Genomic DNA, 115,343 nt, shown 5'->3' on the forward strand with positions numbered 1-115,343 from the left:
AAAATTAGAAAAAAATAAGAAAGATAAAGAAGAAGATAAAGACAAAGAAAATATTAATATTATTGAAGAAAAAAATTTTTTAATAAAATTATTTATATTATTCTTAATAATTATATTCATAATAATAATTTGGATATTATATAAAGTATTAATCTTATATAAACTATTATTTAAAGATAATGTTTTTTTTCCTAAAAAAGATTTATTTATAAAAATTATATATGAAAATTTTTTGAGAAAAAATTTAAGAAACTGGTATTTTTTATTATTATTTCTAATAACATTTGCAATATTTAATATATATTTAATATGGAATTTTTTAATGAAAATAGATGTTAACAAAGGATATGAGCCGAAACAACCTATTTATTTTTCTCATAAAATACATTCTGGAATTAATAAAATAGATTGTTTATATTGTCATTCGAATGCAAAATATGGAAAAGTATCAGGTATTCCATCTGCAAATATTTGTATGAATTGCCATATTACTATTAATGAATATAATGGAGATTATATAGAAAAGGGAAAAAGTAGAGAAGAATATAACAATGAAATTAAAAAAATTTATTATGCTATTGGATGGGATGAAAAAAAAATGAAATATACTGGGAAAATTCATCCTATAAAATGGATTAGAATACATAATATGCCTGATTTTGTATATTTTGATCATTCTCAACATATTATATCTGGGAATAAATCAATAAAAAAATTTAAAAAGGTTGAAACAGTATGTAATGCATGTCATGGAGAAGTTAATGAAATGAATCAAATTAAAATGTCAGAAGATTTTACAATGGGATGGTGTATTTCTTGTCATAGAAATATAGAATTTGATAAGGATAATAAATATTATAAAGAATATTTTTTAAAAAATAATAAAAATAATACAGAAAAAAATACAATTGATAAAATTGGTGGAACTGAATGTGCTAAATGTCATTATTAAAATCAATTATTAATATATTTACCAATGATTAATAAAGAAAAAAAATTTTCAATAAAAAAATTTTTTAGTGAAAAAAGTTCAAGAAGAGATTTTCTAAAATGGATTGGATTCAGCACTGCATCAGTTACTTTAGCAGCTTGTAAAGGCCCAGTTATAAAATCAATTCCTTATGTAGTAAAACCAGAAGAAATTGTTCTTGGAGAACCTATTTATTATGCATCTACTATGATAGACTCTTTTGACATAGGATGTGTTTTGGTAAAAACGAGAGAAGGTAGACCAATAAAAATAGAACCTAATTATAAATCTACATATTTTAATAATGTTTCAGTTAGAATACAATCATCTTTATTGTCACTTTATGATGAAGAAAGATTAAAATATCCATATATAAAAGGAAAAAAAAGTAATTGGGAATCTATAGATGATTATATAATTAATAATTTAAATTTTTTTAAAAAAAAACAAAAAAAAATTATTTTTATTACTCCATCTTTACCAAGTTTTTCTACAAAAAAATTAATTAACGATTTTAAAAAAAATTATCCAAATACAGAATGGATTATATATGATCCTATATCATATTCAAAAGCTTTAAATGCATCTAAAGAAATATTTGGAATACGTAATTTTCCTTTTTTTAACATAAAAAATATAAAACTAATAGTATCATTTGATGCAGATTTTTTATTGGATTGGTATCCTGGTAGTATGGTAAAATATTATACAAAAAATAGAGATCCTAATAAAAATATGTTAAAACATATCCATATTGAAAGCAATATGTCTTTATCAGGTTCTAATGCTGATATACGTATTTCAAAAAAACCATCTGAAATAAAAAAAATGTTATTTAATCTTTATCAAAAAATTGTATTAGGTAAAAATAATATAATGGATAAAGAAACAATAAAAATTTATAATCTAATTAAAAAATTTGGAAATGAAAGTGTAATTTTTTCTGATGGAGATCAAGAATCTTATGAATTATCATTTTTGATAAATAAAGAAATAAAAAGTAACGCTATAAATCATAATAAGTTTTTTTTATCAAAAAATAGTGATGATGATAAATTTAAATTTTTTGTAAAAAATTCATATAATAAAAATATTGGTGCATTATTTATTTATGATTTAGATCCTATTTATAGCCTTCCATATCCATTGTCTAATAAATTCAGAAAATTAATAAAAAAAACTCCTATGACAGTTTCATTTTCTATGAATAAAAATGAAACTAATAAATTAACAGATATAATTGCGCCTATTCCTCATTGGCTTGAATCCTGGGGGGATACTAATCCAATCTCTAACTATTATACTCTTATTCAGCCTACTATAAAAAATATTTTTAATACAAGACAATTTCAAGATTCTTTAATAATTTGGGGAAAAATAAAAAATAAAAACTATTATCAATACTTAAAAAATGAATGGGAAAGTAATATAATACCAAAATCGAATTATTCTTCTTTTAATGAATGTTTATTTTATGGATACTTGAATACTAAAGACAACAATAGTAGTAATACTATAATAAGTAATAAAAATCATTATAAAATAAAACATATAAAAAAAATTAATAAAATAAATAATAATTCATTGGAACTTAGGTTATATACAAAAGTAAATATGGGGGATGGAAATCAATATAACAATCCATGGATACAAGAATTTCCTGATCCAATAACAAGAACTACTTGGGGTAATTATTTAACTATATCAGACTTTGATGCTAAAAATAATAATTTAAAAAATTGGTATAAAACAGATGGAACATTACATGGAAATTGCGTTGATTTAATAAAAGATAATAAAATTTTTATTAAAAATATTCCTATATTTATTCAACCAGGACAAAGTAATGGATCTATAGGTATTGCTCTAGGATATGGACAAAAAATAGGAAAATTATCAAATTTATGTAATGGAAAAAATTCATATGTAATTTATAAAAATTTCAATATTAACCAATATAATATATACATAAAAAAAACGAATAAAATACATAAATTTGCTTGTATACAATTACAAAATACTTCATTAAATAGAAATTTAGTAAAAAAAACTAATCTAAATACATTTTTAAATTTCCCCAAAAATGTTTGGAATAAAAAAGAAGAAGAAAAAATTTCTAATAAGTTTTTAGATAAAAATAAAGAAATTAAAGGGCATCATTTCAATCTTTCTATAGATTTAAACTCATGTATAGGTTGTGGAACTTGTGTAATTGCTTGTCATTCAGAAAATAATGTACCAGTTGTTGGAAGAAACGAAATAGAAAATTCTAGAGATATGCATTGGATACGTATTGATAGATATTATTCAGATAATACTGTAAATAATTATGATAATAGCAATAAAAAAGAGAATATTAACGTTTTTAATGTTAATCCTAAAATATCTTTTCAGCCAATAATGTGTCAACACTGTGAATATGCACCATGTGAAACAGTTTGTCCAGTAGCTGCTACTACTCATAGTACACAAGGACAAAATATGATGACATATAATCGATGTGTAGGAACTCGTTATTGTGCAAATAATTGTCCTTATAAAGTTAGAAGGTTCAATTGGTTTGATTACGCAAATAATAAAAAATTTGATTTTAACATGAATAATAAATTAGGAAAAATGGTTTTAAATCCAGATGTTGTTATTAGAAGTAGGGGGGTAATGGAAAAATGTTCTTTGTGTATTCAAAAAACTCAATATTCTATTGGAATAGCAAAAAAAGAAAAAAGAAAAGTAAAAGATGAAGAATTTGAAACAGCATGTAGTATATCATGTCCAACAGATGCAATAACATTTGGTGATATTAATGATAAAAATAGTAAAATTTCAAAAAAATTAAATAATTCAAGATCTTATAAGCTTCTTGATTTTATAGGGATTAATCCTAATGTTAATTATTTATTAAAAATAAATAATATAGAAAATGATGAATAAATTAAAAAATGTTTAATTATAAAAAATTTCATAGAAATAAACTGATTAAAGGAGAAAAAAAAATACAAGATATAACAAATGATATTATAAATCCTATAATAAATAAAGCTGGTAAACTATGGTGGATTTCTATATCAATATCTATTTTAGCATTTTTGTGGGGATTAATATGTATTATATATACAATAACAACTGGAATTGGAGTATGGGGATTAAATAGAACAGTAAATTGGGCATGGGATATTACTAACTTTGTATGGTGGGTAGGAATAGGTCATGCGGGAACATTGATATCAGCAGTATTATTATTATTTCGTCAAAAATGGCGTTTATCTATCAATCGTTCAGCAGAAGCTATGACAATATTTGCTGTAATACAAGCTGGATTATTTCCTATTATACATATGGGAAGGCCATGGAATGCTCATTGGGTATTACCAATTCCTAATCAATTTGGATCCATTTGGCCTAATTTTAATTCACCTTTATTATGGGATGTTTTTGCTATTAGTACTTATTTTTCTGTATCTACTGTATTTTGGTTTATTGGGTTAATACCTGATTTTGCAATGATAAGAGATAAAGTCTCTGATCCATTTCAAAAAAAAATATATTCTATTCTTAGTTTTGGATGGAATGGAAGTGCTAAAGAATGGCAAAGATTTGAAGAAATTTCTTTAATATTAGCTGGTTTATGTACACCATTAGTTTTTTCTGTACATACAATAGTATCTTTTGATTTTTCTACTTCAGTTATTAAAGGTTGGCATAGCACTATTTTTCCACCATATTTTGTAGCAGGGGCTATATTTTCTGGATTTGCTATGGTTCAAACATTATTAGGTGTAGCTAGAAAAGTTCTTTCTCTAGAAAATTATATTACTAGAGATCATATTGAATATATGAATATGATAATACTATTTACAGGAGGTATTGTGTTATTAGCATATATAACGGAATATATTATGGCATGGTATTCAACTAGTCCTTTTGAAGAGTTTATATATTTTTCAAAAAAAGCATCAGAAGGACCTTTTTGGTGGGCATTTTGGTCATTAATATTTTGTAATATTATTATTCCTCAATTTTTATGGATTAAATCAATAAGAAGAAGCTTTTTTTGGTCTTATGTAATAGCAATAATTATAAATATTGGTATGTGGTTTGAAAGATTTGACATTATTGTTCTTAATTTAAGCCATGATTATCTTCCATCTTCTTGGACTGGATTTATTCCATCTTTTGTAGATGTAGGAATATTTATAGGAACAATTGGATTATTTTTTACTCTTTATCTAATATATATACGTGTTTTTCCTGTAATATCACAATCAGAATTAAAAACAATTTTGAAAAAAACTGATGAACAATAATTATTGTAATTTATTGGCATTATATGATAACGAAACTATTCTTATAAAGAATATTAAAATTTTAATTAAAAAAAATAATTGTTATATAAATGATATATACTCTCCATATCCAATTCACGGATTAAATAAATTAATAAATTTAAAAAATACTAATCTATCTTTTTTATCTTTTATATATGGACTATTAGGATTTTTATTTTCTATGATTTTAATATGGTATATCATGATTTTTGATTGGCCACAAAATATTGGAGGAAAGCCTTATTATTCATTTATAAAAAATTTACCATCTTTTATTCCAGTTATATTTGAGTTAATAATATTTTTTTCTGCACATTTAATGTGTATAACTTATTTATTTAAATGTAAATTGTATCCTGGATGTAAGGCAAAAAATCCAGATCCAAGAACAACAGATTATATTTTTTTAATAAAAATAAAAATATATAAAAAAAATAAAAATAATATGGAAAAATTTTTATTAAAAAATGGAGCAATAAAAGTTAATTAAGTTAATTAAACAATAATGATAAAATATATTTATTATTTTCTTTTTTCTATACTATCAATAATAATTATTTTAAATTTTTTTATTTTCAATAAAGAAAATCCAAGAGTAGTATATATGCCTGATATGTATTATTCTAATGCATATGAGCCATATTCTGATCCAGATTTTATAAAAAAAAATAGTAAAAATGTTGACACTACAATTTTTAATAATAGTACTTCATCACTTTATCCTGTAAAAGGAACAGTGTCAAGAAAAAAAAATTATGATCCAACATCATATCTAATATCAATTAAAGGTAAAGATTTTTCAAAAAAAATAAAAACGTCTCCATTATTAAAAATAAATAATATAAATAATATTTTAAAAGAAGGTAAAAAATTATATTATATAAATTGTTCTATTTGTCATGGAGAAAAAGGTGACGGTCAAGGATTTTTAGTAAAAAATGAAAAAATTTTAGGAGTACCTGATTATAAAGATAGAGAATTAACTGTTGGAAGTGTATACTATGTTGTTACATATGGAAAAAATAATATGTCTTCTTATTCCTCACAACTAAATGAAGTAGATAGATGGAAAGTATCTGAATATGTTATGTATTTAAAAAGATAAAAATAATTTTATCAATTATGTATAAATTTTCTAAAAATTATAAAAAGTTTATTATATCAATTATAACATTTGGAATTATTTTAATGTTATATAAATGTACTGAATTTAATGAAAAAAAATTATATACTAGTTTATACATATCTTCTATATATTTTTTTTCAATATCTATAGGATCATTATTATTTTTATCTATACAAAATATTTCAAAATCAGGATGGTCAATAATATTTCATATAATTATGGAAAAAATATCATCTTTTATTCCCTATGGATTAATTATTATATTTATCATTATACTAATTAATATATTTTATTCAAATAAACCAATATTTAATTGGATGAATAATTATTTATATAATGAAAAATCTATTTATTATGATGAAGTTTTATCTAAAAAAAAGCTGTACTTAAATATCCCATTTTTTTTATTAAGAAATATTATTTATATGTTAGGATGTACATTTTTTTATTTGAAAATAAAAAAAATATCTAATACTTTAAATATTTGTTATTCATTAAATTTTTATAAAAAATTATATTATAATTCTCTTTATTTTATAATATTTTTTTTTATTATTTCTACTTTTATATCTTGGGATTGGATAATGTGTATTAATCCATATTGGTTTAGTACTATATTTGGATGGTACTTTCTAAGTGGTATATTAATTAATGGAATCTCTTTTATTACTATTGTTTCTATTTTTTTAAAAAAAACTGGAAATTTTAATTTTTTTAAAAAAAGTCATATGAATGATTTAGGAACATATATTTTTTCTGGTAGCCTATTATGGAGTTATTTTTGGTTTTCTCAATTTCTTCTTTATTGGTACGGTAACATTCCAGAAGAAATATCTTATTTTTTTAAAAGGGAAACATTATATTATAATATTCATTTTTGGATGTTAATTCCAAATTTTTTAATTCCATTATTTCTTATAAGTAGAAAAAATAAATGTAATTCAAATATATTATTATTAATATCAATAATAATATTAATAGGACATTATATAGATTTATATAATTTAATATATCCATTATTATATAATATAATGTCATTTGGTATATATGAATTAAGTTCTTTTTTTATAATAGGAGGGGTATTTCTATATATATTATTATTAAATTTAGATAATAAAAAATTATATTTTATTGAACATCCTTACTTTAAAGAAAGTAAGGAACACAATAATCATAATTTATAATTTATTACTTTTTATAAAATTAATTATTGATTTATTTGATCCAAATATAGTTAATATATCTCCTTCTTGTAAAATAGTTTTACCAGTTATTAATCCTATAACATTTTTAGTTGAACGTTTTTTGTTATGTGAAACATTTATTTTATCTCTAATTATAGTAATTATTAAAATAGAATATTTTTGTATTAATTTTATATTTTTAACTGTTTTACCACTAAAAGAAAAAGGAGAAAATATTTCAGCAATAGAATGTTTATTGTCTACTTGAAAATAATCCAAGGCATAATCAAAAGATAATTGTTTTGTTAATCTAAAAGCTGCATCTTGTTCTGGATGAACAACATTTTTAATCCCCATCGCATCTAATATAGTATCATGTATCTTTGATAAAGATCTACTTATTATTTTAAGATGTTTGTAATTTTTTTTTAATATCGCAGTTGTAACTATTGATGATCCTTCATTTTCTCCTATTGCAACAATACCTAAATTAGCTTGGTTAATAGGTAACATTTTGTATGATTCTTCATTATTAGCATCCATACATATAACATTAGCAATATGATTTTTTAATGAATCAACTTTTTCTATTTTATTATCTATTCCAAAAACCTCATGTCCATTATCAGTTAAACTAAGTGCTAAAGCTCTTCCAAAATTTCCTAATCCAATAATTATAATTTTCATATTTACTTTTTAATTAATTATAACATTTTCTTTAGGAAATTTATAATAATTGATATTAATAATATTTCTTTTTAATAAAAAAATCATTATATTTATAGTTCCTATTCTTCCTAATAACATTAATAAAATTAATACCAATTTACTTCCAATAGATAAACTATATGTTATTCCTAAAGATAAACCAGTTGTGGAAAAAGCAGAAATAACTTCAAAAAAAATAGATAAAACATTTTTGTATGGATCAAAAAAAACTATTAACAATACACCCATATAAATAATTATTATAGAAAGCATTATAATAGCAAAAGATAAACGAATAGATTTAGAAGAAATTTCTCTTTTCTGTATTTCTAACCTATTTTTATTTTTAGATAAAGAAATAATGTTAAGTAATGCTATTGCAAAAGTAACAGTTTTAATTCCACCTCCAGTAGAAGAAGGAGAAGCACCTATCCACATTAAAAACATAGTAAATAAAATGGTGAAAGAATTAAAATTTTTTAAATTTAAAATATTAAAACCTGCTGTTCTAGCATATGTGGAAGAAAAAAATGATACAATCCATTTTCCAAAAAATGATGAATGTTCTGATAATGAATTACTATATTCACTAATATAATAAAAAATAGTTCCAAAAAATAAAAGGTAAAAAGTAGTTAATAAAACTATTTTTGTATTCAATGTAACTATATGTACTGGATTTCTTATATTTTTATTAAAAAATATTTTATAAATATATTTTTTAAATGTTAACCAAATAAATGTAAAAAAATTAAATACTATATTAAAACCTATTCCTCCTAAAATTATCAAAAATGATATTACTAATTGAAATAAATAATTAAATCGAATAGTTTCTGAATTTAATCCATTGTCAAGTGTAGAAAATCCACTATTACAAAATGCAGATATAGAATGAAAAATAGAGAAAAAAAATATATCTACATTAGGTTTTAACATTTTATTAAAATATGAATTTCTGTCAATAGTAAAATAAATTAATAACGATCCTACTAATTCTATTATTATAGTAAATAATACTACTTTTACAGCAAAAAAAAGAACATTATTAGTTGTTTTAGTATTTAGAAAATTACTAGCAAAAATTGCTTCTTTAAATGAAAAATTTTTTTGGAAAAAGAAATTAAAAAAAGAAGTTATAGTTAATATACCAAGACCTCCTATTTCTATTAGTGTTAATATTATTAATTTTCCAATAAAAGTAAAATCTTTTGATGTATCTAAAACAACAAGTCCAGTAACACAAACAGCGCTTGTAGAAGTGAACAATGCATCTATGAATGATATATTATATACTGTTGCTCCTGGTAACATTAATAATATAGATCCTAAAATGGATAAAAAAATAAAACTAATAATAAATATAAAAATTGGATTATGTATTTTTACATATATTCTTTTCATTATATATGCAGTTCTAATTACGATATAAATTATTATACTAATAATAGAAAATATTTTAACGTATGAATATATATTATTATTAAATAAATTTTTTATAAATAAAATAATTGGTATAGTTAATACAAATATTGATAAAAAGATCATTGATTTATAATCATTTTCTATTCTTCTATCAAAAAAAATAAGTAGATGTAATATATTTATTATAGATATTGTTATTATAATATTTTTTACGTTAAAAAAATTAAAAAAGTAAGATTCTCCCCAACCTAAATAAAAAATTATATAAAAAAATATAATTGGATACAATATTTCTATAATATTCCTAAATATTCTCAAAATTGTAAAGAATTTAAATTATAAATATATAGGGAAAAAATTATTTATATTATTAAATTTATTTTTGCAAAATTTATTATATGATATGCTTGACATATGATAAGCAGATAAATTTACTTTTAAAAAAGTATACTTATTTAGTTCTTTTAAATTAAAATTACTTACTATATATATTTTATGATTTGTAATTTTAAGAAAATTAATTTTTTTTCTAATAGAAATAGGATAAATCATATTTTTATATGAATCGAACAATGTAGTATAAAAAAAATTTTTTTTTGCATATATCATTGGAATTATTAATGTATTTTTTTTATCTTTTATTTTATTAATATTTATACTTTGAACTAATATAGATAAACTATCTATTGATAATAAAGGAATTTTTAATGACATACATAAGCCTTTTGCAGCTGATATTCCAACTCTTAAAGAAGAATAAGATCCTGGACCTATATCTACACAAATAGATTTAATTTCTTTTAATTCTATCATTGATAATTTTAAAGCATATTGTATAAATTTGTGTAATTTTTCTGAATGTAAATAATATTTTGAATTTTCTTCTACAACTGTTATAACTTTTCCTTTTTTCGATATTGAAATCGAACAATTTTGTGTAGAAGTTTCTAAATTTAGAATTAAAGACATATAAATATTTTTTAAAAAATTTTTTTATTATGCAAGTAGATAATATAATTAATTATATAATTTTTTGGTTAAAAAAATATATAAAAAACTCAAAATCAAATGGATTTATCATTGGAATATCTGGAGGAATTGATTCATCTGTAACATCTTTATTAACTGCTAAAACAAACTATCCTACATTATTATTAGAAATTCCTTTACTTAAAAAAGAAAATAATCTTTCTGATAAACATGCTAAATATATGTTATCAAAATTTTCAAATGTTAATTATATAAAAAAAAATTTGTGTGATTTTTTTAATTTTTTTTGTAAAATTTTTAATATTAATAGTGTTAAAAGTAATTTAGCGTTAGCAAATGTACAATCTAGGATTCGTATGTTAACATTATATTATTATGCTAACTTAAAAAATTATTTAGTTGTTGGTACAGGGAACAAAATTGAAGATTTTGGAATTGGATTTTTTACAAAATATGGAGATGGGGCTGTTGATTTACAACCTATAGCAGATTTAAATAAAAGTGAAATACAAATTATCGCTAAAAAATTAAAAATTTTAGATGAAATTCAAGAATCTATCCCAATGGATGGTTTATGGAAAGATGAACGTACTGATGAAGAACAAATAGGAGTTTCTTATAAAGATTTAGAATGGGCAATGAAGGTAGAAAGTAAGAATTTAAAATATTTTTCAAAAAAAAAATATAATATTATAAAAAAATATAAATATTTACATAATAAAAACAAACATAAAATTATTCCAATTCCTGTTTGCAATATTCCTAATTACATGAAATAATTATATTAAATTTTTTAAAATATTATGCTTAAGTAATAATATATGTCAGAAAAAATAAAAAAAAATAAACTATCAAATAATGATACTGAAAGAAACAATAATACAAAAAATTTAAAAAAAATAATAAAAATAGAAAAACATTTTTTTCAAATAATGAAAATCCTTGGTTTAGATATGAATAATGATAACTTAAAAAAAACACCTAAACGTGTTGCTAAAATGTTTGTAGAAGAAATATTTAGTGGTATTATTCCTGAGAATATGCCTAAAACTTCTGTATTTGAAAATAAATACAAGTATAGACAAATGATTATTGAAAAAAATATCACAGTATATTCTACTTGTGAACATCATTTTCTTCCTATAATTGGTAAAGCTCATGTTGGATATATATCTAGTGGAAAAATAATAGGATTATCTAAAATAAATAGAATAGTAAATTTTTATTCTAAAAGACCTCAGGTTCAAGAAAGATTGACTGTCCAAATTGTTGATATATTAAAAAATATATTATCCACTAAGGATGTAGCTTGTATTATAGAAGCAAAACATTTATGTGTTAATTCACGTGGAATAAGAGATATAGATAGTAGTACTATTACTACTGAATTAACAGGTTTATTTAGAAAAAATTCTAAAACTAGAAATGAATTTTTTAATCATATTGGATTTTTTTCTTTAAAAACATGATAAAAAAAGGAACTATATATATATACAATTCTTTAACAAAAAAAAAAGAATTATTTAATCCTATTATAAATAATTATATTGGAATGTATGTTTGTGGGCCTACAGTATATAATCATTTACATTTAGGTAACTATAGAACATTTATAATATTTGATATTGTTTTTAGATATTTTAAGCATTTAGGATATAAGATTCGTTATGTAAGAAACATTACAGATGTTGGTCATTTAGAAAATGAAATTGATTATGAAGATAAAATAATAAAAAAATCTCGTAAAGAAGGAATAGATCCTATGGAAATAGTTAATAAATATACAATATCATTTCATAAATTTTTAAATATTTTAAACATATTATCACCAAATATAGAACCAACAGCTACAGGTCATATTATTGAACAAATAGAATTCATTAAAAAATTAATTACTAATAATTACGCTTATGAAATAAATGGATCTGTTTATTTTGATTTAAAAAAATATATAAAAAAATATTCTTATGGAATATTAAGTAATAATAAAATAAACAAATTATTATATGAAAAAGAAAATATTTTAAATAAAGAAAAACGTTATCCTTATGATTTTTGTCTTTGGAAAAAAGCAAGTAATAAACATATTATGAAATGGAAATCCCCATGGAATTATGGATTTCCTGGTTGGCATACAGAATGTGTAACAATGAGTACAAAATATTTGGGGGGTGTTTTTGATATTCATGGTGGAGGAATGGATTTAAAATTTCCACATCATGAATGTGAATTAGCGCAATCTAATGCTTTTTATGAAAAAATTAGTAATGCTAGATATTGGATGCATACAAATATGTTAACTATTAATGGGAAAAAAATGAGTAAATCCTTAGGAAATAATTTATCTATAATAGATATATATAATGATTATTCTCCAAATATTTTTAAATTATTTATTTTACAACATCATTACAGAAGTGTTATTGATTTTTCATTAGAAAAATTAAAAGAAACAAAAAAAGGATATATAAAAATAAAAAATACAATTGAATTAATAAATAATTTTATTCCAACAAATAATAAATATTTTGAATTAAATTTTAATGTATATAATTGGATTAATAAATGTTATAAATCAATTAACGATGATTTTAATACACCAATGTTAATTTCTAATATATTTTATGCTTCTAATTTTATTAAATTAGAACTTTATAATATAAATAAAGTTAATTTTTTTTTATTAAAAAAGTATATTAATTATTTTATATTTGATATACTTGGATTATCTAAATCAGAATTAACAAAAAATAATTTAGAGTATAAAAAATTTAATATTTTAGTAAAAAAATTAATTCTTTTTAGAAAAGAAATGAGAAATAAAAAGAACTGGATTATATCAGATAGATTACGAAAAGAATTATGTAATATTGGTGTAATAATAAATGACGAAAAATTTTCATAGAGAAAAATTTGATAAAGAATCATTTAAATCATTTATTAAATCTTCTACATTTTCTATTCCTATTGACAAACGAATAAGAGAATCTTCTATTCCTACCTTTTTTCTTATATTTGGTGGTGTAGATTTATGCGTCATAGTTGCAGGATGACAAATTAAACTTTTTGTACCTCCTAAGCTTTCAGCTAATTTAAATATTCTTGTTGATGAAACAAATTTTTTAGCATTATATATAGTATTTTTATATAAACTAAAAGAAATAATACCTCCAAAATATTTTTGTTGTTTTAATGCAATTAAATAGTTTTTATTACTAGACAATCCGGGATAATAAACTGTTTTTATAACAGTATCTTTTTTTTTCTCTAAAAAACGTGCAATTTTATAAGCATTATAAGATTGTTTTTTCATTCTTAAAAATAAAGTTTGACATCCTCGTATAGTTAACCAACAATCCATTGGAGATAATATACCTCCTGTTGAATTTTGTATATATTTTAACTTTTCATATAAATTTATATTTTTTACAGTAACTAATCCAGCCAATACATCAGAATGTCCTGATAAATATTTAGTTGCACTATGTATAACAATATCTGCTCCTAATTTAATTGGATTTTGTATAACAGGAGATGAAAAAGTATTATCTACTACAATTAGTATATTATTATTAATTTTTTTTGAAATTTCACATATTTTTTTTATATCTGAAACTTTTAAAGTTGGATTGGTAGGAGATTCTATCCATATTAATTTTGGATTTTTCAATTTTGAAATTAATGAAATTAATTTATCCAAAATAGTCATATCTACATAATGAGTTCTAATTCCAAATTTTTCATATAAATTTAGTAATCTAAAAGTTCCTCCATATATATCATCTACTGCTATTATTTCATCATTATATTTTAATAATTTTATTGTTGCTTCAATAGATGCTAATCCAGAAGAAAATGCTAAACTGCCAAAACCATATTCTAATTTTGTAATTAATTTCTCTAAAATTTTTCTTGTAGGATTATTAGTTCTTGTATAATCAAATCCTTTATGAACTCCTGGAGAATTTTGCACATTAAGTAGATGTCTGATATATTGGAGTAGAAATTGCACCAGTAAGAGGATCTGATTGTACTCTTTGAATAAGTCTTGTTTCTTCCTTCATAAATTAATTTTTTAAATTATACAAATTTACTATTTCAATTTTGTAAAAAATAAAAATAATTAATATTAAAAAAAATATTTTAATATTAGTTAAATCATCTATTAAAAAACATAAATTTGTTTATATATATAATAATAATGATTATAAGATCAATTAAATTAATTTTTATTTATTTTATTATATTATTTAATAATAATAATTATGAAAAAAATAGCGATATAAATATATCTGATATTATTTTTCATCATATTAGTGATTCACATAATTTAAATTTTTCTAAAAAAAAAAATATTTATATTCCATTACCTATTATATTATGGAATAATGGATTAGAATTATTTTTATCATCTAATAAAAAAATATTTAAAGGTACTAATGGATATTATCGATTATTTAAAGAAAATATTTATATAACTAATAAATATGGGACATTAAATTTTATTAATGGAAGTCCATCTAATAAAAAACCATTAGATTTATCTATAACTAAAAATGTATTATATACTTTTTATTCATCTATTTTATTAATACTTATTTTTATTTATATGAAAAATAAATATAATAACAAATTAAAATTAAATTGGAAATTTGGATCTTTATTAGAATATATTATAATATTTATTAGAGATAAAATAGCAATTCCTTATATAGGAAAAAATATGTATAAAAAATATTTAAAATTTTTATTATCTTTATTTTTCTTTATACTAATAAATAATTTATTAGGTATAATCCCAGGATTTCCAAATATTACTGGTAATATTAATACTACATTTTCTTTATCTTTAATTACATTTTTTATAACAATTTTAAATAGTAAAAAATATTATTGGAAACATATACTTTGGATGCCAAAAGCTCCTATTTTAGTAAAACTAATGTTAGCCCCTATAGAATTAATATCATTATTTATACGTCCATTAACATTATGTATTAGATTATTTTCTAATATAATGGCTGGTCATATTTTAATTTTAAGTTTTATTTGTCTTATTTTTATATTTAAAAATATTTTTGTTATTGGATTTTCTATATTTTTTGGTTCTTTTATCTCTCTATTGGAAATTATGGTATCATTTTTACAATCTTTTATATTTACAAATTTGTCTGCATTAATGATAGGTATGTCTATTAAAAAAGATTATAACAATTAAAAAAATATAAATATTATGGATAATATAGATTTAACATATTCAGGTCTAGCAGCATTAGGAGCTGGTATAGCAGTTATAGGCGCTGGACTAGGAATAGGAAGAATTGGTAGTTCAGCTATGGAAGCAATAGCTAGGCAACCAGAAGCATCAGATAAAGTACAAAATGCTATGATTATTGCTGCTGCTTTAATTGAAGGAGCATCGTTATTTGGAATAGTTACAGCATTACTTGCTGTATTTAAATAATAATTTAACAATGGATATAACTACTCCTTCTTTTGGATTAATATTTTGGAATATTATAATATTTTTAATATTAGTATTCATTCTTTCCAAATTTGCTTGGAGTCCAATTATTGATTTTATTGATAAAAGAGAAAAAAAAATAATTGATTCTATTGAAAAAGCAAATTTATTAGAACACAAATTAAATGAAATAGAAAAAGAAAAAAATATTATTTTAAAAAATGCTTATGAAGAAAAAGATAGAATTATAAAAGAAACAATTAAAATAAAAAAAAATATAAAATTAAAGGCAATAAAAGATGGAATAGTAGAAAAAAGAAATATAATAAAAAATTCTAAAAAAATTATTGATGAAGAAAGGGAAAAATCTTTCAATTTATTAAAAAATGAAATAAAATCTATATCAATTATAATAGCAGAAAAAATATTAAAAAAAGAATTAGAAAAAGATATTAAACAAGAAAGTTTTATTAAATTTTTAACTGAAAAATACAAATAAATAACTTTTTTTAATGGAAAAAGTAGTTAAACATTATGCTATTACTCTTTTTGATATAATTGATAGTGATAGCTCAAAAAGTAAATATCATATTAATATAATAAATTTATATTTTTTTTTACAAAAAAATTATTTTTTTGAAAAAATAATTTCTTCTAATTTTATAAAAAAAAATAAAAAAATAATAATTATAAAAAATATATTTAATAATATTTTTATATATAATTTTTTAAAAATTTTAATAATTAATGATAGAATTTTTTTATTAAAAAAAATTCTATCAGAATATAAAAAAATATATAATATAAAGAAAAAAAATATTATCAAATGCATATTAATTACTGCAGTTCCAATAAATAAAAAAATACAAAAAATGATAGCAAGAAAAATAATAAATGATAAAAAAAAAGAATTTATTATAGTTAATAATATAAATAAAGATATTATTGGAGGATTTTTATTTATTAATAAATATAGAGAATGGGATTTCAGTATAAAAAGATGTCTTAATGAAATTAATAAAAAAATATAAATGTCAGACATAAAATATTCTGAAATATCTTCAATTTTAAAAAAACATTTATCTGATTTCGAAATAGAATCAAAAATATCTGAATATGGAATAGTGGTTCAAATTGGAGATGGAATAGTTAGATCTTTTGGTTTAGATAATTCATTTTATGGAGAAATAGTAGAATTTGATAAAAATAAAATAAAAGGAATAATTTTAAATCTGGAAGAAGATCATGTTGGTATTGTATTACTTAATTCTTCACGATGTACAATAAAAGAAGGAGATATTGTAAGAAGAACAAAAAAACCTTTTTTTATTAAAGTAGGAGAAGGATTATTAGGACGTGTTATTAATACATTAGGAGATCCTATTGATGAAAGAGGACCCATAAGTGGAAATTTATTTGAAGTTCCAATTGAAAGAAAAGCCCCCGGTGTAATTTATAGAGAACCAGTAAAAGAACCGTTACAAACTGGTATAAAATTCATAGATTCTATGATACCTATAGGAAAAGGGCAAAGAGAGTTAATTATTGGAGATAGACAAACTGGTAAAACATCTATAGCTATAGATACTATTATTAATCAAAAAAAATTTTTTAAAAAAAATCCTGTTTATTGTATTTATGTAGCAATAGGACAAAAAGGTTCAACTATAGCTAGAATAAAAAAAATATTAGAAGAAAATGATGCAATGGATTATACTGTTATAGTTTCTTCTAATGCAAATGATCCTGCATCAATGCAGGTTTATGCCCCTTTTTCTGGTACTGCTATAGGAGAATATTTTAGAGATATAGGTAAATCTGCCTTAGTTATATACGATGATTTATCTAAACAAGCTATCTCTTATAGAGAAATATCCTTATTGTTAAGAAGACCACCTGGAAGAGAAGCATATCCTGGAGATGTGTTTTATTTACATTCACGTTTATTAGAGAGATCATCTAAAATTATAAAAGATAAATCTATAGCTGAAAAAATGAATGATATACCAAAATCTACAAAAATGTTTGTAAAAGGAGGTGGATCATTAACAGCTATTCCAATTATAGAAACACAATCAGGAGATATTTCAGCTTATATACCAACTAATATAATTTCCATAACTGATGGACAAATTTTTTTAGAAAAAGAATTATTTAATTCAGGAATACGTCCAGCAATAAATGAAAGTATTTCTGTATCTAGAGTAGGAGGTAATGCACAAATTAATTCTATGAGAAAAATATCTTCAACTTTAAAATTAAATCAAGCTCAATTTAAAGAATTAGAATCATTTTCAAAATTTGGGTCAGAATTAGATTCATCTACTATGAAAATTTTGAAAAAGGGAAGAATAAATGTAGAGATATTAAAACAAGAAGAATTAAATCCATATGAAATTTCTGATCAAATTGCAATAATTTATATTGGAACTAAAAATATACTAGAAAATATTTCAATAAATAAAATAAATATTTTTGAAAAAAAATATTTATTTATTTTAAATAAGAAATATAAAAAATTATTAGAATCATTAAAAAACGGTATCATTAATAATGATATATCTAAAAAATTAGAAAATATAGCTTTAAATATAGTAAAAGATATAAAAGAAAACGATAATTATTCTAATGTCAAATTTAAAAGAGATTAAAAAAAAAATATATTCAATTGATTCAGTTATCAAAACAACCGAAGCAATGAAAATGATTTCTATATCAGAACTTAAAAAATATAAAAAATTTTTAAATCATATTATTATATATATGGATTATATGAAATCATTATTTATAGATTTGATAAAACTAGAGAAAAGAAGTTTTTTACTAAAAAAAAAAAAAATTGGAAAAAAATTATTTATATTATTTACCTCAGACAAAGGACTATGTGGCTCTTTTAATAATTTAATTTTTGAAAAATTAGGAAAAATATGTAGAGTTATTAAAGAAAAAAATTTTTTATTTTTTTCTATAGGGAAAAAAGGAATTGATTTTATATATGAAAAAAAATTAAATAATTATTGGGATTATACTTTTTCAATAAAAAAAATTAAAATTTTTGTAAAAAAGATAATAAATGATTTTTATACTAATAAAGTATCATCTATATACTTAATTTATCACAAAAATATAGAAAAAAATATTTTTATAGAAAAACTATTACCAATAGTTTTTAATGAAAAAAAATATTTAAAATTTAGTATAAATCCAATTTTAGAATCATCATCAAAAGAAATATTTAGATATTTTATTAATAATTTTATTGAAATAAAATTAAAAAAAGTTTTTTTGGAATCTATATTATGTGAACATACATTTCGTATGATTTCTATGAATAAAGCAACAGAAAATTCTTATGATATTAAAAGAAATTTGATATTGAATTATAATAAAGAAAGACAAAATACTATAACAAAAGAAATATTAGAAATTATAAGTGGATTAGAATCAGTTAAAACAAATAATTAATAATATTTTATGAAAAGAAATATTATGTTAACAGGAATAAGAAGTACTGGAATCCCACATTTAGGTAATATCTTAAGTGTTATTATTCCATCTATTAACATGTCTAATAATAAAAAAGTTAATTCATCATTTATATTTATAGCAGATCTACACTCTTTAATAGATGAAAATAACACTAAAAATAGTGTTTATCAAATTATATCTACATGGTTATCATTTGGATTAAATATAAATTATTGTTTATTTTATAGACAATCTGATATAGCATCAGAAGTAACAGAACTTGCATGGTACTTTAGTTGTTTTTTTTCTTATAGACGATTAAAATTATCTCATTCTTTCAAAGAAAGAATTTACAATAAAAAAAATGAAAAAATAAATGTTGGTTTATTTATTTATCCAATATTGATGGCAGCAGATATTTTATTATTTGATGGATCAATTATTCCTATAGGTAAAGATCAAATACAACATATAGAAATTGCTAGACGTATAGCTAAAATTTTTAATAAAAAAATAAATAATAAAATATTTACAATACCAAATGCATTTTTAAAAGAAAAATATTCATATATTATTGGAATAGATGGAAATAAAATGAGTAAATCAAAACGTAATTATATTAATATTTTTTCTTCAAAAGAAGAGTTAAAAAAACAAATACTTAAAATACGTACAGATAGTAAATCCTTGAATGATAAAAAAAATCCAAATAATAATTCTATTATATCCATATATAGATTAATTGCTCCTTATAATAAAGTAAAAGAAATGGAAAAAAAATATAAACTTGGAGGATATGGATATTTGGAATCTAAAATGGAATTATATAATTATATTATGAAAAAATTTTCAGAAGAAAGAAATAAATTTATTTATTATATGAATAATAAAAAATTATTAGATGATATTCTATTTTTTGGAGCAAAAAAAGCGAAAATTATAGCTAAAAAAAAATTAAATTTCATTAGAAAAAATTTAAATTTTAATTCATTAATTTTGTAATATAATATAATATAAAATAATAAATAAAGTAAAAATACTTTATTATGTATACAATTAATAAAAAAAATACTGAAAATACTATTAATAATTTTTCTAATTCTGATAATAAAAATAAAGAAAAAGAAAGTATTAGTTCAACTAAAAAAAATACTAATAATGAAAAAAATAAAATAAAAGAAATAAAATTATTGGAAGAAAAATTAGAAAAATTAGAAGAAAAATTAGAAAAAGAAAAAGATAAATTTTTACGTTTATTTGCAGAATTTGAAAATTATAAAAAACGTATAAAAAAAGAGAAACTTGATATATTTAGTATTATTAATGAACAAATAATAATTGACTTGATACCTATTTTAGATGATTTTGAAAGAGGAATAAAAGAACTAAAAAAAGAACAAGAGAAATCAATTGTAAAAGGAATATCATTAATACAAAATAAACTTATTAAAATATTAAAAGAAAAAGGACTTGATAAAATAAAAATAAAAAAAGGTGACGAATTTAATACAGACATTCATGAAGCAATCACGCAAATTCCTACTATTAAAGAAAATTTAAAAGGTAAAATTATTGATATTATAGAAGATGGATATGTCTTAAAAGAAAAAGTAATAAGACATGCCAAAGTTATTACTGGAAAATAATTATTAAACAAATTAAAAATAATTTTTTTTACTCATGATGAAAAAAGATTATTACAAAGTATTAGGAGTGTCTAGAAATGCTTCCTCTGAAGAAATAAAAAAAGCTTATAGAAAATTAGCAATAAAATATCATCCAGATAAAAATTTAGATAATAAAAAAGTAGCAGAAGAGAAGTTTAAGGAAGCAGCAGAAGCATATGAAATATTGGGAAATGAAGAAAAAAGAAATAGATATGATAAATTTGGACATTCTGGAATAAAAGGTAGTTATGGTGCATCAAGTGGTGGAATGAATATGGAAGATATTTTTACTAATTTTGGTGATATTTTTGCTGACGCTTTTGGAGATGGATTTTCAAATTTTGGATTTGGAAAATCTTCTAAAAGAAAAACTATAAAAGGTAGTGATTTAAGAATAAGAGTAAAATTAACTTTGGAAGAAATAGCAAATGGTACAGAAAAAAAAGTTAAAGTAAAAAGGTTAAAAGCAGCAAAAGGAGTAAAAATAAGAAATTGTACGTCTTGCAATGGAAATGGTCAAAAAATTAGAGTAACTAATACTATATTAGGTAGAATGCAAACTACTACACAATGCAGTTCATGTTATGGTACAGGTAAAAGAGCAGAAAATATACCATATGGAGCAAATAAATATGGATTAATAAAAGAAGAAGAATTAGTAGAAATAAAAATACCTGCAGGTATTACAGAAAGTATTCAATTAAAAGTTACAGAAAAAGGAAACGAAGCTCCATTTAACGGAATATCGGGGGATTTAATTGTTTTAATAGAAGAAATTCCTCACAATAATTTGAAAAGAGAAGGATCTAATTTACATTATGATCTATATATTTCTTTTTCAGATGCTATACTAGGAGCAACTAAAGAAATACCAACTATTAATGGAAGAGCAAGAATAAAAATAGATCCTGGAACACAATCTGGAAAAACATTAAGACTAAAAAATAAGGGAATACCTAATATTGAAGGATATGGAAATGGAAGTATGTTTATTCATGTTAATGTATGGACTCCAAAAAAAATTAATGATGAACAAAGGAAATTTTTTGAAAAAATGAAAAAAAACGAAAACTTTCTACCACATCCTGGAAATACAGAAAAATCTTTTTTTGATAAAGTAAGAGAAATGTTTTCTTAAAAAAATGAAAAAAACAGTTGTTGTGGCTTTATCAGGGGGTGTAGATTCTAGTGTATCAGCATTAATTCTTAAAAATAATGGATATAATGTTATTGGATTGTTTATGAATAATTGGGAAGATATTAACTATGATTGTTCATTAAAAAACGATAGTATATATGCAATGATTGTAGCTAATAAATTAAATATTCCCTTTCAGATAGTAGAAATGAAAAAAGAATATAATAAGTATATAGTAAATTATATGTTTAATGAATACAAAATAGGTAATACACCAAATCCTGATATTTTATGCAATGAAAAAATTAAATTTGATTTATTTTTAAAAATAGCAATTAAAAATTTTAATGCAGATTTTATTGCCACTGGACATTATGTTAATAAAATAATAACAATAGATAATAAAAAAAAAACTTATAGAATAAAAATAGGAAAAGACTTAAATAAAGATCAATCTTATTTTTTATGTAGACTTAATCAAATGCAATTAAAAAAATCATTATTCCCATTAGGGATGTTAACAAAAAAATATGTTAGAAAAATAGCTAAAAATAATGGATTATGTAATGCATATAAAAAAGATTCTCAAGGTTTGTGTTTTATTGGAAAAATAACTTTATCTAAATTTCTTCATACTAGAATTAATCCAAAAAAAGGAAAAATTATTTATATAGAATCTAATTATAAAAAATTTAATAATGAAAAAAATAAAAATTATTCTTTTGAAAAATTAATTTTATTATCTAAAAAAAATAAATATAAAGAATCAGATGGAAAAATAATAGGATATCATAAAGGAGCATATTTATTTACCATAGGACAAAGAAAGGGAATATCAATAGGAGGATTTAAGTATCCTCTTTTCGTAATTGATACTGATATTAAAAATAATATAGTATATACAGGCATGGGGAAAAATCACCCTGGATTATATAGAAAATGTCTTTTTATAAAAAAAAGAGATATTCATTGGATTCATAAAGATTTATTAGAAAAAAAAAAAATAAATGTTTTATCTAGAATTAGATATAGGCAACCATTACAAAAATCAATTTTATATAAAATAAAAATAGGAATTATATTATTATTTGAAGAAATGCAATATGCAATTTCTGGAGGACAATTTGCAGTATGGTATATTAATAATGAATTAATAGGTTCTGGAATTATTTCTGAGTAATAAAATTTTTTATACTTTTGTACTAAATATTTTAAAATTTATTAAAACTAAATATAATCGAATATTACTATACTAATATTTAATCAAATAAAATATTTATTTTCATTTTAATGATCGATGGATAAAATTAACGATTTCAGTAAAAAAATAACAGAAAATAATGAGTTACCTGCTGCACATGCTATGTTGTATGCAATAGGAATGAATAAATCAGATTTTAGTAAGGCTCAAATAGGAATAGTAAGTAATTGGTATGAAGGTAACCCATGCAATATTCATCTTAATAAATTATCTAAAGAAGTCAAAAAATCAATAATAAATAATAATTTAATAGGATTCCAAATTAATACTATTGGTATAAGCGATGGAATAACTATGGGAACATTAGGAATGAGATATTCTCTTCCTTACTAGAGAAATTATTGCAGACAGCATAGAATCTGTTATTTCTGCTCATTGTTATGACGGAATAATAGCAATTCCAGGTTGTGATAAAAATTTACCTGGGGTAATAATGTCTATAATTAGACTGAATAGACCATCCATTATTATTTATGGTGGTAGTATTTCTTCTGGAAATTATAAAAATAAAAAAATAGATATTGTTTCTTCTTTTGAAGCTTTAGGAAAAAAAAATACAAACAAAATATCTAAAAACGAATATGATAATATAATAAAAAGATCTTGTCCAGGACCTGGAGCATGTGGTGGCATGTATACAGCAAATACAATGGCTTCTATTCTTGAGGTTATGGGAATGACCTTACCTTTTTCTTCTTCTTATCCTTCAAAAAGTAAGGAGAAAATATTAGAATGTAAAAAAACACCTTTATATATAAAAAAACTATTAAATAATAAAATTTTTCCAAAAGATATAATTACTAAAAAATCTATAAAAAATGGTATAAAATTAGGGATATGCTTAGGTGGATCAACAAATCTAGTATTACATATATTAGCCATTGCTAAAACTGCAAATATAAAAATGTCTTTAAATGAAATACAAAAATTAAGCGATAAAGTTCCATTAATAGCTAATTTAAAACCTATAGGTCCATATCTTATGGAAGATATACATTCAAATATTGGAGGTATACCTGTAATTATTAAATATTTAATAAATAATGGTATAATTTCAGGAGACTGCTTAACAGTAACTGGTAAAACATTATATGAAAATGTAAAAAATGTTCAAAATATTAATTTTAAAAAACAAAATATTATTTTTTCTTTAAATAATCCTATAAAAAAAAATGGACACATAAGGATATTATACGGAAATATTGCTCCAGAAGGTTCTGTTGCTAAAATAACTGGTATAGAAGGAAAAATATTTATAGGAAAAGCTATAGTATTTAATTCAGAAGAAGATGCAAATAAATATTTTTTAAATAAAAAAATTAAAAAAGGAACAGTAATTGTTATAAGATATGTAGGACCAAAAGGTGCCCCAGGTATGCCTGAAATGTTAAAACCAACGTCATACATTATGGGTAGTGGATTGAGTAAAAATGTAGCTTTAATTACAGATGGTCGATTTTCAGGTGGATCACATGGATTTGTAGTTGGACATATATCACCAGAAGCCCAATCTGGAGGACTTATTGCATTAATAAAAAATGAAGATATTATAAAAATAGATGCTGAAAATAATAAATTAGTATTAAAAATAGAAAATAAAGAAATAAAAAGAAGAAAAAAATTATGGGTTCCTCCGCCCCTAAAAGTAAAAAATGGTTACTTATACAAATATTCAAAATTAGTATCATCTGCATCAAATGGTTGTGTAACAGACTAATATATAAATATATTATGATAAAAAATATATTTTTAGGATCTGAAATAGTTATAAAAACATTATTAAATGAAAATGTAAAATATATATTTGGATATCCAGGAGGTGCTATTATGCCTATATATGATTCCTTATATTATTATAAAGATCATATAAAACATATATTAATGCGTCATGAACAAGGAGCAATTCATGCAGCACAAGGTTATGCTAGAGCAACAGGATGTGTAGGTGTTTGTTTTACTACTTCTGGTCCTGGAGCAACTAATCTAATAACAGGATTAGCAGATGCCTTAATAGATAGTACTCCTATTGTATGTATAACTGGACAAGTATCATCACATCTTTTAGGAACCGATGCTTTTCAAGAAACAAATATTATAGATATATCTATTCCAGTAACTAAATGGAATATTCAAATATTAAAATCTATTAATATATGTAAATATATTCAAAAAGGTTTTTTTATAGCAAAAAATGGTAGACTAGGACCTGTATTAATTGATATAACTAAAGATGCACAATTGAATATGTCAAGGTTTAATTTTTCAAAATTAAAAAAAATTAATAATTTTAACCCATATCCAATTATAAAAAAAAAAGAAATAATAAAAGCAGCAAAAATTATAAATAGATCAATAAAACCAATAGTATTTGCAGGACAAGGTGTTATAATTGCTAATGCAGAAAAAGAATTAGAAAAATTTATAGATAAAACTGGAATTCCAATAGCTTGTACTTTATTAGGTTTAGGTTCAATATCTACTAAACATACTTTATATGTAGGCATGTTAGGTATGCATGGTAATTATTCTCCAAATGTATTAACAAATAAATCAGATGTAATTATTGCAATAGGTATGCGTTTTGACGATAGGGTTACGGGAAATATAAATAAATATGCAAAACAAGCTAAAATTATTCATCTTGATATAGATAGTAATGAAATAAATAAAAATATATCATGTTATATTTCTATTATAGGAAATTGTAAAACATCTTTAAAAAGATTAACAAAATTGGTTTATAAAAATAATCATATAAGTTGGAAAAAAAGATTTTTTCTTTTAAATAAAAAAGAAAAAATAGTAATTAAAAAAGATTTATTTCCAATAAAAAAAACTATTACAATGGGAGAAGTAATAAAATATATTAATTTATATAAAAAAAAAAATTCAATACTTATAACTGATGTAGAACAACATCAGATGATAGCTGCAAGATATTTTAATTTTAGTTGTAAAAGAAGTCAAATAACTTCTGGAGGATTAGGTACTATGGGATTCGCCTTGCCTCTATAGGTGCAAAATTAGGATCAAAAAATAAACAGGTTATATGTGTAGTAGGTGATGGAGGGATTCAAATGACAATTCAGGAACTTGGTACTATATTAGAAAATCATATCTCTATAAAAATTATATTATTAAATAATAATTTTTTAGGTATGGTACGACAGTGGCAACAACTTTTTTTTAAAAAACGTTATTCTTTTACAAAACTAAAAAATCCAAATTTTTTAAAATTAGCTGAAGCTTATAATATAAAATATAAAAAAGTATATAAAAGAAATGAATTACAACACTCTATAAAAAATATTTTTTATAAAAATAATGAACCTTTTTTTTTGGAAATTTTGGTTTCAAAAGAAGATAACGTTTTTCCTATGATTCCATCTGGATCATCTGTCGATGATATTAGATTAACATAAAATATGTAATTTTTATTGAGTTAAATATGGATTTTATAATAATAATATTATTAGAAGATAATATTGGATTATTAATTAGAATTATTATTATATTGAATAGAAAAAATTTAAAAATAAATTATATGAACATATCAAAAAAAAAATACAAGAAATTTTATATAAATCAATATATTTTAAATTTGGAATGTAAAATAGAAGATTTGATAAAATTAAAAAAAACTATTAGTAATTTAATCGGAGTACACAATATATTTTATAAAAAAATATAAAAATTCATGAAAAAGAGATTTGGAGATATAGAAGAAAATATTATAACAAGAAAAGAATTTTCTATAGATAAGGCTAAAAAAATATTAAAAAAAGAAATTTTATCAGTTCTTGGATATGGGGTACAAGGACCTGGTCAATCCTTAAATTTAAAAGATAATGGATTTAATGTAATTGTAGGACAAAGAAAAAATACTCAATCTTGGAATAAAGCATTAAAAGATGGATGGATAGAAGGAGTGAATTTGTTTTCTTTAGAAGAAGCATCTGAAAGAGGGACAATATTATTGTATCTTCTTTCAGATGCAGGACAAATATCGTTTTGGCCAAAAATTAAGAGATATTTAATAAAAAATAAATCTTTATATTTTTCACATGGATTTGCTCTATCTTTTAAAGATAAAACTAAAATATATCCACCAAATGATATAGACATATTTTTAGTAGCCCCAAAAGGGTCAGGAACCAGTCTTAGAAGACATTTTAAAGAAGGAAAAGGAATTAATTCTAGCTATGCTATTTATCATGATTATAGTGGAAAAAGTATAAACAAAGTTTTATCTATTGGAATAGGTATAGGTTCTGGATATTTATTTGAAACAAGTTTTAAAAATGAAGTTTATTCTGATTTAGTTGGAGAAAGAGGAACTTTAATGGGAGCTATACAAGGAATATTTTATGCACAATATCAAGTATTAAGAAAAAACGGGCATTCTCCATCAGAATCTTTTAATGAAACTGTAGAAGAATTAACTCAAAGTTTAATGCCATTAGTTTCAGAAAATGGTATGGACTGGATGTATTCTAATTGTTCAACAACTGCACAAAGAGGAGCCTTAGATTGGTGGAAAAAGTTTAGAGATGTAACATTACCTTTATTTGAAAATTTATATGGAGAAGTCTCTTCTGGAAATGAAGCAGAAAGAATTATTTCGTATAATAGTGATAAGGAATATAGAAATAAATTAAAAAAAGAATTAGATAATATAAAAAACAGTGAGATATGGAAAGTTGGAAGCGTTATACGTAATTTACGACCAGAAAAAAAAAATGATTAATAATGTTTTTTTTATTTACTTTAATATATACCCACGACTGGATTTGAACCAGCACATCCCTTTTTTTAGGATACCACCACCTCAAGGTGGCGTGTCTACCAATTTCACCACGTGGGTAAAAAAAACTAAAAATATAGTAAATAAATTAAAAAGAAACATTAAATTTATACTTTTTTATTATTAATAATTGATTTTATTATATATATTTTTTTTTATGAATATAGCAATTATAGGATATGGAAAAATGGGAAAAACTATTAAAAAAATAGCAATAAGTAGAAATCATAAAATAAAATTATGTTGCGATAGTACTCCACAAAAATCAAATTTATTAGATAATTCTATTGATGTAGCAATAGAATTTAGTCAACCTAATTCTGCATTTGAAAATATAAAAATATGTATAGATAATAACGTTCCTGTAGTATCTGGAACAACTGGATGGTTAGATAAACTAAATGAAATAAAAAAAATTTGTATAAAAAAAAACGGATCTTTTTTATATTCATCTAATTTCAGTATTGGAATGAATATATTTTACGAAATTAATAAGAAACTATCTAAATTATTATTTCCTTATTCAAAAGAATATAGTATTCTTATAGAAGAAATTCATCATAAAGATAAAAAAGATAAACCTAGTGGAACATCAATACATATAGCAAAAGATATAATAGATAGTGGAATAAAAAATAATTGGAATTTAGATGATAAAAAATTTATTAAAAATGATAAAAAATCTATACTGATTAAATCAAAAAGATTTAAAAATATAATAGGAGAACATATTGTAAATTATAAATCTTATATAGAAAAAATATCTATAAGACATAAAGCATATAATAGAAATATTTTTGCTATTGGAGCGATAATTTCTGCAGAATGGTTATTTAATAATAAAAATAAAAAAGGAATTTTCTCAATGAAAAATGTGTTAGATTTATAAAAATATATTTATGTTTCAATATATTTTATTTCATATTCTTTTTTTACTAATTATAAATATTTTTCACACACTTATTACTTTTAATATATATAAAAAATATAATATTAATAATATTAAATATTATATACCATTATATAATATATTTTTATTTTTACGTGTACATAAAAAAGAAAATTGGTTATTATTATTTTTAGTTAATCCATTAACTAGTATAGTTTTATACTATATTTTATGGATCGATTTAATTTATTCTTTTAAAAAAAAGAAAAATAATATACTTTTTATAATAGTATTTGGAGTATTTTATATCATTTATTTAAATTTTTTTAAGAAAAAATTAAAACTTATAAATAAACATTATAGTAATAAAAATATTATTTTATTATCTATAATTTTTTCTTTTATTATACATACTTATTTTATACAACCATTTGTAATTCCTACATCATCTATGGAAAAAAGTTTATTAGTAGGAGATTTTATATTGGTTAGTAAACTTAATTATGGATTAAGATTACCAATCTCCCCTATTTTTATCCCATTTTTTCATAATAGTTTATTTGATTATATAAATAATTATACATCTTTTATTAAATGGCCTTATTGTCGTCTTAATTCATTTGAAAAGATACATAGAAATGATATTATAGTTTTTAATTATCCTTTAGACAAAAAACATATATCAATAGATAGAAAAGACAATTATGTTAAACGATGTATTGGAATTTCTGGTGATATAATTACCATTAATAATGGAGAATTATTTGTTAACAATGTTAAAGAAAAATTTTTAAAAGGAAAACAACAATCTTTTTTTATTAAGACAAAAAATATTCCATTAAATATTGAATATTTAATAAATAAAATGGACATTGAAGATGTTGAATTTATTGGAAAAATAAATAATGAATATTATTACCAAATAATGTTAAATGAAGAAAATAAAAAAAAAATATTTAAATTATTTAATAATATAATTTTTTTAAAAAAAAATATTACTCCTTTTTATATATCAGATAACGTAATACAACCTAAAAAAAATAAACATATATGGAATAGAGATTTTTTTGGACCATTTTATATTCCAAAGAAGGGTGATTGTATTGAAATAGATAATAATTTTTTATATAAAAATATACTTTTATACGATAAGGGAAAGATTTTTTTAAAAAAAAATAAAAAGTTTATAATATTAAATAATAATTATTATTTTATGATGGGAGATAATAGACATAATTCTTATGATTCTCGTTATTGGGGTTTAGTTCCAGAAAATTGTATAGTAGGAAAACCAATATTTATATGGATGAGTATTGATTGGAATAGAAATAATCCTATGAATTTTTTAAATTGGAAAATTAGATGGAATAGGCTTATGACAACAATAAATGGTAATAATTTTTTTTTGTATTTATTTTATTTATTATTAATATATTTATTTATATATTTCATATAAATTAAAAATAATAAAAAATTTAAGATAAAATTTTTTTTAAAAAAAATGATCCTATTATATAACCAGATAATATTCCTCCTATATGCGCAAAATGTGCAACTTCTGGTGAGATATTTAAAATAGTAGAAATAAAACTTCCAAAAACAAAAATTAATAATGCTTTCCTAATTCTTATAGGAAAAGGAAATGGTAATATAAAAATTTTATGTTCAGGATAAATTTTTGCAAAAGCACCAACTATACCACTAATTGCACCAGAAGCCCCCATCATAGGAGAATATAATGAATTATAAATGATTATTTTTTCTTTTTCACTTAAAGAATTAAATATTTTACTTATTGTAGAAATATTTAAAGTTTCTATAAAATACAAAATTAAACTAGTATTAAATAAAATTTGTATAAATGCAGCTAAAATACCTGATAAAAAGTATAGTATAATAAATTTTTTAAATCCTAAAAAAGATTCTACTTGTATTCCAAACATAAATAATGCTAACATATTAAATATTATATGTAAAAAAAGATGTTTAGAATGTATAAACATATGTGTAAATATTTGATAAATTCGGAATTTATCATATAATGGATTATATAGAGAAAATATATTTTCTATTTTATATTGTGGAAAAAGATATATTGCTGTATATATTAATATATTTATACTAATTAAATGCTTTATAGCATTAGAATTTAAATTAAAATTTTTATAAAAATTCACTGTTTAAAAATTTTTTTAAAAAAACTTTTGTTTAAAATAATAACAATAGATTTATTATTATAATAAGTATAATAAATTTTTTCACATGAAAAAAGGTCTTCAATAATATTTATCATTTGATATTCATGTAATTTCATTCCATATTTTATATATGAAAATTTAAATATAGATTTAATAATAATTTTTTTAATATTATTATATTTAATAAAATTATTTTTTAATGTATTTAATATATTTTTTATAATTTTAATTGAATTACTTTTTTTTAATTTTTTTGGAATTGAATATATATATAAATTTTTATTAAAAAAATGTAATATAAATCCCATTTCTTTAAAATCATTTTTAAAATTATTAATCAATAATAATTCATTTATTGACAATTCTATTTTTAGAGGTGGATTTAGTTTTTTATAAACTACTTTTTTTTTTAAAAAAAATTCAAACAAAATATTTTGATATGCTCGATATTGATCTACTATAATTACATAATTATTATAAATTACTATTATGTAATTCTTATTAAATTGAAAAATTTTTTTACATATATTTTTATCTGAAATTTTATTATAATTAAAATCTAATTTATTATCTGTATTTTTTATTAATAATTCTAATTGATTTACTATTTTATTTTTATAATTTTTGTTAAAAATTTTATTATTAAATAATTCATTATTGAATGTAATTATATTTGAATCATTAATATGATTTTTTTTTATTTTATTTTTGTCAAGTAAAATATTTTTAATTTTATTATAAATCATTAATCCTACAAATTCCTCATTTTCTATTTGTACTTCTTCTTTTGTAGGATGAATATTCAAATTTAATAAATCTGGATTAACTTCTATGAAAATAAAATATGAAATGGTTTTCATATCTTTTATAAAACCTGTATAAGATCTAATTATTTGCTTATGTAAAAATATATTTTTTATACTTCTTTTATTTATTAATAATAATTTATATCCTTTTTTATATGAGTAATTATCAGGTTTACTAATATATCCCTTAATAATAATATTACTTTTTTTTATATAAAATGATTTGAATTTTTGATAATTTATTTTAAGTGTATCAATGATTCTTGTTTTTAATGAACAATTATTTTTAAGATAAAAAATAATCTTATTATTATTATAAAAACGATATGTAATGTTTCTATGTACTAGAATTATCTTGTAAAATTCATTAATAATATGATTAAACTCTATATTAGAAGATTTTAAAAACATCTTTCTGGCAGGAAATTGATAAAAAATATTTTTTACGGAAATTCTAGTTCCTTTTTTCATATCTAATAACGTTTCTTTTTTTATTTTTCCATTTTCTATAAGTAAATGTATACCTAGCAAATCATCACTTTTAGTTTGGATTTCTAATTGGGAAATCATAGATATTGATGATAATGCTTCACCTCTAAACCCCTTAGTATTAATTTTATATAAATCTTCAATGTATTTTATTTTAGAAGTAGCATGTCTTTTAATGCTCATTTTCGCATCAATATGATTCATACCATCACCATTATCTATCAATTGAATTAATGTTTTTCCTGCATCTTTTATAAAGATATCTATTATTTTTGCATTAGCATCTATTGAATTTTCCAATAATTCTTTTAATACAGAGGAAGGTCTAATTATAGTTTCTCCAGCAGCTATTTGATTAATTACTTCTTTTGGTAATATTCGTATAGTATTCATTTATAGATTTTTTAAATAGAGACATATATATTGCAGTTTTTGCACATTCTACACCTTTATTACCATTTTTTCCGCCAGAACGATCAATAGATTGTTGTTTATTTTTATCTGTTAAAATACATGAAATAACTGGAACATTATGTATTAAATTAATATCTTTTATTCCTTGTAATACAGTTTTGCATAGATATTCAAAATGATAGGTCTCTCCTTTTATTATAGATCCTATTGCAATAATAGAATCAAAATTATAACGACAGGCTATTTCTTTTGATGAAAAAATTAATTCTAAACTTCCTGGTACTTCCCATGTATTTATTTTATTTTTTTTAATACCAAATTGAATTAAAGTTTTGTATACACTTTTATACAATCTATTTGTTATTAATTTATTCCATAATGATACTATAATTGCTATTCTTAGATAAGAATTTTTTATTTTTTCTTTATTAAATGAATAAATAGGAGATTTTTTCATAATTATTGCAATTTATTTTCAATAAATGCAATATATTTTTCTACATTTTCTATGTATAAAAAAATAGGATATTTGCATTCTATTTTTTTAAAATAGTATTTAGATTTTTTATATTTTTTTTGATAAAAATATAATAAACCTATTTTATAATAATATAAAGGAGTAGTTATTTCATTTTTTTTTACATTAGATGCTTTAATATAACTATATAAAGCATTATTAAAATCATTTTTTTGAAAAAATGAGTCTCCTATTATTCCATATTTTAAAGAAGATATAATTTCGTCATTTACATTAAATTTTTTCATTATTTTTATACATTCATTATAATTTCCCAATTTATAATAACAAATTCCAGCATAAAATTTTGCTAAGTTTCCTGATTTGGTAAACGGATATTTAGACGAGATTTCTAAAAGTCCTAAATAATTATTTTTTTTATTTTTATTTAAAGCCTTATAAAACATTCCATTGTATAAATATTGTTGTGCATAATTAAGTTCATCTGTTGATTTTATTGATAAATCTATAAAAATACTTCTTAAAATAAATAATATTATAACTATAATTGTTATTATTATTGTTGTATAAATATATATTCTTTTATTTCTAAATATTATATTCAATTTTTTTTACTTTTTATTTTAGTTAAATTTTTTATTTTATTGAAAAATTTATTTCTTATAACTTCTATTGTCTTAATTCTTTTATTATTGATACTTTTTATAATAAAAGAATAATTTAAAAAATTTATTTTTTGTTTTTTTTTTGGAAAATCTTTATTTATTTCCATAATAAATCCTCCCAAAGTATCAGCGTCTCCCTTTTCTTTTTCAAAAAAAATTTCTTCTTTTATATTCATAATACGATAAAAATTAATTAAAGATGTTTTACCATCAAATAAATAATTATTTGTACTTATTTTTGAATACGATATATCTTCTTCATCAAACTCATCTACTATATCTCCAATTATTTCTTCAATTACGTCTTCAAGTGTTACTAATCCACAAGTTCCCCCATATTCATCTACTACAATAGCTAAATGTATTTTTCTTTTTTTAAAATCACTTAAAAGTTCATCTATTTTTTTTGTTTCTGGAACAAAAAAAGGAGGATGTATAAGTTTATTCCAATTAAAATTATTTTCATATATAAATGGTAAAAGATCTTTAACAAATAAAATTCCATCTATATCGTCTATACTATTTTTATAAATAGGTACTCTAGAATAACCTTGATAACGAATTAATTCTAAAATATTAGAAAATTTTTTATTTTTATTTAATGCAAACATATCTATTCTTGGAGTCATAATTTGATGTATTTCTGTACCACCAAAATCTACTATTCTTTGCAAGAATTGACTTTCTCTAAAATTTTTTTTGTTTAAAGTTATTTTTAATGCTTTTGATAAATAATTAATTGATAAAAAATTTTTTTTTTTTATTATTATATTTTCTATAGATTTAGATATAAAAATCATAATTTTACTTATTGGATCTAATAACTTTTCAAGAAAAATTAATGGTTTAGACATAAATATAGAAAAACGAAAACTATTTTTACTTGCATATATCTTTGGAATTATTTCTCCGAATAAAACTAAAATAAATGTCATAAATATTATTTCTATAATAAAATTTATAGATATACTAATTTTTGAATAAATAAAATATTTATTTTGTATAAATTTTTTTATTAAATAGTTTATTGTAATTATAATTCCAATATTTGAAAAATTATTTGTAATTAATATTGTAGCTAATAATTTTTTTTTATTTTTAAGAATTCTTAATAAAATATTATTTTCATTATTTTTTTTATTAATATTTTTTTTATCAAGACAAAAAAAAGAAGTTTCAGATCCAGAAATTAAAGATGAAAACAATAATAGTATTATTGCTAATATAATATTAAACGTTAAATAAAAAATATTAAAATAGTCTTTTTCCAAATGTTATATATTTTTCAATTAGTAAATTAAAATTTAAATTATTTTTTAAAATACTTATATATAGTTAATCTATATAGCACTAATAAATTTAGTTTATATCTTTTACAAAGATCATATTTTTGTAAGTTTTTTTTATAAATTTTATTTATTAATACTATACATAATATGTTATAATTTTATAACAATTTTTATGAAAAATTTATTATATTTAGAATATTAAATATTTTTTGTTGATCAAAAAATTTTGTTATTTGATATTAATGATTTAACATGACAAAAGCAGACATAATAACAGAAATTATATCAGAAACTGATTATGAAAAAATACATATACAGAAAATTTTAGAAACTTTTATGAAAAAAATAAAAAAAAGTTTATCATCAGGTGAAAATGTATATTTGAGAGGATTTGGATCTTTTATTGTTAAATATAGAGCAGAAAAACTTGGACGTAATATATCTAAAAATAGATCAATTGTTATACCTGAACATAATATTCCATCATTTAAACCATCAAAATCTTTTATTGAATTAGTAAAAGAAAATGTACCAGTTGATTAAATAAATTTTTATAAACATAAAATATGCCAAACGGAAAAAAAAGAAAAAGGAAAAAAATAGCAACTCATAAAAGAAAAAAAAGAAATAGGAAAAATAGACATAAAAAGAAAAAATAATTATTTTTTTTTAATACTTGTTTTTTATGTATTATGAATAAAGATTTAATTATAAATACAGATACAGAAAAACAAGCTATAAAAATAGCTCTATTAGAAAAAGGAAAATTATTAGAACTTCATAAAGAAGTTTTTGACAAAGATTTTTATGTAGGAGATATTTATTTAGGTATCGTAAAAAAAATTTTACATGGATTAAATGCTGTAATTGTTGATATTGGATATTATAAAGGTGGATTTTTACATTACAGCGATTTAGGAGAACATATAAAAAAAATATTAAATTTTACAAAAAAAGACAATGATAATAATTTTTTTTCAATAGAAAATGTACTTAATATAGGACAAAAAATATTAGTACAAATATCTAAAGAACCTATTTTAAATAAAGGACCTAAGTTAACTACAAAAATTAGTCTTACAGGAAGAAATATAATTTTTATTCCATTTTCAAATAAAACCTATGCATCTAAAAAAATAAAAAATATAAATGAAAAAAATAAACTTATTTATTATATAGATAAAATAAAACCTAGTAATATTGGTATAATTATTAGAACAGAATCATCTAAAAAACTAAAAATATTAAATAAGGAATTAATCCATTTAATGAATAAATGGAAAAATATATTGAAAAATATAACTTTAATAAAACCTCCTACAAAGATTTTTAGTGAAATTAATAAGATTTCTTGTTTTTTAAGAGATATATTTAATAATGATTTTAAATCAATTTATTGTGATAATATTTTTTTATGCAAAGAAATATATACCTATTTATCTATAATTTTTCCAGAAAAAACAAATATTATAAAATATCATAAAGAAAGTATTCCAATTTTAAAAAAATATGGTGTAGAAAAACAAATACAAATTTTTTTAGGTAAAAATGTTCCACTTAAAAATGGATCATATTTAGTTATAGAACATACTGAAGCCTTACATGTTATTGATGTAAATAGTGGAATGAATAATTATATAAAAAAAAATAGTACTGAATTAGAAAGAGTAGATAATATATTTAAAATAAATTTATTGGCAGCAACTGAAATAGTAAGACAACTTATATTAAGAGATATGGGAGGAATAATAGTCGTTGATTTTATTGATATGCCGGATCTAATACAAAAACAACAATTATATGAACATTTAAAAAATAAAATGAAAGATGATAGAGCAAAACATTATATACTTCCTATGAATGAATTTGGTCTTATTCAATTTACTAGACATAGAGTAAGACCAGAATTAAAAATTAGAAAATATGTAAAATTTAAAAAAACTTCTACTATAAGCTATATTTATCATTTGGAATGTGTAATAGATAATGTTTTAAAAAATAAAAATTACAAAAAAATACAATTACATATAAATACTTTCGTATCATTTTATTTAAAGATGGGATTTCCATCTATACAACAAAAATGGTTTTTTAAATATAAAAAATGGATAAAAATAATTCCTAAAAATTCATTTCAATATAATGAATATAAAATTTTTGAAAAAAATAATAAACATGAAATTACATCATGTTTTTTTAATTAAAGTGGATGTGGTGGAATTAGGTATACACGTCAGAATTAGAATCTGATGCTTAAAAGCTTGAGGGTTCGAATCCCTTCATCCACACAACAATTTAAATATTTCTTTTTTTATTTCCTATATAAATTTGTCTAGGTCTTCCTATTGGTTCTAGATTATTTTTTATTTCTATCCAATGAGCAATCCATCCTGGAAGTCTACCCAAAGCAAACATAACAGTAAACATGTCTTTTGGAATCCCTATTGCTTGATAAATAATTCCAGAATAGAAATCTATATTTGGATATAACTTTTTTTCTGAAAAATATGAATCTTTAAGTGTATTTATTTCCAAATTTTTAGCTATATCTAAAATTGGATCATAAATATTTAATTTTTTAATAAGATTTTCAGCTACATATTTTGCTATTTTTGCTCTAGGATCAAAATTTTTATAAATCCTATGACCAAATCCCATTAATCTAAAAGAATTTTTTTTATCTTTTGCTTTTTCTATCCATTTATTTATATTACCTCCATCTTTTAAAATAGTTTCTAACATTTCAATAACTGCCTGATTAGCACCACCATGTAGTCTTCCCCATAAAGCATTAATCCCAGCTGATATAGATGAAAATATATTTGAACGAGCTGAACTTAACAAACGTACAGTAGTAGTAGAACAATTTTGTTCATGATCTATATGCAAAATTAACAATTTTTCTAATGCATCAATTATATGATTATTTTTTTCATAAGATTTATTAGGAATAGAAAAAAACATTTTTAATATATTATATATATAACATATACTTTTTTTATTTTTAATAAAAATATTAGGCAATCCATATTTTTTTCTATAAATCATAGCAGATAATGTAGGTAACTTAGATAATAAATAAAAATGTGAATCTTCATTTTTTATAGAATTATCAAATGATGATAATATATTTGTAATAGAAGATAAAATTGCCATTGGATGACAAGAATTAGGTATTTTATCCAAAAAATTATAAATTTTGTTTTGGATTGAATCAAAACTATTAATTTTTTCTTTAAAAAATTTTAATTGTTTATAATCAGGAAAACTACCGTTTAAAATTAGATAACAAGTTTCTACAAATGAACATTTATCAATTATTTGTTCAATAGGATATCCTCTATATAATAGTTTTCCATTTTCTCCATTTATAAAACTTATTGAACTTTTTGTAATAGCTGTATTTTTTAATCCTGGATCAAAAGTTATAAGTTTAGTATACTCTCTTAATTTAGAGATATCAATAGCTTTATCAAAAGTTCCATTAATTAAAGGTAATCGGTGATAACGTCCATTAATATATAAATTAATAATACACATAAGTTTAAGTTAAAATAATTTAAATTAAAATATACAATATCTAAAAATTTTTTAATATCATTTTTTCAAATGAAATAATAGTATGAAATCCTTTTTTTAAAAAATAATTTTTCATTCCTTTTCTAAAGCTAATTAATGCAAAATCACCTCCCCATGTACCTAGGCTTTTTACCAAACCTAAATAATCTGGAAAATATAATTCTTTTACAGTAGGTAAATTAAGTATTTTTGATATTATCATTTCATGTTTTAATAATAATTCTTCAAACTCTTTTAATTTGTTACATGATAAAATTTTTAATGTAATATAAGATATAGTATTTATAATATTTTTACTTATATATTTTTTTTTAGAAAAAAACCAATTTATTCCATCAGTAGTATTTTGTTTTTTATTTAGATATAAAAAATATAATTTATTTTTAAATGGTGGATTAAATTCTACAGATAAAAAATATGGAATATTTTTTTTAAGTTTAAAAATTATTGATTTAGCATTTGAAACACATGCTAAATCATATCCACTTCCTGGAAAATCTTTTCCTAATAATTTATAAGGATTAATACCTGCCCATTGTGCAATATTATTTATTAGAGTGGAACTACTACCTAACCCCCATTTTCTAGAAAACTGTAAAAAAGTATTAACATATATATTAATTTTTTTTTCTAAAAATCTTTTTTCTATTTTTTTAGATTTCAATAATAAATTTTTAAGACGATAAGATATATTTTTTTCTGTTTCATAAACAATTTTTAAATATGGTAATTCAAATATAACTTCAAACCATGCTTTTTTTAAATTTATATCATAACTTTTCCAATATAAAATAGAAGATTTATTTTTTGTTTCAAAAACAGACAATGATTGTCCTTTTATTGTTGGTAGAGCTAGACCTATTGATCCCAATAGTATTAAATATTCTCCTGTTAACAATAATTTTCCATGACTATAAAAAAAATTTTTTTTATAAAAAAACATTATTATACATATTTTATACTTATTTACTAAATGTTTTTAACATTTTTATTGCCATATTTTCCAAAGTTCTTCCAGGACCAATTTCTGTAAAAAATTTAGCTCCATTTATAATCATATTTTTTATAGAATGTTTCCATTTTACTGGAGAAACTAATTGTTTTATTAAATTTTTTTTTATATCATTAGGATTAATAATAGGAATACCTAAATAATTTTGATATATAGGACATATAGGATTATTAAACGATATTTTATTTATTATATTTACAAATTTTTCTTCTATTAATTCCATAATTGGGGAATGAAATGCTCCATATACAGGTATTCTTAATATTCTATTAGCTCCTAATTTTTTTAAAATTAAACATACTCTATTAACAGAATTATATTCTCCAGATATTACTAATTGATTACAAGAATTATAATTTGATGGTACTACAATACCTTTATCTTCTTTACAAACACGTTCTATTATCTTATCTTTAAGACCAAATATTGCTACCATTTTTCCAGGAATAGTATCACATGCTTGTTGCATAAGTAATCCTCTTTCTTTTACTAATTTTAATCCGTCTTCAAAAGAAATAACATTAACTGCAGTCAAAGCTGAAAATTCTCCAAGAGATAAACCAGCAACCATGTCTGGAAAAAAATTTTTACACAATTGTGTTTCTACAAATGAATAAATATATATTGCCAATTGTGAATTTATTGTTTTTTTTAGAATATCTTTAGATCCATTGAACATTATTTTTGTAAAATCAATATTTAAAATTTTATTAGCAATATTAAATATTTTTCTAGCTAAAAAATATTTTTCATAAAATATTTTTCCCATTCCTACAAATTGACTTCCTTGTCCAGAAAATAAGTAAGCTTTCATAAAATAATAAAATATTTATTTTTTAAATTAATTATAAATATAAAAAATATAAAATATAGATGAATATAATTGACACACATACCCATTTATACATGAAAGAATTTAAAAAAGATGTAGATTACGTAATTAATAATTCAATTAATAAAGGAGTTTGCAAATTTTTTTTACCATCTGTAAACATTTCAAGTATTAATAAGATTATTAATCTAGAGAAAAAATATCCTAATATATGTTTTTCAATGATTGGACTACATCCAAATTATATTTATTCAACTTATAATTTTAATAAAGAATTAAAACAAATAAAAAAAATTTTGTACAATCATTCTTTTATATCTATAGGAGAAATTGGAATTGATTTACATTCTAATAAAAATTTTTTTTCAGAACAAAAATATGCATTTAAAATTCAATTAGAATGGGCTAAAGAAAAAAAACTACCTATAGTTATTCACTGTAGAAATGCATTTGATTATGTATTTAATATTTTATCAAAAAAAGAATATTCTTCTATTAAAGGTATATTTCATTGTTTTTCAGGGACTTTAAATCAAGCAAATAAAATAATTAATATAGGTATGAAACTAGGTATAGGAGGAATAATTACTTTTAAAAAAAATAATATTGAACAATATTTAAATCAGATTAATATAAAAAATATAGTATTAGAAACTGATTCACCATATCTTTCTCCACATCCTTTTAGAGGAAAAAGAAATGATCCATCAAACTTAAAAATAATATTAAAAAAAATATCTGAAATTTATTCAATTTCAGAAAATATTATTGCTAATATTACAAATAATAATGTTAATGAAATATTTTTTTAAATTATACCATTTTATATGGATCTACATATTTTTCATATTCTTCATTATTTAAATAACCTAAATTTATTGATGCTTCTTTTAAAGTTATATTATTAATATATGCATAGTTTGCTATTTTTGCGGATTTTTCATATCCAATTTTTGGATTTAAAGCAGTAACCAACATTAAAGAATTATTCAATAATTCTTTAATTCTATTGTGATTAGGTTTAATTCCTTTTACACAAAAAGAAGAAAATGAATTAACGGCATCTGAAAGTAATTTAGATGATTCTAAAAATTTATGTATCATTAATGGTTTACAAACATTTAATTCATAATTACCTGATGATCCAGATAATGAAATAATTACATCATTTCCTATAATTTGCATACATACCATAATTAGAGCTTCACACTGAGTAGGATTAATTTTTCCTGGCATAATAGAAGATCCGGGTTCATTTTTTGGTATGTATATTTCTCCAATTCCAGAACGAGGTCCAGATGATAAAAAACGAATGTCATTTGATATTTTTATTAAAGAAACTGCTACTTGTTTAATAGAAGCATGGGCTTCTACTATTGCATCATGATTAGCTATAGATTCAAATTTATTTTTTGATATTTTAAATGGAATTTTGGTGTATTTAATAATATATTTAATTACTTCTTTATCAAATCCTTTAGGAGCATTTAAACCAGTTCCAACAGCAGTCCCACCTATAGGCAATTCTGATAAATAGTTTAATGTATTTTTAATTGAATTTATTCCATGTTCTATCTGTGATGTATATCCAGAAAATTCTTGTCCTAATGTTATAGGAGTTGCGTCCATAAGATGAGTTCTTCCTATTTTTACAATATTTTTAAATAATTCAGATTTATATTTTAATTCATCTTTTAATTTTTTTATTGATGGAATAGTTTTTTCCTTAAGTATTTTATAAGCACATATATTCATAACAGTAGAAAAAGTATCATTTGACGATTGAGACATATTAACATCATCATTAGGATGAATAAATTTTTTCCCTATTCCTAATTTATTTCCTATAATTACGTGAGATCTATTTGATATAACCTCGTTTACATTCATATTAGTATGAGTACCAGATCCAGTTTGCCAAACTACTAAAGGAAATTGATTGTCTAATTTCCCATGTATTATCTCATCACATACTTTACATATAATATTTTTTTTTTCTAAAGGTAATTTTCCAAATTTATAATTGGCTATAGCAGAAGATTTTTTTAAAGTAGCAAATGCATGAATAACTTCTATTGGAATAGATCCTTCTTTTCCAATTTTAAAATTTTTTCTTGATCGTTCTGTTTGTGCCCCCCAATATTTTTTTATAGGAACTTTAACTGTTCCTAGTATATCTTTTTCATTTCTATATATATTTTTTTTATTCATAATTTTAAATAAAATTTATTATTTATGATTATTAAATTTATTGGATTTTTAATATTTTTGCTAATAACAATATCTGGATTTTGGTGTATAATTTTTTTATCTATATTTAGTGGTTATTGGATGATAATTTTTTTAAAAAAAATTTTGTATGATTTTATAAAAAAAATAAAAATTAAATATTTTGATAAAAAAAATAAAAATTAAATATTTTGATAAAAAAAATAAAAATTAAATATTTTGATAAAAAAAATGTTTAAAAATAAATATTTTTTGATGAGTATTCTTTTTTTTATATGGATTTCATTTTTTGATAGAAATTCGTTATTAATGCATTATAAATTAATAAGAAATATAGAAAAAATTAATAGAGATATAAAAGTTGTAAAAGAAAGAATTTTTTATAAAAAATTAAAAAAAAATAAATAAAATATTATTTTATTTTATTTAATTTTTTTAAATATATTAATATTATACTTAAATCAGATTGAGATATCCCACTAATTTTAGATGCATGAGCTAATGATTTTGGTTTATTATGTTCTAATTTTTCTTTCCCTTCTAAAGAAATAGAATTTATTTTTTTATAATTTAAATTATGTGGTATTCGTATATTTTCTAATTTTAATAATCTATTTGCATTTTCTATTTCTTTATCCAAATATCCTTTATATTTAATTCTTATGGAAACTTGATCTAAAATCTCTTTATTAAATTTATTTTTTTTTATTTCAATCATTATAAATGGAATATTTTTAATATCTTCTATACTAATTTCAGATCTTAATAAGATTTCACTAATTTTTTTATTAAAACATATTTTAGGTGATTTCTTAACATATAAAATATTATTTATATCTATAGGTTTAACGTAATTTTTTATAAAAAAATTTATACATTTTTTTATTTTATTCTTTTTATTTTCTACTATTTTTATATTTTGTTTTGAAATTAATCCAATACGATATCCAATGTGAGATAATCTTTCATCTGCATTATCTTGTCTTAATGACATTCTATATTCAGATCTAGAAGTAAACATTCTATATGGTTCTCTAATTCCTTTTGTTACTAAATCATCTATTAAAACTCCAATATATCCTTCGTTTCTTTTAATAATAACCGGATTTTTATCATAAATTTTTGAATAAGCATTTATTCCAGCAATTAATCCTTGTGAAGCTGCTTCTTCATATCCAGTAGTCCCGTTTATTTGTCCAGCAAAAAAAAGATTTTTTATTTTTTTACTTTCTAAAGTATTCGTTAATTGTTCTGGATAAAAATAATCATATTCTACAGCGTATCCTGGTTGTGTAATTTTTACCTTATTAAATCCTGGTATTTTTTTTAATATTTTATATTGTATTTCTTCTGAAAAAGAAGTAGAAAATCCATTAATATACATTTCTTTGGTATTTAATCCCTCAGGTTCAATGAAAATAGGATGATCTACTTTTTTAGGAAAACGAATAACTTTATCTTCAATAGATGGACAATATCTTGGACCTTTTCCTTTTATAGAATTATTTAAAATTGGAGAATGAATTCTATTATCATAAATAGCGTCCAAAACTTCTTTATTAGTATATGTTATATAACATTTACATTGCTTATTAGTTTTTTTAAAACTATGAAAAAAAGAAAATTTTCCAATATTTTTATCTCCATATTGAAATTCCATTTTATTTATTTCTAATGAATTTTTATCAACTCTTGGAGATGTTCCAGTTTTCATTCTTCCATATTTCAATCCAAAACATTTATTTAATTGCTCTGTAATACCTATTACTTTTTCTTCATTTATTCTTCCTCCACTAATTTTTTTAGTTCCTATATGTATAACTCCATTTAAAAATGTACCATTTGTCAAAATTACTGCATGTGCATTAATTTTTATTTTCATTTTAGTTTCCACTCCTATTACTTTGTAATTTTTTATGATTAGAGATTTAACTGTATCTTGATATATAGATAAATTTTTATTTTTTTTTAAAATATATTTCCAATAATAAGAAAATAACATTCTATCACATTGAGATCTAGGGCTCCAAACAGCAGGACCTTTTGATTTATTTAACATTCTGAATTGAATACTACTATAATCAGTAACTATACCAGAATATCCACCAAGTGCATCTATTTCTCTTATTATTTGACCTTTTGCAATTCCTCCCATAGAAGGATTACAAGATAATTTTGCAATTGTATTTATATCACTGGTAATTAATAAAGTCTTTGCTCCCATTTTAGAAGAAGAAAATGCTGCTTCTGATCCAGAATGTCCTCCACCAATAACAATAATGTCATAGTAATAATTATTAAAAATCATAATTAATATTGAAATAAATTTAAATAAAAATTTTCTTTTTTTATCATTATTATTTTATCATTAGTTTTTTTATCTTTATATCCTAAAATATGTAATATAGAATGAATCATAACACGTAATAATTCAAAATCAAAAATTTGATTCCATTCTTTAGAATTTATAGTTACTTGATCAATACTTATATAAATATCACCGGATATATGTTTATTAAAAGAATAATCAAACGCAATAACATCTGTATAATTGTTATTATTTAAATATTTTTTATTTAAAAATAAAATATAATTATTTTTACAAAAAATATAGTTAATATTTCCCATATATTTTTTTTCATTTTCTAATAACAAATAAATTTTTTTTATAATTGAATATTCATCTTTAATTTTAAAATTAATTTTTTCGTAGAAAAATTTAATCATAATATATACGTATTTTTTTACTAATTTTTACTATTAAAATTTAAAAATAGTGATAAGAATAATTCCTAATTTTTTTACATTAATTAATTTATTTTTTGGATGTATATCTATAATTTTATTACAACAAGAAAATTTTTCTACTTCTTTTATTTTTACAATGATTTCAATCATATTTGACTTTTTAGATGGATTTTTGTCAAGAATAATGAAAATTAATAGTAAATTTGGTAAAGAATTAGATTCTTTATCAGATATAGTTTCATTTGGAATAGTTCCATCTATTATAGCTTTTATTTTATTAAAAAAGGTTTTTTTAACAAATCCCAATATAAAATGGGTAGCCTTTTTTATTTGTATGTCATCTGCATATCGTCTAGCTAAATTCAATATTAATAAATCAATTAATGGATTAACTACTCCAGTAAATACATTATTTTTTTACTCTTTATTGTATATAATTGAAAAAAATAATAAAATTAAAAATTTTCAATTACTAAAAAATATTATATATAATCCTATTATTATTATTTGTATAATATTTCTTTCTTGTTATCTTTTAAATTCTAAAATTTTGATGATTTCCTTTAATTTTAAAGGAATATCTTGGAATAAAAATAAGGAACGATATATTTTTTTATTTATTGGTTTATTCCTTTTATTAATTTTAAATTTTATGATATTTTTGTTTTATATAATAATTATTTATATAATAACTTCAATTTTTTTTAAAAAAAATAAAAAATTATTTAAATGAAATTAAAACTTTATCGTCCAATATGTTTCTTTGATATAGAATCAACAGGTATAAATATAGGAAAAGATCGAATAATAGAAATATCTATATTAAAAATATATCCTAATAATAATAAAGAAAGTAATACATGGTTGGTATATCCAGAAATACCTATACCACCACAATCAACTGCTATACATGGAATAAAAAATGAAGATGTAATAGGAAAAAAAACGTTTAAAGACATATCTTCTTATATTTTTAAAATGATAGAAAATACAGATTTAGCAGGATATAATTCAAATAGATTTGATATACCAATTTTAGCAGAGGAAATGTTACGCGCAGGAATTCCATTTAATATTAAAAAATATAAAACTATAGATGTACAAGTAATTTTTCATAAAATGGAACCTAGAACCCTTTCTGCTGCATATAAATATTATTGTAAAAAAAATCTTACAAAAGCTCATACTTCAAAAGCAGATGTTTTTGCTACTTATGAAATTTTATTGTCACAATTGGATAAATATAAAAATTTAAAAAAAGATGTAAAGAATTTAGATCAATTTTCTCATCAAAAAAATATAGCAGATTTAGCTGGATTTATTAAAATAAATGAAAATAGAGATGAAATATTTAATTTCGGTAAATACAAAGGTAAAAAAGTATTTGAAGTCTTAAAAAAAGATCCTAATTATTATATATGGATACAAAATTCAGATTTTCCTTTATATACAAAAAAGATATTAACAGAAATAAAATTAAGAAATTTTAATAAAAAATAAAATCAGCTATAAGTTAATTTTCTTAATTTATCTGATATAAAATCGTCTAAATTTTTTCCTTTTAATAAATTATTAGAAATAAGAGTTAAATTTAATGTTTCTTTTATTATTTCATTTCTTTCTTTTTCAGATTTAATTTGTAAGATTTTTTTTATCAAATGATGATTTATATTAATAATTAATTGATATTTATCAAAATTATTTTTATTCATATTTCTAAATGCATTCATTTCTTTCATTCTTCTAAAATATTCAGGAATTATAATTAAAAATGGACGATCTTTTTCAGATAGTTCTTCCAATTTAATAATAAATTCATAGTTTTTTAATTGATTATTGACATAATTTTTTATTAAATTTTTTTCCTCTTCGTTAATATTAGAAAATTTAACTTTATCTCCTTTAAATATTATTTTATCAATATGATCAGAATCAACCCTAACAAAGGAAATATCATTATAAGATAATTCTAATTTTTGTATTAAATGTACTGATAATGGACTATCTAATAATACTACTTCGTATCCTCTATCTTTAGAATCTTTAATTGATCTAAATTGAAGTTCTTTATTTGATGAATATAAAAATATAATTTTCCCCTCTTTATTTTTTTGTTTTTTTTCTATAATTTCTTTTAATTCATTTAAAGTAAAAAAATTATTATCTACATTAGTAAAAAGAAAGAAATTAATTGATTTATCAAAAAATTTATCATCACTAATAATTCCATATTCTATTATAATTTTTATATCTTCCCATTTTTTTTGAAAATCTTTTCTATCGTTTTTAAATAAAAAAGTTAATTTATCAGAAACTTTTCTTGTTATATATTTTGATATACTTTTAACTGAATTATCAGATTGTAAATGAGATCTTGATACATTTAAAGGTATATCTGGAGAGTCTATAACTCCTCTTAATAAACTAAGGAAATCAGGAACTATTCCTTCTAAATTATCTGTAACATAAACTTGATTTTGATATAAAAATATTTTTTCTCTCTGTAAATCTACTTTTTTTTCTATTTTTGGAAAAAACAAAATTCCATTTAAATGAAATGGATGATCTATATTTAGATGTACCCAAAATAATGGATCATCTAATTGATTAGGATATAATTCACGATGAAAATCTAAATAATCTTTATCTTTTAATTCATTAGCATTTTTTTTCCATGCAGGAAAAACATTATTTATTTTTATATTTTTTTCATTTTCATTAATATAAATAGGAATAGGCATAAACCTACAATATTTTTTTAATAATTTAAAAATATGATCATAATTTAAAAATTCTTTATGTTCATCATCTATATATAAAATAATTTCTGTTCCTCTACTTTTTTTTTCAATTTCTTTCATAAAGAAATTTGTAGAACCATCACAAGACCATAACATAGAAGGATATTTTTTATTATATGATTGGGTCAAAATCATAACTTTATATGAAACCATAAAAGAAGAATAAAATCCTAAACCAAAATGACCAATGATAGAAGAATCTTTATGTTTTTTTATAAATTCTTCTGCTCCAGAAAAGGCTATTTGATTAATATATTTTTCTATTTCTTCATTATTCATTCCAATACCATTATCTATAATATGTAATGATTTGTTTTTAATAATAACTTTTATTTTAAAATCATTATTAATATTTATGTTATTATCATTATTTAATATAGATACTGTTTTTAATTTAATGATTGCATCTGTAGCATTAGAAATTAATTCTCGTAAAAAAATTTCTTGATCTGAATAAAGAAATTTTTTTATAATAGGGAAAATATTTTCAGAATTTACACTAATTTTATTTTTCATTTATAAAAAGTTTTATGCTAATTTTTTAAAATTTTATCAATAAATATTTCTTCATTAAATTCTTTTAAATCATTTAAATTTTCTCCTATACCTATATATTGAATAGGAATATTATATTCATTTAATATTTTTAATATAAAACCTGCTTTTGCTGTACCATCCATTTTTGTTATAATTATAGAAGATATTTTAGTAAAATAAGAAAAATTTTTTGTTTGTTCAAAAGCATTTTGTCCAGTATTAGCATCTATAACAAGAATAATTTCATGAGGTGCTTTTGGAATTAATTTTTTAATTACTTTATCAATTTTTGATAATTCTTTCATTAAATTAATACGATTATGTAATCTACCTGCAGTATCAATTAATACAATATCTTTTTTTCTTGATATTGCTGATTGTACGGTATCATAAGCAACAGAAGCAGGGTCTGAATTTATTTTTTGTTTTATTATTGATACTTGAGATTTTTTTGATAGTATTTCAAGTTGTTCTATAGCTGATTCACGAAATGTATCTGATGCTCCTATAATTGGATTATATCCTTTTTTTTTAAAAAAAAAGGATAACTTTCCAATAGTTGTTGTTTTTCCTACACCATTTACTCCAACTATCATTATAACATATGGTTTTTTGGATACTTCTATTTTTTTTATTATAGATTCTTTTTCTTTTTTTTTTACTTTAACAATATTCAATATATCATTTTTTAATATTTTTTTTAAATCATCTATTTTAATATTATTGTTTTTAATTTTTTTTTCTAAATTAGAAACTATTTTTATAGTAATTTTAGTTCCTATATCTGCAGATAAAAGAATTTTTTCTATATTATCAATATCTTCTTTCTTTACTATATCTTGTTTTTTATCAAAGAAAAATTTTTTTATTTTATAAAAAAAGGAGTTATTCATAAATGTTTACTTTTTTGATAAAAAATCAATTGCTTCTTTTTCTATTAAAATTTTACTTATGAATTTATATTTATTTTCTAATTTTACCATTTTTATAGCTAGTACCATTTTTAGTTTATTATTTTTATCGTTTTTTGATTTTTTATACATACTTTATACATACTTAGTAAGTAATTTTATTACTTAATTTCTTTATGAATTGTGTATTTTTTTAATATTGGATTAAACTTTTTTAGTTTAATTCTATTAGGAGTATTTTTTTTATTTTTAGTTGTAACATATCTAGAAATTCCAGAAATTCCTGTTTCTTTTTGTTCAGAACATTCTAAAATAATTTGTATTCTATTTCCTTTTTTTCCCATAATTGAAACGTTTCATTACATTTTCTATTCCTATTTTATCTATTATTCTTATAGTAGATACACATATTTTAATAGTTACCCACTTTTTTTTTTTTAATAAAAAAAAACGTTTTTTACATAAATTTATGTTAAATCTACGTTTGTTTTTATTATTTGCATGAGATACTTTATTTCCAACTAATGATTTTTTTCCAGTTAATTGACAAATTCTTGACATATTTTTTTAGTGTAATAGAAATTTATTATTTTTAATTATTATTTAATATATTTTTAATCTTATAATTATACATAATAATTATTAAATATTAAAAAATTCTTTAAGAAAAATTAAGTCATATGTCAGGACATAATAAATGGGCTAATATACAACATAGGAAACAAAATCAAGATATAAAAAAATCAAAAAAATTTTCTAAAATTCTTAGAGAAATTAATTCAATAGTAAAAAAATTTGGTACTAATAGTTCTTATTTTAAAAAAATTATTTGTAATGCAAAATTATTAAATATACCTAAAAATACTATAGAAAGAATAATTAAAAAATCATTAAGTAAAAAAAACTGTAAACATCTATATTTAGAAGGTAAAATATATGAAATTTACATATACATGGAATGTATGACAAATAATAACAGTAGAACTATTTCTAGTATAAGGATCTTTTTTAATAAAAATGGTGGAAAATTATGTAATAATGGTAGTATATCTCATTTTTTTAAAAAAAAAATTATTTTTTCTATAAAAAAAGAATTTTTTTCTTCAATAAAAGATTTTGAATTAATGTTGATAGACTTTGGAGCTAAAGATATTTTTAATAAAAAAGAAAGAATTGATTTTATTACAAATTTTGAACATTTTGGAAAAATGAAAGATAGTCTTGAAAAATTCAAGTTAAAATATGATTTTAAATCAGTAAGAATACCTAAACATCTAATAGATATTAAAAAAGAAAAAAAGAAAAAAGTTATGGATTTAATTGAAATACTTAAAAATTATGATGATATAGAAAATGTTTATTCTAACTTAATGATATAATATTTAGTATAAAACAAGGCGTCCTATCGCATTTTTAATGAGGAAAGTCCGGACACTATAGAGCAACACAATGGGGTAATTCCCATCCATTTAAAAAAAATGAGGAACAGTGCAACAGAAAGAAAATACAGGTAAAGCTGTAGTGAAATCATGTAAACTCTGTGTAGTGAAATGTCATGTAAACCAGAAACTTGCTCGGTTAATTCTGGAGGGTAGACAGATAGAAATTATAGGGTAACCTAAATTCAAGATAAATGATAGGAAAATCAAACTATAATTGATTTACAGAATCCGGCTTATAGCTTTTGTTTTATGGAGAGATGGCCGAGAGGCTTAAGGCGCACGTCTGGAAAGCGTGTATACAATAAAGTATCAAGGGTTCGAATCCCTTTCTCTCCGCTAAATTTTTAATTATCTAATTTTTTTAGTTTTTTTTCAATTGAGTTAGATCTAACTCCTAATAATTTATCAATATCTTGTGAAGCTCCTTGTAATTTATCTTTTGCTTGATTAAGTAAGTACCCAAACTTAGAAAATTCTTGTTTTATAGATTCTAATACATTCCAAACTTCAGAAGTACGTTTTTGTATGGCTAATGTTCTAAATCCTATTTGAAAACTATTTAAAATTACAGCTAAAGTAGATGGACCAGCAATTACTGTTTTATATTTTCTTAATAATTCTTCTAATAATTTAGAGTTTTTTACAACCTCTATATATATTCCTTCAAAAGGTAAAAATAGTATTGCAAAATCAGTAGTATTTGGAGGTTCTATATATTTATTTTTAATATCTTTAGACATTTTTTTTATAACTAATTCCATGTTTTTCTTAGCTATATCAATATTTTTTTTTAATCCATAATGATAGGCTTTCTGAAGTTTTTCATAACTTTCTTTTGGAAATTTAACATCAATTGGTAACCATACAGTATTATTTTCACTACCAGGAAATTTTACCGCAAATTCAACAACATAATTTGTTCTTGGTTTAGTAATTACATTAGATGCATATTGTTCTGGAGATAATATTTGTTCAAGTAACATTGATAATTGCATTTCACTAAAACTTCCAGATATTTTTACATTATTTAATGTATTTTTTAATGAACTTATGTCACTTGCTAAAACTTTCATTTCTCCCAAACCATTTTGTAAAAAAGTAAGTTGATTACCAATTAATTTAAACGATCTTTCTAAATGAATATCAATGGAATCTTTAAGTTTATTAGTAATAATATCTTTTATGAATTCCATATTTTTATTCATAATATTAATAAACTTATTTTGTTCAGAACAAATAAAATCTATTTTTGTGGATTGAAACTTAATATATGATTGTATATCTTTGTTTATAATATTTTGGTAATCTTTTGATGTACTAATCCATTCATTTTTTAATGAAATTAAAAAATCTAATTTTTTTTCTTTATCATAAGAATAAATATTATTGATTTCATTTTTTTGATTTAAAAATTCATTTTTCAATAAAAATTCTAATTTTATGAAAAAAAAAACTAGAAAAAATATAAAAACAAAAAATGATAAAACTAAATATAACATAAAACGGAATAATAGCGGGAATAGGACTCGAACCTATGGCCTTCGGGTTATGAGCCCGACGAGCTACCAACTGCTCCATCCCGCGATCAATTTTACCAATATAATATTTTCCATTAAAAAAAACAAATTATCCATTCATAGAAATTAAAAATTCTTCGTTATTTTGTGTTCTAATAATTCTTGATCTTAAAAACTCCATAGCTTCTACTGGATTCATGTCAGAAAGATATTTTCTTAAAATCCACATTCTTTGTAACGTATTTGAATCTAATAACAGATTATCCTTTCTTGTACTTGACGAAACCAAATCAATAGCAGGATATATTCTTCTATTAGCTATTTTTCTATCTAATTGAAGCTCTTTATTCCCTGTTCCTTTAAATTCTTCAAAAATTACTTCATCCATTTTAGATCCTGTATCAATCATTGCAGTAGCAATTATTGATAACGATCCTCCATTTTCTATATTTCTAGCCGCTCCAAAAAATCTTTTTGGTCTATGTAATGCATTAGCGTCAACTCCACCTGATAAAACTTTACCGGATGCAGGAGATACAGTATTATATGCACGAGCTAATCTTGTAATAGAATCTAATAAAATAACTACATCATGAGAGCATTCAACCATTCTTTTTGCTTTTTTTAAAACAATGTTTGCTACTTTAACGTGACGATCTGCTGGTTCATCAAATGTAGATGCAATAACTTCTCCTCTTACACATCTTTGCATGTCTGTAACCTCTTCAGGTCTTTCATCAATTAATAAAATTATTAAATATACTTCAGGATGATTTGCTGCAATAGCATTAGCTATTTCTTTTAATAAAGTAGTTTTACCAGTTTTTGGAGGAGCTACAATCATACCTCTTTGACCTTTACCTATAGGTGTAAATAAATCTACTATCCTAGTAGAAAGAGTTGAATTATTTTCAGCAAGTTTAAATTTTTCGTTAGGAAATAATGGAGTTAAATGTTCAAAAGAATTTCTCTCTCTTATAAATGATGGATTTTTACCATTTATTTCAATAATTTTTATTAATGGAAAATATTTTTCTCCATTTTTAGGTGGACGGACTTCACCTCTTATTGTATCTCCAGTTTTCATTCCAAATAATCTAATTTGAGATTGAGAAACATATATATCATCAGGTGATGATAAATAATTGAAATCAGAAGATCTTAAAAAACCATAATTTTCAGGCATAATTTCTAATACTCCTTCACTAATAATTATTCCTTCAAACTGATATTCATTAGTTCTATATTTATTAGAAATATTATTTCTTTGCAAATTATTTTTTCCACTAAAAAAATTAGGATGATGTGTATTACTATCATACCTTTCTTGTTTTTTCCAGTTAGAAAAATTTTTATATTTTTTTTGGAATTTTATATGATCTTCTTTGTTATAATATTTTCTTTTTGAAAATTCTTTAGAATATTTATTTTTATTTTTTTCAATAAAAAATTTTTTTGATCCTACATTCTTCCTAATAAATTCTTTCGAATTATTTCTATCTTTTGATCCATAAAAATTATTTCTATCTTTTGATCCATAAGAATTATTTTTATCTTTTAATTCATAAGAATTATTTTTATTTAATACTGAAATTATTTTTTTTAATAATTCATTTTTACGTAATTGAGTACATTTTTTTAAACCAGAAGATTTTGCAATCTCCTGTAATTCAAAAAGTTTTTTACTTTTTAATTCAGTGATATCAAACATAAAATAATTGGATTATATTTATAATAACTACTTAGACGAGAAATACAATTTATATAAAAAAATTATATCGAACTTTAATAAAAAATTAAATAAATCACTTAAATTATCAATTTATTAAATTTTTTAATATTATGTTAAGAATACAATCATTATACTTATCAATATCAATTTTATTTTATTCTTTATCTGTATCTTTTTTATTTAATGATAGAGTAATAAGATATAATAGATTACAAAATCTATCAATGTTATTGACAATATTATGTATAATACTATCTTTATCTAGTATTTTTTTATTTAAAAAAAAAAAAATTCAGTTAATATTAAATAACTTAAATATTATTTTAAATACAATTAGTTTTTTAATTATTTTATTTTTTTTGGATAGTGAATATTATAGTAGTTTTTTTTATGCAAAAAAAATAAATTTTTCTTTAATTATATTCTTATTTTCATGTAATATACTTCTTTATATAACTAATCGTGCTATTATAAAAGATATAAAAATAATTGATTCTATTAATAGAATACGATAATAATGGTAAAAAATGATATTTCTATAAAACAATTAGAAATTTATAAAAAAGAATTTTTAAAAATTTCTAAACTTATTATACAACCTGATTTTTTATCTAAAAATAAATATAAAATATTAATAAAAAAATATAATGAATTAGAAAAAATATTTCTTCTTTATAAAGAATATAATAAAGAAATTAATCTTATAAAAGAAGCTAATTATATTATAGAAAATGATACAGATGATAAAGAAATGAAAAATTTAGCAATAAATGAAAAAATAAATTCAATTAAAAAATTAGATGATATTAAAAATAAATTATGTAAAATAGTAAAATATAAAAAAACTAAAAAAGACAATTATAGAAACGTTATATTGGAAATAAGATCTGGAACAGGTGGAGATGAAGCATGTCTGTTTGTAGAAGACATATTAAGAATGTATATAATGTATTTTAAAAAAGTAAATTGGAAACATAAAATACTTAATTTTCAAAAAGGAACAAAAGGTTATAAAGAAATAATAATAGATGTATATAGCAATGATAACAAAAATGAAATTTACGGACATTTAAAATATGAATCTGGGGTACATAGAGTACAAAGAATTCCTAAAACAGAATCTCAAGGAAGATTGCATACTTCTGCCATAACAGTTGCTATATTACCAAAAGTAGAAGATGTAGAAGTATCAATTAATCCATTGGATATAAAAAAATATACTTTTAGATCTAGCGGTGCTGGAGGACAACATGTAAATAAAACGGAATCTGCAGTTAGATTAGTTCATTTACCAAGTAATATTAAAGTAGAGTGTCAAGAAGAACGTTCTCAACATAAGAATTTTGAAAAAGCAATGATAGTTTTAAGATCAAAAATATATACTAATGAAGTAGAAAAAAAATTAAAAGAAAGATCAATAAAAAGAAAATCTTTAATCTCAACAGGAGATAGATCAGTAAAAATACGAACTTATAATTATCCTAATAATAGAGTAACTGATCATAGAATACATAAATCTATTCATAATCTTAATGAATTTATGAACGGTAATATTCAAGAAATGATAGATGCATTAAAAATAAAAGAAAACGAATAGTTAATATTTTAAAAAAAATTAAAATTTTTTTTTATAAAATTTGTATTATAATTACCTTTTATAAAATCATCATTTTTTATTAATTTTTTTTGAAATGATATACTTGTATGTATACCTTCAATTACAAATTCTTCCAAAGATCTATACATTTTTTTTATTGCTTTTTCTCTACTTTTTTCTGTTACTATTAATTTAGCTATCATAGAGTCATAATAATGAGATATATAATACCCAGAATATATATGAGTATCTACTCTTACACCTTTTCCTCCTGGAAAATGAAGTTGTGTTATTTTTCCAGGAGATGGACGAAAATTTTTATTAGTTTCTTCAGCATTTATTCTGCATTCTATTGAATACATTTTAGGATATAAATTTCGTTTATATAATTTTTTACCATATGCTATTGATATCTGTTCTTGTACTAAGTCAATTCCTATAGTTTCTTCTGTTATAGGATGTTCTACTTGAATTCTTGGATTCATTTCCATAAAATAAAAATTCTTATTTTTATCAACTAGAAATTCTATTGTTCCTATTCCTTCATAATTTATAAATTCAGCAGCTTTTTTTGCTTTTTCACCCATTTTTTTTCTTAAATAAGAAGTGATAAATGGTGATGGAGTTTCTTCTAACAATTTTTGATTTCTTCTTTGAATAGAACAATCTCTTTCAGATAAATGACAAATATTCCCATAACAATCTCCCATTATTTGAATCTCAATATGTCTAGCATCTATTACTAGTTTTTCTATATAAACATTTTTTTTACCAAAAAAAGATAAAGATTCTTTTTTTGCTTCATCCCAAGATATTTTTAATTTTGTTTTTTCAAAAACAGGTCTTATTCCTTTTCCTCCTCCTCCATATACAGATTTTATAATAATAGGATATCCTATTTTATCAGCTATTTTTTCTACTTCTTTATAAGAAGAATCAATAAAACAATTAACCCCAGGAATACAATGTATTCCTGCTTTAAGCATTATCTTTTTTGCAGAAATTTTATTGGCCATTTTTATCATATGATTTGGATTGGCACCAATAAATTTAATTCCATGTTTATTGCACATAGACGAAAAATATGCATTCTCAGAAAGGAATCCATATCCAGGATGAATAGCATCAGCATTTGTAATTTCTGCAGCTGAAATTAAATTAGGAATGTTTAAATAAGATTTTTTTGGATCTGGGGGGCCTATACAAACAGCTTCATCAGCAAAATAAACATGTAAACTGTATTTATCTGCAGTAGAATAAACCGCAACTGTTTTTAACCCCATTTCTTTAACCGTTCGTATTATACGTAAAGCTATTTCACCTCTATTAGCTATTAATATTTTTATTGACATTTTAATTTAAGGGTCAGTTTCTAAAAGAAATAAAGGTTGATCATAATCAACAGGCGTAGCATTTTCTACAAAAATTTTTAATAGTTTTCCATTTACTTCAGATTCTACGTTATTAAATAATTTCATAGCTTCTATAATACATATTATCATTCCTACCTTAATAGTATCACCAATTTTAACAAAAGGATCTTTATTAGGATTAGGTTTTCTATAAAATGTTCCTATCATAGGAGATTTTATTGTAATTAAATTCTTATGTTTTAATTTTTTATCTTTATAATTTTTTTCATTATTTATTGAAAAAGATTTATTATTTTTTTTTATATTGTTTTTATCTTCATTTTTTATATAAATTTTTGTTTCTCCTATTTGAATTTTTATTTCATTAATATTTGATTTAGAAACTATTTGAATAAGGGATTTAATAACATTAATATCCATAATATCATTTTTTATTTACTTCTTTTACATATACTACTCTTCCTTTATGATATAATTTTCCATTAAACCAATAAGCATGATGATATAAATGCATTTGATTAGTTGAAATACATTTTTTTAATAATGGTAATTTCAATTTTATATGCATTCTTCTATTGTTCCTTCTAGATTTAGATTGTTTTCTTTTGGGATGAGCCATAATTATAATTAATTTTAATACTAATTTATGTAATATTTTTTCATATATTTCTTAACATAAAAAAACTTTATTAAAAGTTTTTAAAAAATTTTAATATTTTTTTTTTAATGATAAATAATAATAGGGATAAAAATTATTCTGAATGGTATAATGAAATAATCAATAAATCTGGCTTAGCTGAATTTTCAGGTATACGTGGATTCATGGTTATAAAACCATATGGATATTCATTGTGGGAAATTATAAAATATGAATTAGATAAGATATTAAAAAATTCAGGACATAAAAATATTTATTTTCCTATTTTAATATCTAAATCTGTTTTTTCTAAAGAAAAAGAACATAATAAATTTTTTTCTGAAGGATGTGCAATTGTTACACATTCTAAAATAAAGAAATATAATAATAAATCAATTATTGATTCAGAATCAAAATTAAAAGAAGAATTAATAGTTAGACCTACTTCAGAAAGTATTATATGGAATACATATAAAAAATGGATACAATCTTATAAAGATTTACCTGTTTTATTAAATCAATGGGGAAATGCTGTAAGATGGGAAATGCGTACAAAATTATTTATTAGAACATCTGAGTTTCTATGGCAAGAAGGACATACCGCTCATTCTTCTAAAAACGAAGCTATGATAGAAGTAAAAAAAATATTAAACATTTATACTGATTTCTTAAAAGATTTCATGGCAATACCAGTAATAAGAGGAATAAAACCACATATAGATAAATTTCATGGATCAGAAAATACATATTGTATAGAAGCATTAATGCAAGATGGGAAGTCATTACAAATTGGAACTACTCATTTTTTAGGACAAAATTTTTCTAAGGCCTTTAATGTAAAATTCACAAATTTTAATGGTAAAAAAGAATATATATGGTCTACATCTTGGGGAATGTCTACTAGATTAATAGGAGGATTAATAATGTCACATTCAGATGATAAGGGCTTAATAATACCACCAAAAATTGCTCCTATACATATTGTAATTATACCAATTTATGATAATGAAGAAAAAAAAAATTTTTTAATAGAAAAAATATCTAAAAAATTAATATCTATATTAAGTATTAATAAATTAAGGGTTAAATATGATGATAGAAAAATGTTTACTCCTGGATGGAAATTTAATGAATATGAAATAAAAGGTATTCCAATAAGAATTAGTATTGGAAAAAATGAAATAAAAGAAAAAAAAGTAGAAATATTCAGAAGAGATACTTGTAATAAAATATATCATTTATTAGACAGTAGATTACCAAAATTTATTATTGAATTATTAAATGATATACAAAAAAATATTTATAAAAAAGCTTTAAATAGAACAATGAAATCAATTATTAAAATTGATTGTTTTAATGAATTTAAAAATCATATAAATAATTTTGGAGGATTTATTTTATCTCATTGGGATGGAACATATGAAACAGGAAAAATAATACAAAAAAAAACAGAAGCTACTATACGTTGCATTCCTTTTGATTATGGAAAAGAAGAGGGAAAGTGTATTTATTCTGGAAAATATTCACCTCAAAGAGTTATTTTTTCAAAATCTTATTAGAATTATTTAAAACTTTTTTAAATTTCCAAAAAAATTTTTTATGGAAAAATAATTTTTTTTTTTTAAGAAATTTTTTAACTCTTTTTTCAATCTATCAAAAACTGATATTCCTTCTTTTATAAATTGTGTTCCAATTTGAACCGCAGAGGCACCACATAATATATAATCAAAAATATCTTTTCCAGACGAAATTCCACCACATCCAATAATATAAATATCTTTTCTTAAAAAAGAAAAAAATTTAGAAACATTAGCTAATCCAAATGGTTTAATTATTTCTCCTCCTATACCTCCAAATCCATTATTAGGACGAATTACTACAGATTCTGTATCTGAATTTATATATAATCCATTTGGAATACTGTTAACACATGTTACAAACATAACAGGATATCTATTTATAATAGATGATATATTTTTTATATGTATTTCATTAAAATAAGGAGGTAATTTTATTCCTAAAGGTTTTTTATTAAATTTGAATACATTTTTTAAAAACTTATATACATATAAAGAATCGTATCCAAATATTTTTTTTCTATTAAGTATATTTGGACAAGAAAAATTTATTTCTAAAGCACTAATATTCTCTATTAAATTAGCTTTTTTTATTAAATAAAGATTTTCTTTTAAAGAAAATCCAGATATAGATAGAAAAACAGGTTTATTGGTTTTCTTTCTTTTTAAAAAATTTATATAAAAATCAATTCCAAGATTTGGAAGTCCCATAGAGTTAATACTTCCTACATTCCATTCAAAATATCTTGGTTTAGGATTTCCATTTCTTAAATCACTAGTACAACTTTTTGTTACTAATGCTCCAGAAGAACTATCTAATAAATCAGATAATTCTTTTTCTGTACTACAAAGTGCTCCGGAAGCATTCATAATACAAGATGATAATTTTATATTTTTTATTTTAGTAGAAATATCTATTTTATTTATTATTTCTTTCACAATTTTATAATTTAAAGTATAAAAATTTTTTAACTTTACTTAAATATATTTTTCATGTATAAAAAAAAAAATTTTTTTTTAAGTATATATAATTTAGGAATTATAAAATTTGGTAAATTTACACTGAAAAGCGGAATAAATTCTCCTGTATACATAGATTTTAGACCAATTGCTTCTAAGCCAAAATTATTAATAGAATTATCTCACCTTCTTTTAGAAATAGTTCCATCTAATAAATTTGAATTAATATGTGGGGTACCTTATGCCGCTTTACCTATAGCAACGGCATTATCTTTAATAACTAATATACCACTTATAATTAAAAGGAAAGAAAATAAAGGATATGGAACAAAAAAAATGATTGAAGGAATTTATAAAAAAGGACAAAATTGTTTATTAATAGAAGACGTTATTACAAGTGGAGCTAGTTTATTGAAAACTATAATAGATATAGAAAAAGAAGGATTAATAGTAAAAAATATAATATCAATTTTAGATAGAGAACAAGGAGGTATAGAAAATATAAAAAATATAGGATATAACATACAATCTTTGTTCAAAATAAAAGAAGTAATAAATATATTAAATAATAAAAATATTTTAGATAAAAAAAAAATTGATGATTTATACTTTTTTTTAAAAAAAAGAAAAAAAAACTATGAATATAAAAGAATTTCTTATGAAGAAAAAAAAAGAAAAATATCACATTTTATAGGAAAAAAATTAATTGATATAACATTAAAAAAAAAAACTAATCTAATTATTTCAGTAGATTTAATTTATTCTGAAAAAATATTAGAATTAGTTCGTTTAATCGGAGATAAAGTTTGTGGAATAAAATTACATTCAGATATAATTAGTGATTTTTCATTTTCATTTATAAATTATATTAAAGAATTATCTATAAAAAAAGAATTTCTATTATTAGAGGATAAAAAATTATGTGATATAAATTCTACAAATTATCTTCAACTTCATCATGGAATACATAAAATTTTATCATGGACAGATATTATTACAGTACATGTAATAGCAGGAGAATATAGTATTAGAAATTTAAATATACCATCTAATATAGGATTAATAACCATATCTGAAATGTCTTCAATTGGACAATTAATTGATGATAACTATATAAGAAAAGTACTAAATGTCTCATTAAATAATCCAAAAGTTATAGGCACTGTAGCTCAAAGAAAAGTAGATGATAGATTATTATTATTTACACCAGGCATACATTTATCTATAAATAATTATACACATCCTAATACAGCATTTAGAAAAAATTGTAGTGATTTTATTATTATAGGAAGAGGAATATATAAATCCCTTGATCCTGTTAAAACAATTGAAGAATATAGAAATATAGCATGGAAGGCTTATGAATCTGGATTATTATAAATATTTTATTTAATATAATAAAACTAATTATAAAAATATTTAATTTGTATAATTAAATTTATTGAATATTTATTTATAATGAAATGGATTAATTCACTAATCAGTTGTTTTATGATATTATTTAGTATAATAGATATATTAGGAAACGCTCCAATAATTATGGGGTTTAAATCTAAAGGAAATGTTATAGATACTAAAAAAGTTATAATTACTTCTTTTATCATTTTCTTATCTTTTTTATTTTTAGGTCAGCCTATATTAAAAGTTATAGGAATAGATATACATTCATTTTCAGTTGCTGGATCTATTGTACTATTTTTAATAGGAATAGAAATGATACTAGGTGTAGATTTTCATAAGATTTCAAAAAATACACAAACTTCAATAGTTCCTATAGCGTTTCCATTGATTGCTGGCCCTGGATCATTAACTACATTAGTATCATTAAGATCTACTTATAATAATACAATTATAATTTTATCTTTATTACTTAATATGATAGTTGTTTACTTTGTTATTGACAAATGTGATTTTATAGCTAAAAAAATAGGAAATAATGGATTAGATATATTAAAAAAAATATTTGGAATTATTTTATTAGCTTTTTCTGTAAAAATTTTTGGGGCAAATGCAATAAGATTATTTAAATAATAAATTAATTGAATTAAATATTTTTTTTATAGAACTATTTATACTATAATAATTATGGATTACTGATGATTTATATAAAAAAATTATGTAAATTTTTTTATTAAAATATTTTTTTAATATTAGTTTATTTTCAATAAAAGAAGATCTAATTAATCTTTTTATTCTATTTCTATTAACAGATTTTTTAACTTTTTTTTTTTATTAAAGTTCCTATTAAATTAGGATATTCATTTGTATTAAAATCTTCAATAAGATAAAATATTGAAAGAATAGGATACTCAAATATACGTTTACCGTTTTTTATAATTAAATTAAAAAATTTTCTTTTTATTTTATTTTTATATATTTTATTCATGATTTTATATAAATTCTTCTAGTTTAGAAACCATATTTTTTGGACCGCAAATGAACGGAGTTCTTTGATGTAAATCAATTGGTTTAATTTCCAGAATTCTTTTATGTCCATCAATTGCTTTCCCACCTGCTTGCTCAGTAATAAAAGCTATAGGATTACATTCATACAGCAATCTTAATTTTCCCATTGGATATAAGGATGTATTTGGATAAATATATATTCCACCTTTTATCATATTTCTATGAAAATCTCCAACTAAAGAACCTATATATCTTGCTGTATACGGCATACCATTTTTTTTTTCTTTATGACAATATTTTATATATTTTTTTATTCCATTAGAAAATTTAACGTAATTACCGTCATTAATAGAATAAATTTTATTTTCATTTGGAAAAACAATATTAGGGTGAGATAAATAGAATGTTCCAATTGATGGGTCTAAAGTAAATCCATGTACACCATTTCCTGTAGTATAAACCAATATAGTTGAAGATCCATATATAATATATCCTGCTAAAATTTGTTTATATCCTTTTTGTAAAAAATCATTTATTGTTAAATGATAATTATTGTATTTTTTTTTATATTTATATACTGAAAATATAGTACCAATAGGTACATTTACGTCTATATTAGATGATCCATCAAGAGGATCTATTAATACTATATACTTATTATCAGAAGTACATTCTTTTTTGTTTAATATTATAAAATTTTTACTCTCTTCTGATGCAATTCCACAAACCACATCTCTATTTCTAAAAGAATTAATAAAAATATTATGAGCAAAAAAATCTAATTTTTGTTGTTTTTCTCCTTGAATATTTGTTTTACCTGAACTACCAATATTTTTAGTTAATCCAGCTTTATTCACTTCTTTATGAATAGCTTTAGCTGCCAACTTAATAGCACTAAATAAACGTAACAACGACTCAATAGAATGAGAAAAATATTTTTTATTATCTATAATAAATTCTCCTAATGTATACATCTATTAAGGATCAAAGAAAAGAATAATATAAATATCAAACTTTTTTTTAAAAAAATAGAATAATAAGTTAACTTTTTATAAAAAAAATTTTATTTTTATTATTAACAATAATAAAATAATAATGAAAATTATACAATTATCATTAATATTGTTGTGGAGAATATGGTTTTTTATTATTAACATATTTTTAATTCCATTATTGGCTGGGGCATCTATTCCTTTTTTATTTAGTGAAAAATATTATCATATTGCATATTGGTTCTATCAAATGTGGGGAAGAAGTAATTTATTTTTAATGGGATTTTGGTATATTCTATATAAAGAAAAAGAAATATTAGATACTGATAAACAATATATGATAATAAGTAATCATACTTCTATTATAGATATAATGTTAATTTTTTCTATAATGAGAAATCATCCGTTAATTTTTGTTGGAAAATCTGGATTATCTAAAATTCCAATTTTTGGATTTGTTTACAAAAGAAGTAATGTTCTTATAGAAAGAAATAATATATCAAATTGTGTTGGTATATTCAAAAAAATACAAAATAAAATAAATTATGGAAAAAGTATCTGTATCTTTCCAGAAGGTGGAGTATCAAATAATAAATATTCAATACATTTAAATCCCTTTAAAAAGGGAGCTTTTTTTTTAGCAATTTTGAATAAAATACCTATAATACCTTTTACTATAGCTGATATAAAAACAAAATTTCCTAATTTTTTTTCTATAAAAGGATGTCCAGGAAAAATAAGAATAAAACAACATCATTCCATTTCAACAAAAAATTTATCTTTAAAAGATAAAGATTTTTTAAAAAAAAAGTGTTTTAATATAATAAATAATCAATTAAAATCATTCTACAAAAAAAATATTTAATAAAAAATTTTGTGAATAAAATAATTAATATTTATACAGATGGATCTTCTAAAGGTAATCCAGGTCCTGGAGGATATGGAGTTTTTATAGAAACATTTTTTAAAAATTTCTATTATAAAAAAGTTATATCTGAAGGATATCGTTATACTACAAATAATAGAATGGAATTACTTGCTGTAATAGAAGGATTAAAAAGAATAAAAAGAAAAGAAAATATAGTAGTTTTTACTGATTCTAGATATATTATAGATTCTGTTAAAAAAAAAAGAATATTTGAATGGGAAAAAAATAATTTTTACAAAAAAAAAAATGTAGACTTATGGAAAATATTTATTAAATTATTTTTAATCAATTCAATATCATTTCAATGGATAAAATCTCACAATAATCATTTTTGCAACGATTATTGTGATAGATTGTCTGAAAAAGCATCTAAAAAAATCAATTTACAGATTGATTATGTATACGAAAAAATAAATGGACATTTACAATAAATTAAATTTTTTTATATATTTTTTGTCTAATGATTTCATATGAAATTATAGACATAGCATTACTAACATTTAATGAATCTATGTTTCCAAACATAGGAATATTTATAATTTTATTACAGTTATTAATCCAAATTTTGGATACACCTTTATTTTCAGATCCAATAACTATAGATATTTTTTTATGAAAAGAAAAATCAATATTATATAAGTTTTCTGATTTATTATTAAATCCTGATACAAAAATTTGTATTTCATTTTTTTTTATCCAATTAATAATAGAATCTACATTATCTATTACAATATTATTAGTAAAAACGCTACCTAAACTACATCTAATTACGTTAGAATTAAAAATATACGTTTTAATATTACATAATATAACTAAACAAAATTTAATAGATTCTGCTACCCTTAGTATAGCTCCTATATTACCAGGTTTTTCTAATCCATCTAATACAAGTATAAAAATATTTTTATTAATTTTATTATAGTTAACGTCTTTTATTTTATTAATTTTTTTTTCTTTAAATAAAGTAATTATTCCATCATAATTATCTCTATATGCTAATTTTTTAAATATTTTTTTTTTTATTATATAAATATTATTATATTTTTTAATTATACCAAATTTTGAAAAAATATTTTTACAAATAAATATTTCTAAAGGACTAAAACCACCTTTAATTGCCATATTAAATTCTCTTAATCCCTCTACAATAAAAAAATTTCTTTTTATTTTTTTTTTTAAATTCTTTATTTTAGTATTATTAATACTGTATATTTTTTTGTAAATCATGGATCCAAATATATGAACATAAATAAAAAAAATGATATAGTTTATATGAAATTAGCGATTGAACAATCAAAATTTTCTTTTTGTAAAAAAAAAAAGTAGGAGCTATTATAGTTAATAATGGAAAAATAATATCTAGTGGATACAATAAAAATCCAATTAATAATGAGTATGATTGTGAAGATTTAAATGGAAATACTAAATGGTATATTATACATGCTGAAGCTAATGCAATATTAAAATTAACATATTCTTCATCTTTTTTTTCATGTGAAAATTCATCAATTTATATAACACATTCTCCATGTAAAGAATGTAGTAAACTTATTTATTTATCTAAAATTAAAAAAGTTATATTTATAAATATATCAAATGATAATGATGGTATAAAATTTTTAAAAAAAAAATCATTATATATTAAATGTATATATAAATACTTTAATAAATAAAAGTTTACCCAAGTGGCGAAATCATGGTATACGCGTTGGACTCAAAATCCAATGACTTTCTATGTCATGCGGGTTCGAATCCCGCCTTGGGTATTTTTAAAATAAAAAATATTTTTGAGTTAATGGTAAAATTTTAGATGGAAAAGATTCTATTTTATTTCCATCAATATAAACTGAATAATTTTTTGGATCCACTTCTATATTAGGTGTTTCTCCATTTAAAATCATGTCTTTTTTAGATAAATTTCTACATCCTTTTATTAATTTTATTTTTTTTTTTATATCATTTTTATAAAAAAAATCATTATTTAAAGAACATGATGGAACAAAAATATTACTCAATTTAGGATTAAAGTAACCAAACATTTTTCTATACATAAATGGTTGTGGAGTAGGTATAGTAGCATTAGGATCCCCTACACATGCATATACAATCATTCCACCTTTTATTACTAATTCAGGTTTTACCCCAAAAAAAGATGGCTTCCATAAAACTAAATCAGCCATTTTTCCTATTTCTATTGAACCTACATATTCAGAAATACCATGAGTTATGGCAGGATTAATTGTGTATTTAGAAATATATCGTTTTACTTTAAAATTATCATTATTTTTTTCTGAAGAAGTATTTACTAGTCCTTGTTCTTTCATTTTATCTGCAGTTTGCCAAGTTCTTTTTACTATTTCTCCTATTCTCCCCATTGCTTGGGAATCTGAACTTACCATACTTATAGCCCCCATATCATGTAGAACACCTTCTGCACTAATAGTTTCAGATCTTATTCTAGATCTTGCAAAAGATACATCTTCAGGAATATTAGAGTCTAAGTTATGACATATCATTAACATATCTAAATGTTCATCAATTGTATTATAACTATATGGAATAGTTGGGCTTGTAGATGATGGTAATACATTTTTATTAGAAATAACTTTTAATAAATCTGGAGCATGTCCACCTCCCGCACCTTCAGTATGATAAGTATGAATAACTCTATTATTAAATATTTTTATTGTATCTTCTATATACCCAGATTCATTTAATGAATCTGTATGAATATTTACTTGTATATCTAATTTATCTGATACATTTAAACATTGGTTAATTACACTTGGTGTACTTCCCCAATCTTCGTGTATTTTTAATCCACCAGCACCAGATTCTACTTGTTCAATTATAGCTTTAGGGTTAGAACTATTTCCACTTGCAAGAATAATAAAATTAATAGGAACATAATCTATACTTTTTATAATATTTTGTATATTCCATACTCCTGATGTACAATTAGTTGCTATAGTCCCGGTTGTAGGGCCAGATCCTCCACCAATAATAGTAGTAGTTCCATTTTCTAATGCCACTTTAAACAATTGTGGACAAATATAATGAACATGACTATCTACACTTCCTGATGTAATAATTAGATTTTCTGAAGAAATAACTTCAGTTCCTGCTCCTATATACATATTGGAATCTACTCCATCCATAAAATATGGATTACCTGATTTTCCTATTCCTACGATAATTCCATTTTTTATTCCAATATCTGCTTTTACAATCCCCCAAAAATCTATAATAACTGCATTAGTAATTACTAAATCTAGTATTCCATCATTTTTTGTAGCCATAGGATGTTGTCCCATTCCATCTCTAATTACTTTTCCGCTTCCAAAAATACATTCATCTCCATAAGTTGTATAATCTTTTTCTATTTCTATCCACAATGATGTATCTCCCAAACGAATTTTATCTCCTTTAGTTGGTCCATACATACTGGCATAAATTTTTCTATCAACTTTTTTCATGTTTTCATAATATTTTATTTTCCTGAGAATCCGAAAATTTTTTTACTTCCTCCTATTTCTATTAAATTAATTTCTATAGTTTCTCCTGGCTCAAATCTAATTGATCTTCCTGAAAGTATATCTAAACGATATCCTATCGTACCTCTTCTCTCAAATAGAAGAGAAGAATTACTTTCATAAAAATGAAAATGTGATCCTATTTGAATTGGTTTAGTTCCAATATTTTTAACTATTCTTTTTATACGATTTCTTTTCGGAAGAATATTAATTTTTTCTTTAAGAAGATTATATTCTCCAGGAACTAAACTAGATTTTAGTTTTATTTTTTTTTTAATTGGATTATGTATTGTTACTAATTTTGTCCCATCAGGAAATGTAGCTTCTACTTGTACATTTTCTAATAATTCAGGAATACCATCCATAACTTGATTATCCTCAAGTATATTAGAAGCTTCAACAACAAGATCTTTTACAGTTTTACCATCACGAGCACCTTCCATAATATAATTAGTTATTAAGGCTAAAGATTCAGGATAATTTAATTTTAATCCTCTATTTAAACGATTTTTTGCTAATTCTCCTGCCATATATAAGAGAATTTTTTCCTTTTCATAAGAAGTTAAATGCATAAGTATTCCTAAAATTTTATTGTTAATAAATAAATTAAATAGTTTTTATTAAAAAAATATATAATAATACTTTATATATAATTCAACAATTTAATTTAAAAAAATTAATTGTTAAAATTAACATAAGTAATTACATGAATAATGTAGTTTTATTATATTATATATCTATATAAAAGATGTATCGTCTCTACACAAATTATCATTATTTTTGTTATTGTTTTGAATAATGAAAAAATTGTAAAAAAAATAGTAAAAATGCAAGTTCTAAAATTTGGAGGAAGTTCAATGGCATATTCTAGTTCTATAAAAAAAATTTGTTCTTTATTAATTAAAAAACCAAAGGGTAAAAAGTATATAATTATAGTATCAGCAATTGGAAATACAACTGATCAATTAATAAAATGTGGTTTATATGCTTTTAAAAGAAAAAAAAGTTTATATAAAAATATATTAGAAAATATAGAAAGATTACACATAGATCTTATTAAAGAATTATTTCCTATTATATATAGAAATAATTTAATTAATAATATTAAAAAAAATATTTCTAATATAGAAAATTTATGTAATAGTATTTTTCAATTAAAAGAACTTTCAAAGCGTTCTTTAGATAAAATAATGAGTTTTGGAGAATTAAATTCTTCTTTTTTAATTTCTGAAAAATTAAAAGAATGCGGTTTAAACGTTATATGTAAAGATAGTAGAGATTTAATTATAACTGATTCTCAGTTTGGATGTGCACAAGTAAATTTTATAAAAAGTAATAATAGAATTATTAATTTTTTTAAAAATATTAATTCGGAATGGATAGTAATTCCAGGATTTATAGGTTCTAATATTAATAATGAAACAACTACCCTAGGAAGGGGTGGATCAGATTATACTGCTTCTATAATAGCAGCTGCTATATCTGCTAATATACTTGAAATATGGACTGATGTTAGTGGGATGATGACTGCAAATCCAAAAATAGTAAGTCAAGCTTTTCCAATTAAAAGAATATCTTATGAAGAAGCTATGGAATTATCACATTTTGGAGCAAAGGTTATTTATCCTCCTACAATTCAGCCAGCTATGAAAAAAAATATTCCTATACAAATTAAAAATACTTTTTCACCTTTGGATTTTGGTACTCTTATTTATATTAACAAAAACATTAATATTAGTCAACCAGTTACTGGAATTTCTGGAATTAAAAATATGTCTTTACTAACATTAGAAGGTAGTGGAATGATAGGTATTCCTGGTTATTCTAAACGTTTATTTGAAGCATTATCAAAAGAGAAAATAAATGTAATATTTATTACTCAAAGTTCATCAGAACATTCTATTACAACTGTTATTAATGACATAGATTCTATTAAAGCTAAAAATTCTATAGATAATGAATTTAAAAAAGAAATATATCAAAAACGTATAGATCCAATAATTATAGAAAAAAATTTATGTATTATAGCAGTAGTTGGAGATAATATGAAGAATCTTCATGGAACAAGTGGAAAAATGTTTTATTCACTTGGAAAAAATAGTATAAATGTTAGAGCAATTGCACAAGGTTCAACAGAAAAAAATATATCAGCAGTTATAAAAAAAAAAGATTTTAAAAAAGCATTAAACACGTTACATGAAGTGTTTTTTGAAAGTCCACCAAAACAAATAAATCTTTTTATTTGTGGGATAGGAAAAGTAGGAAGTAAATTATTGGAACAAATAAATCAACAAAAAAATTATTTATTAAAAAAATTAAAACTACAAGTTAGGATTGTAGGTATAGCTAATAGTAAAAATATGTATTTTAATAATCATGGAATTAACTTATTAAGTTGGAATAAACACATAAAAAATGGAGATAAAATGGATATATATTTATTTATAAAAAAAATTAATAAATTTAATTTAAGAAATAGTTTATTTGTTGATAATACAGATAGTAAAGAAATGGCAATGATTTATGATAAGTTTCTTAAAAATGGAATTGGTGTTATTACTTGTAATAAAATTGCTTGTTCATCTGATTATAATCATTATAAAAAATTAAAAATATTATCTAGACATTTCAATGCTCCATTCTTATTTGAAACAAATGTAGGAGCTAGTTTGCCTGTAATAAGTACACTTAATGATTTAATAAATAGTGGAGATAAAATTAATAGAATAGAGGCTGTTTTATCAGGAAGTTTAAATTTTATATTCAATAATTTTACAAAAAAAAATTCATTTTTAGAAATAGTAAAGAAAGCACAATTAAAAGGATTTACTGAACCAGATCCTAGAATTGATTTAAGTGGATTAGATGTTATGAGAAAAATACTTATTTTAGCCAGAGAATGTGGTTCTAAACTTGAATTAAAAGATGTTAAACAAAAACATTTCCTACCAAAAAGCTGTTTTTATTCTTATTCTTTAGAAAGTTTTTATAAAGAATTAAATAAACATAATGATTATTTTTTTAGAATAATAAATAAAGCTGAAAATAATAATAATAGATTACGTTTTATTGCAAAATATGAAAACAAAAAAGCCTTTGTTGGATTAAAATCAATTAATAATAATCATCCATTTTTTCAATTGGAAGGTAAAGACAATATGGTTTTATATTATACATATCGTTATTCTGAACAACCTCTTATTATAAAAGGTGCTGGTGCTGGAGCAGATGTAACTGCATCTGGGGTATTTTCAGATATTATTAAAGCAACTAGGTAAAATATTTTTTTACTTAAAAAAGTAAATTTAAAATGATTTTAAATATATAAAAAAAATTATATAGCTATATCTCCTTTTATATGAGGATATGGATTATAATTTTTTATTAAAAAATCTTTAAAAGAAAATTTGAATATATTTTTAACTAATGGATTAAGTATAATAATTGGAAGTTTTTTAGGAACTCTATTTATTTGCAAATTAACTTGATTTATATGATTATTATAAATATGTGCATCACCTATAGTATGAACCAGAGTTTTTGCTTTCAAATTAAGTGTATTTGCTAACATTTTAAGTAAAAATGAATAAGAAGCTATATTAAATGGTAATCCTAAAAAAATATCAGCACTTCTTTGATACAATAATATAGATAATTCTTTATTTAAAACATAAGCTTGAAATAATACATGACACGGAGGTAAAGCCATATAATCAATCATTCCCACATTCCATGATGATACAATCAAACGTCTTGAATTAGAATTATATTTTATTTCTTTTATTAGATTATTTATTTGATCAATTGAATCATTTTTATACGATGGCCATTTTCTCCATTGGAATCCGTATATTGGACCAAGATCTCCGTTATCATCAGCCCATTCATCCCAAATTTTAACTTTGTTTTTTTTTAAATACTTTACATTAGTATATCCTTTTAAAAACCATAATAATTCGTAGATAATTGATCTTACATTTAATTTTTTTGTAGTAAGAAGTGGAAATCCTTTTTCTAAATCAAATTTCATTTGATATCCAAATATACTTATTGTTCCTATACCAGTTCTATCTTTTTTATTTTTTCCATTTTTTAATACATATTTTAAAAGACCTATATATTGTTTCATAATAAATTTAATTTTAATTTTAATTTAAAAAGTATTTTTGCATAAAAAAAATATGACTATGAGTCAAAATATTATATTTTTTTCTACAAAAAGTGGTTTAGAATTATCAAAAAGTATAGCATTCCATTATGGAAAGTATTTAGGAAAAGTTAAATTTTTAAAATTTAGTGATGGTGAATATATTCCACGTTTTGAACAATCTGTTAGAGGTAGTAAAGTTTTTTTAATAGGATCAACATTTTCTCCAGTTGATAATTTAATGGAACTTTTATTAATGTGTGATGCAGCTAAAAGAGCGTCAGCTTATAGTATTACTTTAGTAATTCCATATTTTGGATGGGCTAGGCAAGATCATAAAGATAAACCAAGAACTCCTATAGCCGCTAAACTTATAGCAAATTTAATAACTGCATCTGGAGCATCTAGAGTAATGACTATGGATCTACATACAGATCAAATTCAAGGATTTTTTGATATACCTGTAGACCATTTATATGGTTCTAGAATATTTATTAATTATATTAAAAAATTAAATATAGATCAATTAACTATTGCTTCTCCAGACATGGGAGGGGCAAAAAGGGCTAGAAGCTATGCTGGATATCTTGGAACAGATGTAGTAATCTGTTATAAAGAAAGAAAAAATGCTAATAAAATAGAATTTATGAATCTTATAGGAAATGTTGATGAAAAAAATATCATACTTATAGATGATATGGTAGATACAGCAGGAACTTTAACAGAAGCAGCTAACTTGATAAAAAAATTAGGGGCAAAAAGTGTACGTGCGATAGCTACCCATCCAGTATTATCTGGAAATTCATATGAAAAAATTTATAATTCATCTATAAAAGAATTATTAGTAACAGATAGTATACCAATAAAATTAAAAAGTGACAACAATAAAATAAAAGTATTATCTTGTGCACCACTATTTGCAGAAGTAATGAAGTCAATGAAAAATGATGAGTCGATTAGCAGTAAATTTTTAATTTAAAAAAACAATGGATTTTATAAAAATATGTGGAAAAATAAGAAAAAAAATAGAAATTGGTAATAAAAAATGTAATAATTTTTTTAGAAAAAATAAAAAAATACCATGTATCATATATGGTAAAAATCTAAATATACCATTTTATGCTACAGTAGATGAATTAAATAAAATAATGATTCATAATAAAAAATGTGGAGTTTTTATAAAATTAGAAGATAATAAATACATAAAAGCAATACAAAAAGAAATACAATACGATTCAGTAAAAGATACAATAATACATGTTGATTTTTATAAAATAGAGGACTCTAGTCCTATTATATTAAATATTCCTATTGAATTTATAGGAAGACCTATTGGTGTTATTAAAGGTGGAGAATGTAATTACTTTATTAAAAAATTGATTATAAAATCTATTGCAAAAAATATGCCAGAATGTATAAGAATAAACATACATAATTTAGATGTAGGAGATAAAATAGTAGTAAAAAATTTAAAAATAAATAAGTATATAATATTAAATTCAGATGATGAATTAATTGTAAAAATTAAAATTCCACGTGTTATACGTACTTCTAAAGAAGAAAATAAAAAAGAAGAAAATAAAAAAGAAGAAAATAAAATTAATAATTAATCACTGTGGATTTATGTCTTTTAAAGATATTCATTTTATGAAAATAGCAATAAAAGAAGCTATAATCGCTTTAAAAAATAATGAAATCCCAATAGGTGCTGTAATTACTTATAATAATTTTGTTATAGCAAAAACTCATAACTTAACAGAAAGTTTAAATAATTCCACTGCACATGCAGAAATTTTAGCTATTAATATAGCATCTAATTTTTTAGGAAAAAAAATAAGAAAGTGTGTAATGTATATTACATTAGAACCATGCCTAATGTGCATAGGTGCTATCTTATGTTCAAGAATTGAAAAAATTGTATTTGGCGCAAGTAATACTAAAGGATTTTTACTTAATAAAATAAAATTACATACAAAAATTATATTTGTATCAGGAATTATGAAAAATAAATGCGAATCTTTAATACAAGATTTTTTTTTATCAAAAAGAATTAAATATAAAAAAAATATTTAAATAATTATTTTATTATTTTTTTTTAATTTTAATATTATTGGTAAAGTTGTTGTAATAATAATTAATAATATCATCCATTCAAGATTATTTTTTAATTTAGGAAAATTTTTATCTAAATAATGACCAGCTAACATTATAGATGATGTCCATATTATTGCACCTATTATATTATATATCATAAATTTTTTAAAATTTACTTTAATAGCACCTGCCACAATAGGAGCAAAAGAACGAAACATTGGAAGAAATCTACTTATTATTAAAGCAGTAGTTCTATATTTATTGTAGAATGATTTTGCTAATATTAAATGTTTTTTTTTAAAGAAAAAAGAATCTTTCTTTTTATATAATAGTTTTCCTGATTTATATCCTAACCAATAACCTTGTATATTTCCTAGAATTGCTACTAATGCTACAATTAAAATTATTACAAAAAAAGGTACATTATAAAAATTTTTACATAAATCATTTCCAAATATTCCTGCCGTAAAAAGTAAAGAATCACCAGGAAGAAGAAATCCAATAAAAAAACCAGTTTCTGCAAATACAATTGCCAAAATAATAAATAAAGCAGTATTTCCAAAATATATAAAAATCCATCTAGGATTAAATAAATGATGAAAAAAATCCCAAAAATCCCAAAAATTTGACATTAAATGAATATCGTGATAGAATGAAAAATTAAATATTTCCATTTTTTTACTTATTTTTCAAAAATAATTAAATAATATTACATTAATAATTAAATAATATTACATTATTATATGGATTATATTGTCAAATTTATTAATATTTTAGTATGGATTCCTAATATATTTTTTATTATTATAGGTTTTATTTTTATAATTTTCTGGTTATATAAAATATTTAATTTTAAAGATTAACTTATCAACAAAAGTAACATTTTTTTGAATATAATGAATAATGTAAAAGCAAATGATTTAATTTTATTTGATGAAGAAGCTTATGATAAATTAAAAAGATATTTAATTTACAATGTTTCTTCCATAGAAGAAATATTTATTTTAGTAGATAGTATTACTAAAAAATATTGTTTACCTATATTACTTAAGTATTTATTTTTTATAAAAAAACCTAATGTAATTACAATTAATTCTGGAGAAACAGAAAAAAATATATATACATGTATAAAAATATGTAAAGAAATAGAAATAAAAAAAGGTACAAGAGATAGTATCCTAATAAACTTAGGAGGAGGAGTACTAACAGATATAGGAGGATTTGTAGCTTCTATATTTAAACGAGGGATTAGATTTATAAATATTCCAACTACTTTATTAGGTATGGTTGATGCATCAATAGGATATAAAAATGGAATTAATTTAGGATCTATAAAAAATGAAATAGGATCATTTTATATACCTGAATTATTGATTATAGATATTAATTTTTTGAAAACACTTGATGATAAAGAAATAATATCTGGAATGTCTGAAATGTTTAAATATGGATTAATAAGAGATAAAGAATTTTGGATAGATATGAAAAAATATTATACATATATAAAAAATAAAAAAATAGAAGAAAAAAAATTTAAATGTTTAATTAAAAAATCCATTATGATAAAACAGGAAATAGTGGAAAAAGATCCTAAAGAAAATGGATTAAGAAAAATTTTAAATTTTGGTCATACTATAGGACATTCTTTAGAAAGTTTTTTTATGAAAGATATTAATAAAAAAATTATTCATGGAATAGCTGTTGCAAATGGAATGATATATGAATCATGGATTTCATATCAACTTAATATGTTATCAAATATAGATTATAAAGAAATTAAATCAACATTATTATATTTATATCCAATAACAAATAAATTCTCTAATAAAGAAATAGAATACATGTTTAAAATTATGCAATATGATAAGAAAAATAAAAATAATAAAATTCAATTTTCATTAATAAAAAAAATAGGAAATTGTTCTTATAATTGTATAGTTTCAAATAGTTTAATAAAAAAAAGTTTTATAAAATTTTAAAAAATTAAAAATATTAACATAAAAAAAATGATAGAAGGAGAAAAACTCATTTCAATTAATATTGAAGATGAAATGAAATCATCTTACATAGATTATTCTATGTCAGTTATTGTTTCAAGAGCACTGCCTGATGTTAGAGACGGATTAAAACCTGTACATAGAAGGGTATTATATGGAATGTATAAACTAAATATATTTTCCAATAATTCTTATAAAAAATCTGCACGTATTGTAGGAGAAGTATTAGGTAAATATCATCCTCATGGAGATATTTCTGTTTATGATACTATGGTTAGAATGGCTCAAAAATGGATTAGTCGTTATCCACTTATAGATGGACAAGGAAATTTTGGATCATTAGATTCAGATCCTCCAGCTGCTATGCGTTATACAGAAGTTAAAATGAAAAAGATTTCGGAAGAAATGTTATTAGATATAAATAAAAATACTGTAGATATGAAGTTGAATTTTGATGATTCATTAGAAGAACCTACAGTACTTCCAACTAGAATACCAAACTTATTAATTAACGGCTCTTCTGGCATCGCTGTTGGTATGGCTACTAATATACCTCCTCATAATTTGAAAGAGACTATAGAAGCCATTTGTGCTTATATAGATAGTAATAATAGTTTATCTATAGAACAAATAATAAAATATATTAAAGCCCCTGATTTTCCTACAGGTGGAATTATTTATGGATATAGTGGAATAAAAAATTATTTTTTAACAGGAAAAGGTCGTATTATTTTAAGAGCTAAAATTCATTTAGAAGAAATACAAGGAAGAAAATCAATTGTTGTTGATGAAATACCGTATCAGGTTAATAAATCAGAAATGATATCTAAAACTATAGGATTAATAAAAAATGGTAAAATAGATGGTGTTTATCAAGTTCGTGATGAATCAGATAGAAATGGATTACGAATTGTTTACTTTCTTAAACAAAATACTAATCCTGAAATTTTATTAAATAAATTATTTCAATATACATCTTTACAAACTTATTTTAATGTTAATGTAATTGCTTTAGTAAAAGGGAAACCTTCTCAACTAAACATAAAAGATATAATTAAAAATTTTTTAGAACATAGACATGACATAATAATTCGTCGTACAAAATATGAATTAAAAAAATGTAAAAATCGTATTCATATTTTAGAAGGATTTTTAAATATATTGAATAATTTAAATGAAATGATTCAATTTATTAAAAATTCAAAAAATAAGAATGATGCTAATAAAAAATTAATAAAAGAATTTAACTTATCAGAAAATCAATCAAAATCTATTCTAGATTTACGTTTACAAAGTCTTACTTCTATGGAACAAAAAAAAATAAAAGAAGAACATGATGAATTAATAAAAAAAAACTTTTTTTTAGAAAATATTTTATCTAAATATTATATTAGAACAGATCTTATTAAAAAAGAACTTTTAGAAATAAAAAGAAAATATTCTGATTCACGACGTACACAAATAGATTACTCTGGTAATGAAGGAAAAATTAAAATAGAAGATTTAATTGAAGATATACAAGTAGTTCTTACTATATCTCAGGCAGGATATATAAAAAGAACTTCTTTGTCAGAATATAAACGTCAAGGTAGAGGAGGAATAGGTAACAGGGGAGCTACTGCAAGAGAATCTGATTTTTTTAAGCATTTATTAATAGCAACTAATCATCAATATTTACTTTTATTTACAAAAAATGGAAAATGTTTTTGGTTAAGAGTATATGAAATTCCAGAAGGATCAAAAATTTCTAAGGGTAGAGCAATACAAAATATTATTGACCTCAAAAAAGATGATAAAGTAAATGCTTATGTTTTAATAAATGATCTAACTGATAAAAAATATGTAAAAAATCATTATGTTATTATGGTTACTAAAAAGGGAATTGTAAAAAAAACGTCTTTGTACCATTATTCTCGTCCTAGAAAATATGGAATAAATGCTATTGTTATTAGAAAAGATGATTCTTTATTAGAGGCCTTTTTAACAAAAGGAAATAGTCATGTTTTTATTGCATTAAAAAGCGGGAGAATTATTCGTTTTTCTGAAAAAAATGTTCGTCCTACTGGAAGAAATTCTTTTGGAGTTATAGGTATAACTCGTTCAAATGAAAAAGACGAGGTCATTGGGATGATATGTGTAGAAAATATTGTAAAAAAAATAGGATATTTATTAGTAGTTTCTAAAAATGGTTTTGGTAAAAGATCTAAAATAGAAAATTATAGATTAACTAATCGTGGAGGTAAAGGTATAAAAACTATAAATACTACGAAAAAAGTAGGTCATTTACTTTCCATTAAATACGTAAAAGAAGAAGATGATTTAATGATAATAAAAAAATCAGGTATTATTATAAGAATTTCAATATCAGAGATAAGAGTTATGGGTAGAAATACTCAAGGAGTTAGACTAATAAATATAAAAAATAATGATGCTATAGCAGATGTAGCAAAAGTATACAAAAATGTTAATTGAATAAAATTATTTTAATTGTATTTAACAATTTTAAGTTTTTTTTTAATGAAAAAAAAGCCAATTATTTTAGTAACAAATGACGACAGTATAAGTGCACCTGGAATTAGAGCTCTTATTCACATGATGAATTCTTTAGGAGAAGTATATGTCGTTGCACCAAATAAAGAAAAATCAGGAATATCTCATGCAATAACTATGGACACTATTTTATATTGTAATTCAATAAAAATTGATAATGGTACACAAAAAGAATGGGAGTGTTCTGGAACACCTGTTGATTGTGTAAAATTAGCTATAAATAATATTCTTCCTAAAAAACCTGATATTTGTGTATCAGGAATTAATCATGGATCAAATTCTTCTATAAATATTGTATATTCTGGAACAATGTCCGCAGTAATTGAAGCTAGTATAGAAGGAATTCCTTCTGTTGGATTTTCTTTATTAGATGTAAAATTTAACGCAGATTTTTATTCTTCAAAAGAATATATATGTAGAATTGTTAAAAAAGTTCTTAATAATTCTATTCCAGATAATGTAATTAGTCTTAATGTTAATATTCCAAAATTAAGAAAAAATCAAATAAAAGGAATAAAAATATGTAAACAAGCTAAATCTAAATGGAAAGAATGTTTTGAAAAACGTTATAATCCTTCTGGAAAACATTATTATTGGTTATTTGGAAGTTTTATTAGTAATAAAAAGATTATAGATACTGACGAATGGGCTTTAAAAAATGGATATATTTCAATTGTTCCTGTACAATTTGATTTTACAAATTATTCTATATTAAATACGTTAAATTCATGGACTTTTATTTTTCTATTTATTTATCCATTTATTTAATAATATTGTGAATATAAATCCAAATAAAATACAAGATTTTCTTGGTCAACGTGATATTATAGAACCTTTGAATATTTTTATTCAAGCTGCTAAAAATAGAAATGAAGCTTTAGATCATGTTTTATTCCATGGACCTCCAGGTCTAGGAAAAACTACTTTAGCCAATATAGTAGCTAAAGAATTAAATGTTAATATAACAATTACGTCTGGATCAATTTTATATAAACCCTGTGATTTAGCTGGATTACTTATTCATTTGAAAAAAAATGATGTAATATTTATTGATGAAATTCATAGATTATCTACTGTTGTTGAAGAATATTTATATTCTGCAATGGAAAACTACAAAATAGATGTAATTATTGATTCTGGATCTAATGCAAGATCTGTACAAATAGATCTATCTCCATTTACTTTAATAGGTGCAACTACTAGGTATGGATTAATTACATCTCCAATGAGATCTAGATTTGGAATAAATTTTCGTATGGATTTTTATGAAAAAAGTATACTAAAAAATATTATATTTAATAATGCAAAAATATTAAAAATTCCTATTACAAAAGAAGCATTATGTGAAATTTCTAATAGAAGTAGAGGTACTCCACGTATAGCTAATTCATTACTTAGAAGAATAAGAGATTTTGCTCAAATAAAAGGAAATGGAATTATTGATAATAAAATATGTAATATCGGATTAAAAGCACTAAATGTAGATAAAAATGGATTAGACGAAATAGATAATAAAATTTTACTATTTATTATTAAGTATTTTAAAGGAGGACCAGTTGGAATTAATTCTATAGCATCCGGTATAAATGAAAATACAGATACACTAGAAGAAGTTCATGAACCATTTCTTATTAAAGAAGGATATCTAATAAGAACACCTAGAGGACGTAAAACTACTGAATTAGCATATAAACACATAAAAAACTTTTTTATAAAAAACTAAAAAATTAAAATATATTTAAAATAACTTTATAACTTTAAATATTAAAATATTATATCATGCCTTCAAATGTTATTGTTGGACTCCAATGGGGTGATGAAGGAAAGGGAAAAATTACAGATTTTCTTTCCAAGAATTCTGATTATGTTATTCGTTATCAAGGTGGAAATAATTCAGGTCATTCTATTCATATTGAAAATAATTACTTCATTCTTCATTTAATACCATCTGGTATTGTTTATCCTAATGTAAAATGTATAATTGGTCCTGGAATGGTAGTAGATCCAAAATTTTTAATTAAAGAATTAATTAACCTTAAATCAATGGGAATTAACGTTGATAATATATTTATAGCAAAAAGATCTCATATAATTATGCCTTATCACATACTTTTAGACAAATATAAGGAAGAATATTTAGGAAAAAATTTTATAGGAACTACAAATAAAGGTATTGGGCCAGCTTATGAAGACAAAATATCACGAATTGGTATTCGTATGTTAGATTTTTTTTATCCAGATATTTTTTATAAAAAGTTAAAAAATAATATAGAACTTAAAAATATAATTTTTAAAAAAATTTATAAAAAACCAACTATTTCAGTTGAAATTATTTATAAAAAATATATGGAATATGCAAAAATTCTTTCATCTAGAATTATAGATGCTGTATATGAAATTCATATTGCATTAAATAAAAATAAAAGAATTTTATTTGAAGGTGCTCAAGCAATGTTATTAGATATAGATTACGGAACATATCCATTTGTTACTACATCTTCTTCTACTACTGGTGGAGTATGTGTTGGTTCCGGAATACCTCCAGTTGGATTTGATAATTTTTTTGGAGTCATAAAATCATATTGTACACGAGTAGGAAATGGTCCTTTTCCAACAGAAATAATCAAAACTAAATTAGTAAATTATTTAAGAAATAAAGGAAATGAATATGGTTCTACAACAAAACGTCCTAGACGTTGTGGATGGTTAGATTTAGTTGCTATTAAATATTCCTGTAAAATAAATGGAATAAATTATTTAATAATGACAAAATTAGATGTATTAAACGGATTAAATTATATAAAAATATGTATAAAATATGAAATTGATGGATTGGAAGTAAATTACTTTACTCCAGATATAGGAAATAATAAAATAAATTGTATTTATAAAAAATTTAAAGGATGGAATCAAAATATTTGTGATATTAAAGAATATGAAAATTTACCAATAAATTGTAAAAAATATATTAATTTTATTGAAGAATATATAGGATTAAAAATTATATTGATATCTATTGGATCAGAAAGAAATAAAAATATAATTAAATATAAACATTTATTTTATAAAATTTTTTCTAGTGAAAAAATATGAAAATCCATTAGTGGAAAAATACGGAAGTAAAGAAATGTCATATAATTTTTCTCCAGAAAAAAAAATTATTATATGGAGAAAATTATGGCTAAATTTAGCAAAAATACAAAAAGAATTAGGATTAAATATAAGTAATGAACAAATAAATGATCTAGAAAATAATTTATATAATATTGATTGGGATAAAATTAATTTTTTTGAAAAGAAATTTCATCATGATGTAATGGCTAATTTATATGCTTTTGGAGAAAAAGCTATAATAGCAAAACCAATTTTACATTTAGGAGTTACAAGTGCATTTTTAGGAGATAATACAGATATTATACTTATTAAAAATGGATTAAAAATATTATTAAAAAAATTAATAAATATAATATTTCGTTTAAGAAATTTTACTATAGAATATTATAAAACTCCGACTTTAGCATATACTCATTACCAACCAGCACAATTAACTACTGTAGGAAAACGTTCTTCATTATGGATGCAAAGTTTACTTTTTGATATTGAAGAATTAGAATTTAGATTAAAAAATTTACCGTTTAGAGGAGTAAAAGGTACAGTAGGTACTGCTGCTAGTTTTAAAGATTTATTTAATGGTGATTTAAATAAATTAAAAATTTTAGAAAAAAAATTATCAAATAAATTCGGATTTAAAAATATATGTCCAATAACTGGACAAACTTATGATAGAAAAATAGATTCACAAATATTAAATTTATTATCTAATATATCTCAGTCTTCTCATAAGTTTAGTAACGATATACGTTTATTGCAAAATTTAAAAGAAATTGAAGAACCTTTTGATGAAAATCAAATAGGATCTAGTGCTATGGCTTATAAGAGAAATCCAATTCTAAGTGAAAGGATTTCTTCCATATCAAAATATGTTATATCAATTTCTAACAGTTCTGCAACAGTTGCTGCAAATCAATGGTTAGAACGTACTTTAGATGATTCGGCGAATAGAAGACTAGTAATTAGTCAATCATTTTTATCTGTTGATGCAATTTTAATAATATGGAATTATATTTTAGAAAAAATTTATGTATATCCTAAAATGATTGAAAAAAATATTAATGAAGAATTACCATTTTTAATAACAGAATCTATTATAATAAAATGTGTAAAAAAAGGATGTGATAGACAAGAAATACACGATAGAATTAGAATTCATTCTATGAAAACATGTTTAGAAATAAAATTGAATGGTTTAAAAAATAATTTTATTGACAGAATTTTAAAGGATGAAAAAATTCCAATATGTAAAAATGAAATAGATAAATTACTTAATCCTAAAAATTTTATAGGATTTTCTCCAGAACAGTCATTGGACTTTGTGGAAAAAAAAATTAATCCTATATTGGAAAAATATTATAGTTTAATTGATTTAAATTCTTCATCGTCTTATATTAAATAAAAAAATGATTTTTTTATCAAAAAAAAAAAATTATAGGATTTATATAAAAAAAAAATCAATATTTGATATAGATTCTTTATTATTATACAAAAAATTAAAAAAGTTAAATATACCAATAAATAAAATTGTTATATATAATATGTATGATTTTTTTAAAATAAGTAAAAATTTACTTATTGAATTTTTAAATAAAGTACTTTTAGATCCTGTAACAGATATTATGTATTTTAAAAAAAATTTTAAAAATCCATTTTTTGAATGTTATTTAAATAATGGTGATGACCGTGAAAATGCAGCAATACAATGTATTAAAGCATTTAATCCAAATGAGTCTAAAAATGTATCTATAAAATTTAAATTATTAATAGAATTTATAGGAATAAAATATTACGATATAAATAAAATAAAAGAATTTATTAAAAATGATTATTCTTACATTTTTTTAGATAAAATAAATAACAAAAAAATAAATAAAAAAGTTAATGTTAATATTAACAATTTCATTAACTGTAATAGTAATAGATTAATAGAAATACATAAAAATTTAAATTTATCTATAGATTTAAAAGATTTATCTTTTATTAAAAAATATTTTAATAAAGAAGAAAAAAGGAATCCTACAGAAGAGGAGATAAAAATTTTAAATACTTATTGGTCTGATCACTGCAGACATATAACTTTTTTTACACAATTAGAAAAAATTTCTTTTAACGGAGTATTAAAAAAAATATATAAAAACGTATTTGATAAATATTTAAATGATAGAAAAAAAATAGGAAAATCAAAAAATCCTATAAGTTTAATGGATTTAACTAAAATACCATACAAAATATTTATTAAAAAAAAAAAAATAAATATCATTAGTGAAGAAAATAATGCTTGTATAATTATGATAGATGTTCTTTTTTCAAAAGAAAAAAAAATAGAAAAATGGTATTTATGTTTTAAAAACGAAACTCATAATCATCCTACAGAAATAGATCCGTTTAATGGAGCCTATACTTGTATAGGTGGCGCTATTAGAGACCCGTTATCTATAAGATCATTCGTATATCAAAGTTTAAGATTAAGTGGTATTGCAGATCCTAGATGTTCAAAAATAATAAATGGAAAATTATCGCAAGATAAAATTTGTATAGAATCTGCTAATGGGTTTAGTTCATATGGAAATCAAATAGGATTATCAACTACTCATGTAAATGAAATTTATCATGAAGGATATAGAGCAAAAAAAATGGAGGTTGGTATGACAATTGGAGCTACTCCAGTTAATTTTATAAAATGGGGGATACCTGAAAATGGAGATATAGTATTACTAATAGGAGGAATTACAAAAAAAGAAGGTATAGGAGATGCAAATGATTCATCAAGAATAATTAATAATTATGAATATATTAGAAAAAAACGAATGGGAAATCCTATAATAGAAAGAAAAATTCAAAGACTTTTTAGAAAAAAGGAAATTACTTCTTTGATAAAAAAATGTAATGATCTTGGTGCTGGAGGTTTAGCAATAGCTTTGAGTGAAATACATGATAGTATAGAAATTTATTTAGATAAAGTTCCGTTAAAAAAAAATGATAATTTAAATCCTATAGAAATCGCTCTTTCTGAATCGCAAGAAAGAATGGTAATAGTTACAGATCCTATAAACATAAAAAAAATTATTAAATTATCTAAAGAAGAAAATTTAATAGCTACTCCTATAGCTAAAATAACTGGAAATAAACGAATTATTTTTTTTCATAAAAAAAGAAAAATTTTTGATATAAAAAATTCGTTTTTAAATACAAAAGGAGCTAAAAAGAAAAATAAAGTTATTGTAGAATCTCCTAGTTATATTTCACCTTTTAAAAAGTCAAAAAAATATGTTTTTAATAAGAAAAATTTCTTAAAATTTCTTTCTAAATTAAATATAACTTCTCAATTAAGTATAGTTGAAATGTTTGATAGTACAGTAGGAGGAACTACTGTATTAATGCCATTTGGTGGGAAATATCAAATGACTCCTTCTGAAGGAAGCGTACAAAAAATACCAGTATTACATGGAAGTACAGATACTGTAAGTATCGCATGTTGGGGATTTCATCCTGAGATATCTACATGGAGCCCATTTCATGGTGGAGCTTATGCTATATTAGAATGTATCTCTAAAATAGTTGCAATAGGAGGTAATTATAAAAAGACATATCTTAGTTTTCAAGAATATTATCAAAAATTAGGAAAAAATCCTATAAATTGGGGTAAACCTTTTTCATCATTGTTAGGTGCATATCATGCACAAATGTCTCTAGGAATAGTTTGTCTTGGAGGAAAAGATTCAATGTCTGGAACGTATAAAAACAAACATGTACCTCCTACTTTAATATCTTTTGGAATAACTACTGAATTATGTTCAAATATAATATCTCCAGAATTTAAAAAAGTAGGTAATAAAATATATTTATATCATCATTTTCCTGATAAAAATGAAATGCCAAATTTTGATTCAATAAAAAATGCATATAATAAAATATATAATGGAATTTGTGATAAAAAAATTTTTTCTGTAAAAACTATAAAAGATGGTGGAATTGCTATTGCAATTTCAAAAATGTCTTTTGGAAATAAATTAGGAGTTAAAATAAATTATGAAAAAAATTTATTAGAAACTCATATTGGATCATTAATTATAGAATCTTCGTCTTCATTATCAAATGAATTTATCCTAATAGGAAAAGTTACAGGATCAAAATATTTAGAATTTAACGGAGTACGAATTAGTATAGATTCAGCTATAAAAAGCTGGTCTTCAACGTTGTATAATATAATTTCCAATTATTATCCTTGTAAAAATAAAAATAAAGATTATTTAAATATTAATATTTATAAATCAAAAAATAATTCAAAAGAAAATAGAAAGTATTATTATAAGTTTAAAAAAATATGTAAACCTAACGTATTTATTCCTATATTTCCAGGAACTAATGGTGAATTTGAATCTATAAGAGCTTTTGAGCATTTTGGAGCAAAAGTTAATAGTTTTGTTTTTAAAAATTTAAATTATAATGGAATTTTAGAATCTATACATTATATAAAAAAAATTATAAGGTCTGTACAAATTATTATGATTTGTGGAGGATTTAGTGCTGGAGATGAACCAGATGGATCTGCAAAATTAATTATATCCATATTACAAAATTCATACATAAAGGATTCTATTGAAAATTTTCTTAATAAAGATGGATTGATACTAGGAGTTTGTAACGGATTTCAAGCATTAATAAAATCAGGTTTATTACCATACGGAAAAATTTGTTTGAGAAATAAAAAATCTCCAGCTTTAATTTTAAATAAGATAAAAAAACACGTATCACAATGTGTTCATATAAAAATTATTTCTGATTATTCTCCATGGTTAAACGGTATGAAAAATAAAATATATACATTTCCTATTTCTCATGGAGAAGGCAGATTTTATGCTGAAAAAAATATTACAAATAATTTATTTAAAAAAAATCAAGTAGCAGCTCAATATGTTAATTTAGATGGTATTCCTAGTTTAGAAAAAAGATATAATCCTAATGGATCAATTGAATCTATTGAAAGTTTATTAAGTAATAATGGTAAAATTTATGGTAGAATGACTCATCCAGAACGTATTTTTGATAGTGGAATATTGAAAAATATACCTCGTAATAAAGAAGATTCTATTTTTATGAATGCAATAAAATATTTCTTATAAAAATTTTTATACTATGAAAGTATCTATATTTATTGGTAGTATTTCTGACATATCAATTATGAAAAATTCTTCTGAATTATTAAAAAAATTTAAAATAAATTATAAATGTTATATAATTTCAGCACATAGATTACCAAATATTTTATTAAATACCATAAAAAAAATAGAGAATGAAAATACAGAATTAATTATTGCTGGAGCTGGATTATCAGCTCATTTACCAGGAATTATATCGTCTCAAACAATAATACCAGTTATAGGTGTTCCTATATATAATCCAAATAATAGTACATTAGGTGGTATTGATGCTCTTTTTTCCATAACACAAATGCCAAAGGGAATACCAATTGCTACTGTAGGAATAAATAATTCTTATAATGCTGCTATGATGGCAGTACATATTTTATCTTTAAAATATGATTGTTTAAAAAAATTATTGATAAAATTTAGAGAAAATATTAAAAAAAAATTAGAAAATGAAATAGAACAATATTTATAAAATTATGAATAATAATAGTTTTATTATAAAAAAAAATGTTTTAATAGAAGGAAAAACTAAAAAAATATATTTAACTAACGATCCTTTTAAAGTAATTCTTCATCATAAAGACAATTTAACGGCTTTAAATGGATTGAAAAAAATTTTTTTATTAGATAAAGGAGTATTAAACAATGAAATTACTACATTAATATTTAAATTTCTTAATTCATCTGGAATAAAAACTCATTTTATTCAAAAAATAAATAATAGAGAACAATTATGTCATAAAATACAAACAATTCCTTTAGAATTTGTAATAAGAAATGTTGTTACTGGAAGTTTATCTAATCGTTTAGGAATTAAAGAAGAAAAAAAAATACCAAATGGTATAATAGAAATTTTTTATAAAAATGATACTTTAGAAGATCCATTAATAAATGATAATCATGCAGTATTCTTAGGAATTATTTCTTATGAAGAATTAAATCGTATTTATTCAATTTTAAAAAAAATAAATAATTTATTAAAAATATATTTTTTAAATAAGAATATTATATTAGTAGATTTTAAAATTGAATTTGGTAGAAATAATAAAAATGAAATATTATTATCTGATGAGATAAGTCCTGATACTTGTAGATTTTGGGATAAGGAAACAATGAAAAAATTAGATAAAGATTTATTTAGGCTAGAATCACAAAAAAAAGAAAAAATATTTGATTCATATATGGAAATATTAAAAAGATTAAATCAAGAATAAATTTATTAAAATTTATTTTAACTTTTAACAAAAAAAACATTAAATCTAATAAATAATTTTTTTGGATAAATTTCATGAAGAATGTGGGGTATTTGGAATATACTCAACACTAAAAATAGATATTTTCTCGTTTATTCAATCCGGCTTATTTTCTTTGCAACACAGAGGTCAAGAAGCATGTGGTTTTTCTATATTAAAAAATGGATTTATTTTTACTTATAAAAGCGAAGGATTAGTTTTAGATTTTTTTCAAAAAATATCAAATTATAAAAGATATTGTATTGGAAATGCAGTTGTTGGACATACTCGTTATTCAACAGAAGGAGGACAGAATAAAAAGAATATTCAACCATTTTTTGGAAAAAGTTCATGTGGAAAAACTATTATATCTATAGTTCATAATGGAAATATAATTAATGCAAAAAATATAAGAAAGAAATTAGAGTATAAAGGAATTAATTTTTTTTCTGAATACTCAGATTCAGAAGTAATATTACGTTTAATTCAAAAAAATTTATTAGAAAATAATAATAATTTAGAAGAATCTATAAAAAAAACAACCTTTAATATTAAAGGAGCATATTCAGTAATTGTATTAATGGATAACAAAATGGCAGCATTTAGAGATCCTAATGGAATTAGACCTTTATGTTATGGATTTTTAGACGAAAAAACTTATATTTTTAGTTCTGAAACATGTGGAATAGATGCGGTGGGAGGTACTTATGTTAGAGATTTATTTCCAGGAGAACTTATAATAGTTGATGATAATTCAATTAAATTTTCAATGATAAGTAAAACAGAAAATATAAAAAATAGAATATGTTCTTTTGAATACATTTATTTTTCTAGACCAGATTCTGTAATTGAAAACTTAAATGTTTATAAAATTCGTGAAAAAAGTGGAGAAAAATTATACGAACAATATCCTGTAAAAGCTGACGTTGTTATCGGAGTACCAGATTCAGGAGTACCTGCTTCTATAGGGTATTCAAAAGCATCTGGGATACCTTTTAAGCCTATATTAATAAAAAATAAATATATAGGTAGATCTTTTATTTTACCTAAACAAGAAATTCGTGAAAAAATGGTTAATTTAAAATTAAACCCAATTTTACATGAAATAAGAAGTAAACGTGTTGTTATTGTTGATGATTCTATTGTTCGTGGAACTACTAGTAAAAAACTAATTGACATTTTAAAAAAATCAGGGGCTAAAGAAATTCATTTTCGTAGTGCTTCACCTCCAATAATTGCCCCTTGTTATCTTGGAGTAAATACTCCAATTAAAAAAGATTTATTTTCATATAATTATAAAAATAATATAAAAAAAATATTAGATGTAGATAGTCTAGAATTCCTAAGTATGGATAATTTAATAGAAATTTTAGGAGGAAAAAATTATTGTTTTGGATGTTTTACTGAAGAATATCCAATTTAATAAAATTATTTTACTTATTTCATAAAATGAAAATACATTAATTACTTATGAAAGTAAAGAATAATATAACATATAAAATTAATAAAATTTTAAAAAAAACTTATACAAAAAAAGTATTAAGTAATTTGGATCATTTTTCAGGATTTTATAAAATATATAATAAATATAAAAATCCTATTCTTGTTTCTGGAACAGATGGAGTTGGTACAAAAATTTGTTTATCTATAAATTTTAAAAAATATGATCTAATTGGAATAGATTGTTTTGCTATGTGTATAAATGATATTTTATGTCATGGTGCAGAACCTATGTTTTTTTTGGATTATTTAGCATGTAATAAAATTAATTCTTTTATTATAGAAAATATTATAAAAGGTATAGCTTGCTCATGTAAAGAAAATAATACATGTTTTATTGGTGGAGAAACCGCGGAAATGCCTGGATTTTATCCTAAAAATGGATATGACATTGCAGGATTCTGTGTTGGTATAGTTGATCAAGACAATCTTATTGATGGAAAAAAATTAATTAAAGAAAATGATGTTATAATAGGATTTGAATCATCAGGAATTCACAGTAATGGTTTTTCTGTTATTAGAAATATTTTTTCAGAAAATGATTTAAAAAAAGGTTTTTTTGACAAAAAACCTTTTTATGAAATACTTTTAATACCAACTAAAATTTATTATAATTTAATTAGTTATTTATTAAAAAAAATTTCTATACACGGAATTGCACATATTACTGGAGGAGGAATTTTAGATAATTTATCTAGAATTATTCCTGAAAATTTATCTGCTGTAATAGATAAAAAAAAAATTCCTATTAAATCTATTTTTAATTTTATACAGAAAAAAGGAAATTTATCTGAAGAATTAATGTGGAAAACATTTAATATGGGATTAGGTATGATTATTATCATTTCTTCAAAAGAAAAAGATTTTCTATTAAAAAAAATTAAAATTAAAGAAAAACCATATGTTATAGGTTCTATTGTAAAAAGAAAAAATAAAGAAATTAATTTAATATGAAAAAAATAATATTCTTAGTATCTGGAAATGGAACTAATATGATGCATATTTTAAATGCTATTAATAATAAAATTTTATATAATTTCGAAATAATATCAGTAATTTCTGATAGAAATTGCAAAGCTATAGAATATGCTAGTAATAACAATATTAGATTTTTTTCTTTAAAAAGAAATAAATTTTTATCCAAAAAAATAGATATTTTACTCGTTAAATATAAACCAAATATTATAATATTATCTGGATTTCTTTCTATACTTAATAAAGAAATTTGTAAAAAATGGTATGGAAAAATTATAAATATACATCCTTCTATTTTGCCTAAATATGGTGGTAAAGGTATGTATGGGGAAAAAGTTCATGAATTAGTTATAAAAAATAAAGATAAAATATCAGGAGCTACAATACATTTTGTTACAGAAAAAATAGATTCTGGTAATATTATAATTAACGGAAAATGTAAAATATCTAATAATGAAGATGTTAATTCTTTATCAAAAAAAATTTCCAATATTGAAAAAAAAATTTTAATAGAATCATTAAAAATTTTATGAAAAGAGCTTTAATTAGTGTTTATAAAAAAAATAAGGAATTATTAGATTTTTCTTTTTTTTTGAAAAAAAAAAAATATGAAATTATATCAACTGGAGGTACTTATGAATTTTTAAAAAAAAACGGATTATATCCAATAAATATTTCAGATGTTACATCTTTTTCTGAAATTTTGGATGGAAGAATTAAATCTATACATCCTAATATATATGCTGGAATTCTAGCTAATCGTTCTATCAATAAACATTTAGAATCAATTAAAAATAATAATATTAAATTGATTGATATTGTATTAATAAATTTTTATCCATTTAATGAAAAAAAAAGTAATAAATCTATTAAAATGAAATCTTTATTAGAATTTATAGATATTGGAGGACCTTCTTTAATTAGAGCAGCAGCTAAAAATTTTCATTATGTTACACCAATTATAGATAGTAATGATTATGAATCAGTAAAAAAAGAAATTAATTATAATGGATTTACATCTTTAATTTTAAGACAAAAATTAGCAGGAAAAGCATTTAACTTTACTTCTAATTATGATTATATTATTTCTAAATACTTTTTAAAATTAAAAGTAGAAAAATTTCCAAAAAAAATAAACCTTTTTTATGAAAAAAAAATGAATCTTCCATATGGAGAAAATCCACATCAAAAAGCTTCATTTTACGTTGACAACATAAATAAAAAAGGTTCTATGTATAATTTTAGCCAAATTCATGGAAAAAAAATTTCTTTTAATAACATAAGGGATATAGATATAGCTTGGAAAATTGTAAATCAATTTTATAAACCTACTTGTTGTATTATAAAACATTCTACTCCATGTGGAGTCGCATGTGGTAATAATAATGTTGAAGCATTTAAAAAAGCTTATAGTGCAGATCATATTTCTTCTTTTGGAGGAATAGCAGCATTTAATACAAAAATTTCATATGAATTGGCAATAAAAATTAATAATTTGTTTCTAGAGGTAATTATTGGGCCATCATATGATGATGATAGTCTTTCTATTTTAAAATCAAAAAAAAATTTAAGAATTATTAGTATAAATAATCCTATTTCAAATAAGATGGATTATGTACAAGTTGATGGTGGATTATTAGTTCAAGAATCAGATTATAGTAATAAAAATGATAATTATAAAATAGTTACAAAAAGAAATTTTTCTAATCAAGAAATAAAATCCATTTTTTTTGCACAAAAAGTAGTAAAATTTGTAAAATCTAATGCTATTGTAGTTGCTAGTGGAATGCAAACAGTAGGAATATCTGGGGGACAGACAAATAGAATATGGGCAGCACGCCAAGCTATAAGTAGAGCATTGGAATTAAAAAAAAATAAAAAAAAATTAGTTCTAGTATCTGATGCATTTTTTCCTTTTAAAGATATAATAGATGAAGTTGCAAACTCTAAATTAATATATGCGATTTTACAACCTGGTGGTTCTATAAGAGATTCAGAATCTATTAATGCTTGTAATAATTATGGAATAGCAATGGCTTTTACTGGAAAAAGATATTTTAAACATTAAAAAAATTATGAAAATTTTAATTCTTGGAGAAGGAGGTAGAGAACACGCTATTGGAAAAAAATTATTAGAAGATAATTTTGATATAAATTTATATTTTTATCCTGGAAATGGTGGTACAAAATTAATAGGCCATAATATAGAAAAAAAATGTTCTATTTTAGATTTAGTAAATTTTTCTAAAAAAAACAATATAAGTCTTACAATAGTTGGATCAGAAATTTTTCTTATGAAAAAAGTTGTTGATTTATTTCAATTTCATAAATTGAATATAATTGGACCAAATTATAATTCTTCTAAATTAGAAGGAGATAGAATTTTTGCAAAATCTTTTATGAAAAAATATGGAATAAGAACTCCTAAATATGAAACTTTTTATTCATATGATAAAGCTAAAAACTTTTCTAAACAAAAAACTTCATTAGTAATTAAATCTAATGGTATTGCTTCAGGAAAAGGAGTTATTATTTCCCATAATAAAAATGAATATCAAAAAGCATTAAAAAGTATTATGGTAGAAAAAAAATTTGGAAAATCTGGAGAAAAAATAATAGTAGAAGAATATTTAAATGGAAAAGAAGTTTCTATATTATCAATTTTAAACAATAATAGAATTATTCCTTTTATATCTTCTAAAGATTATAAAAAAATAGGAAATAATAATTTAGGTTTAAATACAGGAGGAATGGGGGCTATTAGTCCAAATCCATATATGAAAAATCATATATGGAAAGATTTCAATGAAAATATATTAGAACCTACTATTGAAGGTTTAATTTCAGAAAAATTAACTTTTCTAGGATTTTTATATTTTGGATTAATGATTTATAATAATAAAATTTATTTATTAGAATACAATACTAGATTAGGAGATCCAGAAACACAATCCATACTTCCATTAATGAAAAATAACTTTCTTAACATGTTAAAATCTTTTTTTTACGAAGATAAAATAAATATTTCATGGAAAAATTATTGTTCATGTTGTATAGTATTATCTTCTTTAGGATATCCAGAAAAATATAATATAGGTTATATAATAAATAATTTTAATAAATTAGAAGAACCTTTTTATATTGCTGGAGCAATGAGAAAAAAAGGAAAATGGATTACTTCTAGTGGAAGAGTATTGAATATTATAGGAATTGATACAAATATCAAATATGCAAGAAAAAATGCATATGAAAAAATCAATAAAATTAAATGTAATAATCTTTATTATAGAAAAGATATAGGTTTATATTAATATGAAAATTGGAGAATTAATTATTGTATTAGATTTTGGATCACAATATAGTAATATAATTGTAAGAAGAATTAGGCATTTAGGTGTACATACTATATTATGCTCACATAATATTTCTATATATAATATTTTATCTAAAAAACCTAAAGGAATTATTTTATCAGGTGGGCCATTTTCTGTATATAATAATAATGCTCCATTAATATATAAAAATATTTTAGAATTAAATATTCCAATATTAGGTATTTGTTATGGAATGCAGTTAATTTCTTTTTTATTTGGAGGAAAAATAGAATCATCAAAAAATAAAGAATATGGAAAATCTTATTTAAAAATAATAGATGAAAAAAATCCATTATTTTTAGGAATCCCAAAAAAATCTATAATTGTTTGGATGAGTCATTCTGATGAGACTAAAGAAATTTCAGAAGAGTTTAAAGTCATAGGAAAAACTACCTCTTGTTCAATTGCTGCATTTTGTCATAAAAAAAAAAATATTTATGCTCTTCAATTTCATCCAGAAGTAAGTCATACAGAATTTGGAATGTTAATCATTAAAAACTTTATTTTAAAAATTTGTAAATGTAATGCTAATTTTAAATTAAAAAATATTATAAAAAAAAGTATTGATAATATAACTAAAATAGTTTCCAAAAAAAAAGTAATATTAGGAATATCTGGTGGATTAGATTCTTTTGTTGCAGCTTCATTAATTTATAAAGCAATAGGAGATTCTTTACACTGTATTTTTGTTAATAATGGACTTCTTTTAGAAGAAGAAGAAAAATCTATTGATAAAATTTGTAGTATAGTTAAATTTCCAATTAATATAATAAACGCTAAAAATCAATTTTTATCTAAATTGACTGGAATTATTGATCCAGAAAAAAAAAGAAAAATTATAGGTGAAGAATTTATTAAAATATTTGAAAAAGAATCAAAAAAAATAAAAAATGTAGAATTTCTAGCTCAAGGAACGATTTATTCAGATGTTATTGAATCTTCTAAAGATTCTTCAAAATTATCAGTTAATCCAATTAAGTCCCATCATAACGTTGGAGGATTACCGAAAACTATAAATTTAAAACTACTTGAGCCACTAAAAAAATTTTTTAAAGATGAAGTTATTGAAATTGGATATATACTAGGATTACCTAAATATTTATTATATAAACATCCATTTCCTGGCCCTGGAATAAGTATACGTATTATTGGAGAAATAAATGAAAAAAAAATTTCTATTTTAAGAAAAGCAGAAAATATTTTATTTCAAGAATTAAACAATTATAAATTATATACAAAGCTTAATCAAGCTTTTATAATTTTATTACCAATAAAATCTGTTGGAATAATGGGTGATAAAAGATCATATGAATATACCGCTATATTACGTTCAATTAATACAAAAGACTTTATGACTGCTACTTTTTCAAATTTATCTTATGAATTTTTAGAAAAAGTGTCAAATAGAATAATAAATGAAGTAGATGGAATAAATAGAATGTTGTATGACATTTCATCTAAACCTCCTTCTACTATTGAATGGGAATAGTAAATTATATAATCATATTAATTAATTTATACAAAGTTTTTTTCAATTCTGTTCTTGGAGATATTATGTCTATAAATCCATGATCTATTAGAAATTCTGAGGTTTGAAATCCTTTTGGTAAATCTTTTCCTATTATTTCTTTTATAACTCTTGGACCAGCAAATCCTATTAATGCTCCAGGTTCTGCTATATTTATATCTCCTAATAAAGCATAAGAAGCACTTACTCCTCCCATAGTAGGATCAGTTAATATAGAAATATATGGAATTTTACAATTTTTCAATTGAGTTAATCTTGCTATAGTCTTAGCCATTTGCATTAACGAAAAAGAAGATTCCATAATTCTTGCTCCACCTGATTTAGATATAATAATGTATGGATATTTTTTTTCTATACAATATTTTATTGCTCTAGATATTTTTTCTCCAACAACTGATCCCATAGATCCTCCTATAAAAGAAAAATCCATACAAGATATTACTATTTTTATTCCTCCTATTTTTCCTATTCCAGTTCTAATAGCGTCATATAAATTTGTTTTTTTATTAGCTTCTATTATTCTATTAGAATATTTTTTATAATCTTTCCATCCTATTGGATCTTTACTTGTAATTTTACTATTTATTTCTAAAAATTTTTTATTATCAAATAAAATATCGAAATATTCTTTGCTATGTATCCTTACGTGATATCCATCTTCTGGACTAACATAAGCATTTTTTCTTAAAATATCTGTATCAACTATATTTCCACTAGGTGTCTTATACCATAAACCTTTAGGTAATGGTTTCCTATCATCTATAGATGTAATAATATTTTTTTTTTTTCTTAGAAACCAATTCATAAATTTATAATTTTTTATTATAAAGTATTAATATTATTCATTATTATGAAATATTTTTTTAATAGATTTTTAAAACTTTTTTCTCCTTCTCTTAACCAAATTCTAGGATCATAATATTTTTTATTTGGAATATATTCTCCATCTGGATTTCCTATTTGTTTTTTTATATATTCTTTGTTTTTATTCATATAATTTCTTATACCACAAGTAAAGGCATATTGGAGATCCGTATCTACATTCATTTTTACTACTCCATATTTAATAGATTCTTTAATTTCTTTTTCAGAGGAACCAGATCCACCATGAAAAACAAAAGATATAGGTTTTTCATTTGTATTAAATTTATTTTTTATGTATTCCTGAGAATTTTTTAATATTTTTGGACGAAGAATAACGTTACCAGGTTTATAAACACCATGAACATTTCCAAAAGAAGCAGCTATAATAAAATTATTACCAATATTTTTTAGCATTTTATAGGCATATAATATATCTTTTGGTTGTGTATAAAGTTTTTTATTTTCAATATTAGAATTATCTACACCATCTTCTTCACCTCCTGTTACACCTAATTCTATTTCTATAGAAATATTCATTTTATTCATTTTTTCGAAATATTTACTACAAATTTTTATGTTTTCTTTCAAAGGTTCTTGAGATAAATCTAACATATGTGAACTAAATAATGTCTTTCCATTTTTTTTATAAAAATCTTTGTTTGCCTTTATTAATCCATCTATCCATGTAAGATTTAGTTTAGAGCAATGATCAGTATGTAATATTACTGTTGATTTATAATGTTTAGCTAATGTATGAACATGCATAGCACATGCTATTGCTCCTTTTATTGCAGATTCTTGTTTATTTTTATTTTTAATAGAACCTAATCCAGCATTAAAAATAGATCCTCCATGAGATAATTGTATAATAATGGGTGAATTAATTAATGCAGCAGTTTCCATGGCAGTATTTATTGTATTGGATCCAATAACATTTACAGCTGGAATAGAAAAAGAATTATTTTTTGCATAATCAAAAAGTTCTTTTACAAGATTACCAGTAATTACTCCATAAGGAAATTTTCTATACATAATTATTTTAATTTTAAAGGATAAACAAATGTAAAAAAACTATTATAATTAAATTATTATATATATGTTTATTAAATTTTTTTAATAAAACTTTATATGTTAGATTTAGGAATTTTAAAAATATATAATGCTTCAGCTGGATCAGGGAAAACTTCTTTTTTAATAAAAAATTATTTATACATTGTTTTGACAAACAATGATCCCTTAATATTTAAAAATATATTAATTCTAACTTTCAATAAAAAATCTTCAGAAGATATAAAAAATAATATTTTAGAATGTATTAAAGATTTTTCTAAAAAAAATATTAGAAGAAAATATAATTTATTTTTTAATTATGTTATAGATAAATCTAATCTTAAAAAAAATGATTTATATAAACGTTCTAAAAAAGTATTAAATGAAATAATTTACGATTTTAATACATATATAGATAATATAAGTACAATAGATAAATTTACTTATCGTATTATATCTTCATTTCTACCTAATTTTTCATTAGAAATGAATACAAATAAATTTGTATATAAAATTATAAAAAATATTACATATAAATTAAAAAATTGTAAAACATTTAATAAATATTATTATCAATTTTTTATTGATATAATTAAAGATGGAAAAATTTGGAATTTAGACAAAGACTTTTATAAAATTACTACTTTAATGATAAATGAAAATTATTATCCTTACATTAAAGAATTAAAAAAATTATCATCAAAAGATTTCATAAATCTAAAATATATTTTAATTAAAAGGATTAATAAATTTGAAGAAATATGTAAAATACAAGGAAACAAGTTTTATAAGTTTATAACAAGTAAAAATATAGATAAAAAATCATTTATATACTCAGATGTCCCTAATTTTTTTAGAAAATTTTATATGAAAAATATTTTAATTAATCCATTTAAAAATAGGATTGAAAATAATATTAAAAAGAAAAATATTTTTTCTAAAGAAAATAAAAAAAATGATGTTTTTATAAAAGAAATAAATTTTCTATATAATCAAACAAAATTTTTATATAAAAAATATATATCTTGTTATACTATAGACAAACTTATATTAAATAATATAAATTTATTTTCCATTATTAATAATATAAATAAAGAATTTTTATTTTTAAAAAATGAAGAAAAAATTCTTCTTAATGAAGAAATTAATCAAATTCTTTATAATAAAATTAATAAGTCTTTACCAAAAATTTATGAAAAAATTGGATCTCAATATAAATATTATTTAATAGATGAATTTCAAGATATATCAATAATGCAATGGAAAAATATTGAATTTTTGATTGAGAATTCTTTATCAGAAAATGGATTAGCTATAATAGTAGGAGATCCAAAACAATCTATTTATAGATGGAGAGGTGGAGATTCTAAAAAACTTATTGAGTTAATTTATTATAAAAATTCTGTATATAAAAAAGAATTAAAATTTTTAAAAACAAATTTTCGTAGTTATATGGAAATTATAAAGTTCAATAATTTGTTTTATTCGTCAGTTTCTAAAAAATTCAATTGTCCAATATATAAAAATATATATAAAAACTCTATACAAAAAATATATCATAAAGATTACGAAGGATACGTTGAGTTAAATTTTATTGACTCAATAAGTATAAAAAAAGATAATTATAGAAAATGTATATATAATAATATAACAAAAAAATTAAAAGATTTATTAAAACAAAAATATTCATTATCTGATATAGCTATTTTAGTAAGAACAAATGAAGAAGGAAATTATTTATCAGAAATGTTGATAAAAAAAAAAATAAATGTCAATACATCTGTTTTTTTATTAATGAAGAATTGTTATGAAATAAAAATTATTATAAATTTTTTTTATATATTATCTAATAATTTTTCTTATAAAGAAAGAATATATTTAATTTTTTTATTAATAGATAATGATAAAATAAATATATCAAAAAAATATATACATAATTTTATTTATAAAACAATTTCATTATCAGTAGATTTATTTATAAGAGAAATTTCTAAAATAATTAAAAAAAAAAATTTATTTACATTAAATAAATTATATAATAAATCTATATATGATATATCAGAAAACATAATTGATTTTTTTGATTTATTAAATAATAAAAATATGTTATACATTTATTCTTTTTTAGATTTCGTTTATAGATCTATAAAAAAAGTTGGAAATTCTATTATAGATTTTTTAAAACATTGGGAATATGAAAAAGATAAAGAAAATGTTACAATTAATAATAATTTAAAAAAATCTATAAATATTATGACTATTCATAAATCTAAAGGATTACAGTTTCCAGTAGTAATTCTTCCTTTTGCTGATTGGAATATTTTTCTAAATAATGAAAAAATAAAATGGATTAAGATAAATCCTAATTTATATAATGGATTAAATCACTTTTATTTAGAAATAAAATCTTTTTATAAATATGTTAATAATAATGAAATAAATAATATGTATGAACAAACGTTATCTAATGCATTATTTGATAATATTAATTTATTATATGTAGCAACTACTAGACCTATACAACAACTAATCATTTTTTCTAAGCTAGAAAATAAAAAATTATCTATATCATATTATATGAAAAAATTTTTATGTAATAATGGTATATGGAATAATAAAAAAAATAAATATACTTTTGGAAAAAAGAAAAATAATATTATTTGACATGTTTATCAGCTCTATATGATGATCTAACTAAAGGGCCACTTTCAACATATAAAAATCCCATTTTTAATCCTATTTTTTTTAAATATTCAAAATAATATGGTTTTATAAACTTATGTACTGGATAATGTTTCAAAGATGGTTGTAAATATTGTCCTATTGTTAGTATATCTACATTAGATTTTTTTATGTCTATCATTGCTTCTATTACTTCATTTTTTGTTTCACCTAATCCTAACATTATACCAGTTTTAGTTCTTATTTTATTATTCTCATTCTTAATATATTTAAGTACTTGAAGACTTCTATCATATTTTGCTTGTACTCTAACTTTTTTTGTTAATCTATGTACTGTTTCTACATTATGAGATATAACTTCAGGTTCTACATTAATAATTTTTTTTATTATATTTTTATCACCTTTAAAATCTGGAATTAAAGTTTCTATTGTTATTGAATTATTTAAATTTCTTATTTCTTTTATTGTTTTTATCCACATGTAAGATCCCATATCTTTTAAATCATCTCTATTTACAGAAGTTAATACAACATGTTTTATTTTTAATATTTTTATAGATTTTGCTATTTTTTTTGGTTCTTCAAAATCTAATTCTCCTGGTTTTCCCTTATTTATTCCACAAAATTTACAAGATCTTGTACATATATTCCCTAATATCATAAAAGTTGCTACTCCATTTCCCCAACATTCACCTATATTAGGACAACTAGCACTTTTACAAACTGTATTTAATCCGTATATATTTGTTAAGTATTGTATTTTTTTATAATTTTTTCCTAAAGGAAGTTTTACTTTTATCCATTTTGGTTTTTTTTTTATCATATATTTTAATATTTTATATTTATCAAAAATCGATTTTATTTTTTATTTATTTATGAAAATATTTGCGAAAGATATTATTATAAAATTAGAAAAATTAGCTCCAAAAGAATATTCAGAATATTATGATAATGTAGGATTAATAATTGGATGTAAAGAACAGGAAATAAAAAATATATTATTAACGTTAGATTTAACTGAAAAAGTTATTGAAGAAGCAATTAAAAAAAATTGTAATTTTATAATAACTTTTCATCCAATTATTTTTTATCCAATAAAAAAAATTAATGGAGATAATTTTACAGAAAGAATTTTAATTAATGCGTTAAAAAATGATATATTAATTTATAGTATTCATACTAATTTAGATTATTCATGGAATGGTATTTCATCATATATTACAAACATATTAGGAATTAATAAAGAAAAAGTTCTAATTCCAAAAAAAAATATAATGAAAAAACTTTATACATATGTTCCAATTGATTATACTAAAAAGGTTAGAGATGCTCTTTTTAAAGCAGGTGCTGGAGAAATATCTAACTATAGTCATTGTAGTTATAGCTATAATGGAATAGGAAGTTATATGGGAAATAAATTTTCTAAACCATTTATTGGTGATAAGAATAAATTTTGTATTGAAAAAGAGACATGTATTAGCGTTATTTTCCCATCATTTAAATTGAAAAATATTAAAAAATCTCTTTTTGATAATCATCCTTATGAAGAAATTTCTTATGAAATTCATAATATAGAAAATATAAATCCTCATATAGGAATAGGTATTGTAGGAGATCTTTACAAAGAGATAAATGAATATAATTTTCTTTCTTTATTAAAAGATAAAATGAATTTATCATATATTAAACATTCTAAATTTATTAATAGAAATATTAAAAGAGTATCTATTATAAATGGATCTGGAAGATTTGGAATAGAACAATCAATAAAAGAATCATCTGATGCTTTTATTACTTCAGATTTAAAATATCACGATTTTTTTAAATCTGAAGACAAAATATTAATTATAGAAATAGATCATTACGAATCTGAAATATTTTTTAAAAAATTGATAAAAACTTTTTTGGAAAAAGATTTTAATTCTATTTTTATTTATGAATCTAAAATAAATACTAATCCCATTAAATATTTTTCATGACTAATTTAGATAAAATTAACTATACAGTAGAAAAATTAAAATTATTATATCATGTTCAATTAATAGATACTCGTATAGATGAAATAATAAAATTTCGTAATAATGTTCCTATAGAATTAAAAAATTTAGATAAAGAATTACAAAATACAAAAGATGATTTAAAAAATATTAAAAATAATATTTTATCTATAAAAAATGATATAGAAAACAAAAATAACAATATTAAAAAATATGAAATAATTATTAAAAATTATACATATAAAAAAAATGAAATAAACAATAATAATAAAGAATTATATTTATTTGATAAAGAAATTGATTATAAAAAATTAGAAATTAAATTATTAACAAAAAAAATTAAAGAATTAAATGATAATTTAAAAATTTTGAATAATATTTTAGAAAAAAAAGAATCTTTATTAAATAAAAAGAAGAAACATATTTCATTTAAAAAAAAAGAATTAAAAAATATTTTATTAGAAAATTATAAAGAAGAAAAAAAATTAGATAAAAAAATGTTAATTTTTTACAAAAAATTAGATAAAAAAATTTTAAATTTTTATAAAAAAATAAGAAAAAGAGTTAAAAATGGAATAGCTATTGCTCCAGTAAAAAGAGGTGCCCCGTTAGGATCATATTTATCTATAACACCTCAAAAATATTATGAACTGATACAAAGAAATAAATTATTAATAGATGAACATAGTGGTAGAATACTAATAGATTCTGAATTAGCTGAAGAAGAAAGAAAAAAATCTATTATAAATAAAAAATAAATAATTATGGTAAAAACTTATTCCTCAAATAATAATAATATTCTTATAAAAGATTTTTCTTTATTAGAAGTAATATCTTATAAAAAAAAATCTTTTAACGATTTTTTTTCTATAAAAGCTAACGTAATTATGTTTATATGTAACCATTGTCCATATGTAAAACATATTAATAAAGAATTAGTTAATTTGACTAATGATTTTATTAATGAAGGAATAGCTTTTTTAGCTATAAATTCAAATGATGTAGAAAAATATCCTGAGGATTCTCCAGAAAATATGAAAAAAATATCTATTAAATATAATTATCCATTTCCTTATTTTTTCGATGAAAAACAAGAAGTAGCTAAATATTATGATGCAAGATGTACTCCAGAATTTTTTGTTTTTAAAAAAGACGGAAAATTATGTTATCATGGACAATTAGATGATTCAAGACCAAATAATAAAATACCTGTTACTGGAAAAGATATTAGAATTATATTAAAAGATATATTAAAAGGAAAAATTTTTTATAATGCTATTATAAAAAAAAGTTATGGATGTAATATAAAATGGAAAAATTAATATTTTATATATTAAAATCTTTATATACAATATTTAAGAAATATTTAATAGTTTCAGATAAACTTTTTTCTATTATACCACCAGCTGCATTTTTATGTCCTCCTCCTGAGAAATATTTCCTAGAAAATAAATTAACATCAAATTTACCTTTTGAACGAAGTGAAATTTTGATAGGACTATTTTTTTTTTCTTCAAAAAAAAATACAGAAAAAATAATGTTTTTAACATTTAATCCATAATTAATAATACCATCTACGTCTCCTTGCTTATAAGAATAAAAAATTTCTGATGATTTTATATATGTATACGATATATTATATTCTTTTATAATTTTTAAATTTTTTAAAGCTATAGATAATAATTTTAACTTATTTTCATTATAATTTTCTTGTAAATGATTATAAATATAATATATATTAATTCCTTTTTTAATTAATGATCCAGCAATAAAATGAGTTTCTGAATCAATTGTTGGAAAACGAAAATATCCTGTATCTGTCATTAACCCTACATATAAACATGTAGCTATATCTTTATCTATCTTATTTAGATTATTCATATCTGATATTAATCTAAATACAATAATACTTGTAGCTGGAGCTTTAGAATCATGAAACATGATATCAAAATTTAATGGACATGGATGATGATCTATTAATACTTTTTTTGATTTAGAATTTTTAATAAATTTTTTTAATTCTCCAATTCTAGAAAAGTTATTTAAATCTATAAAAAAAATATAATCAGAATCTAAAATTATTTTTTCAATAAAAAATTTATTATTATTTGATAATACAATAATACTTTTTATTCCTGGCAGCCAAGAATAATATTCTGAATAATTTGTTGGAGATATTAAATTTACATTATAGTTTAATTTTCTTAAATAAATCATTAATCCTAAAGAGGATCCTAAAGCATCTCCATCAGGATTTTTATGTATTATTAATGTTATCTTATTTTTTTTTTTTAAAAAAAACATAATAATATATTATTTTCTTATTTTTAATCCTAATTCTTTTCCTTTTTTTAACATAACAGAATATGCAGAAAAAAAATTATTTTTTATTTTTCCTTCTAAAATAGCATCTTTTATATAATTTTTTATAGTACCAATTTTTTTACATGAATTAATATTAAATGTTTTCATAATATGAAATCCTGATATTGGAGATTTCCAATTCATGATACGATCTTTTTCTTCTAATTTTTTTATCTTTTTTAAAAGAGAAAAAATATTTTTTTTATATAAATTCTTCTTTATACTATCATTAGTAGTAATATCTGATAAACATAAATTTATTAAATCTTCCAAATCATCTCCAATATCAAATATAAATCTTCTTATTGCAGAATCACTAACATTATTCCCTATTAAAGAAATAGGTCTAGAACTATATTTAACCATTTTTTTTACATATTTTAATATTTTACCCTTTGGTAACTTTAAACGATTAAATATATTAGATATCATTTTACTTCCTATATATTCATGTGAATGAAAAGTCCAACCTATTTCTGGTATAAATCTTTTAGAACTAGTTTTTCCTATATCATGAAGTAATCCTGACCATCTTAACCATATAGAATTATATTTTTCTTTACTTAAATTATCAACAACTTGTAAAGTATGATAAAAATTATTTTTGTGTTTAAATCCATTTTTTTCTTCTACTTTTTCTAATAAAGTAACTTCAGGTAATAAAATAGATAATAATCCTGATTTATATAATAAAAGTAATCCAGTAGAAGGTTTGTTAGATAATAAAATTTTATTAAATTCTTCTATTATTCTTTCTTTTGATACAATATTTATCCTATCTTTATTTTTTATTATAGATTCAAACGAATTTTTATCAATATTAAATCTTAATTTAGTAGCAAACCTTATAGCTCTCATCATTCTAAGAGGATCATCAGAATAAGTAATATTTGAATTTAATGGTGTTCTTAATATTTTTTTACTTATATCCAATAATCCTTTAAATGGATCTATTAGTTTACCATAATTTTTACTATTAAGGCTAATCGCTAATGTATTTATTGTGAAATCTCTTCTATTTTGATCATCTTGTAATGAACCCTTACTTATAATAGGATTTCTACTATTTACATTTTTATATGATTCTTTTCTAGAACCTACAAATTCTATTTTGTAATTATTATATTCCAACATTGCTGTCCCATACCGTTTAAATATTATAATTTTAATTGGATTAATATTAGAAATTATTTTAGATACTTCCTTTGCTAGTAATATACCTTCTCCTATAGTTAGGATATCCAAGTCCTTGGACTCTACATTTCTCAATAAGAAATCTCTAACATATCCACCTATTACATAACTATCTTGATTAATTCTTCTAGAAGAAAAACTAATGATTTTAAATATATTTTTATAAATAGCACATGATAAATTCATTTTTTTAAAAACGTAAAATTTTTATTTTATTTGAAATAATTTTTATTATTATAGAATTATCATAAATAGATTTTTTTTTTCTACGAAAATTTACTATATAATCTACATTTTTTAAAATTTGTGGATTTATTTCAGAAAATGATTTAGGAGTTTTAAATCCTGATATATTGGCAGAAGTTGAAATAATAGGTTTATCTAATTCTCTAATTAAAGAACTACAAAATTTATCACTTGTTAAACGAATTGCTAAAGTTTTATAATTTAATATAAAATTGTTTTTTAATCTATATATTATTGTAATAGGTTTTTTTTTTTTTTTAAATTTTTTAATATAATTTTTTTTGTAAAATCTGATATTTTACCTACTAACTTTTGTAAACGATCTATATTTTCTACTAAAAAAATCATAGGTTTAAAACTATTTCTTTTTTTTATTTTATATATTTTTTTTATAGCATTTATGTTAAAAGCATCACACCCTAATCCCCAAACAGTATCTGTAGGATATAATAAAATTTTTCCTTTTTTAAGAAAATTTACGCTTTTTTTTACTTCTATTTTAAAAGACATTTATATTGATAAATTATGAGTTCTTAATGCATCATTTAATGATGTTTTTTTATTAGTACTTTCTTTTCTTTTTCCTATAATCAATGCACATGGAACATAATATATTCCAGCAGGAAATTTTTTTGGATAAGATCCAGGAATAACTACAGAATATTTAGGAATAAATCCTTTTATTTCGGTTGAATTTTGATTTGTTACATCAAAAATTTTAGTGGAAGATGTTATTACAACATTTGATCCTAAAACAGCTCCTTTTTTTATAATAATTCCTTCAACTAAAATACATCTAGAACCTATAAAAACATCATCTTCAATTATTACAGGGTAAGCTAGTAAAGGTTCTAATACACCTCCTATCCCTACTCCTCCACTTATATGGACTCGTTTACCAATTTGAGCACAACTTCCTATTGTAGCCCAAGTATCAATCATGGTTTCTTCTCCTATGTATGCCCCTATATTAACGTAAGATGGCATAAGTACAACTCCAGGAGATATATATGAACCATAACGAGCTATAGCATGAGGAACTACACGTATTCCTTTTTCTTTAAACTTATTTTTTATAGGTATTTTATCATAAAATTCCAATGGACCTAGTTCAATTTTATTCATTTTTTGAATAGAAAAATACATAATAATTGCTTTCTTTATCCATTCATTTACAATCCATTTATTATATGATAATTCACATACTCTTATTAATCCCTTCTCAATATTTTCAATTACTTTTATAACTGAATTTTTAATATTTTTATCAATTAACCATATATTTTTTTTATTCCAATAATTTTCTATTTTTAATTTTAAATTATTCACTTTAATTTATATTAATATCTACTAAACTAATAAACAAAAATAATAATAAAAAATATAAACTTAATTGTGTATGATTACTTTTTTATAAAAAATATATTTATGAGTAAAATATTAGGTATAGATTATGGTAAAATAATGACTGGATTGTCTATAACAGACAAAAATAAAATATTTGCATTTGGATTAAAATCAATTTTAACTAAAGATTTAATGTTTTTTTTAAAATCTATTATTTATAATGAAAAAATAGAAAAATTGGTAATTGGACTTCCTAAAAAACTTAATAATAAAATTGAATTATTATTAGAAAAAAAAATTAAGAAATTTATTAAAGAATTTAAAAAATTATATCCTTCAATATCTATATCTAGAATAGATGAAAGACTAACATCAAAAATATCTATTCAATATATGATATTAATGAAATTAAAATCAAAGAAAAAAAAAAAAAACAGAATAAAAAAAGGTAGAGTGACAACAGCCATGTTAAATAGTATTTTATGGGATAGAAATATATCCAAAGAAACTAAATTACATATAGTATTTTATGGAAATCCTATTCTAAGAAAAAAATGTTTAGATATTAATTTTTCTAATTATAAAAAAAAATATATTATTAGATTAATAGAAAATATGTTCGAAACAATAAATAAAGTAAAAGGAATAGGTTTAGCTGCACCTCAAATAGGGAAAAATATAAAATTATTTATAGTAGATACTCCTTTATTATTAAACAAAAATAATGAAGATAATTATAGAGAAATTTTTATTAATGCTAAATTATTAAAAATCTTTGGTAAAGAATATAAATTTAATGAAGGATGTTTAAGTTTTCCAGGAATTTATGGTTATGTAAAAAGAAAATCTAATATAATTATTGAATACCATAACCAATATGGAGAGAAAAAAATTAAATATTTTACAGGAATAAAAGCTAGAATTATACTACATGAATATGACCATATAGAAGGAAAATTATTTATAGATTATTTTTCTTTAAAAAAAAGAATATTAATAAAAAAATTATTTAGTAAAAATATTATTAAAAGTTAAATAATTGTTATTAGTTTTTTAAAACTTATAGGATCATTCATTGAAATATCAGAAAGAACTTTACGATTTATTTTTATATTTTTATCATATAATTTTTTTATAAATCTTGAATAAGATATTCCATACTTTCTAGATCCAGCATTAATTCTTTGTATCCATAATGATCTAAAATCTCTTTTTCTTTTTTTTCTTCCATAAAAAGAATACAGAAATGATTTTTCTACAGCATTTTTTGCAACAGTATAAATTCTATTTCTTGAACCGTAAAATCCTTTAGCTAATTTAATTATCTTTTTTCTTCTTTTTCTAGAAGAAACTGAATTTTTTGATCTTGGCATAATCTATATTTGTTTTTTAATATTCTTTTTATCTGATTTTTTTACCAAAAAAAAATTTCTTAATCGTCTTTTTCTTTTTTTAGATTTTTTAGTTAATAAATGATTCTTAAATGAACATTTTTTTTTTATATGTCCACTGCATGTTTTTTTAAATCTTTTTTTTGATCCTGATTTAGTTTTTAATTTAGGCATATAATTAAAATTTTTTTGGAGATATAATCATATACATTCTTTTACCCTCCATAATTGGCATTTGTTCTACTTTTCCATATTTTTCAATATCTTCTGCAAACTTTAATAATTTTATTTTACCTTGTTCTTTATATACAATAGAACGTCCTTTAAAAAAAACAAACACTTTTACTTTATCACCACGCATTAAAAATTTTTCAGCACTTTTTAGTTTAACTTTTCCATCATGATCTCCTATTTGTGGTCCAAATCTAATTTCTTTTGTATTAACTTTTACTTGTTTTGCTTTAAATTGTTTTTTTCTTTTTTTCTGTTCATATAAATATTTTTTATAGTCTAATATTTTACAAACTGGAGGTATTAATTTTGGATTTATTTCAACCAAATCCATTTCTCTTTCTTTTGCTAAAGAAAGAATATCTTTAGTTTTATATATTCCATTTTTAATAGATTTATCTCCAACTAAACGAATCATATTAGAATAAATTTTATTGTTAATACGATGAAATTCTTTTTTTTTTATAATTGGCTTGTAAACCCTCCTTTTCTTGTTTATTCTTGAAAATTTTTTTTTTATAATTATAAAATTTTTAAAATTTATATAAATTTATTTTATTTAAAATTTTTTTTATTCCATCAATATAATAGAATTTTCCTATATTTCCTAATTTATGACATCTTATTGATATCAAATTTTCTTTTTCTTCTTTCTCTCCTAAAATAATCATATAAGGAATTTTATCACTTTCAGAATCCCTGATTTTTTTATTAATTTTTTCATTTCTTTTGTCAATAAAAGATCTAATATTATAATTTAAAATTAAATTTAAAATTTTTTTTGCATAAATTATGTTCTTATTACTAATAGGCAAAATTGCTACATGATAAGGTACCATCCACAATGGTAAATCTCCTTTTGTATGTTCTATCATTATTGCAATAATTCTTTCTAATGAACCAAATGGTGCTCTATGAATCATTACAGGTCTATACTTTTTATTATCACTACCTCTATAATATAAATCAAATCTTTCAGGTAAATTGTAATCTATTTGAATAGTACCTAATTGCCAACTTCTTCCTAAAGAATCTTTTATCAAAAAATCTAATTTAGGACCATAAAATGCTGCTTCTCCATAATTAATAATAGCTTTTATATTTTTATTTTTAACTGATTCTAGTATTGATTCTTCTGCTTTTTTCCAATTTTCATCTGATCCTATATAATTTCCAATTTTATTGGGATCTCTTAATGAAATTCTAATTATATAATCTGTAAATCCTAAAAATTTAAAGATATAAAATACTAAGTTAATAACGTTATCAAATTCTACTAATAATTGATTATATGTACAAAATATGTGTGCATCATCTTGAGTAAAAGATCTAACCCTTATTAATCCATAAAGTTCTCCACTTTTTTCATATCTATAGACTGTACCAAACTCAGCAAATCGTTTAGGTAAATCCTTATATGACCATTCTTGTGAACGATAAATTTCACAATGATGTGGACAATTCATTGGTTTTAGTATAAATTCATCATTACTTGGTGTTTTAATAGGCTTAAAACTGTCTTTTCCATATTTATTCCAATGTCCACTTTTAATATACAATTTTTTGTTTCCAATATGAGGAGTTATTACCATTTCATATCCTGATCTTTTTTGTATTTTTATTAAAAATTTTTCTAAATTATTTCTAATAATTGTTCCTTTAGGTAACCATAATGGTAATCCGGATCCAACTTTATCTGAAAAAATAAAAAACTTTAATTTTTTACCAATTTTTCTATGATCTCTATCATTAGAATAAATGAAATCTTTTTCTTCCATATAAAATATTAAAAATATTACTTTTTATGATAAAAATAAATATAATTTTGCAGCCATTATACTTCCTATAATAGGACCTATTATAGGAATAATGGCATAATCCCAATTACTACTTCCTTTTCCTGGAATGAATAAAATACTATGAACAATTCTAGGACCTAAATCACGAGCAGGATTTATTGCAGGCCCTGTTATACCACCTAAAGATATGATAATTACTAATATTAATAATGAAGTTGGTAAGTATTCTAATGCTCCTAATTCTACTACTTCGTAGTCATCATTATTTAAAATTTCTCTACTAGATGAAATAAATAAAGAAGTGAATATAAAGATAAAAGTAGATAAAATCTCACTAAATAAATTAGAAAAGAAATTTTTTATATTAGGAATTGTAACAAAAACTGATAATTTATCTTTTTCACTTTTTGTTAATAAAAAATAATCTTTATAAAAAATATAAACAATAGTAGATCCTAAAATTGATCCAATTAATTGAGATAAAATATAAAAAGGTACTAATATCCAATTGAATTTTCCTACTAGAGCAAGACTTATTGTAACACAAGGATTTAAATGTGCCCCACTGTATGGAGCTGAAACAGTTACCCCAGTAAAAACAGCCAAAGACCAACCTATTGCAATTATTAACCATCCTTTATTTTTATCATTATCATTATTTTTCTTAGCTAAAAGAACATTAGCAGTTACCCCGTTTCCCAATAAAACTAAAATAGTTGTTCCTATTATTTCTGCACATATTTTTGTCATAATTTTTTTAATTTATTCCATAGACGACCAAGTACGAGTTGTTTTAATAGCTTTTTCCCATCCTTTAATTATTTCTACACGTCCAATAATTTTTTTAGGATTAAAAATAATTTTTTTCATTTTCCATTTACTTTTAATATCTTCTAATCCACTCCAATAATTAACAGCTAATCCAGATAAATACGCTGCCCCAGCAGCAGTTAATTCAGATATTCCATATTTTACTACTCTTACGTTTAAGATATCTGATTGAAATTGCATTAATAATTTATTAACTGTTGCACCTCCGTCTACTCTAAGCTCTTTAATAGAAATACCAGAATCTGCTTCCATAGATTTAATAACGTCCATATTTTGAAAAGCAATGCTTTCCAATGAAGCACGAACAAAATGAGCAGATGATGTCCCTCTTGTTATTCCTACAATCACTCCTCTTGCTCTATTATCCCAATACGGAGCACCTAAACCAGAAAAAGCTGGTACTATATATAAACCCCCCGTATCATTTACTGATGATGCAATCTTTTCTACTTCATTTGAAGATGATATAATTTTTAATCCATCTCTAAGCCATTGAATTACAGCTCCTGCAATAAAGACACTTCCTTCTAATGCATATTGAACTTTGTTATTAACTTTCCACGCAATAGTAGTTATTAAATTATTTTTAGAAAAAATAGGTATATTTCCAATATTCATTAACATAAAACATCCCGTTCCATAAGTATTTTTAACCATTCCTACTTTTGTACACATTTGTCCAAAAAGAGATGCCTGTTGATCTCCCGCAATTCCTGATATAGGAATATTTTTAGAAATAATATTACCTGTTGTATATCCAAATATCTCACTAGATGATTTAACTTCTGGTAACATATTTTTTGGAATATTAAACAAATTAATTAATTCACTATCCCAATTTAATGTATGAATATTAAATAACATAGTTCTAGAAGCATTAGTTACATCCGTAACATGTATTTTTTTACCAGTTAGATTCCAAATTAACCATGTGTCTATAGTACCAAATGCTAAAATACCTAAATACGCTTTTTTTCTAGCACCTGGAATGTTATCTAATATCCATTTAATTTTAGTTGCAGAAAAATAAGGATCTATTATTAATCCTGTTTTTTTTCTAATCATTCCAGTTAATCCTTCTTTTTTAATTTGATCACAATATTTAGATGTTCTTCTATCTTGCCAAACTATAGCATTAAAGATCGGTTTCCCAGTAATTTTATCCCATACTACTGTAGTCTCTCTTTGATTTGTTATTCCTATTGATACAATATTTTTTCCATTTAAATCTGCTTTTAACATTGCTTCTAAAGCAACAGAAGCTTGTGTAGACCATATTTCTTCTGCATTATGCTCTACCCATCCAGGATAAGGATATATTTGGGTAAATTCTTTTTGAGCTATAGATATTATATTTCCAATGTTATCGAAAATTATAGCTCTAGAACTTGTAGTACCTTGATCTAAAGATAGCACATATTTATTCATAAATAAATGAATTAAAACAACCATTCTACTTAATTTTCTTTATTATCCTTTGGGTAATAATACCGCATAGCTAGTTGTTTAAAAGATGCTATTTGTAATTTTTCCCATTTCTCATCACGAGAAAGTTCTTTAGCCATTAAAGACGCTACTTTTGGGGCTATATCTATTGATTTTCTTGCATTTAAAAACAACAAACGAAATCTTCTTGCTAAAATATCTTCAACAGTTCTTGCCATTTCATGACGTACCATCCATATTACTTCTGCTTCAGTGAAAGAATATGTTTTATTATCATAAAATAATTTTTTTCTTAAAATAGGATTATTTTTTATTAATTTTTTAATATTAAGTTTATCTTCTCCATATCTATCCAAATAAGAAGATTCATTATTATCTAATTCATAATTAGATCCATGAATTTTTAAATTTTTTGTTATAGAGGGTTTTCTTATTAATCTTCCTATTTCAATAGCTTTATTAACGGCATCTTCTCCCATTTTTCTATATGTAGTCCACTTACCTCCTATTATATTAATTAATCCAGATGGATTAACTATAATTTTATGAGATCTAGAAATATCTTTAGTTTTTTTTTTATTTTTTTTAGGATAAAAAAGAGGACGAAGTCCAGAAAATGCACTTAATATATCGCTTTTTTTAGGTTTAGTAATAAAATATTTTCTAAAATTATTTAAAATAAAATCAATCTCTTCTTCTAAAGGTAACGGATCAAGACTACTTTTAGTTAAAAGAGTATCAGTTGTTCCTATTAAAATATGGTTATACCATGGAACACAAAATAATACTCTTCCATCCGTGGTTTTAGGTATTACTAAAGCATTTTTACTACTAAAAAAAGATTTATTTAGAACAATATGTGTTCCCTGACTAGGTCTAATTGATATATTAGATTCAAGTTCATCCATTTTTGAAATGGAATCAGAAAAAACTCCTGTTGCATTAATAACTACTTTAGAAGAAAGAGAGTATTCTTTTTTATTTTCAATATCTACAGCTATAACTCCAGATATTTTTCCATTTTCTTTTTTTAATTTATTAACTCTGAAATAATTTAGTAATACTCCTTTATAATTTACACAAGTTTGTGCTATATTTATAATTAAACGAGAATCATCAAATTGACCATCATAGTATAA

Annotated in this window: 111 protein-coding genes, 5 tRNA genes, 1 other RNA gene and 3 pseudogenes (2 of these 120 cut by a window edge); 69 read left to right on the forward strand and 51 right to left on the reverse strand. The window is 21.5% G+C overall.

Annotated features, from left to right (window positions below; all coding sequences use genetic code 11):
• The 6 genes in view from H0H34_RS00255 to H0H34_RS00280 are tightly spaced (at most 24 nt apart) and all read left to right on the forward strand, a layout consistent with a single transcriptional unit that may run on beyond the window.
• Positions 1-952: the 3' portion of a c-type cytochrome gene (locus tag H0H34_RS00255; RefSeq protein ID WP_185873346.1), read on the forward strand. The gene continues 362 nt to the left of window position 1, outside the view; 952 of the gene's 1,314 nt are visible here — the last part of the coding sequence; its start codon lies off the left edge, out of view; the stop codon is at positions 950-952.
• Between the two features lie 24 nt (positions 953-976).
• Entirely contained in the window at positions 977-3,901 is a 2,925-nt protein-coding gene (locus tag H0H34_RS00260) for a 4Fe-4S dicluster domain-containing protein (protein ID WP_185873347.1), read from the forward strand.
• Between the two features lie 8 nt (positions 3,902-3,909).
• A complete protein-coding gene (gene nrfD, locus H0H34_RS00265) occupies positions 3,910-5,274 on the forward strand; it encodes an NrfD/PsrC family molybdoenzyme membrane anchor subunit (protein ID WP_185873348.1) in 1,365 nt (454 codons plus the stop codon).
• Positions 5,264-5,785 carry a DUF3341 domain-containing protein gene (locus tag H0H34_RS00270; protein ID WP_185873349.1) on the forward strand — a complete coding sequence of 174 codons (522 nt, stop codon included), beginning with the start codon at positions 5,264-5,266 and terminating at the stop codon, positions 5,783-5,785. The genes nrfD and H0H34_RS00270 overlap by 11 nt, the downstream gene beginning before the upstream one ends.
• A gap of 15 nt (positions 5,786-5,800) precedes the next feature.
• Complete coding sequence (locus H0H34_RS00275) at positions 5,801-6,400, forward strand: c-type cytochrome (RefSeq protein ID WP_185873350.1); 600 nt, start codon at positions 5,801-5,803, stop codon at positions 6,398-6,400.
• A gap of 17 nt (positions 6,401-6,417) precedes the next feature.
• The gene (locus tag H0H34_RS00280) at positions 6,418-7,605 is read left to right on the forward strand and encodes a hypothetical protein (protein WP_185873351.1); all 1,188 of its coding nucleotides are present in this window, start codon (positions 6,418-6,420) and stop codon (positions 7,603-7,605) included.
• On the opposite strand, the gene H0H34_RS00285 is transcribed toward H0H34_RS00280, so the two are convergent.
• Genes H0H34_RS00285 through tsaB form a run of 3 tightly spaced genes read right to left on the reverse strand, consistent with a single transcriptional unit; the run spans position 7,600 to position 10,707 of the window.
• Entirely contained in the window at positions 7,600-8,292 is a 693-nt protein-coding gene (locus H0H34_RS00285) for a potassium channel family protein (RefSeq protein WP_185873352.1), read from the reverse strand. The genes H0H34_RS00280 and H0H34_RS00285 overlap by 6 nt on opposite strands.
• Positions 8,293-8,301: 9 nt before the next feature.
• Positions 8,302-10,056 (reverse strand): TrkH family potassium uptake protein, encoded by a 1,755-nt coding sequence (locus tag H0H34_RS00290; RefSeq protein ID WP_317167293.1) that lies wholly within the window; start codon positions 10,054-10,056, stop codon positions 8,302-8,304.
• 18 nt (positions 10,057-10,074) lie between these two features.
• Positions 10,075-10,707, reverse strand: a complete 633-nt coding sequence (gene tsaB, locus H0H34_RS00295) for a tRNA (adenosine(37)-N6)-threonylcarbamoyltransferase complex dimerization subunit type 1 TsaB (RefSeq protein WP_185873353.1) — start codon at positions 10,705-10,707, stop codon at positions 10,075-10,077.
• Positions 10,708-10,736: 29 nt separating this feature from the next.
• Here tsaB and nadE point away from each other — a divergent pair, with 29 nt between their 5' ends.
• From nadE to cysS, 3 genes are read left to right on the forward strand one after another with little or no spacing between them, the layout of a single operon-like run.
• Positions 10,737-11,507, forward strand: a complete 771-nt coding sequence (nadE, locus tag H0H34_RS00300; RefSeq protein WP_185873354.1) for an NAD(+) synthase — start codon at positions 10,737-10,739, stop codon at positions 11,505-11,507.
• A 42-nt stretch (positions 11,508-11,549) separates the two neighbouring features.
• Positions 11,550-12,197, forward strand: a complete 648-nt coding sequence (folE, locus tag H0H34_RS00305) for a GTP cyclohydrolase I FolE (RefSeq protein WP_185873355.1) — start codon at positions 11,550-11,552, stop codon at positions 12,195-12,197.
• On the forward strand, positions 12,194-13,633 hold the full coding sequence (gene cysS, locus H0H34_RS00310; RefSeq protein WP_185873356.1) for a cysteine--tRNA ligase: 1,440 nt from the start codon (positions 12,194-12,196) through the stop codon (positions 13,631-13,633). Before folE ends, cysS begins: the two co-directional genes overlap by 4 nt.
• Here the strand turns inward: cysS and H0H34_RS00315 are convergent.
• Positions 13,628-14,792, reverse strand: a pseudogene (locus H0H34_RS00315) (trans-sulfuration enzyme family protein). The gene cysS and the pseudogene H0H34_RS00315 sit on opposite strands and share 6 nt — an antisense overlap.
• 137 nt (positions 14,793-14,929) lie before the next feature.
• On the opposite strand from H0H34_RS00315, the gene atpB reads away from it, so the two are divergent.
• From atpB to ilvC, 14 genes and pseudogenes are all read left to right on the forward strand, one after another.
• On the forward strand, positions 14,930-15,946 hold the full coding sequence (atpB, locus tag H0H34_RS00320) for a F0F1 ATP synthase subunit A (protein ID WP_185873357.1): 1,017 nt from the start codon (positions 14,930-14,932) through the stop codon (positions 15,944-15,946).
• Between the two features lie 15 nt (positions 15,947-15,961).
• Entirely contained in the window at positions 15,962-16,192 is a 231-nt protein-coding gene (gene atpE, locus H0H34_RS00325) for an ATP synthase F0 subunit C (protein ID WP_185873358.1), read from the forward strand.
• A gap of 10 nt (positions 16,193-16,202) precedes the next feature.
• Positions 16,203-16,691, forward strand: a complete 489-nt coding sequence (atpF, locus tag H0H34_RS00330) for a F0F1 ATP synthase subunit B (protein WP_185873359.1) — start codon at positions 16,203-16,205, stop codon at positions 16,689-16,691.
• A gap of 13 nt (positions 16,692-16,704) precedes the next feature.
• Positions 16,705-17,223 carry a F0F1 ATP synthase subunit delta gene (locus tag H0H34_RS00335; protein ID WP_185873360.1) on the forward strand — a complete coding sequence of 173 codons (519 nt, stop codon included), beginning with the start codon at positions 16,705-16,707 and terminating at the stop codon, positions 17,221-17,223.
• Positions 17,224-18,843 carry a F0F1 ATP synthase subunit alpha gene (atpA, locus tag H0H34_RS00340; protein WP_185873361.1) on the forward strand — a complete coding sequence of 540 codons (1,620 nt, stop codon included), beginning with the start codon at positions 17,224-17,226 and terminating at the stop codon, positions 18,841-18,843.
• A complete protein-coding gene (locus H0H34_RS00345) occupies positions 18,821-19,657 on the forward strand; it encodes a F0F1 ATP synthase subunit gamma (RefSeq protein ID WP_185873362.1) in 837 nt (278 codons plus the stop codon). The genes atpA and H0H34_RS00345 overlap by 23 nt, the downstream gene beginning before the upstream one ends.
• A 9-nt stretch (positions 19,658-19,666) precedes the next feature.
• On the forward strand, positions 19,667-20,662 hold the full coding sequence (gene trpS / locus H0H34_RS00350) for a tryptophan--tRNA ligase (RefSeq protein WP_185873363.1): 996 nt from the start codon (positions 19,667-19,669) through the stop codon (positions 20,660-20,662).
• 44 nt (positions 20,663-20,706) lie between these two features.
• Positions 20,707-21,306, forward strand: a complete 600-nt coding sequence (locus H0H34_RS00355) for a nucleotide exchange factor GrpE (RefSeq protein WP_185873364.1) — start codon at positions 20,707-20,709, stop codon at positions 21,304-21,306.
• Between the two features lie 34 nt (positions 21,307-21,340).
• A complete protein-coding gene (locus H0H34_RS00360) occupies positions 21,341-22,465 on the forward strand; it encodes a DnaJ C-terminal domain-containing protein (RefSeq protein ID WP_185873365.1) in 1,125 nt (374 codons plus the stop codon).
• Between the two features lie 4 nt (positions 22,466-22,469).
• The gene (mnmA, locus tag H0H34_RS00365) at positions 22,470-23,645 is read left to right on the forward strand and encodes a tRNA 2-thiouridine(34) synthase MnmA (protein WP_185873366.1); all 1,176 of its coding nucleotides are present in this window, start codon (positions 22,470-22,472) and stop codon (positions 23,643-23,645) included.
• A gap of 117 nt (positions 23,646-23,762) precedes the next feature.
• A pseudogene (ilvD, locus tag H0H34_RS00370) lies at positions 23,763-25,443 on the forward strand (dihydroxy-acid dehydratase).
• A 14-nt stretch (positions 25,444-25,457) separates the two neighbouring features.
• Positions 25,458-27,148: pseudogene (gene ilvB, locus H0H34_RS00375) on the forward strand (biosynthetic-type acetolactate synthase large subunit).
• A gap of 26 nt (positions 27,149-27,174) precedes the next feature.
• Positions 27,175-27,417 (forward strand): acetolactate synthase, encoded by a 243-nt coding sequence (locus tag H0H34_RS00380; RefSeq protein ID WP_185873367.1) that lies wholly within the window; start codon positions 27,175-27,177, stop codon positions 27,415-27,417.
• 6 nt (positions 27,418-27,423) lie between these two features.
• Complete coding sequence (ilvC, locus tag H0H34_RS00385) at positions 27,424-28,473, forward strand: ketol-acid reductoisomerase (RefSeq protein ID WP_185873368.1); 1,050 nt, start codon at positions 27,424-27,426, stop codon at positions 28,471-28,473.
• A gap of 28 nt (positions 28,474-28,501) precedes the next feature.
• Here ilvC and H0H34_RS00390 read toward each other — a convergent pair.
• Positions 28,502-28,590 (reverse strand) — tRNA-Leu (locus H0H34_RS00390).
• 97 nt (positions 28,591-28,687) lie between these two features.
• Between H0H34_RS00390 and dapB the strand changes: the two genes are divergently transcribed.
• Positions 28,688-29,419, forward strand: coding sequence for a 4-hydroxy-tetrahydrodipicolinate reductase (gene dapB / locus H0H34_RS00395; protein WP_185873369.1), 732 nt, complete (start codon positions 28,688-28,690; stop codon positions 29,417-29,419).
• Positions 29,420-29,429: 10 nt separating this feature from the next.
• Positions 29,430-30,875, forward strand: a complete 1,446-nt coding sequence (gene lepB / locus H0H34_RS00400; protein ID WP_185873370.1) for a signal peptidase I — start codon at positions 29,430-29,432, stop codon at positions 30,873-30,875.
• Positions 30,876-30,894: 19 nt separating this feature from the next.
• Here the strand turns inward: lepB and H0H34_RS00405 are convergent, their stop codons facing one another.
• From H0H34_RS00405 to gldE, 5 genes are read right to left on the reverse strand one after another with little or no spacing between them, the layout of a single operon-like run.
• On the reverse strand, positions 30,895-31,596 hold the full coding sequence (locus H0H34_RS00405) for a rhomboid family intramembrane serine protease (RefSeq protein WP_185873371.1): 702 nt from the start codon (positions 31,594-31,596) through the stop codon (positions 30,895-30,897).
• Entirely contained in the window at positions 31,593-33,305 is a 1,713-nt protein-coding gene (mutL, locus tag H0H34_RS00410) for a DNA mismatch repair endonuclease MutL (protein ID WP_185873372.1), read from the reverse strand. Before mutL ends, H0H34_RS00405 begins: the two co-directional genes overlap by 4 nt.
• Positions 33,268-33,783 (reverse strand): 6,7-dimethyl-8-ribityllumazine synthase, encoded by a 516-nt coding sequence (ribH, locus tag H0H34_RS00415; RefSeq protein WP_185873373.1) that lies wholly within the window; start codon positions 33,781-33,783, stop codon positions 33,268-33,270. The genes mutL and ribH overlap by 38 nt, the downstream gene beginning before the upstream one ends.
• Positions 33,784-33,785: 2 nt before the next feature.
• Positions 33,786-34,409 (reverse strand): tetratricopeptide repeat protein, encoded by a 624-nt coding sequence (locus H0H34_RS00420; RefSeq protein WP_185873374.1) that lies wholly within the window; start codon positions 34,407-34,409, stop codon positions 33,786-33,788.
• On the reverse strand, positions 34,406-35,674 hold the full coding sequence (gene gldE, locus H0H34_RS00425; RefSeq protein ID WP_238785457.1) for a gliding motility-associated protein GldE: 1,269 nt from the start codon (positions 35,672-35,674) through the stop codon (positions 34,406-34,408). Before gldE ends, H0H34_RS00420 begins: the two co-directional genes overlap by 4 nt.
• Before the next feature lie 336 nt (positions 35,675-36,010).
• Here gldE and H0H34_RS00430 point away from each other — a divergent pair, with 336 nt between their 5' ends.
• From H0H34_RS00430 to H0H34_RS00440, 3 genes are all read left to right on the forward strand, one after another.
• Complete coding sequence (locus H0H34_RS00430) at positions 36,011-36,301, forward strand: HU family DNA-binding protein (protein WP_185873375.1); 291 nt, start codon at positions 36,011-36,013, stop codon at positions 36,299-36,301.
• Between the two features lie 149 nt (positions 36,302-36,450).
• Entirely contained in the window at positions 36,451-37,962 is a 1,512-nt protein-coding gene (locus H0H34_RS00435) for an Rne/Rng family ribonuclease (protein ID WP_185873376.1), read from the forward strand.
• 1 nt (position 37,963) lies between these two features.
• Positions 37,964-38,046, forward strand: a tRNA-Leu gene (locus H0H34_RS00440).
• Between the two features lie 7 nt (positions 38,047-38,053).
• On the opposite strand, the gene H0H34_RS00445 is transcribed toward H0H34_RS00440, so the two are convergent.
• The 3 genes from H0H34_RS00445 to H0H34_RS00455 are packed head-to-tail and all read right to left on the reverse strand — an operon-like array spanning position 38,054 to position 41,163.
• Complete coding sequence (locus H0H34_RS00445) at positions 38,054-39,298, reverse strand: citrate synthase (protein ID WP_185873377.1); 1,245 nt, start codon at positions 39,296-39,298, stop codon at positions 38,054-38,056.
• Positions 39,299-39,338: 40 nt separating this feature from the next.
• Entirely contained in the window at positions 39,339-40,280 is a 942-nt protein-coding gene (locus H0H34_RS00450) for a GYDIA family GHMP kinase (RefSeq protein ID WP_185873378.1), read from the reverse strand.
• A gap of 19 nt (positions 40,281-40,299) precedes the next feature.
• Positions 40,300-41,163 carry an ACP S-malonyltransferase gene (locus H0H34_RS00455; RefSeq protein WP_185873379.1) on the reverse strand — a complete coding sequence of 288 codons (864 nt, stop codon included), beginning with the start codon at positions 41,161-41,163 and terminating at the stop codon, positions 40,300-40,302.
• A 92-nt stretch (positions 41,164-41,255) separates the two neighbouring features.
• Here H0H34_RS00455 and H0H34_RS00460 point away from each other — a divergent pair, with 92 nt between their 5' ends.
• The gene (locus H0H34_RS00460; protein ID WP_238785458.1) at positions 41,256-41,993 is read left to right on the forward strand and encodes a TatD family hydrolase; all 738 of its coding nucleotides are present in this window, start codon (positions 41,256-41,258) and stop codon (positions 41,991-41,993) included.
• 1 nt (position 41,994) lies between these two features.
• Here H0H34_RS00460 and fumC read toward each other — a convergent pair whose 3' ends face one another.
• A complete protein-coding gene (fumC, locus tag H0H34_RS00465) occupies positions 41,995-43,392 on the reverse strand; it encodes a class II fumarate hydratase (protein WP_185873381.1) in 1,398 nt (465 codons plus the stop codon).
• Between the two features lie 24 nt (positions 43,393-43,416).
• Here fumC and H0H34_RS00470 point away from each other — a divergent pair, with 24 nt between their 5' ends.
• Positions 43,417-43,596, forward strand: coding sequence for a hypothetical protein (locus H0H34_RS00470; RefSeq protein ID WP_185873382.1), 180 nt, complete (start codon positions 43,417-43,419; stop codon positions 43,594-43,596).
• 45 nt (positions 43,597-43,641) lie between these two features.
• Positions 43,642-43,818 carry a hypothetical protein gene (locus H0H34_RS00475; protein ID WP_185873383.1) on the forward strand — a complete coding sequence of 59 codons (177 nt, stop codon included), beginning with the start codon at positions 43,642-43,644 and terminating at the stop codon, positions 43,816-43,818.
• A gap of 4 nt (positions 43,819-43,822) precedes the next feature.
• Here the strand turns inward: H0H34_RS00475 and mnmG are convergent, their stop codons facing one another.
• Both mnmG and ybeY read right to left on the reverse strand, forming a co-directional pair.
• On the reverse strand, positions 43,823-45,718 hold the full coding sequence (mnmG, locus tag H0H34_RS00480; protein ID WP_185873384.1) for a tRNA uridine-5-carboxymethylaminomethyl(34) synthesis enzyme MnmG: 1,896 nt from the start codon (positions 45,716-45,718) through the stop codon (positions 43,823-43,825).
• A 2-nt stretch (positions 45,719-45,720) separates the two neighbouring features.
• Positions 45,721-46,137 (reverse strand): rRNA maturation RNase YbeY, encoded by a 417-nt coding sequence (gene ybeY, locus H0H34_RS00485; RefSeq protein ID WP_185873385.1) that lies wholly within the window; start codon positions 46,135-46,137, stop codon positions 45,721-45,723.
• 49 nt (positions 46,138-46,186) lie between these two features.
• On the opposite strand from ybeY, the gene H0H34_RS00490 reads away from it, so the two are divergent.
• Both H0H34_RS00490 and H0H34_RS00495 read left to right on the forward strand, forming a co-directional pair.
• A complete protein-coding gene (locus tag H0H34_RS00490) occupies positions 46,187-46,891 on the forward strand; it encodes a CDP-alcohol phosphatidyltransferase family protein (RefSeq protein WP_185873386.1) in 705 nt (234 codons plus the stop codon).
• Positions 46,888-47,658: a 3'-5' exonuclease gene (locus H0H34_RS00495; RefSeq protein WP_185873387.1), complete on the forward strand. Its 771-nt coding sequence runs from the start codon at positions 46,888-46,890 to the stop codon at positions 47,656-47,658. Before H0H34_RS00490 ends, H0H34_RS00495 begins: the two co-directional genes overlap by 4 nt.
• A gap of 2 nt (positions 47,659-47,660) precedes the next feature.
• Here H0H34_RS00495 and htpG read toward each other — a convergent pair whose 3' ends face one another.
• The 5 genes from htpG to rpmB are packed head-to-tail and all read right to left on the reverse strand — an operon-like array spanning position 47,661 to position 50,968.
• Positions 47,661-49,475: a molecular chaperone HtpG gene (htpG, locus tag H0H34_RS00500; RefSeq protein WP_185873388.1), complete on the reverse strand. Its 1,815-nt coding sequence runs from the start codon at positions 49,473-49,475 to the stop codon at positions 47,661-47,663.
• Between the two features lie 17 nt (positions 49,476-49,492).
• A complete protein-coding gene (gene ftsY, locus H0H34_RS00505; protein ID WP_185873389.1) occupies positions 49,493-50,389 on the reverse strand; it encodes a signal recognition particle-docking protein FtsY in 897 nt (298 codons plus the stop codon).
• 6 nt (positions 50,390-50,395) lie between these two features.
• The gene (locus H0H34_RS00510) at positions 50,396-50,539 is read right to left on the reverse strand and encodes a hypothetical protein (protein ID WP_185873390.1); all 144 of its coding nucleotides are present in this window, start codon (positions 50,537-50,539) and stop codon (positions 50,396-50,398) included.
• Between the two features lie 29 nt (positions 50,540-50,568).
• A complete protein-coding gene (gene rpmG / locus H0H34_RS00515) occupies positions 50,569-50,751 on the reverse strand; it encodes a 50S ribosomal protein L33 (protein ID WP_185873391.1) in 183 nt (60 codons plus the stop codon).
• Positions 50,732-50,968 (reverse strand): 50S ribosomal protein L28, encoded by a 237-nt coding sequence (rpmB, locus tag H0H34_RS00520; RefSeq protein WP_185873392.1) that lies wholly within the window; start codon positions 50,966-50,968, stop codon positions 50,732-50,734. Before rpmB ends, rpmG begins: the two co-directional genes overlap by 20 nt.
• A gap of 119 nt (positions 50,969-51,087) precedes the next feature.
• On the opposite strand from rpmB, the gene H0H34_RS00525 reads away from it, so the two are divergent.
• The 3 genes from H0H34_RS00525 (at position 51,088) to H0H34_RS00535 (ending at position 52,185) form a co-directional block, all read left to right on the forward strand.
• The gene (locus H0H34_RS00525; protein ID WP_185873393.1) at positions 51,088-51,786 is read left to right on the forward strand and encodes a YebC/PmpR family DNA-binding transcriptional regulator; all 699 of its coding nucleotides are present in this window, start codon (positions 51,088-51,090) and stop codon (positions 51,784-51,786) included.
• A gap of 10 nt (positions 51,787-51,796) precedes the next feature.
• An RNA gene (gene rnpB / locus H0H34_RS00530) (RNase P RNA component class A) lies at positions 51,797-52,101 on the forward strand.
• A tRNA-Ser gene (locus H0H34_RS00535) sits at positions 52,101-52,185 on the forward strand. Before rnpB ends, H0H34_RS00535 begins: the two co-directional genes overlap by 1 nt.
• Before the next feature lie 8 nt (positions 52,186-52,193).
• On the opposite strand, the gene H0H34_RS00540 is transcribed toward H0H34_RS00535, so the two are convergent.
• The 3 genes from H0H34_RS00540 to rho form a co-directional block, all read right to left on the reverse strand.
• Positions 52,194-53,348, reverse strand: coding sequence for a DNA recombination protein RmuC (locus H0H34_RS00540; protein ID WP_185873394.1), 1,155 nt, complete (start codon positions 53,346-53,348; stop codon positions 52,194-52,196).
• Positions 53,349-53,360: 12 nt separating this feature from the next.
• A tRNA-Met gene (locus H0H34_RS00545) sits at positions 53,361-53,433 on the reverse strand.
• A 42-nt stretch (positions 53,434-53,475) separates the two neighbouring features.
• Positions 53,476-55,077: a transcription termination factor Rho gene (gene rho, locus H0H34_RS00550; RefSeq protein ID WP_185873395.1), complete on the reverse strand. Its 1,602-nt coding sequence runs from the start codon at positions 55,075-55,077 to the stop codon at positions 53,476-53,478.
• A 131-nt stretch (positions 55,078-55,208) separates the two neighbouring features.
• On the opposite strand from rho, the gene H0H34_RS00555 reads away from it, so the two are divergent.
• Entirely contained in the window at positions 55,209-55,613 is a 405-nt protein-coding gene (locus H0H34_RS00555) for a DUF4293 family protein (protein ID WP_185873396.1), read from the forward strand.
• 2 nt (positions 55,614-55,615) lie between these two features.
• A complete protein-coding gene (gene prfA / locus H0H34_RS00560) occupies positions 55,616-56,695 on the forward strand; it encodes a peptide chain release factor 1 (RefSeq protein WP_185873397.1) in 1,080 nt (359 codons plus the stop codon).
• Positions 56,696-56,703: 8 nt separating this feature from the next.
• Here the strand turns inward: prfA and accC are convergent, their stop codons facing one another.
• The 3 genes from accC to rpmF are packed head-to-tail and all read right to left on the reverse strand — an operon-like array spanning position 56,704 to position 58,687.
• Positions 56,704-58,047 carry an acetyl-CoA carboxylase biotin carboxylase subunit gene (gene accC, locus H0H34_RS00565; protein WP_185873398.1) on the reverse strand — a complete coding sequence of 448 codons (1,344 nt, stop codon included), beginning with the start codon at positions 58,045-58,047 and terminating at the stop codon, positions 56,704-56,706.
• A gap of 6 nt (positions 58,048-58,053) precedes the next feature.
• Positions 58,054-58,488, reverse strand: coding sequence for an acetyl-CoA carboxylase biotin carboxyl carrier protein (locus H0H34_RS00570; RefSeq protein WP_185873399.1), 435 nt, complete (start codon positions 58,486-58,488; stop codon positions 58,054-58,056).
• A gap of 4 nt (positions 58,489-58,492) precedes the next feature.
• Positions 58,493-58,687 (reverse strand): 50S ribosomal protein L32, encoded by a 195-nt coding sequence (gene rpmF, locus H0H34_RS00575; protein ID WP_185873400.1) that lies wholly within the window; start codon positions 58,685-58,687, stop codon positions 58,493-58,495.
• 107 nt (positions 58,688-58,794) lie between these two features.
• On the opposite strand from rpmF, the gene proS reads away from it, so the two are divergent.
• Positions 58,795-60,264, forward strand: coding sequence for a proline--tRNA ligase (gene proS, locus H0H34_RS00580; RefSeq protein ID WP_185873401.1), 1,470 nt, complete (start codon positions 58,795-58,797; stop codon positions 60,262-60,264).
• A gap of 6 nt (positions 60,265-60,270) precedes the next feature.
• Here proS and H0H34_RS00585 read toward each other — a convergent pair whose 3' ends face one another.
• Positions 60,271-61,221 carry a dihydroorotate oxidase gene (locus tag H0H34_RS00585; RefSeq protein WP_238785459.1) on the reverse strand — a complete coding sequence of 317 codons (951 nt, stop codon included), beginning with the start codon at positions 61,219-61,221 and terminating at the stop codon, positions 60,271-60,273.
• 54 nt (positions 61,222-61,275) lie between these two features.
• Here H0H34_RS00585 and pyrE point away from each other — a divergent pair, with 54 nt between their 5' ends.
• Both pyrE and H0H34_RS00595 read left to right on the forward strand, forming a co-directional pair.
• A complete protein-coding gene (gene pyrE / locus H0H34_RS00590; RefSeq protein ID WP_185873402.1) occupies positions 61,276-62,622 on the forward strand; it encodes an orotate phosphoribosyltransferase in 1,347 nt (448 codons plus the stop codon).
• Between the two features lie 78 nt (positions 62,623-62,700).
• A complete protein-coding gene (locus H0H34_RS00595; protein ID WP_185873403.1) occupies positions 62,701-63,273 on the forward strand; it encodes a MarC family protein in 573 nt (190 codons plus the stop codon).
• On the opposite strand, the gene H0H34_RS02955 is transcribed toward H0H34_RS00595, so the two are convergent.
• From H0H34_RS02955 to fbp, 3 genes are read right to left on the reverse strand one after another with little or no spacing between them, the layout of a single operon-like run.
• Positions 63,262-63,435, reverse strand: a complete 174-nt coding sequence (locus H0H34_RS02955) for a hypothetical protein (protein ID WP_185873546.1) — start codon at positions 63,433-63,435, stop codon at positions 63,262-63,264. The two genes, H0H34_RS00595 and H0H34_RS02955, sit on opposite strands and share 12 nt — an antisense overlap.
• A gap of 22 nt (positions 63,436-63,457) precedes the next feature.
• The gene (locus H0H34_RS00605; RefSeq protein WP_185873404.1) at positions 63,458-63,628 is read right to left on the reverse strand and encodes a hypothetical protein; all 171 of its coding nucleotides are present in this window, start codon (positions 63,626-63,628) and stop codon (positions 63,458-63,460) included.
• A gap of 4 nt (positions 63,629-63,632) precedes the next feature.
• Complete coding sequence (fbp, locus tag H0H34_RS00610; protein WP_185873405.1) at positions 63,633-64,622, reverse strand: class 1 fructose-bisphosphatase; 990 nt, start codon at positions 64,620-64,622, stop codon at positions 63,633-63,635.
• A 121-nt stretch (positions 64,623-64,743) separates the two neighbouring features.
• Between fbp and H0H34_RS00615 the strand changes: the two genes are divergently transcribed.
• Together H0H34_RS00615 and H0H34_RS00620 are read left to right on the forward strand one after the other, a co-directional pair.
• Positions 64,744-65,505 (forward strand): lysophospholipid acyltransferase family protein, encoded by a 762-nt coding sequence (locus H0H34_RS00615; protein ID WP_185873406.1) that lies wholly within the window; start codon positions 64,744-64,746, stop codon positions 65,503-65,505.
• A gap of 11 nt (positions 65,506-65,516) precedes the next feature.
• Positions 65,517-65,999, forward strand: coding sequence for a ribonuclease H family protein (locus tag H0H34_RS00620; RefSeq protein ID WP_185873407.1), 483 nt, complete (start codon positions 65,517-65,519; stop codon positions 65,997-65,999).
• A 1-nt stretch (position 66,000) separates the two neighbouring features.
• On the opposite strand, the gene H0H34_RS00625 is transcribed toward H0H34_RS00620, so the two are convergent.
• Entirely contained in the window at positions 66,001-66,795 is a 795-nt protein-coding gene (locus H0H34_RS00625) for a TrmH family RNA methyltransferase (RefSeq protein ID WP_185873408.1), read from the reverse strand.
• A gap of 128 nt (positions 66,796-66,923) precedes the next feature.
• On the opposite strand from H0H34_RS00625, the gene H0H34_RS00630 reads away from it, so the two are divergent.
• On the forward strand, positions 66,924-67,241 hold the full coding sequence (locus H0H34_RS00630) for a deaminase (RefSeq protein WP_317167297.1): 318 nt from the start codon (positions 66,924-66,926) through the stop codon (positions 67,239-67,241).
• Between the two features lie 6 nt (positions 67,242-67,247).
• Positions 67,248-67,334: transfer RNA gene (locus H0H34_RS00635), tRNA-Leu, on the forward strand.
• 3 nt (positions 67,335-67,337) lie between these two features.
• Here H0H34_RS00635 and ureC read toward each other — a convergent pair.
• Together ureC and H0H34_RS00645 are read right to left on the reverse strand one after the other, a co-directional pair.
• Positions 67,338-69,044: an urease subunit alpha gene (gene ureC / locus H0H34_RS00640; protein ID WP_185873409.1), complete on the reverse strand. Its 1,707-nt coding sequence runs from the start codon at positions 69,042-69,044 to the stop codon at positions 67,338-67,340.
• Between the two features lie 14 nt (positions 69,045-69,058).
• On the reverse strand, positions 69,059-69,631 hold the full coding sequence (locus H0H34_RS00645) for an urease subunit gamma (protein WP_456318680.1): 573 nt from the start codon (positions 69,629-69,631) through the stop codon (positions 69,059-69,061).
• Between the two features lie 297 nt (positions 69,632-69,928).
• Here H0H34_RS00645 and thrA point away from each other — a divergent pair, with 297 nt between their 5' ends.
• Positions 69,929-72,379 (forward strand): bifunctional aspartate kinase/homoserine dehydrogenase I, encoded by a 2,451-nt coding sequence (gene thrA, locus H0H34_RS00650; RefSeq protein WP_185873547.1) that lies wholly within the window; start codon positions 69,929-69,931, stop codon positions 72,377-72,379.
• A gap of 56 nt (positions 72,380-72,435) precedes the next feature.
• Here the strand turns inward: thrA and H0H34_RS00655 are convergent, their stop codons facing one another.
• Entirely contained in the window at positions 72,436-73,230 is a 795-nt protein-coding gene (locus tag H0H34_RS00655; RefSeq protein WP_185873411.1) for a thymidylate synthase, read from the reverse strand.
• Positions 73,231-73,288: 58 nt separating this feature from the next.
• On the opposite strand from H0H34_RS00655, the gene H0H34_RS00660 reads away from it, so the two are divergent.
• The 3 genes from H0H34_RS00660 to H0H34_RS00670 are packed head-to-tail and all read left to right on the forward strand — an operon-like array spanning position 73,289 to position 75,321.
• Positions 73,289-74,227 (forward strand): ribose-phosphate diphosphokinase, encoded by a 939-nt coding sequence (locus H0H34_RS00660; RefSeq protein WP_185873548.1) that lies wholly within the window; start codon positions 73,289-73,291, stop codon positions 74,225-74,227.
• 7 nt (positions 74,228-74,234) lie between these two features.
• Entirely contained in the window at positions 74,235-74,858 is a 624-nt protein-coding gene (locus H0H34_RS00665; RefSeq protein WP_185873412.1) for a 50S ribosomal protein L25, read from the forward strand.
• A gap of 13 nt (positions 74,859-74,871) precedes the next feature.
• Positions 74,872-75,321 (forward strand): nucleoside deaminase, encoded by a 450-nt coding sequence (locus H0H34_RS00670; protein ID WP_238785460.1) that lies wholly within the window; start codon positions 74,872-74,874, stop codon positions 75,319-75,321.
• On the opposite strand, the gene H0H34_RS00675 is transcribed toward H0H34_RS00670, so the two are convergent.
• Positions 75,318-76,016, reverse strand: coding sequence for a DedA family protein (locus tag H0H34_RS00675; protein WP_238785461.1), 699 nt, complete (start codon positions 76,014-76,016; stop codon positions 75,318-75,320). The genes H0H34_RS00670 and H0H34_RS00675 overlap by 4 nt on opposite strands.
• Positions 76,017-76,238: 222 nt before the next feature.
• On the opposite strand from H0H34_RS00675, the gene aroB reads away from it, so the two are divergent.
• The 15 genes from aroB to guaA all read left to right on the forward strand — a co-directional run bounded on the left by aroB (position 76,239) and on the right by guaA (position 96,723).
• Positions 76,239-77,321, forward strand: coding sequence for a 3-dehydroquinate synthase (aroB, locus tag H0H34_RS00680; RefSeq protein WP_185873413.1), 1,083 nt, complete (start codon positions 76,239-76,241; stop codon positions 77,319-77,321).
• 27 nt (positions 77,322-77,348) lie between these two features.
• The gene (gene gyrA / locus H0H34_RS00685; protein WP_185873414.1) at positions 77,349-79,811 is read left to right on the forward strand and encodes a DNA gyrase subunit A; all 2,463 of its coding nucleotides are present in this window, start codon (positions 77,349-77,351) and stop codon (positions 79,809-79,811) included.
• A gap of 45 nt (positions 79,812-79,856) precedes the next feature.
• Entirely contained in the window at positions 79,857-80,657 is an 801-nt protein-coding gene (surE, locus tag H0H34_RS00690; protein WP_185873415.1) for a 5'/3'-nucleotidase SurE, read from the forward strand.
• A 7-nt stretch (positions 80,658-80,664) separates the two neighbouring features.
• A complete protein-coding gene (gene ruvB, locus H0H34_RS00695; RefSeq protein ID WP_394798899.1) occupies positions 80,665-81,612 on the forward strand; it encodes a Holliday junction branch migration DNA helicase RuvB in 948 nt (315 codons plus the stop codon).
• A gap of 56 nt (positions 81,613-81,668) precedes the next feature.
• Entirely contained in the window at positions 81,669-82,982 is a 1,314-nt protein-coding gene (locus tag H0H34_RS00700) for an adenylosuccinate synthase (protein WP_185873416.1), read from the forward strand.
• Positions 82,969-84,402: an adenylosuccinate lyase gene (gene purB, locus H0H34_RS00705; RefSeq protein ID WP_185873417.1), complete on the forward strand. Its 1,434-nt coding sequence runs from the start codon at positions 82,969-82,971 to the stop codon at positions 84,400-84,402. Before H0H34_RS00700 ends, purB begins: the two co-directional genes overlap by 14 nt.
• 4 nt (positions 84,403-84,406) lie before the next feature.
• Positions 84,407-88,126 carry a phosphoribosylformylglycinamidine synthase gene (locus H0H34_RS00710; protein WP_185873418.1) on the forward strand — a complete coding sequence of 1,240 codons (3,720 nt, stop codon included), beginning with the start codon at positions 84,407-84,409 and terminating at the stop codon, positions 88,124-88,126.
• Positions 88,127-88,139: 13 nt separating this feature from the next.
• Entirely contained in the window at positions 88,140-88,625 is a 486-nt protein-coding gene (gene purE / locus H0H34_RS00715; RefSeq protein ID WP_185873419.1) for a 5-(carboxyamino)imidazole ribonucleotide mutase, read from the forward strand.
• 4 nt (positions 88,626-88,629) lie between these two features.
• Entirely contained in the window at positions 88,630-89,367 is a 738-nt protein-coding gene (gene purC, locus H0H34_RS00720) for a phosphoribosylaminoimidazolesuccinocarboxamide synthase (protein ID WP_185873420.1), read from the forward strand.
• 61 nt (positions 89,368-89,428) lie between these two features.
• Positions 89,429-90,808: an amidophosphoribosyltransferase gene (purF, locus tag H0H34_RS00725; RefSeq protein ID WP_317167294.1), complete on the forward strand. Its 1,380-nt coding sequence runs from the start codon at positions 89,429-89,431 to the stop codon at positions 90,806-90,808.
• Between the two features lie 47 nt (positions 90,809-90,855).
• Positions 90,856-91,839, forward strand: coding sequence for a phosphoribosylformylglycinamidine cyclo-ligase (purM, locus tag H0H34_RS00730; protein ID WP_185873421.1), 984 nt, complete (start codon positions 90,856-90,858; stop codon positions 91,837-91,839).
• Entirely contained in the window at positions 91,836-92,393 is a 558-nt protein-coding gene (locus tag H0H34_RS00735; protein WP_185873422.1) for a formyltransferase family protein, read from the forward strand. The genes purM and H0H34_RS00735 overlap by 4 nt, the downstream gene beginning before the upstream one ends.
• Complete coding sequence (gene purH, locus H0H34_RS00740) at positions 92,390-93,928, forward strand: bifunctional phosphoribosylaminoimidazolecarboxamide formyltransferase/IMP cyclohydrolase (protein WP_185873423.1); 1,539 nt, start codon at positions 92,390-92,392, stop codon at positions 93,926-93,928. Before H0H34_RS00735 ends, purH begins: the two co-directional genes overlap by 4 nt.
• A gap of 7 nt (positions 93,929-93,935) precedes the next feature.
• The gene (purD, locus tag H0H34_RS00745; protein WP_185873424.1) at positions 93,936-95,171 is read left to right on the forward strand and encodes a phosphoribosylamine--glycine ligase; all 1,236 of its coding nucleotides are present in this window, start codon (positions 93,936-93,938) and stop codon (positions 95,169-95,171) included.
• Position 95,172: 1 nt separating this feature from the next.
• Positions 95,173-96,723 carry a glutamine-hydrolyzing GMP synthase gene (guaA, locus tag H0H34_RS00750; protein ID WP_185873425.1) on the forward strand — a complete coding sequence of 517 codons (1,551 nt, stop codon included), beginning with the start codon at positions 95,173-95,175 and terminating at the stop codon, positions 96,721-96,723.
• A 4-nt stretch (positions 96,724-96,727) separates the two neighbouring features.
• Here guaA and accD read toward each other — a convergent pair whose 3' ends face one another.
• Together accD and fbaA are read right to left on the reverse strand one after the other, a co-directional pair.
• Entirely contained in the window at positions 96,728-97,567 is an 840-nt protein-coding gene (gene accD, locus H0H34_RS00755; RefSeq protein WP_185873426.1) for an acetyl-CoA carboxylase, carboxyltransferase subunit beta, read from the reverse strand.
• A 17-nt stretch (positions 97,568-97,584) separates the two neighbouring features.
• Positions 97,585-98,658: a class II fructose-bisphosphate aldolase gene (gene fbaA / locus H0H34_RS00760; protein ID WP_185873427.1), complete on the reverse strand. Its 1,074-nt coding sequence runs from the start codon at positions 98,656-98,658 to the stop codon at positions 97,585-97,587.
• Between the two features lie 96 nt (positions 98,659-98,754).
• On the opposite strand from fbaA, the gene H0H34_RS00765 reads away from it, so the two are divergent.
• Positions 98,755-101,340 (forward strand): UvrD-helicase domain-containing protein, encoded by a 2,586-nt coding sequence (locus H0H34_RS00765; RefSeq protein WP_185873428.1) that lies wholly within the window; start codon positions 98,755-98,757, stop codon positions 101,338-101,340.
• On the opposite strand, the gene lipA is transcribed toward H0H34_RS00765, so the two are convergent.
• Positions 101,333-102,181 (reverse strand): lipoyl synthase, encoded by an 849-nt coding sequence (lipA, locus tag H0H34_RS00770; protein WP_185873429.1) that lies wholly within the window; start codon positions 102,179-102,181, stop codon positions 101,333-101,335. The two genes, H0H34_RS00765 and lipA, sit on opposite strands and share 8 nt — an antisense overlap.
• Positions 102,182-102,233: 52 nt before the next feature.
• Here lipA and H0H34_RS00775 point away from each other — a divergent pair, with 52 nt between their 5' ends.
• From H0H34_RS00775 to H0H34_RS00785, 3 genes are read left to right on the forward strand one after another with little or no spacing between them, the layout of a single operon-like run.
• Positions 102,234-103,337, forward strand: a complete 1,104-nt coding sequence (locus H0H34_RS00775; RefSeq protein WP_185873430.1) for a Nif3-like dinuclear metal center hexameric protein — start codon at positions 102,234-102,236, stop codon at positions 103,335-103,337.
• Entirely contained in the window at positions 103,334-104,113 is a 780-nt protein-coding gene (locus H0H34_RS00780; RefSeq protein ID WP_185873431.1) for a zinc ribbon domain-containing protein, read from the forward strand. The genes H0H34_RS00775 and H0H34_RS00780 overlap by 4 nt, the downstream gene beginning before the upstream one ends.
• A 6-nt stretch (positions 104,114-104,119) precedes the next feature.
• Complete coding sequence (locus H0H34_RS00785; RefSeq protein WP_185873432.1) at positions 104,120-104,677, forward strand: thioredoxin family protein; 558 nt, start codon at positions 104,120-104,122, stop codon at positions 104,675-104,677.
• Positions 104,678-104,681: 4 nt separating this feature from the next.
• On the opposite strand, the gene H0H34_RS00790 is transcribed toward H0H34_RS00785, so the two are convergent.
• The 5 genes from H0H34_RS00790 to H0H34_RS00805 are packed head-to-tail and all read right to left on the reverse strand — an operon-like array spanning position 104,682 to position 108,494.
• Positions 104,682-105,659: a DHH family phosphoesterase gene (locus tag H0H34_RS00790; protein ID WP_185873433.1), complete on the reverse strand. Its 978-nt coding sequence runs from the start codon at positions 105,657-105,659 to the stop codon at positions 104,682-104,684.
• Between the two features lie 9 nt (positions 105,660-105,668).
• Positions 105,669-107,099, reverse strand: coding sequence for a CCA tRNA nucleotidyltransferase (locus H0H34_RS00795; protein WP_185873434.1), 1,431 nt, complete (start codon positions 107,097-107,099; stop codon positions 105,669-105,671).
• A 4-nt stretch (positions 107,100-107,103) separates the two neighbouring features.
• Positions 107,104-107,454, reverse strand: a complete 351-nt coding sequence (locus tag H0H34_RS02940) for an L-threonylcarbamoyladenylate synthase (protein WP_317167298.1) — start codon at positions 107,452-107,454, stop codon at positions 107,104-107,106.
• Complete coding sequence (locus H0H34_RS02945; protein ID WP_317167295.1) at positions 107,391-107,669, reverse strand: L-threonylcarbamoyladenylate synthase; 279 nt, start codon at positions 107,667-107,669, stop codon at positions 107,391-107,393. The genes H0H34_RS02940 and H0H34_RS02945 overlap by 64 nt, the downstream gene beginning before the upstream one ends.
• A complete protein-coding gene (locus H0H34_RS00805; RefSeq protein WP_185873553.1) occupies positions 107,670-108,494 on the reverse strand; it encodes a 2,3,4,5-tetrahydropyridine-2,6-dicarboxylate N-succinyltransferase in 825 nt (274 codons plus the stop codon).
• A 93-nt stretch (positions 108,495-108,587) separates the two neighbouring features.
• Here H0H34_RS00805 and def point away from each other — a divergent pair, with 93 nt between their 5' ends.
• Complete coding sequence (gene def / locus H0H34_RS02905) at positions 108,588-109,541, forward strand: peptide deformylase (RefSeq protein ID WP_238785462.1); 954 nt, start codon at positions 108,588-108,590, stop codon at positions 109,539-109,541.
• Here def and rplT read toward each other — a convergent pair.
• The 7 genes from rplT to H0H34_RS00850 all read right to left on the reverse strand — a co-directional run.
• Entirely contained in the window at positions 109,538-109,879 is a 342-nt protein-coding gene (gene rplT, locus H0H34_RS00820) for a 50S ribosomal protein L20 (RefSeq protein ID WP_185873435.1), read from the reverse strand. The two genes, def and rplT, sit on opposite strands and share 4 nt — an antisense overlap.
• Positions 109,880-109,882: 3 nt before the next feature.
• On the reverse strand, positions 109,883-110,071 hold the full coding sequence (gene rpmI / locus H0H34_RS00825; RefSeq protein ID WP_185873436.1) for a 50S ribosomal protein L35: 189 nt from the start codon (positions 110,069-110,071) through the stop codon (positions 109,883-109,885).
• 4 nt (positions 110,072-110,075) lie between these two features.
• Positions 110,076-110,546, reverse strand: a complete 471-nt coding sequence (gene infC / locus H0H34_RS00830) for a translation initiation factor IF-3 (protein ID WP_238785463.1) — start codon at positions 110,544-110,546, stop codon at positions 110,076-110,078.
• Between the two features lie 115 nt (positions 110,547-110,661).
• Positions 110,662-111,906 carry a threonine--tRNA ligase gene (thrS, locus tag H0H34_RS00835; protein WP_185873437.1) on the reverse strand — a complete coding sequence of 415 codons (1,245 nt, stop codon included), beginning with the start codon at positions 111,904-111,906 and terminating at the stop codon, positions 110,662-110,664.
• A 24-nt stretch (positions 111,907-111,930) separates the two neighbouring features.
• Complete coding sequence (locus H0H34_RS00840) at positions 111,931-112,677, reverse strand: MIP/aquaporin family protein (RefSeq protein ID WP_185873438.1); 747 nt, start codon at positions 112,675-112,677, stop codon at positions 111,931-111,933.
• A gap of 12 nt (positions 112,678-112,689) precedes the next feature.
• Entirely contained in the window at positions 112,690-114,186 is a 1,497-nt protein-coding gene (gene glpK, locus H0H34_RS00845; protein ID WP_185873439.1) for a glycerol kinase GlpK, read from the reverse strand.
• A 29-nt stretch (positions 114,187-114,215) separates the two neighbouring features.
• Positions 114,216-115,343: the 3' portion of a glycerol-3-phosphate dehydrogenase/oxidase gene (locus tag H0H34_RS00850; protein WP_185873440.1), read on the reverse strand. Its footprint extends 477 nt past the window's final position; only the last 1,128 of its 1,605 coding nucleotides appear in the window; the start codon falls outside the window, past its right edge; its stop codon occupies positions 114,216-114,218.

Origin of the sequence: Blattabacterium cuenoti (genome assembly GCF_014252375.1) — a bacterium.
Classification (GTDB): domain Bacteria; phylum Bacteroidota; class Bacteroidia; order Flavobacteriales; family Blattabacteriaceae; genus Blattabacterium; species Blattabacterium cuenoti_AH.

Coding starts and splice junctions, on each gene's coding strand:
- tsaB (WP_185873353.1), bottom strand. CDS start 10,707: ATGTCTTTAATTCTAAATTTAGAAACTTCTACACAAAATTGTTCGATT.
- cysS (WP_185873356.1), top strand. CDS start 12,194: ATGATAAAAAAAGGAACTATATATATATACAATTCTTTAACAAAAAAA.
- rpmI (WP_185873436.1), bottom strand. CDS start 110,071: ATGCCTAAATTAAAAACTAAATCAGGATCAAAAAAAAGATTTAAAAAA.
- H0H34_RS00645 (WP_456318680.1), bottom strand. CDS start 69,631: ATGGCAGGAGAATTAGCAAAAAATCGTTTAAATAGAGGATTAAAATTA.
- H0H34_RS00470 (WP_185873382.1), top strand. CDS start 43,417: ATGATTATTAAATTTATTGGATTTTTAATATTTTTGCTAATAACAATA.
- H0H34_RS00765 (WP_185873428.1), top strand. CDS start 98,755: ATGTTAGATTTAGGAATTTTAAAAATATATAATGCTTCAGCTGGATCA.
- pyrE (WP_185873402.1), top strand. CDS start 61,276: ATGTATAAAAAAAAAAATTTTTTTTTAAGTATATATAATTTAGGAATT.
- mutL (WP_185873372.1), bottom strand. CDS start 33,305: ATGAATACTATACGAATATTACCAAAAGAAGTAATTAATCAAATAGCT.
- surE (WP_185873415.1), top strand. CDS start 79,857: ATGAAAAAAAAGCCAATTATTTTAGTAACAAATGACGACAGTATAAGT.
- H0H34_RS00540 (WP_185873394.1), bottom strand. CDS start 53,348: ATGTTATATTTAGTTTTATCATTTTTTGTTTTTATATTTTTTCTAGTT.
- nadE (WP_185873354.1), top strand. CDS start 10,737: ATGCAAGTAGATAATATAATTAATTATATAATTTTTTGGTTAAAAAAA.
- H0H34_RS00665 (WP_185873412.1), top strand. CDS start 74,235: ATGGATTTTATAAAAATATGTGGAAAAATAAGAAAAAAAATAGAAATT.
- H0H34_RS00460 (WP_238785458.1), top strand. CDS start 41,256: ATGAAAGAATTTAAAAAAGATGTAGATTACGTAATTAATAATTCAATT.
- H0H34_RS00285 (WP_185873352.1), bottom strand. CDS start 8,292: ATGAAAATTATAATTATTGGATTAGGAAATTTTGGAAGAGCTTTAGCA.
- guaA (WP_185873425.1), top strand. CDS start 95,173: ATGAAAATTGGAGAATTAATTATTGTATTAGATTTTGGATCACAATAT.
- H0H34_RS00570 (WP_185873399.1), bottom strand. CDS start 58,488: ATGGATATTAATGTTATTAAATCCCTTATTCAAATAGTTTCTAAATCA.
- proS (WP_185873401.1), top strand. CDS start 58,795: ATGATAAATAATAATAGGGATAAAAATTATTCTGAATGGTATAATGAA.
- H0H34_RS00455 (WP_185873379.1), bottom strand. CDS start 41,163: ATGAAAGCTTACTTATTTTCTGGACAAGGAAGTCAATTTGTAGGAATG.
- H0H34_RS00700 (WP_185873416.1), top strand. CDS start 81,669: ATGCCTTCAAATGTTATTGTTGGACTCCAATGGGGTGATGAAGGAAAG.
- H0H34_RS00345 (WP_185873362.1), top strand. CDS start 18,821: ATGTCAAATTTAAAAGAGATTAAAAAAAAAATATATTCAATTGATTCA.
- rplT (WP_185873435.1), bottom strand. CDS start 109,879: ATGCCAAGATCAAAAAATTCAGTTTCTTCTAGAAAAAGAAGAAAAAAG.
- mnmA (WP_185873366.1), top strand. CDS start 22,470: ATGAAAAAAACAGTTGTTGTGGCTTTATCAGGGGGTGTAGATTCTAGT.
- fumC (WP_185873381.1), bottom strand. CDS start 43,392: ATGAATAAAAAAAATATATATAGAAATGAAAAAGATATACTAGGAACA.
- H0H34_RS00475 (WP_185873383.1), top strand. CDS start 43,642: ATGTTTAAAAATAAATATTTTTTGATGAGTATTCTTTTTTTTATATGG.
- H0H34_RS00260 (WP_185873347.1), top strand. CDS start 977: ATGATTAATAAAGAAAAAAAATTTTCAATAAAAAAATTTTTTAGTGAA.
- glpK (WP_185873439.1), bottom strand. CDS start 114,186: ATGAATAAATATGTGCTATCTTTAGATCAAGGTACTACAAGTTCTAGA.
- H0H34_RS00735 (WP_185873422.1), top strand. CDS start 91,836: ATGAAAAAAATAATATTCTTAGTATCTGGAAATGGAACTAATATGATG.
- dapB (WP_185873369.1), top strand. CDS start 28,688: ATGAATATAGCAATTATAGGATATGGAAAAATGGGAAAAACTATTAAA.
- H0H34_RS00780 (WP_185873431.1), top strand. CDS start 103,334: ATGACTAATTTAGATAAAATTAACTATACAGTAGAAAAATTAAAATTA.
- fbaA (WP_185873427.1), bottom strand. CDS start 98,658: ATGTATAGAAAATTTCCTTATGGAGTAATTACTGGTAATCTTGTAAAA.
- ribH (WP_185873373.1), bottom strand. CDS start 33,783: ATGAAAAAATCTCCTATTTATTCATTTAATAAAGAAAAAATAAAAAAT.
- def (WP_238785462.1), top strand. CDS start 108,588: ATGAGTAAAATATTAGGTATAGATTATGGTAAAATAATGACTGGATTG.
- H0H34_RS00615 (WP_185873406.1), top strand. CDS start 64,744: ATGAAAATTATACAATTATCATTAATATTGTTGTGGAGAATATGGTTT.
- infC (WP_238785463.1), bottom strand. CDS start 110,546: ATGATTCGTTTAGTTGGAGATAAATCTATTAAAAATGGAATATATAAA.
- H0H34_RS00785 (WP_185873432.1), top strand. CDS start 104,120: ATGGTAAAAACTTATTCCTCAAATAATAATAATATTCTTATAAAAGAT.
- folE (WP_185873355.1), top strand. CDS start 11,550: ATGTCAGAAAAAATAAAAAAAAATAAACTATCAAATAATGATACTGAA.
- ureC (WP_185873409.1), bottom strand. CDS start 69,044: ATGAAAAAAGTTGATAGAAAAATTTATGCCAGTATGTATGGACCAACT.
- htpG (WP_185873388.1), bottom strand. CDS start 49,475: ATGAAAAATAAAATTAGTGTAAATTCTGAAAATATTTTCCCTATTATA.
- mnmG (WP_185873384.1), bottom strand. CDS start 45,718: ATGATTTTTAATAATTATTACTATGACATTATTGTTATTGGTGGAGGA.
- H0H34_RS00360 (WP_185873365.1), top strand. CDS start 21,341: ATGATGAAAAAAGATTATTACAAAGTATTAGGAGTGTCTAGAAATGCT.
- accD (WP_185873426.1), bottom strand. CDS start 97,567: ATGAATTGGTTTCTAAGAAAAAAAAAAAATATTATTACATCTATAGAT.
- H0H34_RS00525 (WP_185873393.1), top strand. CDS start 51,088: ATGTCAGGACATAATAAATGGGCTAATATACAACATAGGAAACAAAAT.
- nrfD (WP_185873348.1), top strand. CDS start 3,910: ATGTTTAATTATAAAAAATTTCATAGAAATAAACTGATTAAAGGAGAA.
- H0H34_RS00625 (WP_185873408.1), bottom strand. CDS start 66,795: ATGATTTACAAAAAAATATACAGTATTAATAATACTAAAATAAAGAAT.
- ybeY (WP_185873385.1), bottom strand. CDS start 46,137: ATGATTAAATTTTTCTACGAAAAAATTAATTTTAAAATTAAAGATGAA.
- H0H34_RS00675 (WP_238785461.1), bottom strand. CDS start 76,016: ATGGAAATATTTAATTTTTCATTCTATCACGATATTCATTTAATGTCA.
- H0H34_RS00555 (WP_185873396.1), top strand. CDS start 55,209: ATGTTAAGAATACAATCATTATACTTATCAATATCAATTTTATTTTAT.
- H0H34_RS00775 (WP_185873430.1), top strand. CDS start 102,234: ATGAAAATATTTGCGAAAGATATTATTATAAAATTAGAAAAATTAGCT.
- ilvC (WP_185873368.1), top strand. CDS start 27,424: ATGAAAAAGAGATTTGGAGATATAGAAGAAAATATTATAACAAGAAAA.
- atpF (WP_185873359.1), top strand. CDS start 16,203: ATGGATATAACTACTCCTTCTTTTGGATTAATATTTTGGAATATTATA.
- rho (WP_185873395.1), bottom strand. CDS start 55,077: ATGTTTGATATCACTGAATTAAAAAGTAAAAAACTTTTTGAATTACAG.
- H0H34_RS00660 (WP_185873548.1), top strand. CDS start 73,289: ATGAGTCAAAATATTATATTTTTTTCTACAAAAAGTGGTTTAGAATTA.
- H0H34_RS00335 (WP_185873360.1), top strand. CDS start 16,705: ATGGAAAAAGTAGTTAAACATTATGCTATTACTCTTTTTGATATAATT.
- H0H34_RS00275 (WP_185873350.1), top strand. CDS start 5,801: ATGATAAAATATATTTATTATTTTCTTTTTTCTATACTATCAATAATA.
- H0H34_RS00380 (WP_185873367.1), top strand. CDS start 27,175: ATGGATTTTATAATAATAATATTATTAGAAGATAATATTGGATTATTA.
- atpE (WP_185873358.1), top strand. CDS start 15,962: ATGGATAATATAGATTTAACATATTCAGGTCTAGCAGCATTAGGAGCT.
- ftsY (WP_185873389.1), bottom strand. CDS start 50,389: ATGAATAACTCCTTTTTTTATAAAATAAAAAAATTTTTCTTTGATAAA.
- rpmB (WP_185873392.1), bottom strand. CDS start 50,968: ATGTCAAGAATTTGTCAATTAACTGGAAAAAAATCATTAGTTGGAAAT.
- H0H34_RS00355 (WP_185873364.1), top strand. CDS start 20,707: ATGTATACAATTAATAAAAAAAATACTGAAAATACTATTAATAATTTT.
- fbp (WP_185873405.1), bottom strand. CDS start 64,622: ATGTATACATTAGGAGAATTTATTATAGATAATAAAAAATATTTTTCT.
- H0H34_RS00710 (WP_185873418.1), top strand. CDS start 84,407: ATGATTTTTTTATCAAAAAAAAAAAATTATAGGATTTATATAAAAAAA.
- H0H34_RS00450 (WP_185873378.1), bottom strand. CDS start 40,280: ATGTTTTTTTATAAAAAAAATTTTTTTTATAGTCATGGAAAATTATTG.
- H0H34_RS00495 (WP_185873387.1), top strand. CDS start 46,888: ATGAAATTAAAACTTTATCGTCCAATATGTTTCTTTGATATAGAATCA.
- H0H34_RS00510 (WP_185873390.1), bottom strand. CDS start 50,539: ATGTATAAAAAATCAAAAAACGATAAAAATAATAAACTAAAAATGGTA.
- atpB (WP_185873357.1), top strand. CDS start 14,930: ATGATTATAAGATCAATTAAATTAATTTTTATTTATTTTATTATATTA.
- accC (WP_185873398.1), bottom strand. CDS start 58,047: ATGTCAATAAAAATATTAATAGCTAATAGAGGTGAAATAGCTTTACGT.
- H0H34_RS02945 (WP_317167295.1), bottom strand. CDS start 107,669: ATGTCTTTTAAAATAGAAGTAAAAAAAAGCGTAAATTTTCTTAAAAAA.
- H0H34_RS00840 (WP_185873438.1), bottom strand. CDS start 112,677: ATGACAAAAATATGTGCAGAAATAATAGGAACAACTATTTTAGTTTTA.
- H0H34_RS00790 (WP_185873433.1), bottom strand. CDS start 105,659: ATGTTTTTTTTAAAAAAAAAAAATAAGATAACATTAATAATACATAAA.
- H0H34_RS00445 (WP_185873377.1), bottom strand. CDS start 39,298: ATGTGTATTATTAATTTATATATTAATGGACGTTATCACCGATTACCT.
- lipA (WP_185873429.1), bottom strand. CDS start 102,181: ATGATAAAAAAAAAACCAAAATGGATAAAAGTAAAACTTCCTTTAGGA.
- lepB (WP_185873370.1), top strand. CDS start 29,430: ATGTTTCAATATATTTTATTTCATATTCTTTTTTTACTAATTATAAAT.
- atpA (WP_185873361.1), top strand. CDS start 17,224: ATGTCAGACATAAAATATTCTGAAATATCTTCAATTTTAAAAAAACAT.
- purD (WP_185873424.1), top strand. CDS start 93,936: ATGAAAATTTTAATTCTTGGAGAAGGAGGTAGAGAACACGCTATTGGA.
- rpmG (WP_185873391.1), bottom strand. CDS start 50,751: ATGGGAAAAAAAGGAAATAGAATACAAATTATTTTAGAATGTTCTGAA.
- H0H34_RS00595 (WP_185873403.1), top strand. CDS start 62,701: ATGAAATGGATTAATTCACTAATCAGTTGTTTTATGATATTATTTAGT.
- H0H34_RS00655 (WP_185873411.1), bottom strand. CDS start 73,230: ATGAAACAATATATAGGTCTTTTAAAATATGTATTAAAAAATGGAAAA.
- purM (WP_185873421.1), top strand. CDS start 90,856: ATGAAAGTAAAGAATAATATAACATATAAAATTAATAAAATTTTAAAA.
- H0H34_RS00430 (WP_185873375.1), top strand. CDS start 36,011: ATGACAAAAGCAGACATAATAACAGAAATTATATCAGAAACTGATTAT.
- purC (WP_185873420.1), top strand. CDS start 88,630: ATGAATAATAATAGTTTTATTATAAAAAAAAATGTTTTAATAGAAGGA.
- trpS (WP_185873363.1), top strand. CDS start 19,667: ATGAAAAGAAATATTATGTTAACAGGAATAAGAAGTACTGGAATCCCA.
- H0H34_RS00270 (WP_185873349.1), top strand. CDS start 5,264: ATGAACAATAATTATTGTAATTTATTGGCATTATATGATAACGAAACT.
- H0H34_RS00605 (WP_185873404.1), bottom strand. CDS start 63,628: ATGAATAAAATATATAAAAATAAAATAAAAAGAAAATTTTTTAATTTA.
- rpmF (WP_185873400.1), bottom strand. CDS start 58,687: ATGGCTCATCCCAAAAGAAAACAATCTAAATCTAGAAGGAACAATAGA.
- thrA (WP_185873547.1), top strand. CDS start 69,929: ATGCAAGTTCTAAAATTTGGAGGAAGTTCAATGGCATATTCTAGTTCT.
- H0H34_RS00280 (WP_185873351.1), top strand. CDS start 6,418: ATGTATAAATTTTCTAAAAATTATAAAAAGTTTATTATATCAATTATA.
- H0H34_RS00435 (WP_185873376.1), top strand. CDS start 36,451: ATGAATAAAGATTTAATTATAAATACAGATACAGAAAAACAAGCTATA.
- prfA (WP_185873397.1), top strand. CDS start 55,616: ATGGTAAAAAATGATATTTCTATAAAACAATTAGAAATTTATAAAAAA.
- purE (WP_185873419.1), top strand. CDS start 88,140: ATGAAAGTATCTATATTTATTGGTAGTATTTCTGACATATCAATTATG.
- gyrA (WP_185873414.1), top strand. CDS start 77,349: ATGATAGAAGGAGAAAAACTCATTTCAATTAATATTGAAGATGAAATG.
- H0H34_RS00670 (WP_238785460.1), top strand. CDS start 74,872: ATGTCTTTTAAAGATATTCATTTTATGAAAATAGCAATAAAAGAAGCT.
- purH (WP_185873423.1), top strand. CDS start 92,390: ATGAAAAGAGCTTTAATTAGTGTTTATAAAAAAAATAAGGAATTATTA.
- H0H34_RS00795 (WP_185873434.1), bottom strand. CDS start 107,099: ATGAATTTATCATGTGCTATTTATAAAAATATATTTAAAATCATTAGT.
- aroB (WP_185873413.1), top strand. CDS start 76,239: ATGAATAATGTAAAAGCAAATGATTTAATTTTATTTGATGAAGAAGCT.
- thrS (WP_185873437.1), bottom strand. CDS start 111,906: ATGGAAGAAAAAGATTTCATTTATTCTAATGATAGAGATCATAGAAAA.